The organism is Mesorhizobium sp. CNPSo 4684, assembly GCF_057784315.1.
This window is the reverse complement of the sequence record NZ_JBWLUX010000010.1, coordinates 53236-165993: the sequence shown is the minus strand read 5'-3', so window position 1 is coordinate 165993 and position 112758 is coordinate 53236. Positions and strand designations below refer to the sequence as shown.

113 protein-coding genes and 2 pseudogenes (2 of these 115 cut by a window edge) are annotated in these 112758 nt (G+C 63.4%); 51 read left to right on the top strand and 64 right to left on the bottom strand.

Going from position 1 to position 112758, the window contains the following annotated elements; translation table 11 throughout:
* From AC04SG_RS11695 to AC04SG_RS11635, 13 genes are all read right to left on the bottom strand, one after another.
* On the bottom strand, positions 1–1593 hold the 5' portion of the coding sequence (locus AC04SG_RS11695; RefSeq protein ID WP_488551141.1) for a sarcosine oxidase subunit alpha. It extends 1386 nt beyond the left edge of the window; the window shows 1593 of its 2979 coding nt (coding positions 1–1593); its start codon is at positions 1591–1593; its stop codon lies off the left edge, out of view.
* Positions 1594–1831: 238 nt separating this feature from the next.
* Complete coding sequence (locus AC04SG_RS11690; protein ID WP_488551140.1) at positions 1832–2107, bottom strand: sarcosine oxidase subunit delta; 276 nt, start codon at positions 2105–2107, stop codon at positions 1832–1834.
* Between the two features lie 10 nt (positions 2108–2117).
* Positions 2118–3371 (bottom strand): sarcosine oxidase subunit beta family protein, encoded by a 1254-nt coding sequence (locus AC04SG_RS11685; RefSeq protein ID WP_488551139.1) that lies wholly within the window; start codon positions 3369–3371, stop codon positions 2118–2120.
* Between the two features lie 36 nt (positions 3372–3407).
* On the bottom strand, positions 3408–4715 hold the full coding sequence (gene glnT / locus AC04SG_RS11680; protein ID WP_477349876.1) for a type III glutamate--ammonia ligase: 1308 nt from the start codon (positions 4713–4715) through the stop codon (positions 3408–3410).
* Positions 4716–4746: 31 nt separating this feature from the next.
* Positions 4747–6075: an FMN-binding glutamate synthase family protein gene (locus AC04SG_RS11675; protein ID WP_112565774.1), complete on the bottom strand. Its 1329-nt coding sequence runs from the start codon at positions 6073–6075 to the stop codon at positions 4747–4749.
* 6 nt (positions 6076–6081) lie between these two features.
* Positions 6082–6810: a GltB/FmdC/FwdC-like GXGXG domain-containing protein gene (locus tag AC04SG_RS11670; protein WP_352557259.1), complete on the bottom strand. Its 729-nt coding sequence runs from the start codon at positions 6808–6810 to the stop codon at positions 6082–6084.
* Between the two features lie 4 nt (positions 6811–6814).
* Positions 6815–7711, bottom strand: coding sequence for a class II glutamine amidotransferase (locus tag AC04SG_RS11665; protein ID WP_192256107.1), 897 nt, complete (start codon positions 7709–7711; stop codon positions 6815–6817).
* An 85-nt stretch (positions 7712–7796) separates the two neighbouring features.
* Entirely contained in the window at positions 7797–8108 is a 312-nt protein-coding gene (locus AC04SG_RS11660) for a hypothetical protein (RefSeq protein ID WP_488551138.1), read from the bottom strand.
* On the bottom strand, positions 8105–8791 hold the full coding sequence (locus tag AC04SG_RS11655; protein WP_488551137.1) for a hypothetical protein: 687 nt from the start codon (positions 8789–8791) through the stop codon (positions 8105–8107). Before AC04SG_RS11655 ends, AC04SG_RS11660 begins: the two co-directional genes overlap by 4 nt.
* Before the next feature lie 41 nt (positions 8792–8832).
* Positions 8833–10236 carry an APC family permease gene (locus tag AC04SG_RS11650; protein ID WP_488551136.1) on the bottom strand — a complete coding sequence of 468 codons (1404 nt, stop codon included), beginning with the start codon at positions 10234–10236 and terminating at the stop codon, positions 8833–8835.
* A 9-nt stretch (positions 10237–10245) separates the two neighbouring features.
* Positions 10246–10407, bottom strand: a complete 162-nt coding sequence (locus AC04SG_RS11645; protein ID WP_488551135.1) for a hypothetical protein — start codon at positions 10405–10407, stop codon at positions 10246–10248.
* Between the two features lie 23 nt (positions 10408–10430).
* On the bottom strand, positions 10431–10808 hold the full coding sequence (locus AC04SG_RS11640) for a hypothetical protein (RefSeq protein ID WP_488551134.1): 378 nt from the start codon (positions 10806–10808) through the stop codon (positions 10431–10433).
* A 28-nt stretch (positions 10809–10836) separates the two neighbouring features.
* Positions 10837–11124, bottom strand: a complete 288-nt coding sequence (locus AC04SG_RS11635) for a hypothetical protein (protein ID WP_477286722.1) — start codon at positions 11122–11124, stop codon at positions 10837–10839.
* Positions 11125–11410: 286 nt separating this feature from the next.
* Here AC04SG_RS11635 and AC04SG_RS11630 point away from each other — a divergent pair, with 286 nt between their 5' ends.
* Genes AC04SG_RS11630 through AC04SG_RS11615 form a run of 4 tightly spaced genes read left to right on the top strand, consistent with a single transcriptional unit; the run spans position 11411 to position 15194 of the window.
* Complete coding sequence (locus AC04SG_RS11630; protein ID WP_488551133.1) at positions 11411–12544, top strand: aminomethyl transferase family protein; 1134 nt, start codon at positions 11411–11413, stop codon at positions 12542–12544.
* Between the two features lie 41 nt (positions 12545–12585).
* On the top strand, positions 12586–13182 hold the full coding sequence (locus AC04SG_RS11625) for a dimethylamine monooxygenase subunit DmmA family protein (RefSeq protein ID WP_488551132.1): 597 nt from the start codon (positions 12586–12588) through the stop codon (positions 13180–13182).
* Positions 13179–14144 (top strand): PDR/VanB family oxidoreductase, encoded by a 966-nt coding sequence (locus AC04SG_RS11620; protein ID WP_192256119.1) that lies wholly within the window; start codon positions 13179–13181, stop codon positions 14142–14144. The genes AC04SG_RS11625 and AC04SG_RS11620 overlap by 4 nt, the downstream gene beginning before the upstream one ends.
* A gap of 9 nt (positions 14145–14153) precedes the next feature.
* Positions 14154–15194 (top strand): heme-dependent oxidative N-demethylase family protein, encoded by a 1041-nt coding sequence (locus tag AC04SG_RS11615; RefSeq protein WP_488551131.1) that lies wholly within the window; start codon positions 14154–14156, stop codon positions 15192–15194.
* Positions 15195–15343: 149 nt separating this feature from the next.
* Here the strand turns inward: AC04SG_RS11615 and AC04SG_RS11610 are convergent, their stop codons facing one another.
* Entirely contained in the window at positions 15344–16063 is a 720-nt protein-coding gene (locus AC04SG_RS11610; RefSeq protein WP_488551130.1) for a helix-turn-helix domain-containing protein, read from the bottom strand.
* Between the two features lie 314 nt (positions 16064–16377).
* Between AC04SG_RS11610 and AC04SG_RS11605 the strand changes: the two genes are divergently transcribed.
* Complete coding sequence (locus AC04SG_RS11605; RefSeq protein WP_488551129.1) at positions 16378–17736, top strand: trimethylamine monooxygenase; 1359 nt, start codon at positions 16378–16380, stop codon at positions 17734–17736.
* 28 nt (positions 17737–17764) lie between these two features.
* Here the strand turns inward: AC04SG_RS11605 and AC04SG_RS11600 are convergent, their stop codons facing one another.
* From AC04SG_RS11600 to AC04SG_RS11585, 4 genes are all read right to left on the bottom strand, one after another.
* Positions 17765–18142 carry a GFA family protein gene (locus AC04SG_RS11600; RefSeq protein ID WP_488551128.1) on the bottom strand — a complete coding sequence of 126 codons (378 nt, stop codon included), beginning with the start codon at positions 18140–18142 and terminating at the stop codon, positions 17765–17767.
* Positions 18143–18179: 37 nt separating this feature from the next.
* On the bottom strand, positions 18180–20159 hold the full coding sequence (locus AC04SG_RS11595; RefSeq protein WP_488551127.1) for an ABC transporter permease: 1980 nt from the start codon (positions 20157–20159) through the stop codon (positions 18180–18182).
* Positions 20156–21235, bottom strand: coding sequence for a quaternary amine ABC transporter ATP-binding protein (locus tag AC04SG_RS11590; RefSeq protein WP_488551126.1), 1080 nt, complete (start codon positions 21233–21235; stop codon positions 20156–20158). Before AC04SG_RS11590 ends, AC04SG_RS11595 begins: the two co-directional genes overlap by 4 nt.
* A gap of 72 nt (positions 21236–21307) precedes the next feature.
* Positions 21308–22282 (bottom strand): ABC transporter substrate-binding protein, encoded by a 975-nt coding sequence (locus AC04SG_RS11585; protein WP_488551125.1) that lies wholly within the window; start codon positions 22280–22282, stop codon positions 21308–21310.
* Between AC04SG_RS11585 and AC04SG_RS11580 the strand changes: the two genes are divergently transcribed.
* The gene (locus AC04SG_RS11580) at positions 22281–22562 is read left to right on the top strand and encodes a hypothetical protein (protein ID WP_488551124.1); all 282 of its coding nucleotides are present in this window, start codon (positions 22281–22283) and stop codon (positions 22560–22562) included. The genes AC04SG_RS11585 and AC04SG_RS11580 overlap by 2 nt on opposite strands.
* A gap of 141 nt (positions 22563–22703) precedes the next feature.
* Here AC04SG_RS11580 and AC04SG_RS11575 read toward each other — a convergent pair whose 3' ends face one another.
* From AC04SG_RS11575 to AC04SG_RS11555, 5 genes are all read right to left on the bottom strand, one after another.
* The gene (locus tag AC04SG_RS11575; protein WP_488551123.1) at positions 22704–23522 is read right to left on the bottom strand and encodes an SDR family oxidoreductase; all 819 of its coding nucleotides are present in this window, start codon (positions 23520–23522) and stop codon (positions 22704–22706) included.
* Positions 23500–24285, bottom strand: coding sequence for an SDR family oxidoreductase (locus AC04SG_RS11570; protein WP_488551122.1), 786 nt, complete (start codon positions 24283–24285; stop codon positions 23500–23502). Before AC04SG_RS11570 ends, AC04SG_RS11575 begins: the two co-directional genes overlap by 23 nt.
* Before the next feature lie 90 nt (positions 24286–24375).
* Positions 24376–25884, bottom strand: coding sequence for a sugar ABC transporter ATP-binding protein (locus AC04SG_RS11565; RefSeq protein ID WP_488551121.1), 1509 nt, complete (start codon positions 25882–25884; stop codon positions 24376–24378).
* 29 nt (positions 25885–25913) lie between these two features.
* Positions 25914–26852: a sugar ABC transporter substrate-binding protein gene (locus AC04SG_RS11560; RefSeq protein WP_352584436.1), complete on the bottom strand. Its 939-nt coding sequence runs from the start codon at positions 26850–26852 to the stop codon at positions 25914–25916.
* Between the two features lie 112 nt (positions 26853–26964).
* Positions 26965–27948 (bottom strand): ABC transporter permease, encoded by a 984-nt coding sequence (locus tag AC04SG_RS11555; protein WP_192256831.1) that lies wholly within the window; start codon positions 27946–27948, stop codon positions 26965–26967.
* Positions 27949–28230: 282 nt separating this feature from the next.
* Between AC04SG_RS11555 and AC04SG_RS11550 the strand changes: the two genes are divergently transcribed.
* A complete protein-coding gene (locus tag AC04SG_RS11550) occupies positions 28231–29193 on the top strand; it encodes a sugar-binding transcriptional regulator (RefSeq protein WP_192256140.1) in 963 nt (320 codons plus the stop codon).
* Between the two features lie 60 nt (positions 29194–29253).
* On the opposite strand, the gene AC04SG_RS11545 is transcribed toward AC04SG_RS11550, so the two are convergent.
* The 5 genes from AC04SG_RS11545 to AC04SG_RS11525 all read right to left on the bottom strand — a co-directional run bounded on the left by AC04SG_RS11545 (position 29254) and on the right by AC04SG_RS11525 (position 34947).
* Positions 29254–29847: a hypothetical protein gene (locus AC04SG_RS11545; protein ID WP_488551120.1), complete on the bottom strand. Its 594-nt coding sequence runs from the start codon at positions 29845–29847 to the stop codon at positions 29254–29256.
* Between the two features lie 97 nt (positions 29848–29944).
* Positions 29945–31432 carry a xylulokinase gene (locus tag AC04SG_RS11540; protein ID WP_488551119.1) on the bottom strand — a complete coding sequence of 496 codons (1488 nt, stop codon included), beginning with the start codon at positions 31430–31432 and terminating at the stop codon, positions 29945–29947.
* A 17-nt stretch (positions 31433–31449) separates the two neighbouring features.
* Positions 31450–32772 carry an NAD(P)H-dependent oxidoreductase gene (locus AC04SG_RS11535; RefSeq protein WP_488551118.1) on the bottom strand — a complete coding sequence of 441 codons (1323 nt, stop codon included), beginning with the start codon at positions 32770–32772 and terminating at the stop codon, positions 31450–31452.
* A 341-nt stretch (positions 32773–33113) separates the two neighbouring features.
* The gene (locus AC04SG_RS11530) at positions 33114–34217 is read right to left on the bottom strand and encodes a mandelate racemase/muconate lactonizing enzyme family protein (protein ID WP_488551117.1); all 1104 of its coding nucleotides are present in this window, start codon (positions 34215–34217) and stop codon (positions 33114–33116) included.
* A 37-nt stretch (positions 34218–34254) separates the two neighbouring features.
* Positions 34255–34947, bottom strand: a complete 693-nt coding sequence (locus AC04SG_RS11525; RefSeq protein ID WP_488551116.1) for a GntR family transcriptional regulator — start codon at positions 34945–34947, stop codon at positions 34255–34257.
* A 184-nt stretch (positions 34948–35131) separates the two neighbouring features.
* Here AC04SG_RS11525 and AC04SG_RS11520 point away from each other — a divergent pair, with 184 nt between their 5' ends.
* Both AC04SG_RS11520 and AC04SG_RS11515 read left to right on the top strand, forming a co-directional pair.
* Positions 35132–35320, top strand: coding sequence for a hypothetical protein (locus AC04SG_RS11520; RefSeq protein WP_488551115.1), 189 nt, complete (start codon positions 35132–35134; stop codon positions 35318–35320).
* Between the two features lie 3 nt (positions 35321–35323).
* The gene (locus tag AC04SG_RS11515) at positions 35324–36028 is read left to right on the top strand and encodes a molybdate ABC transporter substrate-binding protein (RefSeq protein ID WP_488551114.1); all 705 of its coding nucleotides are present in this window, start codon (positions 35324–35326) and stop codon (positions 36026–36028) included.
* A 170-nt stretch (positions 36029–36198) separates the two neighbouring features.
* Here the strand turns inward: AC04SG_RS11515 and AC04SG_RS11510 are convergent, their stop codons facing one another.
* From AC04SG_RS11510 to AC04SG_RS11500, 3 genes are read right to left on the bottom strand one after another with little or no spacing between them, the layout of a single operon-like run.
* Complete coding sequence (locus AC04SG_RS11510) at positions 36199–37353, bottom strand: efflux RND transporter periplasmic adaptor subunit (RefSeq protein WP_488551113.1); 1155 nt, start codon at positions 37351–37353, stop codon at positions 36199–36201.
* 14 nt (positions 37354–37367) lie between these two features.
* Positions 37368–40562, bottom strand: coding sequence for an efflux RND transporter permease subunit (locus tag AC04SG_RS11505; RefSeq protein WP_488551112.1), 3195 nt, complete (start codon positions 40560–40562; stop codon positions 37368–37370).
* Complete coding sequence (locus tag AC04SG_RS11500; protein WP_352557301.1) at positions 40556–40813, bottom strand: hypothetical protein; 258 nt, start codon at positions 40811–40813, stop codon at positions 40556–40558. Before AC04SG_RS11500 ends, AC04SG_RS11505 begins: the two co-directional genes overlap by 7 nt.
* 242 nt (positions 40814–41055) lie before the next feature.
* Here AC04SG_RS11500 and AC04SG_RS11495 point away from each other — a divergent pair, with 242 nt between their 5' ends.
* Positions 41056–41637, top strand: coding sequence for a TetR/AcrR family transcriptional regulator (locus tag AC04SG_RS11495; RefSeq protein WP_488551111.1), 582 nt, complete (start codon positions 41056–41058; stop codon positions 41635–41637).
* A 494-nt stretch (positions 41638–42131) separates the two neighbouring features.
* Here AC04SG_RS11495 and AC04SG_RS11490 read toward each other — a convergent pair whose 3' ends face one another.
* From AC04SG_RS11490 to AC04SG_RS11475, 4 genes are all read right to left on the bottom strand, one after another.
* Positions 42132–43154, bottom strand: a complete 1023-nt coding sequence (locus AC04SG_RS11490) for a LacI family DNA-binding transcriptional regulator (protein ID WP_488551110.1) — start codon at positions 43152–43154, stop codon at positions 42132–42134.
* Between the two features lie 128 nt (positions 43155–43282).
* Positions 43283–44077, bottom strand: a complete 795-nt coding sequence (locus AC04SG_RS11485) for an ATP-binding cassette domain-containing protein (RefSeq protein ID WP_488551109.1) — start codon at positions 44075–44077, stop codon at positions 43283–43285.
* Between the two features lie 3 nt (positions 44078–44080).
* Positions 44081–45067 carry an ABC transporter permease gene (locus AC04SG_RS11480; protein ID WP_112565677.1) on the bottom strand — a complete coding sequence of 329 codons (987 nt, stop codon included), beginning with the start codon at positions 45065–45067 and terminating at the stop codon, positions 44081–44083.
* 109 nt (positions 45068–45176) lie between these two features.
* Positions 45177–46109: a substrate-binding domain-containing protein gene (locus AC04SG_RS11475; protein WP_488551108.1), complete on the bottom strand. Its 933-nt coding sequence runs from the start codon at positions 46107–46109 to the stop codon at positions 45177–45179.
* Positions 46110–46263: 154 nt separating this feature from the next.
* Here AC04SG_RS11475 and AC04SG_RS11470 point away from each other — a divergent pair, with 154 nt between their 5' ends.
* Positions 46264–46518 carry a hypothetical protein gene (locus AC04SG_RS11470; protein WP_488551107.1) on the top strand — a complete coding sequence of 85 codons (255 nt, stop codon included), beginning with the start codon at positions 46264–46266 and terminating at the stop codon, positions 46516–46518.
* Positions 46519–46520: 2 nt separating this feature from the next.
* Here AC04SG_RS11470 and AC04SG_RS11465 read toward each other — a convergent pair whose 3' ends face one another.
* Positions 46521–47678, bottom strand: coding sequence for a fumarylacetoacetate hydrolase family protein (locus tag AC04SG_RS11465; RefSeq protein WP_488551106.1), 1158 nt, complete (start codon positions 47676–47678; stop codon positions 46521–46523).
* A 186-nt stretch (positions 47679–47864) separates the two neighbouring features.
* On the opposite strand from AC04SG_RS11465, the gene AC04SG_RS11460 reads away from it, so the two are divergent.
* The 7 genes from AC04SG_RS11460 to AC04SG_RS11430 all read left to right on the top strand — a co-directional run bounded on the left by AC04SG_RS11460 (position 47865) and on the right by AC04SG_RS11430 (position 54758).
* Positions 47865–49148, top strand: a complete 1284-nt coding sequence (locus AC04SG_RS11460) for an NAD(P)/FAD-dependent oxidoreductase (protein ID WP_488551105.1) — start codon at positions 47865–47867, stop codon at positions 49146–49148.
* Positions 49149–49244: 96 nt separating this feature from the next.
* Positions 49245–50132 (top strand): ABC transporter permease, encoded by an 888-nt coding sequence (locus AC04SG_RS11455; protein WP_488551104.1) that lies wholly within the window; start codon positions 49245–49247, stop codon positions 50130–50132.
* Positions 50129–50932 (top strand): ABC transporter permease, encoded by an 804-nt coding sequence (locus AC04SG_RS11450; RefSeq protein WP_488551103.1) that lies wholly within the window; start codon positions 50129–50131, stop codon positions 50930–50932. The genes AC04SG_RS11455 and AC04SG_RS11450 overlap by 4 nt, the downstream gene beginning before the upstream one ends.
* A 29-nt stretch (positions 50933–50961) precedes the next feature.
* Complete coding sequence (locus AC04SG_RS11445) at positions 50962–52044, top strand: ABC transporter substrate-binding protein (RefSeq protein ID WP_488551102.1); 1083 nt, start codon at positions 50962–50964, stop codon at positions 52042–52044.
* A gap of 214 nt (positions 52045–52258) precedes the next feature.
* The gene (locus AC04SG_RS11440; RefSeq protein ID WP_488551101.1) at positions 52259–52867 is read left to right on the top strand and encodes a helix-turn-helix domain-containing protein; all 609 of its coding nucleotides are present in this window, start codon (positions 52259–52261) and stop codon (positions 52865–52867) included.
* Entirely contained in the window at positions 52857–53942 is a 1086-nt protein-coding gene (locus tag AC04SG_RS11435; protein WP_488551100.1) for an ABC transporter ATP-binding protein, read from the top strand. The genes AC04SG_RS11440 and AC04SG_RS11435 overlap by 11 nt, the downstream gene beginning before the upstream one ends.
* Before the next feature lie 462 nt (positions 53943–54404).
* Positions 54405–54758 carry a SnoaL-like domain-containing protein gene (locus tag AC04SG_RS11430; RefSeq protein ID WP_488551099.1) on the top strand — a complete coding sequence of 118 codons (354 nt, stop codon included), beginning with the start codon at positions 54405–54407 and terminating at the stop codon, positions 54756–54758.
* A gap of 84 nt (positions 54759–54842) precedes the next feature.
* Here AC04SG_RS11430 and AC04SG_RS11425 read toward each other — a convergent pair whose 3' ends face one another.
* Genes AC04SG_RS11425 through AC04SG_RS11415 form a run of 3 tightly spaced genes read right to left on the bottom strand, consistent with a single transcriptional unit; the run spans position 54843 to position 56238 of the window.
* Positions 54843–55322: an SRPBCC family protein gene (locus AC04SG_RS11425; RefSeq protein WP_488551098.1), complete on the bottom strand. Its 480-nt coding sequence runs from the start codon at positions 55320–55322 to the stop codon at positions 54843–54845.
* Positions 55319–55669, bottom strand: a complete 351-nt coding sequence (locus AC04SG_RS11420) for an ArsR/SmtB family transcription factor (RefSeq protein WP_488551097.1) — start codon at positions 55667–55669, stop codon at positions 55319–55321. The genes AC04SG_RS11425 and AC04SG_RS11420 overlap by 4 nt, the downstream gene beginning before the upstream one ends.
* Positions 55669–56238: a dihydrofolate reductase family protein gene (locus AC04SG_RS11415; RefSeq protein ID WP_488551096.1), complete on the bottom strand. Its 570-nt coding sequence runs from the start codon at positions 56236–56238 to the stop codon at positions 55669–55671. Before AC04SG_RS11415 ends, AC04SG_RS11420 begins: the two co-directional genes overlap by 1 nt.
* Before the next feature lie 154 nt (positions 56239–56392).
* On the opposite strand from AC04SG_RS11415, the gene AC04SG_RS11410 reads away from it, so the two are divergent.
* Positions 56393–56743, top strand: coding sequence for an ArsC family reductase (locus tag AC04SG_RS11410; protein WP_488551095.1), 351 nt, complete (start codon positions 56393–56395; stop codon positions 56741–56743).
* 211 nt (positions 56744–56954) lie between these two features.
* Here the strand turns inward: AC04SG_RS11410 and AC04SG_RS11405 are convergent, their stop codons facing one another.
* The 3 genes from AC04SG_RS11405 to AC04SG_RS11395 form a co-directional block, all read right to left on the bottom strand.
* Positions 56955–57311, bottom strand: coding sequence for a DUF488 domain-containing protein (locus tag AC04SG_RS11405; RefSeq protein WP_488551094.1), 357 nt, complete (start codon positions 57309–57311; stop codon positions 56955–56957).
* Between the two features lie 16 nt (positions 57312–57327).
* Entirely contained in the window at positions 57328–58584 is a 1257-nt protein-coding gene (locus tag AC04SG_RS11400) for an aminopeptidase (RefSeq protein ID WP_488551093.1), read from the bottom strand.
* A gap of 85 nt (positions 58585–58669) precedes the next feature.
* Positions 58670–59584, bottom strand: a complete 915-nt coding sequence (locus AC04SG_RS11395; protein ID WP_488551092.1) for a LysR substrate-binding domain-containing protein — start codon at positions 59582–59584, stop codon at positions 58670–58672.
* Positions 59585–59706: 122 nt separating this feature from the next.
* Between AC04SG_RS11395 and AC04SG_RS11390 the strand changes: the two genes are divergently transcribed.
* The 3 genes from AC04SG_RS11390 to sbmA all read left to right on the top strand — a co-directional run bounded on the left by AC04SG_RS11390 (position 59707) and on the right by sbmA (position 62766).
* On the top strand, positions 59707–59910 hold the full coding sequence (locus AC04SG_RS11390; RefSeq protein ID WP_488551091.1) for a hypothetical protein: 204 nt from the start codon (positions 59707–59709) through the stop codon (positions 59908–59910).
* 317 nt (positions 59911–60227) lie between these two features.
* Positions 60228–61385: a YbfB/YjiJ family MFS transporter gene (locus AC04SG_RS11385; RefSeq protein WP_488551090.1), complete on the top strand. Its 1158-nt coding sequence runs from the start codon at positions 60228–60230 to the stop codon at positions 61383–61385.
* Between the two features lie 121 nt (positions 61386–61506).
* Positions 61507–62766 (top strand): peptide antibiotic transporter SbmA, encoded by a 1260-nt coding sequence (gene sbmA, locus AC04SG_RS11380; protein ID WP_488551089.1) that lies wholly within the window; start codon positions 61507–61509, stop codon positions 62764–62766.
* 53 nt (positions 62767–62819) lie between these two features.
* On the opposite strand, the gene AC04SG_RS11375 is transcribed toward sbmA, so the two are convergent.
* Positions 62820–63824 (bottom strand): polysaccharide deacetylase family protein, encoded by a 1005-nt coding sequence (locus AC04SG_RS11375; protein ID WP_488551088.1) that lies wholly within the window; start codon positions 63822–63824, stop codon positions 62820–62822.
* A 293-nt stretch (positions 63825–64117) separates the two neighbouring features.
* Between AC04SG_RS11375 and AC04SG_RS11370 the strand changes: the two genes are divergently transcribed.
* On the top strand, positions 64118–64780 hold the full coding sequence (locus tag AC04SG_RS11370) for a tetratricopeptide repeat protein (RefSeq protein WP_192256206.1): 663 nt from the start codon (positions 64118–64120) through the stop codon (positions 64778–64780).
* A 59-nt stretch (positions 64781–64839) separates the two neighbouring features.
* Positions 64840–66273, top strand: a complete 1434-nt coding sequence (der, locus tag AC04SG_RS11365) for a ribosome biogenesis GTPase Der (protein WP_477237104.1) — start codon at positions 64840–64842, stop codon at positions 66271–66273.
* Between the two features lie 220 nt (positions 66274–66493).
* Here the strand turns inward: der and AC04SG_RS11360 are convergent, their stop codons facing one another.
* Entirely contained in the window at positions 66494–67402 is a 909-nt protein-coding gene (locus AC04SG_RS11360) for a LysR substrate-binding domain-containing protein (protein ID WP_488551087.1), read from the bottom strand.
* Between the two features lie 117 nt (positions 67403–67519).
* On the opposite strand from AC04SG_RS11360, the gene AC04SG_RS11355 reads away from it, so the two are divergent.
* From AC04SG_RS11355 to AC04SG_RS11325, 7 genes are all read left to right on the top strand, one after another.
* Positions 67520–68833 carry an MFS transporter gene (locus AC04SG_RS11355; RefSeq protein WP_488551086.1) on the top strand — a complete coding sequence of 438 codons (1314 nt, stop codon included), beginning with the start codon at positions 67520–67522 and terminating at the stop codon, positions 68831–68833.
* Between the two features lie 137 nt (positions 68834–68970).
* On the top strand, positions 68971–70155 hold the full coding sequence (locus AC04SG_RS11350; protein ID WP_488551085.1) for a cell wall hydrolase: 1185 nt from the start codon (positions 68971–68973) through the stop codon (positions 70153–70155).
* Between the two features lie 264 nt (positions 70156–70419).
* The gene (locus tag AC04SG_RS11345) at positions 70420–70812 is read left to right on the top strand and encodes an AtpZ/AtpI family protein (RefSeq protein ID WP_112567037.1); all 393 of its coding nucleotides are present in this window, start codon (positions 70420–70422) and stop codon (positions 70810–70812) included.
* A gap of 62 nt (positions 70813–70874) precedes the next feature.
* Positions 70875–71633: a F0F1 ATP synthase subunit A gene (locus AC04SG_RS11340; protein ID WP_454573732.1), complete on the top strand. Its 759-nt coding sequence runs from the start codon at positions 70875–70877 to the stop codon at positions 71631–71633.
* Between the two features lie 67 nt (positions 71634–71700).
* On the top strand, positions 71701–71925 hold the full coding sequence (locus AC04SG_RS11335; protein WP_006206606.1) for a F0F1 ATP synthase subunit C: 225 nt from the start codon (positions 71701–71703) through the stop codon (positions 71923–71925).
* Positions 71926–71990: 65 nt separating this feature from the next.
* A complete protein-coding gene (locus tag AC04SG_RS11330; protein ID WP_488551084.1) occupies positions 71991–72590 on the top strand; it encodes a F0F1 ATP synthase subunit B in 600 nt (199 codons plus the stop codon).
* 10 nt (positions 72591–72600) lie between these two features.
* On the top strand, positions 72601–73092 hold the full coding sequence (locus AC04SG_RS11325) for a F0F1 ATP synthase subunit B (RefSeq protein WP_477342289.1): 492 nt from the start codon (positions 72601–72603) through the stop codon (positions 73090–73092).
* 252 nt (positions 73093–73344) lie between these two features.
* On the opposite strand, the gene rnhB is transcribed toward AC04SG_RS11325, so the two are convergent.
* Positions 73345–74040, bottom strand: a complete 696-nt coding sequence (gene rnhB / locus AC04SG_RS11320; RefSeq protein ID WP_488551083.1) for a ribonuclease HII — start codon at positions 74038–74040, stop codon at positions 73345–73347.
* Between the two features lie 151 nt (positions 74041–74191).
* Positions 74192–75346 carry a PA0069 family radical SAM protein gene (locus AC04SG_RS11315; RefSeq protein WP_181058382.1) on the bottom strand — a complete coding sequence of 385 codons (1155 nt, stop codon included), beginning with the start codon at positions 75344–75346 and terminating at the stop codon, positions 74192–74194.
* Between the two features lie 150 nt (positions 75347–75496).
* On the opposite strand from AC04SG_RS11315, the gene AC04SG_RS11310 reads away from it, so the two are divergent.
* Both AC04SG_RS11310 and AC04SG_RS11305 read left to right on the top strand, forming a co-directional pair.
* Positions 75497–76000: a glycosyltransferase gene (locus AC04SG_RS11310; protein WP_488551082.1), complete on the top strand. Its 504-nt coding sequence runs from the start codon at positions 75497–75499 to the stop codon at positions 75998–76000.
* Positions 76001–76208: 208 nt separating this feature from the next.
* The gene (locus AC04SG_RS11305; protein WP_488551081.1) at positions 76209–77183 is read left to right on the top strand and encodes a hypothetical protein; all 975 of its coding nucleotides are present in this window, start codon (positions 76209–76211) and stop codon (positions 77181–77183) included.
* Here AC04SG_RS11305 and AC04SG_RS11300 read toward each other — a convergent pair.
* From AC04SG_RS11300 to AC04SG_RS11270, 7 genes are all read right to left on the bottom strand, one after another.
* Positions 77173–77607 carry a GFA family protein gene (locus AC04SG_RS11300; protein ID WP_488551080.1) on the bottom strand — a complete coding sequence of 145 codons (435 nt, stop codon included), beginning with the start codon at positions 77605–77607 and terminating at the stop codon, positions 77173–77175. The two genes, AC04SG_RS11305 and AC04SG_RS11300, sit on opposite strands and share 11 nt — an antisense overlap.
* Positions 77608–77735: 128 nt before the next feature.
* Positions 77736–78290: a molybdenum cofactor biosynthesis protein B gene (gene moaB, locus AC04SG_RS11295; RefSeq protein WP_488551079.1), complete on the bottom strand. Its 555-nt coding sequence runs from the start codon at positions 78288–78290 to the stop codon at positions 77736–77738.
* Positions 78277–79170: a 4-(cytidine 5'-diphospho)-2-C-methyl-D-erythritol kinase gene (locus AC04SG_RS11290; protein WP_488551078.1), complete on the bottom strand. Its 894-nt coding sequence runs from the start codon at positions 79168–79170 to the stop codon at positions 78277–78279. Before AC04SG_RS11290 ends, moaB begins: the two co-directional genes overlap by 14 nt.
* Before the next feature lie 26 nt (positions 79171–79196).
* Positions 79197–79382, bottom strand: a complete 186-nt coding sequence (locus AC04SG_RS11285; RefSeq protein ID WP_112567004.1) for a hypothetical protein — start codon at positions 79380–79382, stop codon at positions 79197–79199.
* A 72-nt stretch (positions 79383–79454) separates the two neighbouring features.
* A complete protein-coding gene (locus AC04SG_RS11280) occupies positions 79455–80312 on the bottom strand; it encodes a S49 family peptidase (protein ID WP_488551077.1) in 858 nt (285 codons plus the stop codon).
* Between the two features lie 178 nt (positions 80313–80490).
* Positions 80491–81285 (bottom strand): tRNA1(Val) (adenine(37)-N6)-methyltransferase, encoded by a 795-nt coding sequence (locus AC04SG_RS11275; protein ID WP_488551076.1) that lies wholly within the window; start codon positions 81283–81285, stop codon positions 80491–80493.
* Entirely contained in the window at positions 81285–81509 is a 225-nt protein-coding gene (locus tag AC04SG_RS11270) for a putative signal transducing protein (RefSeq protein WP_488551075.1), read from the bottom strand. The genes AC04SG_RS11275 and AC04SG_RS11270 overlap by 1 nt, the downstream gene beginning before the upstream one ends.
* Before the next feature lie 199 nt (positions 81510–81708).
* Between AC04SG_RS11270 and AC04SG_RS11265 the strand changes: the two genes are divergently transcribed.
* From AC04SG_RS11265 to AC04SG_RS11250, 4 genes are all read left to right on the top strand, one after another.
* Complete coding sequence (locus AC04SG_RS11265) at positions 81709–82725, top strand: polyprenyl synthetase family protein (protein WP_192256836.1); 1017 nt, start codon at positions 81709–81711, stop codon at positions 82723–82725.
* 88 nt (positions 82726–82813) lie between these two features.
* Entirely contained in the window at positions 82814–83482 is a 669-nt protein-coding gene (locus AC04SG_RS11260; protein ID WP_488551074.1) for a GntR family transcriptional regulator, read from the top strand.
* A 377-nt stretch (positions 83483–83859) separates the two neighbouring features.
* Positions 83860–84459 (top strand): biotin transporter BioY, encoded by a 600-nt coding sequence (locus tag AC04SG_RS11255; protein WP_488551073.1) that lies wholly within the window; start codon positions 83860–83862, stop codon positions 84457–84459.
* A 6-nt stretch (positions 84460–84465) separates the two neighbouring features.
* Complete coding sequence (locus tag AC04SG_RS11250) at positions 84466–84894, top strand: DUF1284 domain-containing protein (RefSeq protein ID WP_488551072.1); 429 nt, start codon at positions 84466–84468, stop codon at positions 84892–84894.
* Here the strand turns inward: AC04SG_RS11250 and AC04SG_RS11245 are convergent.
* On the bottom strand, positions 84886–86868 hold the full coding sequence (locus tag AC04SG_RS11245) for a BTAD domain-containing putative transcriptional regulator (protein ID WP_488551071.1): 1983 nt from the start codon (positions 86866–86868) through the stop codon (positions 84886–84888). The two genes, AC04SG_RS11250 and AC04SG_RS11245, sit on opposite strands and share 9 nt — an antisense overlap.
* A 195-nt stretch (positions 86869–87063) precedes the next feature.
* On the opposite strand from AC04SG_RS11245, the gene AC04SG_RS11240 reads away from it, so the two are divergent.
* Together AC04SG_RS11240 and AC04SG_RS11235 are read left to right on the top strand one after the other, a co-directional pair.
* Positions 87064–88014 carry a DUF1127 domain-containing protein gene (locus AC04SG_RS11240; RefSeq protein ID WP_488551070.1) on the top strand — a complete coding sequence of 317 codons (951 nt, stop codon included), beginning with the start codon at positions 87064–87066 and terminating at the stop codon, positions 88012–88014.
* A 692-nt stretch (positions 88015–88706) separates the two neighbouring features.
* Complete coding sequence (locus AC04SG_RS11235) at positions 88707–90479, top strand: tetratricopeptide repeat protein (RefSeq protein WP_488551069.1); 1773 nt, start codon at positions 88707–88709, stop codon at positions 90477–90479.
* A 50-nt stretch (positions 90480–90529) separates the two neighbouring features.
* Here the strand turns inward: AC04SG_RS11235 and AC04SG_RS11230 are convergent.
* Positions 90530–90990 (bottom strand): annotated as a pseudogene (locus tag AC04SG_RS11230) (GNAT family N-acetyltransferase).
* Between the two features lie 295 nt (positions 90991–91285).
* On the opposite strand from AC04SG_RS11230, the gene AC04SG_RS11225 reads away from it, so the two are divergent.
* From AC04SG_RS11225 to AC04SG_RS11215, 3 genes are all read left to right on the top strand, one after another.
* Positions 91286–92206 (top strand): glycine--tRNA ligase subunit alpha, encoded by a 921-nt coding sequence (locus tag AC04SG_RS11225; RefSeq protein WP_192256837.1) that lies wholly within the window; start codon positions 91286–91288, stop codon positions 92204–92206.
* A gap of 402 nt (positions 92207–92608) precedes the next feature.
* Positions 92609–94924, top strand: coding sequence for a glycine--tRNA ligase subunit beta (gene glyS, locus AC04SG_RS11220; RefSeq protein ID WP_488551068.1), 2316 nt, complete (start codon positions 92609–92611; stop codon positions 94922–94924).
* 121 nt (positions 94925–95045) lie between these two features.
* A complete protein-coding gene (locus AC04SG_RS11215) occupies positions 95046–95399 on the top strand; it encodes an ATPase (modular protein) (protein ID WP_488551067.1) in 354 nt (117 codons plus the stop codon).
* Positions 95400–95484: 85 nt separating this feature from the next.
* Here AC04SG_RS11215 and AC04SG_RS11210 read toward each other — a convergent pair whose 3' ends face one another.
* Together AC04SG_RS11210 and AC04SG_RS11205 are read right to left on the bottom strand one after the other, a co-directional pair.
* On the bottom strand, positions 95485–95877 hold the full coding sequence (locus AC04SG_RS11210) for a hypothetical protein (RefSeq protein ID WP_488551066.1): 393 nt from the start codon (positions 95875–95877) through the stop codon (positions 95485–95487).
* 141 nt (positions 95878–96018) lie between these two features.
* The gene (locus AC04SG_RS11205) at positions 96019–96486 is read right to left on the bottom strand and encodes a hypothetical protein (RefSeq protein ID WP_488551065.1); all 468 of its coding nucleotides are present in this window, start codon (positions 96484–96486) and stop codon (positions 96019–96021) included.
* A gap of 174 nt (positions 96487–96660) precedes the next feature.
* Here AC04SG_RS11205 and AC04SG_RS11200 point away from each other — a divergent pair, with 174 nt between their 5' ends.
* The 3 genes from AC04SG_RS11200 to AC04SG_RS11190 all read left to right on the top strand — a co-directional run bounded on the left by AC04SG_RS11200 (position 96661) and on the right by AC04SG_RS11190 (position 99844).
* Positions 96661–97629, top strand: a complete 969-nt coding sequence (locus tag AC04SG_RS11200) for an L-threonylcarbamoyladenylate synthase (RefSeq protein WP_488551064.1) — start codon at positions 96661–96663, stop codon at positions 97627–97629.
* Between the two features lie 31 nt (positions 97630–97660).
* Positions 97661–99091, top strand: coding sequence for an FAD-binding oxidoreductase (locus tag AC04SG_RS11195; RefSeq protein ID WP_488551063.1), 1431 nt, complete (start codon positions 97661–97663; stop codon positions 99089–99091).
* Between the two features lie 186 nt (positions 99092–99277).
* Complete coding sequence (locus AC04SG_RS11190; RefSeq protein ID WP_192256257.1) at positions 99278–99844, top strand: DUF6101 family protein; 567 nt, start codon at positions 99278–99280, stop codon at positions 99842–99844.
* A 174-nt stretch (positions 99845–100018) separates the two neighbouring features.
* On the opposite strand, the gene ubiA is transcribed toward AC04SG_RS11190, so the two are convergent.
* Together ubiA and AC04SG_RS11180 are read right to left on the bottom strand one after the other, a co-directional pair.
* Positions 100019–101002 (bottom strand): 4-hydroxybenzoate octaprenyltransferase, encoded by a 984-nt coding sequence (gene ubiA / locus AC04SG_RS11185; RefSeq protein WP_488551152.1) that lies wholly within the window; start codon positions 101000–101002, stop codon positions 100019–100021.
* A 51-nt stretch (positions 101003–101053) separates the two neighbouring features.
* On the bottom strand, positions 101054–101965 hold the full coding sequence (locus AC04SG_RS11180; protein WP_488551062.1) for a LysR family transcriptional regulator: 912 nt from the start codon (positions 101963–101965) through the stop codon (positions 101054–101056).
* 91 nt (positions 101966–102056) lie between these two features.
* On the opposite strand from AC04SG_RS11180, the gene AC04SG_RS11175 reads away from it, so the two are divergent.
* The gene (locus AC04SG_RS11175) at positions 102057–102851 is read left to right on the top strand and encodes a phytanoyl-CoA dioxygenase family protein (RefSeq protein WP_488551061.1); all 795 of its coding nucleotides are present in this window, start codon (positions 102057–102059) and stop codon (positions 102849–102851) included.
* Between the two features lie 131 nt (positions 102852–102982).
* Positions 102983–104266, top strand: a complete 1284-nt coding sequence (purD, locus tag AC04SG_RS11170) for a phosphoribosylamine--glycine ligase (RefSeq protein ID WP_488551060.1) — start codon at positions 102983–102985, stop codon at positions 104264–104266.
* An 84-nt stretch (positions 104267–104350) separates the two neighbouring features.
* Here purD and AC04SG_RS11165 read toward each other — a convergent pair whose 3' ends face one another.
* Both AC04SG_RS11165 and AC04SG_RS11160 read right to left on the bottom strand, forming a co-directional pair.
* The gene (locus AC04SG_RS11165) at positions 104351–105463 is read right to left on the bottom strand and encodes a glycoside hydrolase family 25 protein (RefSeq protein WP_488551151.1); all 1113 of its coding nucleotides are present in this window, start codon (positions 105461–105463) and stop codon (positions 104351–104353) included.
* 341 nt (positions 105464–105804) lie between these two features.
* On the bottom strand, positions 105805–106041 hold the full coding sequence (locus tag AC04SG_RS11160) for a hypothetical protein (RefSeq protein ID WP_488551059.1): 237 nt from the start codon (positions 106039–106041) through the stop codon (positions 105805–105807).
* 467 nt (positions 106042–106508) lie between these two features.
* Between AC04SG_RS11160 and AC04SG_RS11155 the strand changes: the two genes are divergently transcribed.
* Together AC04SG_RS11155 and AC04SG_RS11150 are read left to right on the top strand one after the other, a co-directional pair.
* On the top strand, positions 106509–108278 hold the full coding sequence (locus AC04SG_RS11155; protein WP_488551058.1) for an acyl-CoA dehydrogenase family protein: 1770 nt from the start codon (positions 106509–106511) through the stop codon (positions 108276–108278).
* A 32-nt stretch (positions 108279–108310) separates the two neighbouring features.
* Entirely contained in the window at positions 108311–109066 is a 756-nt protein-coding gene (locus AC04SG_RS11150) for a crotonase/enoyl-CoA hydratase family protein (RefSeq protein WP_488551057.1), read from the top strand.
* Positions 109067–109128: 62 nt separating this feature from the next.
* On the opposite strand, the gene AC04SG_RS11145 is transcribed toward AC04SG_RS11150, so the two are convergent.
* Both AC04SG_RS11145 and pdxH read right to left on the bottom strand, forming a co-directional pair.
* A complete protein-coding gene (locus tag AC04SG_RS11145) occupies positions 109129–109761 on the bottom strand; it encodes a LysE family translocator (protein ID WP_488551056.1) in 633 nt (210 codons plus the stop codon).
* Between the two features lie 56 nt (positions 109762–109817).
* Positions 109818–110435, bottom strand: a complete 618-nt coding sequence (gene pdxH / locus AC04SG_RS11140; RefSeq protein ID WP_488551055.1) for a pyridoxamine 5'-phosphate oxidase — start codon at positions 110433–110435, stop codon at positions 109818–109820.
* A gap of 40 nt (positions 110436–110475) precedes the next feature.
* Between pdxH and AC04SG_RS11135 the strand changes: the two genes are divergently transcribed.
* The gene (locus tag AC04SG_RS11135) at positions 110476–110937 is read left to right on the top strand and encodes an RT0821/Lpp0805 family surface protein (RefSeq protein WP_488551054.1); all 462 of its coding nucleotides are present in this window, start codon (positions 110476–110478) and stop codon (positions 110935–110937) included.
* A 54-nt stretch (positions 110938–110991) separates the two neighbouring features.
* On the opposite strand, the gene AC04SG_RS11130 is transcribed toward AC04SG_RS11135, so the two are convergent.
* The gene (locus AC04SG_RS11130; protein ID WP_488551053.1) at positions 110992–112419 is read right to left on the bottom strand and encodes a M20 family metallopeptidase; all 1428 of its coding nucleotides are present in this window, start codon (positions 112417–112419) and stop codon (positions 110992–110994) included.
* Between the two features lie 219 nt (positions 112420–112638).
* On the opposite strand from AC04SG_RS11130, the pseudogene AC04SG_RS11125 reads away from it, so the two are divergent.
* A pseudogene (locus AC04SG_RS11125) lies at positions 112639–112758 on the top strand (DnaJ domain-containing protein); its annotated part runs 33 nt beyond the window's last position; the annotation flags it as partial.

The following is a 112758-nucleotide window of genomic DNA, read 5'->3' as shown; positions in this document are numbered from 1 at the left end:
TTCAAAGCCCTCGCGCTGCGCCAGTTCGATGTCGGACGCGGTGACGTCATGCTGCTGGTCAACGAAGGCCTTGCCCTTGCCGGTGATATGCCAGAGGGGCGTGAGCGAGGAAGCCTCGTCGTCGGCGGCAGGCGTCGATCCTGCATTGCCGGTCCGGCCGGCGGCACGCGCGGCTGCCGCACCGGCTTCAAAACCGTCGCGCAGGCAGGCGCCAAGACCGAAATCGCCATTGGCCGCACCAGCGGCGACCATGCCGGGAGGCGCGCCATCAGGGACGAAGGCGGCGATGTCGTCGCGCCATTTCGGCCGGCCGCGATGGTAGGAGGTGAGACCAACCGCCGGGTTCCATCCACCGGAAACGGCGAGCCCGTCGGCTTCGACCTCGGCGCGCGCACCGCCGGCCAGCGACACCGAAATCTTGCGCACGCCGTCCTTGCCGCCCTCGACGCCGCTGACGGAGCCGTGCAGCACGGTAAACTCGTTCTTGGAGGCCAGCGAGCGATGGGCAGGCGAGACGTCGGAGCGTGCGTCGATCACCGCCGCGACCTGCAATCCGGCGCCGAGTGCGGTCTCGACTGTACGCCAGCCATCCTCATTGTTGGTGAATAGTGCGATCCGTCTTGCCGGCGTGGCGGCATAGCGCGCGACATAGGTCCGCATGGCCGAGGCCATCATCACGCCGGGCGTGTCGTTGCCGGCAAAGACGATGGGACGCTCGATAGCGCCGGCCGCGACGACGCAGCGCTTGGCCACGATCCGCCACAGCCGCTGCCGCACCTGATGCTCCGGCGGCGTCGGCAGATGGTCGTTGACGCGTTCGATCGCGCCATAGGTGCCGCCATCATAGACACCGAACAGCGTCGTGCGCGTCATGAGGCGGACATCGGGCATCGAGCCAAGCTCGGCCAGCGTTTGCGAAATCCAGTCGGCCGCCGGCAGCCCGTCGATCGTGCCGCCATCCGACAACAGGCGGCCGCCGGGGACAAAATCTTCTTCGCACAGAATGACGCGCGCACCGCTGCGGCCTGCTGCGAGTGCGGCGGCGAGACCTGCCGGGCCGGAGCCGGCGATCACCACATCGCAATGCGCCCAGGCCTTGTCGTAGTGATCGGGATCGGCGGTACCCGCCGCGCGACCGAGACCCGCGGCGCGGCGGATCGCCGGCTCGTAGATCATCTCCCAGAACTTCGCCGGCCACATGAAGGTCTTGTAGTAGAAGCCGGCGACGAAGATCGGCGCGAACAGCTGGTTGACCGACATCACATCGTGGCGCAGCGACGGCCAACGGTTCTGGCTGGCCGCTTCGAGCCCCTCATAGAGTTCGGCCGTCGTCGCCTTGGTGTTGGCCTCGCGCCGTGCGCCGGTGCGCAGTTCGACCAACGCGTTGGGTTCTTCCGAGCCTGCGGTGAGAATGCCGCGCGGGCGATGGTATTTGAACGAGCGGCCGACCAGCTTGACGCCATTGGCGACCAGCGCCGATGCCAGCGTATCGCCCTGGAATCCGGAGAATGTCTTGCCGTCGAAGCGGAAGTTGAGCGGCGTGGACCGGTCGATGAGGCCGCCGGAGGTGAGGCGATGGGATTGAGAGGTCACGATGTCCAGCCTCTCGATTTGATGTCATCGCGAAGGGTAGCGCTGCCCCTCATCGCCCTGCCGGGCACTTCTCCCCGTATAGTGACGGGGAGAAGGGGGCTGGCCACAACGCCGTCCTCCTTCTTGCTACGCCGATGATTGGCGAAACCGTTGGCAAGAGCGCCCCTCTCCCCGTCTCTATACGGGGAGAGGATGCCGGCAGGCAGGTGAGGGGCAGCGCTGACGTGGCCAGAGTAGCTCATTTCGCAACCTGCCTCGCGCCAGCGCCCGCCGCCGGCTCAACGGAAGAAATCCCGTGCGTCAGCGTGTTGCGGGTGACTTTCAGCCAGGCCCGGCAGCCGCCGCCATGATACCAGTTCTCAGCCATCACGCCGGCGACGTTGTCGCGCAGATAGACATAGTCGTAGACGGCCTCTTCGCCGGCATCCGCGGCGGGCCGCACCGGCTTGGCGTCGCCGAGATAGCTGAACTCCCCGAGTTCGCGTTCGCCGCAGAAGGGACAGACAATACGCATCGAGCTGTCCTCAGTGCAGGTTCGGTTGGGCGCCCTGGCCCTTTTCGTCGATCATGGCGCCGCGCCGGAAGCGGTCGAGGCGAAACAGCGCCGCCTCCTTGTGCGATTCATCGCGGGCCAGAAGATGGGCAAAGACGAAGCCGGAGCCCGGCGTCGCCTTGAAGCCGCCATAGCACCAGCCGGCGTTGAGGTAGAGGCCGTCGACCGGCGTCTTGTCGATGATCGGCGAGCCGTCCATCGACATGTCCATGATGCCGCCCCACTGACGCAAAAGCCGCACGCGGCCGATCATCGGGATCAGCGCCATGCCGCCCTCGCAGACATCTTCCATCACCGGCAGATTGCCGCGCTGGGCGTAGGAATTGTAGCCATCGATGTCGCCGCCGAAGACGAGGCCGCCCTTGTCCGACTGACTGACATAGAAATGCCCGGCGCCGAAGGTCATGACTCCGGGAATGAGCGGCTTGATCGCTTCCGAAACGAAGGCTTGCAGCACATGGCTTTCGATCGGCAGGCGCAGGCCCGCCATCGCCGCGACGCGCGAGGAGGAACCGGCAACAGCCATGCCGACCTTGCCGGCGCCTATCTTGCCGCGCGACGTCTCGACGCCGGTGACCTTGCCGTTACCGTCCCGGACAAAACTGGTCACCTCGCAATTCTGGATGATGTCGACGCCGAGTTCGCTCGCCGCATGCGCATAGCCCCACACCACCGCGTCATGACGCGCCGTGCCGCCGCGCCGCTGCAGAAGGCCACCCTGCACGGGAAAGCGCGCATGGTCGAAATTCAGGAACGGCAGCATCTTCTTCAGCGCCGCCTGGTCGAGCAGTTCGGCATCGATGCCGTTGATGCGCATGGTGTTGCCGCGCCGCGCGTAGGCGTCACGCTGGGCGTCGGAATGGTAGAGGTTGAGGACGCCGCGCTGGCTGACCATAGAATTGTAGTTGAGGTCCTGCTCCATCCGCTCCCACAGCTTCATCGACAATTCGTAGAAGCCGGTATTGCCGGTCAGGCCGTAATTGGAGCGGATGATGGTGGTGTTGCGACCGGCATTGCCGGAGCCGATCCAGCCCTTTTCCAGCACCGCGACATTTTTGATGCCGAACTCGCTGGCCAGGAACCAGGCGGTGGCGAGTCCGTGGCCGCCGCCGCCGATGATCACCACATCGTAGTGGTCTTTCGGGCTGGCATCGCGCCAGGTGCGTTGCCAGTTCTTGTGGCCGGAAAGAGCGGCGCGGGCGAGCGAGAAGATCGAGTATTTCATCAGGTCATTCCGAGGCCGCTCGCCTCACGCCGGACATCAGATGTCCAGCGTGTGGTCGCGCTCCCATTGCGTGAAGTGCGAAGCATAGGAATTCCATTCCTGGTGCTTCAGCTTTAGGTAAGCCGACGAGAATTCCTCACCCAGCGCCGCCTTCAGCGATTTGTCCTTGTCGAACTCGCGCAGCGCGTCGAGCAGGTTGAGCGGCAGCTTCGGCGCGCCCTTCACCGTGTGGCCGTTCTGGTACATGTCGATGTCATAGCGCTTGCCGGGATCGGCCTTGGAGCGGATGCCGTCGAGACCGGCGGCAATGATGACGGCCTGCAGCAGATAGGGGTTTGCGGCGCCATCTGGCAGGCGCAGCTCGAACCGGCCGGGGCCGGGCACGCGCACCATGTGGGTGCGGTTGTTGCCGGTCCAGGTCACCGTGTTCGGCGCCCAGGTGGCGCCCGAAATGGTGCGCGGCGCGTTGATGCGCTTGTAGGAATTGACCGTCGGATTGGTGATGGCGGCCAGCGCCGAGGCATGTTTCATGATGCCGCCGAGGAAATTCTTGCCCTTGGCCGACAGGCCAAGCTCCATCGCATTGTCGGCAAAGACATTGGTCTTGCCTGCTTTGTCCCACACCGAGATATGCGCGTGGCAGCCATTGCCGGTCAGGCCCTGGAAGGGCTTTGGCATGAAGGTGGCGCGCAGGCCGTGCTTTTCAGCGACAGACTTGACCATGAATTTGAAGAACGAGTGCTTGTCGGCGGTCGCCAGCACATCGTCGAACGCCCAGTTCATCTCGAACTGGCCGTTGGCGTCCTCATGGTCGTTCTGGTAGGGGCTCCAGCCCAGCGCCAGCATATGGTCGCAGATCTCGGCGATGACATCGTAGCGACGCATCACCGCCTGCTGGTCGTAGCAGGGCTTCGAGGCCGTATCGTATTTGTCGGAAATGACGCTGCCGTCCGGCGAGATCAGGAAGAACTCGGCCTCGACGCCGGTCTTGACATGCATGCCGTCGGTGGCGGCTTCCGCAATCAGACGGCGCAGCGTGTTGCGCGGCGCCTGCTCGACTTCCTTGTCATCCATGATGCAGTTGGCGGCGACCCATGCGACATCGGGTTTCCACGGCAGCTGGATGACCGAATCCGGATCCGGCACCGCCAGCATGTCGGGATGCGCCGGCGTCAGGTCGAGCCATGTCGCGAAACCGGCAAAGCCGGCCCCGTCCTTCTGCATGTCGGCGATCGCCTGCGCCGGCACCAGCTTGGCGCGCTGGCCGCCGAACAGGTCGGTGTAGGAAATCATGAAATATTTGACGCCGTTCTCTTTGGCGAATGCGGCGAGATCGTTCCCCATTATAGTTCCTCGCATATTTTGATGTGATTTTTTAGAACCCGTTCTTCCCCGGTATCCAGTTGGTGCCGGCCAGCGGCACGCCTGCCATGGCGGCGGCTTCGATGGTGAGCGCGACGAGATCCTCGGGTTCGAGATTGTGCAGGCTGTTCTTGCCGCAGGCACGCGCAATGGTCTGCGCCTCCAGCGTCATCACCTTGAGGTAGTTGGCGAGACGCCGTCCGGCGGCGATCGGATCGACCCGCTTCATCAGCTCCGGATCCTGCGTCGTGATCCCCGCGGGGTCGCGGCCCTCATGCCAATCGTCATAGGCGCCGGCCGTGGTGCCGAGCGCATTGTACTCCGCCTCCCAGCGCGGGTCGTTGTCGCCGAGCGCGACAAGCGCCGCCGTGCCGATCGAGACGGCGTCAACGCCGAGTGCCAGCGCCTTGGCGACGTCGGCGCCGTTGCGGATGCCGCCGGAAACGATCAGCTGCACCTTGCGGTGCATGCCGAGATCCTGCAGCGCCTGCACCGCCGGCCTGATGCAGGCAAGCGTCGGCTGGCCGACATTTTCGATGAACACTTCCTGCGTCGCAGCCGTGCCGCCCTGCATGCCGTCGACGACGACGACATCGGCGCCGGCCTTCACCGCAAGTGCCGTGTCGTAATAGGGGCGGGCGCCGCCGACCTTGACGTAGATCGGCTTTTCCCAGTCGGTGATCTCGCGCAGTTCGAGGATCTTGATCTCGAGATCGTCCGGTCCCGTCCAGTCGGGATGACGCGAGGCCGAGCGCTGGTCGATGCCTTTCGGCAGCGTGCGCATTTCGGCGACGCGGTCGGAGATCTTCTGTCCCAGCAGCATGCCGCCGCCGCCGGGCTTGGCCCCTTGTCCAACGACCACTTCGATGGCGTCGGCACGGCGCAAATCCCTGGGGTTCATGCCGTAGCGCGACGGCAGGTATTGATAGACCAACGTCTTCGAATGGCCGCGCTCTTCCTCGGTCATGCCGCCATCGCCGGTGGTGGTCGATGTCCCGGACAGTGTGGCGCCACGGCCCAGCGCTTCCTTGGCCGGGCCGGACAGCGAGCCGAAGCTCATGCCGGCAATGGTGATCGGGATTTTCAGCTCGATCGGCTTCTTGGCATGGCGTGAGCCGAGCACCACGCTGGTGTCGCAGCGCTCGCGATAGCCTTCCAGCGGATAGCGCGAGATCGAGGCGCCGAGGAACAAAAGGTCGTCGAAATGCGGCAGCTTGCGCTTGGCGCCGGCGCCGCGGATGTCATAGATGCCGGTCGCCGCGGCGCGGCGGATTTCGGAGAGCGTGTAGTCGTCGAAGGTCGCGGATTTGCGCGGCGTCGTCGGCGGGTTCTTGTAGGTCATGCTGCCTCAATACGCGTCGGCGTTGTCGATATTGAAATTGTAGAGCGTGCGCGCCGAGCCGTAGCGCTTGAACTCCGAAGGTTTGACGCCGGTCACGCCGGCGCGGTCGAGCAGGCCCTGCAGCAGGTCGATGTGCTCGGCCCGCATCTCCTTGGCGATGCAGTCGGCCCCTAAGCTTTCGACCTTGCCGCGCACGAACAGCCGCGCCTCGTAGATGGAATCGCCCAGCGCATCACCTGCATCGCCCAGCACCACCAGATTGCCGGATTGCGCCATGAAGGCCGACATGTGGCCGATATTGCCATGGACGACGATGTCGATGCCCTTCATCGAGATGCCGCAGCGCGACGAGGCATTGCCTTCTATGACCAGCAGCCCGCCTCTGCCGGTGGCGCCGGCATACTGGCTGGCATCGCCCTTGATGACGATCGAGCCTGACATCATGTTCTCGCCGACGCCGGGACCGGCCGAGCCGTGCACGGTGATCGTGGCGCCGTCATTCATGCCGGCGCAATAGTAGCCGACGCTGCCGCGCACATCGATGGTGACAGGCTGGTCGACGCCGACGGCGACCGAATGGCTGCCCTTCGGGTGCAGCACTTCCCACGCCGTCTCGTTGGAGCCGGGCGTCAGATTGTGCAGCGCCTGGTTGAGCTCGCGCAGCGACGACACATCGAGATCGAAGACCCGGGAGGCGTGGTCTTGCGCCACCTTCGAAAGTTTGGTTGCCGGCATGGGCTCAATGCTCCCAGAAATAGACGGTTGCGGGCTCTGGCTCCCAGACCCTCGCATTGTCTATGCCGGGCAGCTTGGTCAGCGCGCGATATTCCGAGCCGAAGGCGACATACTGGTCGGTCTCGGCCATGACGGCCGGCTTGCAGGCGATCGGGTCGCGCACCACGCCAAAGCCGTTCTTGGTGCCGACGACGAAGGTGAAGAAGCCGTCGAGGTCGGACAGCGTGCCTTCCAGCGCCTCGCCGAGATTCTTGCCATGCGCCATCTGCGAAGAGAGGTAGGCGGCCGCCACCTCGGTGTCGTTCTCGGTCTCGAAGGTCATGCCTTCACGCCGCAATTCGCGCCGCACATTGTTGTGGTTGGACAGCGAGCCATTGTGCACCAGGCACTGGTCGGCGCCGGTCGAGAACGGATGCGCGCCCATCGTGGTCACGGCCGATTCCGTTGCCATGCGGGTATGGCCGATGCCATGCGTGCCGGTCATCGAGCGGACGTCGAAGCGGTCGACCACCGCCTCCGGCAGGCCGACTTCCTTGTATATCTCCACCGCTTCGCCGGCACCCATGATGCGCACGTCGGGCCGGATCGACTGCAACGCTTCGCGCGCGGCGTCGACCTTGTAGGGCGCGGTCCTGAGTACGGCGTGCGTCGACTTCACCGCGATGCTCACCGGTGCGCCGATGGCCTTGGCAAGTTCGGCGTCCAGGCCGTGAAAATCGCGCTCGGGCTTGGCCGACTGGATGGTGATCTTGGCTTCGTTTTTGGAAGTGGCGCCATAGATGGCGATGCCGGCGCTGTCGGGGCCGCGATCGCTGAGCGAGATGAGCATCTGCGACAGCATCGAGCCGAGTTGCGGCTCAAGCGACTTGTCCTTCAAAAAAAGTCCGACGATTCCACACATGTCAGCCTCCCGGCGTTTGCAGCTAAGAGATGATGTATCGAATGCGCTGTCCGAATTCAATCATATGAAAAAAATTTTCCTCTAGTTACGTATGCGGCTCAATGCCACTTTGTGCACTATCGCTGCCGGCGCGGGCACTGTGAACCCATGTGGCGGTGCGGACACGGGCGATTTTGTAGGCATCCAGGATCGACAGCGCATAGATCAGGAAGCCGCCGGCATGGCGGCCGACAAAGCTGGCGTCGGCCGGCGCGATCTTGGCCGTCACCCAGGCCAGGATGACCATGAAGAACAGGAACTGCAGGCCGCGCACAGGGACGCCCAGAATGACATGGCCGCTTGCCGGCAGGACGATTGCGGCGCCGAGCACCAGATAGGGATTTGTCGGTGCGCTCATGCCACCTGCCTTTCCTGTCGGTTGATGGCGTCACGCAGCGCTGAGGCCGAGGTAAGCAGTCTCTCGATCAGCGCCGGATCGAGTCTTGTGCCGAAGGCAGCCTGCCGGAACACGCCGTAGCGCGCCCGCTCGGCCTCGGCCAGCAGCCAGACGATGCGCACGCCGTTCGGCGTAGTCAACAATTCCTTGGCGCGTCCTTCGGCAAAGATGTCCAGATGGCTGGCGATCAGGTTCTGCGGAAAGCGCGCGCCCCTTAAGTCTGTTCGCAACACGGCTTCGGCCGGAAAACCCGGAGCTTTCGGAAGCGTGTGCTGGAGGTGATCGAAATTGGAGAAGGTGGTCGGCGATCCCGGCCGCATCATCATGTCGAAGGTCGCCGGCACCGCAACCGGTTCGGTGACCGAAACGCTGAGCCAGCGCGCCGGCAGTTTTCGCGTCGCCAGCGTGTCGACGATGGTGCGCACTTGCACGCGCCGTTCGTTCCACGAACCCACCCAGGTGACGACACCAACCGTGCCATCTGAAATGTCGACGGCATCTGCGATGACGGTGCGGATGCTTGCAACCTCGGCGGCAAGAGCAGCCTTGGCCCTGTTGCGGCTGGCGCGCGCAAGCCAGGCGAGGTGCAGGACGAGAGCCAAGGCTATCGCCCCGGCCAGCAATGCTGTCGTCACGTCAGACACTCGTCACGCAATGCCTGCCCAAACCGGCAGGCCCTCTCCTGTCAATAACCCTGTGGCTTCGGCCACGGCATGGTGAACTGGTCGCCGCGGCGCACATAGCGGTAGCGGTAGAAATGGAACCACAGCGAGATCAGGAAATAGAATATGGTCATCGCGATCAACTGCGAACCGAAGCCGAGGAAGATCGCAAAGAAGGTCACCACGCACAGGCAAAACAAAACGATCGCCGGCAGCGGATGGAAGGGATGCGTGTAGCCGCGGCGGATGGTGCCCAGAGGCCACTTCTTCCGGAACATCATGATGTTGATGCTCATGAAGGTGTATTGCAGCACGCCCGACAGGATCGAGAAGGTGATCGCCTGGTTGAGGTCGGCGATGAAGGCAAAAGCGAGCGCGATCGGCAGCAGGAACAGGATCGAGCGGTAGGGCGTGCGGTATTTCGGATGCACGGCCGAGAACCAGGTCGGCAGATAGCGGTCGCGTCCGAGCGAGAACCAGGCGCGGGCCGCGTCGTTGATGCAGCCATTGGCGGAAGCGAGCGCGGCCAGCAGCGTGGCGATGAACAGCAAGTTTTCGAGCAGCGCACTCCCCGTCAGCTTGCCGGCATCCCAAAGCGGATAATAGGTGATGCCGAGATATTCCCAAGGCATCAGCGAGGCGCAGACATACCAGGTCATGGCGGCGGCGATCAGAAGCGTGATCATTCCGGCCATGGTGCCATAGGGCAGCGAGCGCGCCGGCGAGCGGACTTCCTCGGCTGCCTGCGTGGTGCCTTCGATGCCGAGATAATACCAGATGCCGAACTGGAAGGCGGCGATGACGCCGATCCAGCCGTAAGGCAGCGCATTGCCGGGGGTGACCAGCTCGTTGAGCTTCAGCACCGCGCCTTGCGTCCACGGGCTGACCGAGAAGAACAGGATGACGATCGACACATAGGCGACGGCGGTGATGACGAAATTGACGTTGAGCGTCATCAGCACGCCGCGATAGTTCAGCCACGCCAACACGACGATGGTGGCGGCGATGAAGGAATTGTGGGTGAGCCCCTCGACGCCGGCCTTGGCGACGATGGTGTCGCCGAGCAGGATGGCGTCCGAGACCTCAAGCATCGTGTAGGCAAAGACCAGGAACAGCGCGACGTTGAAGGCCATCAGCGGCCCGACAATGTGCTTGGCTTGCGCGTACTGGCCGCCGGCGGCGGCGACCGTCGATGTCACTTCGGAATCGATCATGGCGACCGAGGTATAGAGCAGCCCGACCACCCAGCAGACGATGAGTGCTGCCAGCGCGCCGCCCTTGTCGGCCGAGAAATTCCAGCCGGTGAATTCGCCGACCAGCACGATACCGACGCCGAGCGCCCAGACATGGGCCGGGCCGAGCACCCTGAGCAGCGAAACCCTGTCGCCGTGGATTGCCGTAATTATCGTTTCAGCCGCGACCGCCATTGTTTTCCCCTAGACCCGATGCTTTTCGGAAACGGCTTCAAGCTCGCCTTCGCGCGAGGAGGTCAGCACATCCTCGGAGTAGGTCGTGTCGATCTTGAACCAGTCGTAGAGCATCCACAGCGCAAGCACGACCGAGATGCCCCAGCATGCATAAGACAGAGCCGTCCACATGGTGCTTCCCCAAATCTCTGGCGTTATTTGTCGTCGAATTTTTCGTTGATGACGTCGCGGTATTCGCGGTCGGAGGCGCGGAACAGGAAGACGAAATAGCCGATCAGCACCGCCGCCATGATGATCAGCGTCGGCCAGTCGATGATGTAGTGGAAGCGGTTCTGGATGATGTCGTGCGCGGTCTCGGGCGTGTAGCCGAGCTTTTCCCAGATCGAGGCCATGGTCGGGTTCTGCCCGAGGGCGTCCCAGGTCTTGGCATCGAGCGCGTCGATGGACTTTGCAGCACCAGCGAGCCCGAGTTTCAGCGGCAGCCACAGCGCCACAAAAATGGCGACGACGACGACGACGATATCGAAAATCTGCCCGGCCTTGCCTTGTTCCGGCGGCGTGTAGCGCGACATGTCTTCTACCCCTCAGGACGTTCTATTTTCAGGACTTGCGGTTGCGGGCCGCGTCGGCGTTCTTGATGTCGAGACCGTAGATGAAATCCTTGTCTTCCTTGTAGTGATTGACCATCGCCAGGATGGCGGCCGTGTTGAAGATCAGCACGGCGGCCGCCGCTATGGCGACGACGATCTTGATCCCGGTGTCGGGGATGTAGGGCCATGTCATGATGAGCACGAAGAGGATCGTCGCCCACAGGCAGATGATCAGGAGCGCGGATCCGCGCACGTCGGAACGGTACAGCGCTTCAATGCGCTGCTGCAGGTCTGACATCGGTTTTCCCCTTTATTCCAACGCCGGCTTCCGAATTGGCCGATCGTTGCCCTCTTTCAAGAGAGTGAAATTTTTTTCATAAATTCAATCCGATTTGCGGAATTGTCAAGACGAATTTACGCTTGGTTAACCGGTCATTTGGTGTGGCAAATTTTGCCTGACAATGAAATTATTTGCTTACGGGTATTGCAGCGCCCGAACGTTTGCGATCAATATTCGCTCAAAGCTCCCGCCGCAGCGCAGGGGGCAGGGAACACAATTGAATTTTCGAACGGAGGATTAGCGGATGACGGCATCCTGGAGATTTTCGAGCCTGGCGGATCGCCATCGCGCGCTCGGCTCGAAGCTCGAAGACTGGAGCGGCATGGGTACTGCCTGGACCTACGACAAGGATGCCGACGAGGAATACACAGCGATCCGCACGAAGGCCGGGCTGATGGATGTGTCGGGTCTGAAGAAGGTCCACATCACCGGCCCGCATGCCTCACACCTCATCGATCTCGCCACGACGCGCGACGTCGAAAAGATCTACCCCGGCAAGTCGGCCTATGCCTGCATGCTGAACGATGCCGGCAAATTCACCGACGACTGCATCCTCTACCGCACCGGCCCGAATGCCTGGATGGTGGTGCACGGCTCCGGCACCGGCCATGAGGAACTGCAGCGCGCTTCCGTCGGCCGAGACGTCTCGCTGCGCTTCGACGACAATCTGCACGATCTGTCCCTGCAGGGGCCGACCGCGGTCGACTATCTCTCCAAGCACGTGCCGGGTATTCGCGATTTGCCCTATTTCCATCACATGCAGACGCAGCTGTTCGGTTTCCCGGTGATGATCTCGCGCACCGGCTACACCGGCGAGCGCGGCTACGAAATCTTCTGCCGCGGCCAGGATGCCGGCACGGTCTGGGACAGGATTCTCGACGAGGGCAAGAGCGCCGGCATCATTCCCTGCCGCTTCACCACGCTCGATATGCTGCGCGTTGAAAGCTACCTCTTGTTCTATCCCTACGACAATTCGCAGAAATATCCCTTCGAGAACGAAGGCCCCGGCGACACGCTGTGGGAACTTGGCCTCGACTTCACCGTCAGCCCGGGGAAAACCGGTTTCCGTGGCGCCGAGGAGCACTATCGGCTGAAAGGCAAGGAACGCTTCAAGATCTATGGCGTTCTGCTCGACGGCAAGGAGCCGGCTGACGAGGGCGCGCCGGTCTATCGCGACGGCAAAAAGGTCGGCGTGGTGACCTGCGCCATGTATTCGCCGCTGGTCAAGAAATCGATGGGCATCGCTCGCCTCGATGTCGACTGCGCGGTCAAGGACACCAAGCTCGAAATCCGCAACAAGAGCGGTTCGATCAAGGCGACGGCGCAGCCGCTGCCCTTCGACGATCCGAAGAAAACCAAGCGCACCGCCAAGGGCTGAGGCATTATCGACAGCGAGGGGACTTAGGGCACAAAGAGAGAATGGCAGCCAAGACGATCATCAGCCGGCCCATTTACGGAACCCTGTCTCCGCAGCCCGGCAAGCATCATCTTTTCGTGGCGGATGCGGAAGGCGCGCTGGCGATTGTTGATATGGCAAAGACGGCGCAGCCCGGTTTCTTCGACGGCGCCGAGATCGTTTTCATTCCTGGTCCCGACGGCAAGCACGTTGCCGTTCTTGAGGCATTGAAGCCCGCGCAATTTCACGTCGCGCCGTCCTTCGCCAGCTTGCTGCCGAGGCTGAAGCAGACGCTGGCCAACGCTCATATGGGCCTGCGCCTCTATCTCGCTGGCACCGAAGGACTGATCGGCCAGGCCATGCAGGTGGCACTCGAAGCCGGCATCGACCACACCTCCATGCAGACCGAGCATCGCGGGTCGCTGGCGCGGCGCATGCAGTGCGTGCACTGCAAGGGCATCACGGAAAACGTGACGACGCAGCCGGCGACCTGTTCGCATTGCGGCCTGCTGCTTCTGGTGCGCGACCACTATTCAAGGCGCCTCGCCGCCTTCCAGGGCGTCTGCATCAATGCCGAGGATCGCAGTGAAATTCCTCCTGTCGAGGAGGCCTTCCCATGAGCACTGGCACCACCAAGCTCGATGTCGTGGTCAGCGATGTCGTCCCGGTCAACGATCTGGTCACCCGCTTCCATTTCCGCCGCCGTGACGGCGAACTGTTGCCGACCTTTTCCGGCGGCGCCCATGTCGTGGTCGAGATGCGCGATGGCGACCGCACCAGGCTCAATCCCTATTCGCTGATGGGCTCGCCGCTCGACACCCGCGAATACACCATCTCGGTGCGCCGCGACGATGCCGGCCGCGGCGGCTCGCTGTTCATGCACAGCAGGGTCCACGCAGGCCTGGAGATGGTGATCAGCTATCCGGTCAATCTGTTCTCGCTTGACCTCCGGGCAAAGAAGCACCTGATGCTTGCGGGCGGCATCGGCATCACACCGTTCATGGCGCAGACCGCGCAGCTTGCCGGCTCAGGCGGCAATTTCGAACTGCACTACACCTGCCGCACCGCGTCGCTCGGCACCTATGCCGATGTGCTGCAGGAACGCTATGGCCGCCGCATCCGACTCTACCACGACGACCGCGAGGAGCGCATCGAGCTCGACCGGCTGCTGACCTCCCAGCCGCTTGGAACGCATCTCTATGTCTGCGGCCCGGCCGGCATGATCAACTGGGTACGAGCCCGCGCGGCAGAACTGGGCTGGCCGCCGGAGACCGTGCACTACGAACATTTCGCGGCACCCCAGCCCGGCCTGCCGTTCGACGTCACACTTGCCGTCAGCGGCAAGACTATCCGCGTTGGCGAGCAGCAGAGCCTGCTGGAAGCGATCGAGGCGGCCGGCGTCGATCCGCCCTATCTCTGCCGTGGCGGCGTCTGCGGCCAGTGCGAGACCAATGTGATCTCGTATGACGGCAAGTTCATCCACAACGACCACTGGCTGGGCGAGGAAGACCACCGCTCCGGCTGCAAGATCATGCCGTGCGTGTCGCGCTTCGAAGGCAAGTCACTGGTCCTGGAAAGATAGGAGGCGAACTTGGGCATCACCTTTCGCAAGGAAACGTTCCGCGACGATTTCACCTTCAAGAACAGCCCGGAGCACATCAGGCGCTTCCCGTTCCCGTTCCACGAAGACAGCTACATGTATGCGGTCAACATCGAGCCGCATGTCGTCGGTCCCAAGGGCTCAGTGCTGGAAAACCTGATCGACGTCGACGAGCACTATGTCGCCGAGATGCAGGACCGCGCTCTGGTGCTGGCCGAGGACCCGCTGCGCTGTCAGTCGCTGCCGCACATGACGCTGGCCGGCTGGGATCTGCTCGAACTCCTGATGGAGCAGCAGGCGCTGGGCTACCCCGAGCATTTCACGCTTGAGCGCAACGGCGACCGCTGGCGCTGGATCAACCGGCCGCTCGGCATCGACGACACCTTCACCTTCGGCGACACCTCGACGCTGCCCTACGGGCCGATGGAGTACATCACCCGCCAGAGCCAGGGCGATTTCTGCATCCTAGACCAGCGCGACGGCAATCTGTGGATGGACGCCGGCATGGTCACCACCCAGGCCGACTGGTCGCTCGATTTCGACATCGGCATGAACTTCTTCGAGTGGCACGCGCCGGTGCCGCTGGCGCATGAGAAGGGGATTTTCGTTCGGGCGCTGAAATTCCTCACCAACATCCAGCAGGGCAAGCCGGCGCGGCGTCTCAACTGGACGATGACCATCAATCCGCGCCTCGACACCAGCCCGGAAAACTATCACAAATGGGGACCGGACCGCACCACGGTGACGCCCGAAAATGTCGGCGACAAGGTGCATCTGCGCGTCGAGCTGCAGAGTTTCTGGCGCCTGCCGCGTTCCAACGGCATCGTCTTCCCGATCCGCTGTTACCTCATCAAGATGGACGAGCTGGTGACGCAGTCGAAATGGGCGCGGCGCCTGCACCGGGTGATCCGCGACCTGCCGGAGGAGTTGGCAACTTACAAGGGCCTGACGCGATACAGGCCGACGCTGGTGGAATGGCTGTCGAAGCTCGATGATGGCAGCGCGACGAGCCCGGGGTTCGGGCCGGACTGAAAGACCCCCTCATCCGGCCGCTTCGCGGCCACCTTCTCCCCGAGGGGAGAAGAGATCGCCAGCGCCACCTCCTCCCCTCGGGGAGAGGTCGGATTGCCCCGAATTGCCTTGGCAATTCGGTCTTGGCAATCCGGGTGAGGGGGGCTTCGCTACCCCGCGCTGTTCTGCGGATAGCAAATAATCGACAAATACCGCATCGGCAGTTTCGTCAGTTGCTCCGGCCCATGCGGCGCGTCGGCGTCGAAGAACAGGCTGTCGCCCGGCTTCATCGGATAGAGGTTGCTGCCGTGGCGGTAAACCACCTCACCTTCCAGCATATAAAGGAACTCCATGCCTTCATGCTGGAAGGTCGGGAACACATCCGAATCCTCGGTCAGGGTGATCAGATAGGGCTCGACGACCACACCGCTGGTGTTGGAACCGATATGCCCCAAGAGATTGTACTGGTGGCCGGCGCGCGTACCGCGGCGCTCGACATCGAGGCCTTCGCCGGCCTTGACGAAGACGGCGCTGCGCTCTTCCTCGAAGCGGCGGAAGAAGGCGGTGACGGGAACGCCAAGCGCTCTGGACAGCGCCTGCAGCGTCGTCAGCGACGGCGAGGTGATGCCGTTTTCGATCTTCGACAGCATGCCCAGCGAAATGTCGGTGGCAACGGCGAGATCGGCGACAGTGATGCCGAGCTTCTTGCGGAAGGCGCGCACCTCGCGGCCGATCGCCACCTCCAGCACCTTTTCGCGTGTGTCGCGGACGGCATGCGGATTCTGTGTCAGCGGCGCGCGGATGGTCTTCCCGTCCACCGAGACCTTCGCCAGCGGCTTTGCCTTGGCCGGACCGGCGCCGGGCTTGAGATCGGATGCTGTCTTCGCCATGTCGCCGCTCCCAGGAATCGCAGATTTATTTCACTCAAGGTGAACATATTCGCTGCCGATACAGAAACGCAACCGCGACAGCAAGCCCCTTAAGTCGAATGGTGTCGGGTTCGGATTTGCGCTGCCATCGGTTTTTGCCGAAAATCCGCTGGGACGAAACGCGGTTTCGCCACAAGCCCTGTTGACAGCATCGAAGGGGCAATTACTGTCACTGTGAGTGAAATTTGTTTCGTAAGAGCAATCCTGGGAAAAGCGTGAAACGGTTTTCCCGCAGGAATTGCGTCAAAAGTTGAAATGAGACCGGGAGGCCTGCCATGAACACTCGCGTTGCCGTCATTGGAGCCGGGCCATCCGGCCTGGCCCAGCTCAGGGCCTTCAAATCGGCCGAAGACAAGGGCGCCGCCATTCCCGAAATCGTCTGCTTCGAAAAGCAGTCCGACTGGGGCGGCCTGTGGAACTACACCTGGCGCACCGGCCTCGACGAACACGGCGATCCCGTCCACGGCTCGATGTACCGCTACCTCTGGTCGAACGGACCGAAGGAATGCCTGGAATTCGCCGACTACACATTCGAAGAGCATTTCGGCCGCCCGATCGGCTCCTATCCGCCGCGCGCCGTTTTGTGGGACTACATCAAGGGCCGGGTCGAGAAATCAGGCCTGCGCAAATGGGTGCGCTTCAACAGCCCGGTGCGCATGGTGACCTTCTCGGATGTGACGAAGAAATTCACCGTCACCGCGCATGACCGCACCAACGACGTGACCTATTCCGAGGAGTTCGACAATGTCGTCGTCGCGTCCGGCCACTTCTCCGTGCCGAACGTTCCCTATTTCGAAGGTTTTTCGACCTTCAATGGCCGCATCCTGCACAGCCATGATTTCCGCGACGCGATGGAGTTCAAGGGCAAGGATATCCTGATCATCGGCCGCTCCTACTCGGCCGAGGACATCGGCTCGCAATGCTACAAATACGGCGCTAAATCGATCACCTCCAGCTACCGCTCCAAGCCGATGGGCTTCAAATGGCCGGAGAACTGGAAAGAGGTGCCGCTGCTGCAAAAGGTCGTCGGCAAGACGGCGCATTTCAAGGACGGCACCACCAAGGACGTCGACGCCATCATCCTGTGCACCGGCTATCTGCATTCCTTCCCCTTCCTCACCGACGATTTGAAGCTCAAGACCGCCAACCGCATGTGGCCGCTCGATCTTTATGAGGGCGTCGTCTGGGAGAAGAACCCGAAGCTGTCCTATATCGGCATGCAGGACCAGTTCTACACTTTCAACATGTTCGACGCGCAGGCGTGGTTTGCCCGCGACGTCATCATGGGTCGCATCAAGCTGCCGTCGTCGCAAGCGATGGCCGAGCACAGCGCAAAATGGCGCGCCCGCGAGGAGACGCTCGAAGACGCCGAACAGATGATCTGGTTTCAGGGCGACTACACTAAGGAATTGATGGATCAGACCGACTATCCCGGCTTCGACGTCGAGGCGGTCAACCAGACGTTCATGGAGTGGGAGCACCACAAGGCCGAAGACATTATGAGCTTCCGCGACCACGCCTACCGCTCGCTGATGACCGGCACCATGGCGCCGCTGCATCATACGCCCTGGCTGCAGGCGCTGGACGATTCCATGGAGAGCTATCTCGAGGTGAAAGGCGTCGCGGCGGAGTAGCATCCACAAGCCAAGGACGAGTCTGCCGTCACGCCGGCACCGCGACCCAGCTGTGGCGGCGCTTGTCATAGACTGACTTTGTCGGCGCCGGGAAGGACGGATCGGCGAAACAGCCGACGGCCACTGCGACCGCCTCCGGTTTTCGTGACGGATACCAGAACACGGTCGACCCGCACGTTCCGCAGAAATGAAAGCTGATGGGGAAGCCGCTGTCGGAAACGCGTTGGAATGTCTTCGACGGGCCCCGGATATCGGTAGCGGCGGCGTCGAAGAAGGCCGCGATGCCAAACGGGCTGCCGGTCCGCCGCTGACAGTCGAGGCAATGGCAAAGCGACACCATGGTCGGCTCTTGCGGGCAATGTATCTGCAATTGTCCGCAGGTGCAGCTGGCCACCCTGCTTTTCATTCTCTTCTCTCCTTTTGGTGGTATTGGCGGTTGAGTTTTATCCCAGCCTCGCCCGTGCCTTCGCCGTCCAGGCATTGAACAGCCGGTCGGCGACGATGCCGATGAAGGCGATGGCGAGACCGGCGACGATGCCGCGCCCGGAATCGGCCTTGGACAGCGCGATGAACACCTCCTGGCCGAGATCGCGCGTGCCGACCATGGCGCAGATGATGATCATCGCCAGCGCCATCAGGATGGTCTGGTTGACGCCCAGCATGATCTCCGGCAGCGCCAGCGGCAGCTGCACGCGAAAGAAGGTCTGGCGCGGCGTGCAGCCCGAAACCTTTGCCGCTTCGATCAGCGCCGGCGGAACCTGGCGGATACCGTGATTGGTGTAGCGGATCGCCGGCACCACGGCGAAGGCGATTGTGGCGATCATGGCGGTGACGTCGCCGACCCGAAACAGCATCACCACCGGAATGATGAAGCAGAAGGACGGCAGCACCTGCAGCGTGTCGATGATGGGCGTGACGATTTTTTCGAAGCGGTCGCTGCGCGCGGCCGCGAGCCCGATCGGAATGCCGATCAGGCAAGCGATGAAGGCCGAGATGCCGCAGAGATAGACCGTCGCCATGGTCTTTTCCCAGAGACCGGTGACGGCGCAGAAAGCGGTCAGCGCAGCGACCAGTGCCGCCAGCCGCAGGCCGCCGAGCTGATAGCCGGCGAGGCCGAGCAGGAACACCGCACCCAGCCACGGAAAGCCTTCGCAGAAGGCGCGCAGCGGGTTGAGCACATTGAGGATCAGTGCCACGCGAAACGCCTCGATCACGTCGAAGAAGTTGATCGTCACCCAGTTCACCGCCGCCTTCCACAAAGGCGCAGTGGTGAAGGTGATCGCCTTCGGCACCGCCGCGAAGGCAGGCACATAGAGACTGAGCAGCGTGGCGGCGGCAAGGATGGCGAGCGCCAGCGTCAGATGGGGATAGCGCCGCCACAAGACCGGGCTCACCGCCTGATGCGTCTGGCCTTTCGCCTGCTTGTGGGCGATGGCCTGGCTCAGCCGGTCGAGCGCGATAGCCAAAGCCACGATGGCAAGGCCGGCTTCCATCGCTTCGCCGACCTTCAGCGCGCGCAGCGCGAGCAGCACGTCGTAGCCGAGGCCGCCGGCGCCGATCATCGAGGCGATGATGACCATATTCAGCGCCAGCATGATCACCTGGTTGACGCCGACCATCAGTGTCGGCCGCGCCGAGGGCAGCAGCACCCGCCACAATTTCTGCCGCGCCGTGCAGCCTGCCATCTCACTGAAATCATCGATCTCGGACGGCACGCGCGACAGACCCAGCATCGTCGCCCGCACCATCGGCGGCGTGGCAAAAATGGCGGTGGCGATCATCGCCGACACCGGGCTGTTGCCGAACAGGAGCAGCATCGGGATGAGGTATGCAAAGGTCGGGATGGTCTGCATCAGGTCGAGGGCAGGGGAGACGATCAGCCTCTCGGCCCACGGCTTGCGCCAGGCCCAGATGCCGGCAAACAAGCCGGTGACGATGCAGAACGGCACCGCGATGGAAATCAGCGCCAGCGTCAGCATGGCGCTCGTCCACTGGCCGAACAACGCAATGTAGAGGAAACAGCCGCCGACCAGAATGCCGAGCTTGCGGCCGCCGACGGCATGGCCGGCGATGAAGGCGACAGCACAGACGCCGACCCAGGACAGCCGCGGCAGCACATAGGCGTCGGCGCCGTGGCCGATCTTGAAGCTCTTGGCGAGCAGATTGAGCGCGAAATCGAGGGGAACGCCGAGCACCGCGGTGATCGAGCGGGTCAGCCACGACAAGTTCGACTTGATCCAGCGCATCAGCGCGCTGACCCAGTCGGCGACCGGGACGACCGCCTCGGCCGGATAGTTGACGGCCCAGGGCAGCCGGTCCTGCTGCAGGAATACCACCAACACGGCGGCAAGTGCCAGTGCCCAGACCAGCAGCCAGCGCTGAACCGGCGGCCTCGTTTCGCTGGCGCTTGCCGTTACCGTCATGCGCCGGCTCTCGGTTTGTCCAGACCGGCCAGCAGCCCGATCACCGCTTGCGGCGTCACTTCGCCGATTGGCTTGCCGGTGCCGTTGACCACGGCGAACGGTTTGCCCGATGCAACGATGCTGGCCGAGAAGCTGGCGATCTTGGCATCCGGCGAAACCGTCCCGCCATGCTCAGTGCCATCCAGGGCACGCATCAGGCTGCGGGCGGAAATCACCTTAGCGCGGTCGACGTCGCGGGTGAATTCGGCGACATAGTCGGTCGCCGGATTGACCACGAGCTGTTCCGGCGTGCCGATCTGGATGACCTCGCCATCCTTCATGATGGCTATACGGTCGGCGAGCCTGATCGCCTCGTCGAAATCATGGGTGATGAAGACGATGGTCTTGTGCAGCATGGTTTGCAGCCGCATCAGCTCATCCTGCATCTCGCGGCGGATCAGCGGGTCGAGCGCCGAGAACGGTTCGTCGAGGAACCAGATCTCCGGTTTGGTGGCAAGGCTGCGGGCAATGCCGACACGTTGCTGCTGGCCGCCGGAAAGCTCGCGCGGATAAAAATGCTCGCGGCCACGCAGGCCGACCAGTTCGATAACCTCGCGCGCCCGCGCTTCTCGCGTCGGCCGATCCTGGCCCTGAATACTCAAGGGGAAAGCGATGTTCTCCAGCACATTGAGATGCGGCAGCAGCGCGAAATTCTGGAACACCATGCCCATGCGATGGCGCCGCAGTTCGATCAGCGCGGCATCGGAAATCTTGAGCAGATCGTTGCCTTCGAACTCGACCTTGCCGTGGGTCGGCTCGACCAGCCGCGACATGCAGCGCACCAGCGTCGACTTGCCGGAGCCCGACAGCCCCATGATGATGAAGATTTCGCCCTGGCGTATTTCGAGATCGACGGCGCGGACCGCGCCGACCAGTCCGGCGGCAGTGACATCGGCCATGCTGGCCTTGCCGTCGCGCTCTCGAATGAAGTTCGCGGCGTTCGATCCGAACAGCTTCCAGACATTGCGGCAGGCAAGCTTTATCGGCCGCGCATCCTTTGGCGTGCCAACTGCCTGCGGTTCAGTCGCTTCCGTCATCCAATGGTCCTTCTGGAAAATAGGGAAATAGACCCGGCCGCTACGGCCGGGTCTGGCTTCCAGTCGGAACGATCACTGCGCCCAGGCTTTCCAGTCGGCCTCATGGGCGGCGATCCAGGCGGCGGCGACTTCTTCAGGCTTCTTGCCGCCGAGGTCGATCTCGCCGCTCATCTTGTTGAGCTCGTCGGTGTCGACCGTGTAGGCCTTGGCCACTTTGTAGGCGACCGGCCATTTGTCCTTCATGCCCGACCAGGAGTATTTCCAGATCTCGCCATGCGGCTTGCCGCAATCATATTTGGCGTCGGGGTTGGTGCCCCATTTCGGGTCGGTGTAGCACTCCGGCGTGTATTCGGGGAATTGCACCCATTCGCCCTTGTACTTGGCCGGCGCCCAGTGCGGCGAATAGATCCACAGCATGATCGGCGCCTTGCGCTGATAGGCCGAGTCCAGTTCGGCGAACATCGCCGCGTCGGTGCCGGCATGGATGACGGTGAAGGGCAGCTTCAGCGCCTCGACGCGCTCGTCGTCAAAGCCTTCCCAGGTCACCGGGCCGCCGAGATAGCGCCCATTCGGTGCGGTCTCGGCTGTCGAAAAGGCCTCGGCGCATTTCGGGTCCTTCAGCGCTTCCCAATTCGGCAGGCCCGGGCATTTCTCCTTCATGTATTCGGGAAACCACCATTCTTCCTTGGCCTTCGGTCCGAGCTTGCCGAGCCGCTCGGTCTGGCCGGTGGCGTCGGAGGCCTTCATCGCTTCGCCGGCCGTCGTGTCCCAGAATTCCAGGCCGACATCGATGTCGCCATTGGTGAGGCCGGTGGTCAGGCTGGAGAGGTAGTCGGCGGTCGGATATTCGACGGTGTAGCCGAGTTTTTCCAAAATGCCGCCAAGGATCTTGGCGTTGAGGTTGACGCTGGTCCAGTCGAACAGCGCGATCTTGATCGGGTCGTTGGATTCAGGCGCGGCCGCTTGCGCCGCCGGTGTCAGCGCGCTTGCAGCAGCAAGCGCCAAGGCTCCCATTGATAGTCTCGAAATCTCACTGCGAAATGACATGCTTGTTCTCCTGTCAAACCATGTGGAAGTCTTAGTCGTTCCCTTCTTGCGTCTTTTCTTGATTGTGTTGGAAAGGCGGGTCGTTACGCAAGCTCGTTGGCGCCATCCCTTCTCCATGGCCGCAACCGGCGCAGGCGAGATGGTGCTCAATCTGGTGGTGGTATGGTGCTGGATAGGCCCGCGTCATGGCATCGCATGGATTGCTGCGCGAGCAATCGTCAACGAATCGATCGCCGCTCCGGCGGCGCTCTGTGACTTCAGAGCCATCAAGGTCCCATGATCTCGGCCGGCGAGCCCCATCCCCACCAAGGCCGTTTCATGGGATGAAATTATATATACCAACGTTCATTCGGCGCAACGGCTGACGGCTCGTGCACTGCGGAATTTCAGACTGGTCGATTGCCAACCGCCAGAGCTGACTTCACGACATGATCAGGCCGCCATCGACATTGATCGTCTGGCCGGTGATGTAGGTGGCGTCGTTGCTGGCGAGGAAGCTGACCAGGCCGGAGACATCCTCGCCGCTGCCGGCGCGGCCCATCGGGATATTCTTCACCCACTCGGCCATCAGCTCGCCGGGCTTGTAATCGCCCATAAGCTTGCCCCATGCGGCGTCGTTATAGGCCCACATGTCGGTGTCGATGATGCCGGGGCAGATCGCGTTGACGGTGATCTTCTCCTTGGCCACTTCCTTGGCCAGGCTCTGGGTGATGCCGACGACACCGAACTTCGACGCCGCGTAATGCGGCGTGTAGATGAAGCCTTGCCGTGCCTGGCCTGATGCCGTGTTGATCAGCCGGCCGCCATCGCCATGCTTGCGGATGCGGGCGATCGCTTCCTGGCAGCACAGGAACACGCCCTTGGTGTTGACTGCCATCACCTTGTCCCACTCGGCTTCGGTCATCGCCTCGATCCGGGCGATGGTGATGACACCGGCATTCTGCACCGAAATGTCGACGCGCCCGAACTCCTTCTCGGCGAGATCGTAGAGCGCGGTGACCTCATCCTTCTTGGTCACGTCCATGCGCATCGATGCGACCTTGGCGCCCGCTGCTTTCAGGCTGGCGGCGACCTCTTCGACGCGGGCATCGATGGCGCTGACCACGACCGCAGCACCTTCCTCGGCAAAGCGCTTCGCCATCGCCGCACCGATGCCGCCGCTGGCCCCGGTGATGACAGCCGTCTTGCCTTCAAAACGCTTCGGCACTTTTGTTCTCCTACCAGCAGACAAAACCGCCATCGACGATCAGGTCGATACCGGTGACAAAACTCGCGGCGCGGCTGGCCAGGAACACGGTCGGGCCGACCATCTCTTCCGGCGTCGCCATGCGCCCCATCGGCGTATCGCGCTTGAATATCTTGATCTGTTCGGCGACTTCCGGCCGCTTGTTCATCGGCGTCAGCGTGTAGCCTGGGCTCACCACATTGACGCGCAGGCCGCGATCGGCCCACTCCATGGCGAGGCTTTTCGACATGTGGATGACGGCCGCCTTCGACGAATTGTAATGCGCCTGGGTGAGCCCGCGATTGACGATCGAGCCGGACATCGAGGCGATGTTGATAATCGAGCCTTTGCGCCGGGCCAGCATGGCGCGCGCCTCCGCCTGGCAGGACAGGAACACGCCGCTGACATTGACGTCGTAGATTTTCTGCCATGTCTGCAGCGGCAGCGTTTCGGCCGGTTCGGCCCCGGCGATGCCGGCATTGTTGACGGCAATGGTCAGCGCGCCGAGTTCTCTCTCCGTGCCTGCGACCGCCGACGCCAGGTCTTCCTCCGACGTCACCGTGCCGGTCAGCACCAGCGCCTTGCGGCCAAGTGCTGAAATCTTGTGTGCCGTCTCGTCGAGCCCGCCCTTGGATGTGTGGCCGAAACAGACGACATCGGCGCCGGCTTCGGCCAGACCAATTGCGATCGCTTGCCCGATGCCGCTGCCGGCTCCTGTCACCAGTGCGACGTCTCCGTGAAGATCGAATAGTTTCATTCGTCGGTCCCTCTGCTCCAACCACCGGCCGTCTGAAATGAAGGGGCGCCAGTCCTTGCTGGCGCCCCACGCGGTCGATCCTTGGGAGGATATCACCTGCTGCGCGTTATTCTAGCTCGTGGCGAGTTCCATCACCGCGACATTGCTGGCGTCGCTGCGGTCGAGAATGCCGCGCTGGCGGCCGCGACTCAGCACCAGCACGCGGTGCGACAGTCCCAGCACTTCCTCGAGGTCGGAGCTCACCACCACCACCGCCATGCCGGAGCGGGCGAGGTTGGCGATCACGTCGTAGATCGCCGCGCGCGCGCCGACATCTATGCCGCGCGTCGGCTCATCGAGGATGAACACCTTTGGTGGCCGCGACACCCATTTGGCGATGATCACCTTCTGCTGGTTGCCGCCGGAAAGTTTGCTCACCGCCTGGTTCGGCTTGCCCTTCACCCCGAGCCGCGAGATGCCGGCCTCGGCGAATTTCTGCACCGCTTTGGGAAACACCCAGCCCTTCGGCGCGACATGGTCGAAATTGCCGAACGCCAAATTCTCGCCGATGGTCTGGTCCAGCACCACGCCTTGCGCCTTGCGGTCCTCCGGCACCAGCACGACGCCGGCCTTGATCGCCGCCGCCGGCCCGCTGAGATGCACCGGCTTCCCGGCAACCCGCACCGAGCCCGACGAGATCGGATCGGCGCCGGCGATGGCCCGCACCAGTTCCGTGCGGCCGGCGCCAATCAGCCCGGCGATGCCGAGGATTTCGCCTGCTTTGACCGAGAAGGAGACATTGTTGAAACTCTTCTCCGGCGAGGAAAGATTCTCGACCTCGAGCAGCGTCTCCTCGCGCGGCGGCGACAGATGCGGAAACATCCGCTCGACCGAGCGGCCGACCATCTGCTCGACCACAGTGCGCACGGGGATGTCGGCGCGTTCGTGGCGGGCGACGATGCGCCCGTCGCGCATCACCACCACGCGGTCGGCAATCTGCGAGATCTCGTCCAGCCGGTGGCTGATGTAGATGAAGGACATGCCTTCGGCCTTGAGCTTGCGAATCTGCTGGAACAAAAGCTCCGTCTCTTCGCCGCCAAGCGCTGCCGTCGGCTCGTCGAAGATCAGCAGTTCGGCGTTCAGCGTCAGTGCCTTGGCGATCTCGACCTGCTGCTGGGCGGCGATGCGCAGCGTGCGCACCTTGCGCTCGGGCGAGACGTCGAGGCCAAGGCGCTTCAACTGCGCCGACGCCTTGGCGTTCATCTCAGCGCGGTCGATGCGGCCGCCGCGCATCGGCAGGCGCCCGACATAGACGTTTTCCGCCACCGACAGGTCCGGCAGCAGCTTCAGTTCCTGGTGGATCATGCCGACGCCGGCATCGATTGCCGCGGCAGGCGAGGCGGGGGAGTAGTGCTTCCCCCGCCAGACGATGGTGCCGGCGTCGGGTCTGGTCGAGCCGGCAATGATGTTGGACACCGTCGACTTGCCGGCGCCGTTTTCGCCGAGCAGCGCCACGACCTCGCCCGGCCGCACCTCGAAGCTTGCATCGGCCAGGACCTGGACCGGTCCGTAGCTCTTGCAGAGGCCGTTGACGAAGAGTCCGTTATGCGGGCTTTCGCTGTGCCGAGGCTCTGTGGACATCGTGGCGCTCTCTTGACCGGTGCGAGCTGTTAGGGGTGCTTGGCGATGAACTGCTCGACATTGTCCTTGGTGGTCAGCGTCGCATCCTGCAACTGCTCGGCCGGAATGCTTTCGCCAGCCACCAGCTTGATCGCCGCATCGACAGCGAGCCTGCCCATGCCTTGCGTCTGCTGCGTCGCGGTGACGTCGAACACGCCGTCCTTCAGCGCCTTCAGCGCCGCCACGTCGCCGTCGAAGCCGGCAACCCAGACCTTGTGGCCGGGATTGGCGACCTTGACCGCCTGTGCCGCGCCCAGCGCCAGCGCATCGGCCTGGCCGATGACGATGGAGACATCGGGATGCGACTGCAAAAGGTCCTGCGTCAGCTTGAAACCTTCGTCCTGGTGCCAGCCTTCGCTCCACAATTCGCCGACCACCTTGATGTCGGGATAGGCCTTGAGCGCTTCGCCGCAGCCCTTCGAGCGGTCGACCTCGGGCGTCGTGCCCTTCTGGCCGTGGATGATGATCAGCTCGCCTTTGCCGCCGGCCTGCTTGGCAATGTAGTCGCATACCGCTTGCGCGGAGGCGACGCTGTTGGTGGCGATGAAAGTGTCACCGGGGGCGCCGTCGGCGTTGCGGTCGACATTGATCACCGGGATGCCGGCGGCCTTGGCGGTCTTGGTCGGCACGGTGGCGGCGGTGGCGCCGGCCGGAATGTAAATCAGCGCATCGATGTTCTGCGTGATCAAATCCTGCACCTGGCTGACCTGCGTTGCCGAATCGCCCTTGGCGTCGACGGTGACGATCTCGATGCCCTTCTCCTTGCCGTAGGCTTCGACCGACTGCTTGATCTGGTTGAAGAAGTCGGCCTGCAGATTGGCGACAGCGAGGCCGAGTTTCTTGGCCTCTTTGGCCGAGGCCATGTCAGTCAGGCCGAGCAGCGGAATGATTGCGGCCGCGGCAAGCAGCAGTGAACGTTTGGTCAGCATGTGTTTCCTCCGTTGATAGTCAAACTGTCCCGCCAGCGCATCGCGCCCCTTGGAACATCCCAGTTTCGGATCGACCGATCCGTCTATCGCCCGGACGCTCCGGGCGAATTCCTCATTGAGCTCGCCGACGCCAGGTGTCGGTCGCGACCGCCAGCGCGATCACCACGCCGATCACCACCTGCTGGATGAAGGGCGAGACACCGAGCAAATTGAGCCCGTTGCGCAGCACACCGATGATGAGCACGCCGACCGCGGTGCCGCCGATCGAGCCGACGCCGCCCGAGAGACTCGCGCCACCGATCACCACCGCTGCGATGGTGTCGAGCTCATAGCCGAGGCCGGAACTCGGCTGCACCGAATCCAGCCGCGCCGCCAGCACGATGCCGGCAAGCCCGGCGAGCACGCCGCAGATCGCATAGACCCAGTTGGTCAGCGACTTCACCGGAATGCCGGAGAGCCGCGCCACCTCGGCGCTGCCGCCGATGGCGTAAAGGCTGCGGCCGGTGGCGCGGTAGTTGAGGAAGATGGCGAAGATGATCGCCAGCACCATCATCAACCCGACGGTGACCGACAGGAAGCCGAAATGGCGGATGATCGACAGGTTGGTGAACCAGTCGGGGAAGCCGACGATCTGCGAGCCGTCGGTGATCATGTTGGCAAGACCGCGCGCCACCGACATCATCGCCAGCGTGGCGATGAAGGGCGGCAGCCGGGTGACGGTCACCAGCAGGCCGGACACCAGTCCGCAAAGGCCGGCGACGACCAGTCCGGCGATGACGCCGGCCGCAAGGCCGAGATTGAGATAGTCGGGGTGGGCGACGAAGCCCATCACCATGGCGGCAAGCGCCAGCACCGAGCCGACGGAGAGATCGATGCCGCCGATCAGGATGACCAGCGTCATGCCGATCGCCATGATGCCGAGCACGGTGATCTGGTCGAGCACGTTGAGGATGTTGCGAACGGTGAGGAATGTGTCGGTGGTCAGCGTCAACGCCAGGCAAAGCAGCGCGAGTCCGATCAACGGTCCCATGGTTCCGGCGAACAGCGCCGAAAGCTTTGTACCCGTCGCGCCTTGAGCGCCGGGCGCGGCTTTCAACTCGCCAGCCTTCGACTCGCTTGCATCATTGCTCACGGCCACTTCGTCTCCTCCGTCAGCGAAACGGCGATGGCCTGCCGTCCGCTCTTGTTCACCAGGCACCTCCCTGTGAACAATTTATCTTTGATATGCAATTTTGTTCAGCTAAACTGTTCGTTAGAAAATTGTCAAGTGCCGTCGCGCCATGCAGACGGTTTGCGCCACCTGGGGGTTTGTCCTAGGGAAGGCCAGGGGCGGCACTCTGCGGAAAAGATTCCGAATCTGCCGTGGGAGGGCAAAAAGATGGCAACCGTCGAAAACGAGAAGGCCCCGCGCTTCCCCGATGCCGAGCTGAAGGCCCGTGCCGCCTGGCATTACTATGTCGAAGGCCTGACGCAGGAGCGGATATCCGAGATCCTCGGCGTCGGCCGCATCAAGGTGCATCGCATCCTCTCCGCCGCCCGCGAGGAGGGCATTGTCCAGTTCCGCATTCGCGACAGTGTCGTCGAATGCGTGCAGCTTGAGGAAAGCCTGAAGCAGCGCTTCGGGCTCAGCCAGGCCGTCGTGGTGCCGTCGGCCGCCGACCGCAGCAACGCGCCGCTGATGATCGGCCACGCCGCCGCCGCCTATCTCGCCGACAACGTCAATGCCGGCGATGTCATTGCGCTGGGCTGGGGCCGCACGCTGAAATTCGCCATCAACGAGTTGCCGAGGCGACCGATTGCCAGAACCACCGTCGTCTCGATGCTCGGCGGCCTCACCCATGCACAGCCGCTCAACCCGACCGAAAGCGCCTGGGAATTCGCCGAGAAGATCGGTGCCGAATGTTTCCTGCTGCCGGTGCCGGTCTATGCCGACAAGCCCGAGCAGCGCGATGCCTTCATGAGCCAGCGCAGTGTCCAGGACGTCGTCTTCCGGGCGCGGCGGGCCAACATCGCCGTGCTCAGCGTCGGCTCGTTCTCCAACGACAGCCCGATCGCCAATTACGGTTTCATCAAGCCGAGCGAGCTCGAGGAATTGCAGGCGGCGGGTGCAGTCGGTGACATTCTCTGTCACTTCATCGACGCCGAGGGCCGCCCGGTCGACCATGAGGTCAACCGCCGCGTCTGCGCCTATCCGCTGCAGGAACTGTCGGACATCCCGAACATCATCCTGGTCTCGGGGGGGCAGGAAAAGGTGGCCATCATGCGCGCCGCGCTCGCCAACACCAAGATCGCGGTGCTGATCACCGACGAGGACGCCGCCAAGGGCCTGCTCAATCGCTGATCCTCGATGCCCGGAACAGTGGCAGCGATTTTCCGTCAGGAACCTGAGAAAAAAGTCTTTTCAGAATTCGCAAGCCTTGGGGTGCTTCTCGTAGGACCAGTCCTTCAAGGGCACCGGTTTGAACTTGCCCTTGATCGGCCGGCCGGCCTCCAGGTCCTTGGAGATGGTGGCTTTGCCGGTGAGATAGTTGATGTCGCAGCCGCCGAGCGTGGTCTCGACGGTCCCGTCGGCTTTCTGCTCGCCCCAGTCCCAGCTGCGGCTGTAGCCGCCGACCAGGAACTTGCCGCGGCGATAAACGACGGTCAGCGTCTCTTCCGTTGATTTGCTGGCGCCGCAGCCGAAGCAGGAGGTGATGGCAAGCGATCCCTTGCCTTTGCTTTCGAGCCCGAGAATACGATCTTCCGTAAGCGCCTTTTTGACGAAGTCAGGCTTGCGCGAAGGATCGAGCTTTCCGTCGCCGGCAGCCAGATAGACGGCAAGATCCGCCAGCCCGCTGTCGGGATCCGCCGCGATGACGGCCCGATCCATCCGGCCGTCATTGTCCATGTCGAGGGTTACCTCAAAAGGTGGCTCGTCCTGCGCATGCGCCGCCATTGGACCTGCCGCAAGCGCGACAATCCAGGGCAGGGCGGCAAGGTGAAGTGCAGCCTTCATGAGCCCGGTGAGTCTAGCATCCGCCGGGCAGGACACAAAATGGATCGCGTCGGCGGATCGAAAACCGGAATTTCCCACCGGAAACGTCAGCTCGAACTCAGATTGCACCCAGCCGAGCGTGGATGTCGCGCGTCGCGTGATAGAGGTCGCGATAGATCGCCTTGCGAGAGCGGTAGGCTGGGACCAGTTCCGCGACAGGATCGACACGCCGGGCCGGCGCCGCCGCCATCGCCTTGGCTGCTTCTTCCGGGGAGACGAACCAGCCGATCGCCGAAGCCGCCAGCATGGCCGCGCCAAGCGCCGCCGCCTCGTTGACAGGCGACACGAGAAGCGGCCGCTCGAGCACGCTGGCCATGATTTGCATCAGCAGCGCCGAATTGGTGCCGCCGCCGGCGGCAATCATCTCCGTCGGCCTGCCGCCGCTCTCTCCTTCCATCGCCTCGCTTGCGATGGCTTGCTCGAAAGCGATACCTTCCAACGTCGCGCGGAAGAGATGCCTGGGCTCATGGTTGAGCGACAGGCCGACGACAGCGCCTCGCGCCGCGTCGTCCCAATAGGGGCTCATCACGCCGGCCCAATAGGGCATGACCAGCAGCCCGTCACTGCCGGCCGCGACGTCGATAGCAAGCTTCTCCAGTTCTGCCGCGGAAGAAGCGCCTGTGGTGCGCACGATCCAGTCGACCAGTTGCATGCCCGAGCGCAGCACGGTCTCCAGCATGAACCCGGAGCCGGTCGGCGAGACCAGCGTGCGAAACGCGTCCGATGTGGTGACCGTGCCGGAATAGCAGCCGCTGACGACGCCGGAGCCGAGCGAGAGATAGCTCTTGCCGGCGCCATAGACGCCCATGCCGAGGCCCATAGCCTGGCCGTCGCCGGCACCGGCGACGATTGGCGTACCGGCCTTCAGGCCAGTCAGCTGCGCAATGCTTTCGGCGAGTCCGCCGCAAATTTCACCGGGACCAATCAGCGCCGGCAACTGCTCGGGCCTGAGTCCCGCGGCCGCGATGAGTTCAGGGCGCCATTCTCCTGTCGCGACGTCGAGCAGGCCGAGCGGATCGGCACTTGCCTTGCTGGTGACGAGATGGCCGGTCAGCCGATGGACGAAGAAGCCGTGAACGTCGACGAGTGCCGCGGCGCTGTAGAGCACCTGCGGCTGGTGCTCCGCCAGCCAGGCGATGGCATAGAGTGCCGGCGTCGGATCCGGCGGCTTGCCGCTCCAGTCGCGGATCGCTTCGCGGCCGAGCTCGGCCGACAGTCGAGCGACCTGCGGCCGGGCGCGCTCGTCAAGCCACAGGATCGCCGGAATGAGCGGCTTGCCGGCATGATCGATCAGCGTGAAGGTCTCGCGTTGATGAGCGATGGCGATCGCTGCTATGCGCGCCGCTCCTATCTTGTCGGTGACCTGCTTCAGCGCACTGTTGAGGGCTGCCCACCAATGTTCGGCATCCTGTTCGAAATGGCCGGGCTTCGGGTTCGAAAGCGGATAGGTCTCGCGTGCCTGGAAAAGCGCCGTGCCATCGCGGGTGAAAGCAATCGCCTTCACGGCCGTCGTCGAGGCGTCGATCCCGATAACGACGTCGTCCATCAAGAGGCCCCGAAGGTTCAGGCGGCGTTGGTCACGAACCGTCCGTCCGACTGGTCGAGACGACGGCGGATCTGCGTTATCACCATCGAATCGTCGGGTACACAATTTTCATAGGTGAGGAAGTCGCCTGTTCTGATCGGCTTGACCACCTTGGCGCGTTCGGCAAGCCCGAGCGGCAGCGCCCCCTTGGCGCGCGCGTCCTCCCAGGTCATGGCGAAGCCGCGATAGTCTGTCTCGCCGATCATGCCAAGCGATTGGCCCGTGCCGAGATCGCTCTTGGCCACCGCCACCGCTTCGGCAACCGGATGGTCGAGCGGTTCCATATCCGCGCGCTTGTAGACCACGGCGCGCGCCGCCGACAGCGGCACTTCCAGGCTGGTCAAATGATAGGGCCGGAAGATCGTGAAATAGGGGCCCTTGCCGACCTTGAGGTCGATCATCCGCTCCATCACGCGCGGATGCCTGGTCTCGATGACGCAGAACACGCCGGGCGCCACGCCCTTGCCGATTGAATAGTCGACGACACCCTTGCGGTGCAGCACGCCGCCATCTTCGCGCGGGCAAAGCACGCTGGCCAGCTCCTCAAGCGTTGCCGTCGGGCCGTGCATGCCCGGCACGTCGGGCACCAGCCCCGTGGCGTTGGCGATCGCCACCATCTCGATCGCCGTCTTGGAGCCGTCGACAAACTCGACCAGCATGCGCGCATTCATGTTGCGCTCGGCTGCTTCCTTGGCGTAGTCGGCCGGCATGGCGTCGAACTTCAGCGGATTGTTCTTGCCCTTGCCGGCGGCGATGATGCTAAAGCCGAGGCTGCGGGCAAAGCCGATGATCTCCAGCGTGCAGGCGGGCTCGTCGCCGGCCGCACCGGTGTAGACGACGCCGGCCTTGCGCGCCTCTTCCTTCAGGAAGCGCCCGATGGTGATGTCGGCTTCGACGTTGAGCATGACGATGTGCTTGCCGTTCTTCATCACTTCGAGCGCAAACAGCGTGCCGATGTTGGGATTGCCGGTGGCGTCGATGATGACGTCGATGCGGCCGGCCGCGGCCAGCGCATGCAGATCCTCGGTGACAGCGATCTTGCCGGCCTCGATGGCGCGGTCGATGGCGGACGCATTGGCCGCCTGGACGATGTCGGAGCGGTCATGGCCGGCAAGCAGGGCGGCATCGATCGCCGCTTGCGGCCGCACTTCGGAAATGGCACCGATCCGCATGCCCGGCATCAACGCCACCTGGACGACGATGTCGGTGCCCATCTGACCGGCGCCGGCGAGACCGATGGTGATTGGCCCTTGGGCTTCAGCGCGCTGCAGAAGTTCCGCTGCAAATTGCGGATGGGCCATATCGCTTCCTCCAGTCGTGACGCGCCGCAGCGTCAAATCATCATTTTGAACATTCCTATTTCCATTTGAAAAATATTTCAACCGAGAAAAGGGGTAATGGCTGAGGGACTCAAAATCACCCACGAAGGGTTCGTGGTGGTGAGAACCCTTGATGCTGGCGGGAATAAGGGGGCGCGAAGGATCGCTACGGCGGTTATTTCGCACCGCCGGCGAGAAGTGCCCCTCAGTCTTGACCTCGACGAGGGGTCGGCGAGAACCCGTCGAGTTAGCCGATCGCCCAGACGTAAAGGGCTTCCAGCCGGTAGTTGATCTGCCTTGCCTTGACGCGCTTGATCTTCATCTCAGCCGATCTCGAAGAATGGTTTGCCAAGCAGGCTCGGGTCGACATCGATGCCGAGGCCGGGTCCGTCGGGAATGCCCATATGGCTGCCGGTGACTGGCGGGGCGTTTTTTGCTGTGCGCACCGTCACCCATTCGTGGAAGGCAATGGCGTGCAGCCGGCGTTCTTCGGGCGTCGACAGCGACAGATGTGCCATCGCCGCCGTATCGATCTCGGCGCCGCCCGTATCCTCGACGGTGATCATGAAGCCCAGATCGACGGCGACGTCGCGGATCTGCCGGGTCCTGGTCACGCCGCCCAGCCGCGAGATCTTCAGCGTCAGCCCGTCGGCCGCGCCCAGGCGGTGAATATCCAGCATAGCCTCGAGCGAAATGACGCTCTCGTCGAGCACCATCGGCTTGTCGAGCATGCGGCGCACCGACATGTTCTCCTCGATCGTCGTGCAGGGCTGCTCGAATGTATAGTCGATGCCGCGCGTGGCATCGGCGAACTGCCGTGCCTGGTAGGGCGTCCAGCCGGCATTGGCGTCGCAGAAAATGACCGTGCCTTTCGGCACGGCCGAAGCGACGGCCGTCACCCGGTCGATGTCGTCATGCACGTTACCGCCGACCTTGACCTGCAGGCGGCGGCAACCCTCGGCGATGATCCTTTTGGCCAGTGCCGCCATCTGGTCGAGCGTGCCGTGGGTGACGACGCGGTAGGTCGCCGCCATGTCGCTCTCGCGGCCGCCAAGCATCGTCACCAGCGGTACGTCGGCGGCGCGGGCAGCCAGGTCCCAGCAGGCCATGTCGAGCGGCGACTTGATGTAGGGATGGCCCTTGAACACCGTGTCCATCAGCCGGCCGATGCCGGCGAGGCCGCGTGGATCTTGGCCGATGAGGTGCGGCGCGATCTCGACCACGCCGGCGCGGGTGCCGGCCGGAAAGGCGGCCGAATAGAAATTGCCGAGCGGCGCCATCTCGCCCCAGCCGGTCACGCCGCTGTCGGAGGTGATGGCGACGATCACCGCGTCGAAGCAGTCGGCGACCCGTCCCTTGGACATGCGGTAGGGCCCGTCCACGAAGGGCTGCACGACTCGATAGGCCTTGATGGTTTTGATCTGCACGTTTGTCTGTCCGTTGTCCCTTGGTGGCGAGGAGGGGTCAGGCGCCCTTCGATGTCCGCTTTTCGAGGCCGCGCGCATAGGCGAGCAGCTCTTCGAAATCGAGGTCGATGTGCTCACGGGCATGGCGCTGGGCGGCGCGCATGTCGGCGCCTTTCAAGAGCCGCACATAAGTCTCGTGGACATCTTCCGCCGGTACCGGCTCGTTGCGCGCCCGCTGGTGCAAGGCAAAATACATTTGCAGCCGGCTGGTCAGCCGCTGCCAGGTTTCCAGCAGCACCGAATTGTCGGCCCATTCATAAATCAGCCCGTGCAATTGCAGCGCGGTTTCGATCTGGCGCGTGGTGTCGAGCGCCCGCGTCGCCTGCTTCACCGCCTCGTGGCGGCTGTCGAGCTCGTCGAAGAAGCGCGGGTCGCGCAGCTTCCAGGTGCGTTCGATGGCGAATTCATCGAGCACCTTGTTCAGCGAATAGGCGTCATCGATGTCCTTGGCGGTGACATCGATCACAAACGTGCCGGCATAGGGAATGCTGGTGAGAATGCCTTCCTGCACCAGCTCGCGCATCGCCTCGCGCAACGGCGCGCGGCTGACCCGCATCTGCTCGGCGATCCTGAGTTCGTTGAGTTTTTGCCCGGGTTCCAGCTGGCCGGTCAGGATCGCGCGCCTGAGCAGCGCGACGATCTCGGCCCGACGTGTCGTATCCGCGATCGGACTGAAATCCAGCTTGGCCATGTCGCCACTCCAGTGAGAGCCGGGGAACAAGACAAGCAGATTGTCGACAATCCTACAAGAGGCCTTTTCCGGATTCTTGTAGCGGGTGGCGTGTCAGCCTTTCGGTCTCATGCTGCGCGGCCGTAGAAGCCTGGCGATATCGGCGGCGAGGCTGGGGCTGGGCACTGCCCTTGGTCAGCGAGTCATGGCGCGCGCCGATCTGGAGGCCGGACAGCTGATCGCACTCTCGTCCGTCTCGGTGCGTCTCGGGCATCCTTATTGCGCGTTCATGCCGCCGGCCAAGGCCGACCGCGCCGCTCTGGTGGACCTGCTGACGAAAACGGCGCCTCAGGCGTATGATAAGGAAGCTCGTTTCGACCGATTTCAGGTTTAGGCCATGATTCAAGATATCCGGGTTTTTGGCGCCATTGCGGTCCGCCCCGCCGTACTTGCTCTCATATCTCAGTTCGAAACGACCACAGGATTCACAGTTGCGGTCAAGTGGGAGCTCAATCCGACAGTAAAGAAGCGGATTGAGGCTGGGGACCCTTTTGACCTCGTCATCATCAATCCGAACCTGGTTCAGGATCTGGCCGCCTTGGGAAAGGTCAAGGCGGGAAGCCAGGTGGCGTTTGGCCGGGTAGCAATGGGGGTGGCGGCCAAGGCAGGCGGTCGACCGCTCAACATTGGATCCGTGGAAGCATTCGAACATGCATTGAAGAGCGCCAGATCAATCGCCTACGCCAGTGAAGGAACCAGCGGCGGCTATTTCTCCGGTTTGCTGGAACGCTTGGGAATAGCGGATGAGGTCAAGCCCAAGCTGGTGGCTATACCAGGGGGGCAGACAGCAGCGGCCGTAGGTCGTGGGGAAGCCGAGTTGGGGGTCGTTCCCGTGACTTCGATTCTCGCCGCCGCTCCCGAGGTCATGCTTGTCGGCCAGTTTCCGGCAGAACTCCAAAGTTACATTGACTTCGCTATTGGCATCAGCGCCGATTTAACGGACGCAGAAGCCGCCAGGCAGCTGTCGGAATTTCTGATGTCGACAGCCGTTGATGACATCTTGGCGGCAAAGGGCGTCGAGCGCTGCAAAAAGCGTGCTTGATCAGCAGCGATCGGCTCACCGCCATCGCCTGAAGAGCGGTTCTTCACGATCCAGGCGAAAGTCCGCTTGGGTCACCATTGATTTTAGACTCCCGGTAGAGCTGCTCACGAAAAACGGCGCCCTCGGCGTGGGTGCCGAGGGCGCCACAGAACCGGAGCTGATGGGGGTTATCAGCTGGCCGGTTTTTCCTGAGGCAATGGCGAGATCGGCATTCCTGGTCCGATCTTCTGCAGATTGCCCGTTATCACCTGGTCGCCTTCGGCAACGCCGGTCAGCACGGCCACCAGATCGCCGCTGTTCGCGCCAAGCGTGACGATGCGCTGGTCGACCGTGTTGCCCTTGCCGACGACATAGACATATTTGCCGAGCTGGCTCGAACCCAGCGCCACCTGCGGCACCATCAGTGCATCCGGCTGCTGCCTGATGTGCAGCCGCACGCGCACATACTGGCCCGGCAGCAGCGAGAACTTCGCATTGCCGATGGTGGCGCGCGCCGTGATCGTGCCGGTCGAGTGGTCGACCGTGTTGTCGATGAAGGTGAGTTCGCCTTTCTGGCTGGTCTTGGTCTCGCCGGGCAGCAGCACCTCGACCTCGATCGGGCCGGCCGCGCGGGCCTGCTCTATTTCGGCCAGGTCCGTCTCGCTAGGATTGAAGGTGACGTAGATCGGGTCGAGCTGCACCAGCGTGTTCAGCACCGTGCCGGCGACGCTGACCAGCGTGCCGACGGATGCCTGGTTGCGGCCGACGCGGCCGGCGAACGGGGCGTGGATTTCGGCATAGCTCAAATTGAGTTCGGCGGTCCGCACCGCCGCCTGGTTGACGGCAAGCGACGCCTCGGCCTGGCGCAACGTACTGGTGCGCTGGTCGAACCCGTCCTTGGCCAGATAGCCGCTCTTGGCGAGTTCCGAACCGCGGCCGAGATTGGAGCGCGCATAGTCGAGGCTCGCCTGGTCGCGCTGCACCGCGGCCTTGGCCTGGTCGAGAGCCGCCTGGAAGTCGTCGGGCGAGATCTTGTAGAGCAGGTCGCCCTGGCGCACATCGGCGCCGTCTTCAGCCGTCTGCTCCTCGAGATAGCCGGGCACGCGGGCCTGCAGCGTGACGCTGTGGATCGCCTCGATGCGGGCGGCGTAGTCGAGATAGATCGGGATGGTCTTCTTGACCACGCTCGCCACCGGCACCGGCATGACGAATGCCGCTGGCGCGGGCGTCGCCGCCGCCGTGCCGGCATTGAGGCTGAGATTGGCCATGTCGAGGAAGTGAACGCTTGCCACCGAGATCGCCCCCAGGGCGACGGCCGTTCCCAATGCTACTTTCCATTTACGCATTTTGGTCTCCAATTCTATTCGGCCGCTTCGGCCAGTCGCACGAGCGCTGGGTCGGCAGTCGGTTCATTGTTGTCCTGGTCACTGTGGTCCTGGTCATGGGCGTCGCTGCGCTCGCGGCCTTCGCGCAGCCGTTCGATGACCGCGTAGAAGACCGGCACGAACACCAGCGACAGGATGGTCGCGGCGACCATGCCGCCGAAGACGGTGGTGCCGATCGACTGCCGGCTTGCTGCACCCGCACCCGTCGCAAACATCAGCGGCAGCACGCCGAGGATGAAGGCGAAGGCCGTCATCAGGATCGGCCGCAGCCTGAGCCGCGCGGCTTCCATCGCCGCGTCGACGATGCTCAGGCCTTCCTCGCGCCGTCGCCTTGCGAACTCGACGATCAGGATCGCGTTCTTGGCCGCCAGGCCAATCAGCATGACGAAGCCGATCTGCGAGTAGACGTCGATCTGCATGCCGCGCAGGAACAGGGCTGCGAAGGCACCGAACAGGGCCAGTGGCACCGCCAGCAGCACCATGAACGGCATCGCCCAGCTCTCATACTGCATCGCCAGGATCAGGAAGACGAAGACGATGGCAAGGCCGAAGACGACCGACGCGATCGATCCCGCCTTGAGCTCCTGGAAGGTGATGCCGGTCCATTCGAAACCGAAATCCCTGGGCAGCGCGGTGGCAGCGGCCCGCTCCATCGCGGCGACCGCCTGGCCCGACGAGAAGCCGGGGGCTGCGCCGCCATTGATCGTGGCCGAGGCGTTGTTGTTGTAGTGCGGCACGGTTTCAGGGCCGACGAACGGCACCAGCTTGCCCAGTGTCGAGAGCGGCACCATGCCGCCGGATGCATTGCGCACATAGAGCCGCGAAATGTCGGCCGCACCCGCACGCGCATCCTTGTCGGCCTGGATGGTCACCCGGAAGGTGCGGCCGAACAGGTTGAAGTCGTTGACGTAGAGCGAGCCGAGATAGATCTGCAGCGTGTTGAAGACATCGGGCAGGTTGAGGCCGAGCAGTTTGGCCTTGCTGCGGTCGAGGTCGTAGTTGAACTGCGGCGTCGAGGTCGAGAACGGCGAGAACAGCTGTTGCGGATTGATTTCCGGCTGCTTGCGCGCCTCGGCGATCACGGCTTGCGTCGCGTCGTTGAGGGCCATGCTGCCACGGCCGGTAAGGTCTTCGACGACGAATTCGAAGCCGCCCGTGGTGCCGATACCCGGGATCGAAGGCGGATCGAAAGACAGCGCGAAGGCTTCCGGAATCTGCATCAGCTTGCCGCGCACGTCGGCGACGAGCTTCGACGCACTCTGGTCGGGGCCGCGCTCTTCCCATGGCTTCAGGATGGCGAACTCGACCGCCGAGTTCGACTGCGCCGCACTGGTGAGGAAGTTCAGGCCACTGATCGAGCCGACAATGTCGACGCCAGGCGTCGCTTGCAATATGTCGCGAGCCTTCTGCGCCACGGCGTCGGTGCGCTCCAGCGAAGCGCCGTCAGGCAGCTGGATGACGACGAAGAAGTAGCCCTGGTCCTCGACCGGAAGGAAGGTCGAAGGCAGCTTCTGCCAGACGAAGTAGGTGGCGACAAGTCCGGCCGCGAACAGGCCAAGCATGATCCAGCGCAGCCGGATGAGGATGCGCACGCCGTGCGCGTAGGCATGCGAGAGCTTGTCGAAGCCGGCATTGAACCAGCGGAAAGGCGCGAACTGCGTCTCGCCGCGATGGCGCAGGAAGGCGGCACTCAGCGCCGGGCTGAGCGTTAGCGAGTTGAAGGCTGAGATGCCGACGGAAATCGCCACCGTCAGCGCAAACTGGTTGTAGAGCTTGCCGGAGACGCCGGGAATAAAGGCCACCGGAACAAAGACCGCCATCAGCACCGCCGTGGTGGCGATGATCGGTCCGGTGACTTCGGCCATCGCGGCCTTGGTCGCCGCCAGCGGTTTCAATCCGGCTTCCAATTGTCGCTCGACATTTTCCACCACCACGATGGCATCGTCGACGACGAGGCCGATGGCCAGCACCATGCCGAGCAGAGAGAGCATGTTGAGCGAGAAGCCCATCATCTCCATGACGACCATCGTCGCCACCAGCGACACCGGAATGGCGATGGTGGGGATGATCGTCGTGCGCCAGCTTTGCAGGAAGATGAAGACAACGGCCACGACCAGCACCAGGGCTTCGCCGAGCGTGATCAGCACGTCATGCATCGAGGCCGACACGAAGCGCGTCGTGTCGTAATGCATGGCGTAGGAGACGCCCTTGGGGAAACGCGCCGACAGCTCCTGCATCTTGTCCTTGACGCGCTGCTGCAGATCGAGCGCGTTGGAACCCGGCATCTGGTAGACGGCGAGCACCACGGTCGGGTCCTTGCCGAAGAAGGCCGACGACGAATATTGCAACGCACCGAGTTCGATGCGGGCGACGTCGCGCAGCCGCACCAGCGAACCGGTGTCCGTATTGGCGCGCACGACGATGTCGCCGAATTCCTTCGGGTCGCTCAGGCGTCCGACGGCGTTGACCTGCATTTCGAAGGCGGTGCCGGCGGGCGCCGGCGACTGGCCGATCTTGCCGGCTGCCACCTGGACGTTCTGTTCCGAAATGGCATTCTGGACGTCGACCGCGGTGATGCCGAGATTGGCGAGCTTGTCGGGATCGAGCCAGACGCGCATCGAATAGCGCCGTTCGCCGAAGATTTGCACATCGCCGACGCCGGGCAGGCGCTTCAGCGGATCGACAACCTGCAAATAGGCCAGGTTGCTCAGCGCCACCGGATCGACCGAACTGTCGGGCGAGGTCAGGTTGACGATGAGGACGAAATTCGGATTCTGCTTCTTGATCGTCACACCACCCTGGTTGACGATCGCCGGCAGCGACGAGGCGGCTTGCGAGACGCGGTTCTGCACGTCGACGGCCGCCGTGCTCAGCGGATAGCCGACATCGAAGGTGATGGTGATTGTCGAGGAGCCGTCATTGGAGCTCGACGACGACATGTAGGTCATGCCTTCGACGCCGTTGATCTGCTGCTCCAGCGGCGTCGTCACCGTATCGGCGACCACTTGCGCGCTGGCGCCCGGATAGTGGGCGCTGACCACCACCTGCGGCGGCGTGATGTCAGGAAACTGCGAGACCGGCAAAAGGAAATAACAAATCGTCCCGGCGAGCACCATGATGATGGCGATGGCCGAGGCGAAGATCGGACGATGGATGAAAAAGTTTACCACGACACGCAAGCCTCTTTAAAAGAATGGGCCTCTTTAAATGAATGGGCAGACCGGGACAGCCGCCGGCTGCGCGCCGAACCCGGGTCCTGCAAAAAATACGAAGACGGCCCGCGGCTGAGGCCCTGCTCATCGGCCACGGTCCTCAGCATCGCTTCGAAGGCGCGCGGGTTGACGCGGTCCGCCTTCATCACCAGCCGGATCATCGGATCCCGGATGGCTTCATCGATAGTCAAATCCTTGCGCTGCGACATTGGAGCGTCTCCATTCCAGCGATTCGCATCGGATGATCGCGAACCGGTTTTCATCTCTTCACCGGCCGGAGCCGCATGAACCGCAATTTTCACCCTTTGCGATCTGGCAGGACCAGTTCACGGCCTTGTTATTGACGGAAGGCTACATAGGTGTTACCAGTAAGTAACATTTTGATAGTTACAGACCGGTAACACCCTAGTCAAGAGGTGGGCCGAAAATTTAGGGAGACAAGGAGACTGCGATGGCAGACGGCATTACGGATCGCGTGCGTCCCCGGGATCGAATCCTGGAGACGGCGCAGGACATGTTTCACAAACATGGCATCAAGGGCGTCGGCGTTGACGCCATTACGGAAGCCGCCGGCACCAACAAGATGACGCTCTACCGTCATTTCGAGTCCAAGGACGAACTCATCATCCAGTGCCTGCGCGCTTCGGCGGCCAAGGGCGCCGCGATATGGGATGAGTTCGAGGCGGAGCACCCCGGCGACAAGCTGGCGCAATTGCATGCCTGGGTCCGCAAGGTCGCCGATATGCTCGCCGCCGACGGTCGCGGCTGCGACATGGCCAACGCCGCCGTCGAACTGACCGAGCCGAACCATCCGGCGAGGAGAGTGATCAAGGAGCTCAAGAGCGCCCAGCGCGATCGCCTTATTACGCTGTGCCGCGATGCCGGCATCGGTCAGGCCGAGCTTCTCGCCGACACGCTGTCGCTGCTGTTCGAGGGCGCGCGCGTCAGCGTGCAGACCATGGGCTGCCAAGGCCCCAGCACACAGTTCGTGCGCATGGCGGAAGGCCTGATCAGCTCTTTCAGGGCGCGTTGAGCTCCAGCGCACTGAGCTTGGACTAAGAGCCCCCTCATCCGGCCGTTCCGCGGCCACCGCCCTTCGTCCGCTACGCGGACCGCGCCTCACCCCCGCTGGGGAAAAGAAGCGTCGGCGCCAACAACCTCCTCTCTCCTCGGGGAGAGGTCGGATTGTCCCGAATTGCCCTTCGCAATTCGGTTGGCAATCCGGGTGAGGGGGCTTGCCATCCGGCCCGGCTAGCGAGGCCTTGGCCATCCTCTTGGAATCCATGCAAAAAAGAAAAAGCCCGCTGCCGGGAGGAGGTGGCAGCGGGCTTGATTTCGAACACGGCGCGGGAGGAGGTGCACCGCACTCAACGCCGGCATCGCATCTGGGAGGAGTAGATGGCCGACCACCAATACCTACGAGTTGCTTAATGATTCGGCAACCATAAAAGATGCATAGCTGCTGTGCAGATTTGCGGCAGCTACCCAGACTTGTCGGACAAATAGCAAGCCGCCACGGCGCAAAATTCACTGCACCGGCACGTTTTCCTTGAAGATCAGCCGCGGCTCGATGAACTTCTTTGTCAGATAGGGCGCGGAAGACGCGATCGAGCCGAGCAGGCGGATCACCGATTGCTCCGCGATCAGCCGCGCATTCTGGTCGATGACGACATCGGCGAGCTCGTCGACGAGATAGCCGCGCGTTTCCCTGGTCAGGTCGTGGCAGATGAACACCGGCTTCTTCTTCGGCCTGGTTTCGAGCAGCGCTCTCGCTACCCCTGAGCGTCCGGCGCCGACGCAGTAGATGCCGAGCAGGTCAGGCTCGTTGTGCAGCGCCTGCATGGTGGCGGCATAGCTGCCTTCCGGCTCGTCATTGATCTCGACGGCGCTGGTGACGGTCAAATTGGGAAACTCTTCCGACAACACCGAGCGGAAGCCCATTTCGCGCTCCTCGTGCCCGCGATAGGAGCGCGATCCCACCACCATCGCCAGATGGCCCTTATGGCCGTTGAGGAAGCGCCCCATCAACAGTGCCGCCGTGCGCCCCGCCACCCGGTTGTCGATGCCGACATAGGCCGAGCGCGGGGCCGCCGGAACGTCGGAGACCAGGGTGACGAGGCGGATGCCGGCCTCGACGACGTCGCGCAATATGTTGCGTGTTCGCGGATGGTCGACGGCGATGACGCCGACGCCATTGGCTTTCAGCGACAGGTTTTCGACCGCTGTCTGGAGTGCGGCCGGCGAGATGCCGGCAAGGTTGTGGATGCGGCAGGAGGCGACCAGCGGCAGCCGCGCCGCATAGTCCTCGATATGCCCGGCCAGATCGACCATGAAGCCGTTGGCGCCGATCGGCAGGAAGAATTCGAGATGCGCCGGCCGCGATGGCAGCGTCACCTGGTCGACCACCGGCAGATAGCCGAGCTGCTTGGCCGCTTCCATCACCCGCTGCCGGTTGGCGGCGCTCGCGCCGGCCCGGTTGTTGAGCACACGGTCGACCGTCGCGGTCGACAGGCCGCAGCTTCTGGCGATGTCAGCAACGGTGGCTTTCATGGTCACAGTCATAGAGCATGATCCCGAAAAGTGGGAACCGGTTTTGTCGGACAAACGGGCACCGTTTTGTCCAAAGATCATGCTCCACAAAGAGTTAGAGCTGATGTGCCAGACGGCAGGAAGACGGTTCAGCCGTGCGATGGCCTGCCTTCGACGATGGCGTCGCGGATTTCCTTGTCCGACATGCCGGTGATGATACGCTCCACCTCGGCGACCGTGGTCTTCTTCGGGTCGATGTCGTCGGCCACCACCTTGCCCCGGCGCATGACGACGATACGGTCGACCACCTGGAAGACGTGGTGGATGTTGTGGGCGATGAAGATGCAGGAATGCCCGGAATCGCGCGCGTTGCGCACGAAGCTCAGCACGCCTTGCGTCTCGGCGACGCCGAGATTGTTGGTCGGCTCGTCGAGTATGATCAGGTCGCTGTCGAAATGCATGGCGCGGGCGATGGCGACCGCCTGCCGCTCGCCGCCCGACAGCGAGCCGATCGGCGTGGTCGGCGGGATGTTCTTGGAGATGCCGACCTGTTTCAACAGGTCGCGGGCGACCAGATTCATCGCCTCCTGATCCATGCGGTTCAAGAAGCGCGGTGGCTTGATGGGCTCGCGGCCGAGGAACAAGTTTCGGGCGATCGACAGTTGCGTCACCAGCGCCGAGTCCTGGTAGATCGTCTCGATGCCCTGCGCGATGGCGTCGCTGGTCGAGCGCAGATTGACCTTCTTGCCGCGGATGAAGATGTCGCCGCTGGTCAGTGGCACGGCGCCCGACAGCACCTTGATAAGCGTCGACTTCCCCGCACCATTGTCGCCGAGCAGGCCGACAATCTCCCTTTCGTTGACGTGGAAATTGGCGTCCTCGAGTGCCTGCACGCGCCCGTAGGACTTTTTGATGTTGGTCATGCGGATGAGCGGTTCAGCCATGGTTCACGTCCCTGCCTGATGCCGGCGTTCCAGCCATGAATGCAGCGCCATCATGCCGAGAATGATGGCGCCGATGAAGATGTTGTAGGCAAGGCCGGGCACGCCGATCAGCACGATGCCGTTGCGCATGACGCGCAGGATCAGGATGCCGAGCACGGTGCCGATGATGGTGCCGCGTCCGCCGGTCAGCGCCGTGCCGCCGATCACCACCATGGCGATGACTTCGAGCTCGTAGCCGGTGCCGCTGTTGGGGTTGGCGGCCGATGTGCGCAGCGAGGAGATGACACCGGCCAGCGATGCCATCAGCGAGGACAGGATGAACAGGCCGATCTTGACGCCGTTGACGTTGACGCCCCGCGCGCGGGCGGCATTAGGGTTCCCGCCCGAGGCCTGGATCCAGTTGCCGGTGCGACTCTGCGTCAGCACGTAGCCGAGTATTGCGGCCGCCGCGATGAACCAGAACAGCGACATGTAGATACGGAACGGCCCGATGAAGAAATCGCCGACCAGCGCTTCGGCAAGCCAGCTGCCCTCCGCGCTCCAGGTGCGCTGCGGAAAGCCGTCGGTGACGAACAGCGCCGTGCCGCGCACCACCAGCAGCATGCCGAGCGTTACCAGGAAGGACGGGATCTTGAGCTGCGTGACGAACCAGCCATTGACCAGGCCGATGAAGGCGGCGACGACCAGAGCGACGACGAGGCCCATCTCCAGCGAGGTGACGCCGCTGTTGAACAGTGTCCACATCAGCACCGGCGAGAAGCCGAACAGCGAGCCGACCGACAGGTCGAATTCGCCCGATGTCATCAGCAGCGTCATCGCCAGCGCGATCAGCCCGAGCTCGACCGTGAAGGCGAGGATGTTGGAGATGTTCTGCGGCGACAGGAAGTCATGGTTGATGCTCCAGAACACGGCGAGCTCGATGATGAGCAGCACCAGGGGGCCGAATTCCGGCCTCGCGATCAGGCGTTGGGGGAGCGAACGGTTTTCCACTGATGACCCGCGACAGGAAGGGAAGGGCTGAACCTCGCACATACTGCGAACAGTTCGGCGAAAGGACGGTCGCGACCGCCGATGCGGCCGCGACTGTTAGGCACCCAGGTTATTTGCCGGACAGGATGTCGTCGTAGACCTGCGCGGTGTCCTTTTCGTAGAGCGCGCCGGTGATGACGTTGAAGCCCGGAGGAATGCCGCTGGCGGCCATGTTGGCCAGCGACAGTGCGACATAGCTGGTCGCCTGCGGGTCCTGCCATTGGCCGGCATTGACGTAGCCGGTCAGCACTTCCTGGGTGGTGTCGAGCGAGTTGCCCCAGCCGACGACCGGGATTTCGCCCGGCTTGATACCGGCCTGGTCGAACACCCGCTTGATCGAGCCGGTGACGAGGTCGCCGAGGCCGATGATCGCCTTGACCTTGGCCTTGTTGGCAGTGAGGTAATCGACCATGCGGTTGATCACTTCGGCCTGGTCGAGCGTCGCCTCGGTGATTTCATAGGTGATCCCGAGCGGTCCGAAGACGCTCTTGATGCCTTCTTCTTCCTGAACGCCGTAGGTGGCGCCCGGGACTTCAACCGGCATCCAGACGAAATCGCCCTTCTTCACCAGGCCTTTGTCGACCAGATACTGCGCCCAGTGCTTGCCGAAGGTGACGTTGTCGCCACCGACATAGGCATTGAAGTTCGCCTTCGGATCGGGCGTGTTGAAATTGATGATCGGGATTTTCGCCGTCCGTGCTTCCTTGACGATCTCGACAAGGCTGCCCGGATCGGGGCTGGTGGTGACGATGCCGTCGGCCTTGGCCGAGATCGCAGCGCGCACGGCCTCCTGCTGCGAGGCCACATCGCCATTGTGGAACGAGGTGTTGACGGTGTTGCCGGTATCCTTCGCCCATTGCTTTGCACCGGCCAGGAAGTAGGTCCAGACCGGATCGGCCGGGCCGCCATGCGAAATCCAGTAGAACGTCTTGGCCTGTGCCGCCGCCGGAATGGCCAGCGCCACAATCAAGCCAAGCACGAGTAATCGTAGCCTCGTCAGCATTTGCTTTCCTCCCATGTTGAAAAACGACCTCCACGTCCGGCGATGATCCGGGCCATGCCCGATCATTTCCTCCTGCCAGCGCCGCCCGGATGCTCAGAGCATCTTCTTTTCCGGCCGATGGCAAGCCTCCATTCGCCCAATGGATGGTGGCGCGATGCAACACGCCATCAGCGATCCCATCAGATCGCATCAGTTCGAGCAATTCCAGGAAAAGTGTGAAGCGGTTTTCCGTCCGGAACTGCTTCAGCTTAGATATTTCAGGACAGGCAGGCGGTGCCGGAACTCAGGCGTGCAGATTTTCCTGAAAGCGCGCGGCCTGGCGGTTGCGCAGCAGCTTGACCAGGCGGTCGAGCGCGAGCACCATCACGGCGCCGATCAGCCTGGAGATCGGCCGTCCAGACGGTCGTGAAATTAAATCAGATCGGCTTTGGCGAGGTCGCGCATGAGATGGCTGGCGCCGTAGGTCCAGTGTGGGCAATCGGGCGACAGAAGCACGCGATTGACCAGCGCGCCGAATTTCTCCGACGAGATGGTGACGATGTCGCCGACCTTGTGGGTGAAGCCCTTGCCCTTTTCGCCGCGGTCTTTCGACGGCACGAACATGGTGCCGAGATAAAGCGCCAGCCCGTCCGGATATTGGTGGTGTGGCCCCATGGCGGCGGCAACCAGCTCTTCCGGCGAACGGCTGATCTCGGCCATCGAACTCGCGCCCTCGAGCGAGAACCCGTCCTCGCCCTCGACTTTCAGCCGCACAATGGCCTGCTTCACGTCGTCGATGGCGAAGGTGTCGTCGAACAGCCGGATGAACGGGCCGAGCGAAGCCGAGGCATTGTTGTCCTTGGCCTTGCCGAGCAGTAGCGCCGAGCGTCCCTCGATATCCCTGAGATTGACGTCGTTGCCGATGGTGGCGCCAACGATCCTGCCGCTGCTCGCCGCGATCATTGCGATCTCCGGCTCGGGGTTGTTCCAGGTCGACACCGGATGCAGGCCGACATCGGCGCCGAAGCCGACCGACGCCATCGGCTGGCACTTGGTGAAGATCTCGGCGTCGGGCCCGATGCCGACTTCCAGATATTGCGACCAGGCGCCGCGCTGGATCAGCTTCGCCTTGATCTCCATCGCTTCGGGCGAACCGGGCTTCAGCTTCGACAGATCATGGCCGATCAGCCCGGCAATGTCGGCGCGGATGGCGTCGGCCTTTTCGGCCGAGCCGCGCGCCTGCTCCTCGATGACGCGCTCGAGCAGGCTGACCACGAAGGTCACGCCCGATGCCTTCACCGCCTGCAGGTCGACGGGCGAAAGGAGATATGGCTGCGCCGGATCGCGTGTGGCCTGAAAGCTGTTGGCGGCAATCGCCTCGAGCGCGCCGATCGGCTTGCCCTTGGCGGAGCGCACATATCCCGCCGGATCGGCCATCTCGCAGATATCGCGCACGGTTGGCGCGGCGCTTGAGGTGATGTCGAAGACAGTGCCGTCGCGCACCGTGACTACCAGCGGATGCGAGGCATCGCTCACTTTGGCGCGGCCGATGAAGAGCCCGTTGGCGGGAAGCTGCGTTGGCTTCGTCATGGCTTAAGGTCCTTTGACTGATTGCGAATGGGAACTGGCCTGAAGGGCGCGGCACTTTCACCGGATTCCTGCCAAAGGTCTATCCCGTGGCGCAGCCAATTGTCGGTGCTGACATGAAGCCATCTCTTTCAAAAAAATGAAATTGCCACTAGGATTTTCATTTTACGCCATACTCCAGGTGAAGCCTTGCCCACGCCGTTTTCAGTCCCGATCTGGCAAAAGCCGCAGACCGCATCCACCTTTCAGTCGCTCGTCCCGGATGGCACGCTGGTGGATGTCGTCATCGTCGGCGGCGGCTTCATGGGCCTGTCGACGGCCTTGCATGCCGCCCGGCTTGGTCTCGGCGTTCAGGTGCTGGATGCCGGCGAGATCGGCCAGGGCGCCTCGGGCCTCAATGGCGGCCAGGTCATTCCCGGACTGAAATATGATCCCGAATGGCTGCTGGAGCATTTCGGCCCCAAGCGTGGCCAGGCATTGGTCGATTTCGCCGCCTCGACGGCGGATACGGTGTTCAATCTCATCCGTGACGAAAAACTGGCGGTCCCGTTCACGCGCAATGGCTGGATCCAGGCTGCGCACACCGAAACCGCTTTGACAGCGGCAGCGAACCGGGATCGCCAATGGCGGGCACGTGGCGCCGATGTCCGGCTTCTCAGCCAAAGCGAGATCGCTGCGATGACCGGCGCGCAAGGCTATCTCGGCGGCTGGCTCGACCGCCGCGCGGGCATCATCGATCCGCTCGCTTATACGCTGGAACTGGCGCGCATCGCTGCCGCGGCCGGCGCCAGAATTGCCGAGCGGCAGAAGGTGGTGAAGCTGACCAGGGACGCCGGCGTTTGGCGTGTTTCGAGCGCAAACGGCGCCGAAGTGCGAGCCAAGGCGGTTATCCTGGCGACCAATGCCTATTCCGATGGACTGTTGCCTGGTCTCGCCGAGACGATCGTGCCGTTGCATTCCTTCCAGATCGCGACCGCGCCACTGTCGTCCAACCTTGCAGCGGCGATCCTGCCGGAAGGGCAAGCGGTGTCCGACTCCAGGCGCATCCTCGTCTACTATCGCAAGACAGCCGACGGCCGGCTGGTGCTTGGTGGGCGCGGCCGCATGGCGCTGCCCTCCAGCGAAGCGGACTGGGCGCATCTGCAGCGTGCACTTGTGAGGCTCTATCCGGCATTGGCCGATACCCCGATCGAGAAGCGCTGGTTCGGCCGCGTGGCGATGACGCCGGATCACCTGCCGCACATCCACGAACCTGAAAAAGGCTTGCTCGCCGTGGTCGGTTGCCAGGGCAGGGGCGTCGGCGTGATGAGCGCGCTGGGAAAACGCATGGCGGGCTACCTGGCGAACGGTGATGCGGCACAATTGCCGTTCCCGCTGTCGCCGATCCGGCCGATCCCGTTTCATGCCTTCCGGCAGATCGGCGTGGCAGCGACCATTGCCTGGTACCGGATGCTGGACGCCTTCGAGCGCTGATTGTGCGCCGGCCGTTCAGGCTCCGCGGATTCAGCTTGACAGTTTCAGGAATATGAAAAAAGTTAAGTCGATTTCATATTTCCATTGAGCAGTCCGATGTCGAGCATCGTTGCGTCTGAAGCGCCAGCAGGGTCCGGTTCGTCCCGAGGCTTCCGCTTTGCCATGTTGCTGCCGGGCGGACTGGTCACCTTCTTCCTGATCCTGTTTGCTCTTGGCCTGGTGCTGTTCCTCGCCTTGCGCGGCAATGACGGTTCGCTGCTCGGTGCCGGTTTTACGGCAGGCAATTTCATCACCGTGCTCTCCGATCCGCTGTACTGGACGGTGACGTTGCGCTCGCTGGTGATTGCCGGCCTGGTAACGCTGGCGACTGTCATCACCGCCTATCCCGTCGCCTACTATCTCGCGTTCCATGCCGGCCGCCGCCGTGGACTGCTGCTGTTCCTGGTGACCCTGCCGTTCTGGACCAGCTATCTCCTGCGCGTCTTCGCCTGGAAGATCGTGCTGGCCTACAACGGCGTCTTGAACTCGGCGCTGATCGAAAGCGGCATCTGGTCGGAACCGACGCTGGCCTTCCTCAACACACCGGCTGCGGTCGTCGTCACCTTGGCGCACGCCTACGCGCCCTTCGCCATCCTGCCGATCTATGTGGCGCTCGACACCATTCCGAAATCGCTGCTCGAAGCCGCGTCCGATCTCGGCGCCAGGCCGTTCACGGCGTTTCGCCGCGTCGTGCTGCCCAATTCGATGCCGGGCGTGCTGGCGGCAGCCCTGGTCGTCTTCGTGCCGACGGTCGGCGACTATGTCACGCCGGCCATGGTCGGCGGCCCGGCCAGCACCATGATCGGTACGCTGATCCAGTCGCAATTCGGCAAGGCCAATGACTGGCCGTTCGGCGCCGCGCTCTCGGTCTGCGTCATGCTGGTCATCCTTTGCGTGGTGCTGGTCGCGCGCTCTGCCGACCGCAAATTCGGCAGCCGCACATGAACGCGGCGCGCACGGAAGGCGGTCGCTGGCTTGGCGGTTACGTCATCGCCTACTTGGTGTTCCTCTACCTGCCGGTCCTTTTGATCCCGCTGTTTTCCTTCAACAACTCCATCCAGGCAGCGTTTCCGCTGCAGGGCTTCACGCTCGAATGGTATGCCACGCTCTATGGCAATCCGGCCCTGTCCGGCGCGCTTTTGAACAGCCTCGTCATCGGCGTCGTAGCCGCCGCCGGCGCCACGCTCTGCGGCATCACCGTATCCTACATGGACCTCTATGGCCGCTCGCCGCTGGCTGCCACCATCAGCGCCATCTCTAGGCTGCCGATCCTGATCCCCGGCGTCATCGTCGGCATATCGCTGCTTATCCTCGTCAACCTCATCGGCCTCGGCCCGTCGCGGATCGCCATCGTTCTCGGCCACGTACTGGTGGCGCTGCCGACGACGGTGGTGATCATGCGCAGCCGCTTTGCCGCCATCCCGAAAACCATTCGCGAGGCAGCGCTCGATCTCGGCGCGTCCGACTGGACCACGTTCCGGCGGGTGATGCTGCCGCTCAGCCTGCCAGCGATCATTTCGGCCTTCATGCTGGCGTTTCTGATTTCCTTCGACGAGTTCATCGTCGTCTTCTTCCTCGCCGGCACCGAGCCGACGCTGCCGCTCTACATCTGGAGCCAGTTGCGGTTTCCCCGCTCGCTGCCGACCGTCATGGCGCTGGGGACTGCGATCCTCAGCGTGTCTTTCATCATTGCCGGCACTGCCGAATTGCTGCGCCACCGTGGCCTCGGCGCGAAACCATCCTGATGACAACAAAACAAGAGAGGAGAACTGAAATGGCATTCGACCTGACATCTGGCCTGAAATCGATCACCGGAAAGACAGCCCGCACCGGGCTTGCCGCCCTTGCAATCGTCCTGTCCTCGACGGTCGCCTTCGCCGCCGACAAGGTGCAATATTTCACCTGGTCGGGCTATGAACTGCCCGACTTCAATAAGAGCTTCCTCGCCGCGCATCCCGATGGCGTCGAAGCCTCCATCTTCGGCGACGACGACGATGCCTTCACCAAGGTCAAGGCCGGCTTCCGGCCGGACATAGCGCATCCCTGCTACGACAAGGTGGCGCGATGGAACAAGGAAGGTCTGCTGCAGCCAATCGACACCAAGCGCATCAAGAACTGGGATTCGATCTTCCCGGTGTTCAAGAACCTGCCCGACATCCAGGCCGGCGACGGCAAGGTCTGGATGGTGCCGTGGGACTGGGGCAACACCTCGATCCTTTACCGCACCGATCTGGTCAAGAACCCGGAAGCAAGCTGGAACCTTCTGTGGGACAAGCAATATGCCGGCCGCATGGCGACGATCGACGCCGTGCATGATACGCCAATCGTTGCCGCGCTGCTCGCCGGGGTCAATCCGTTCGACATGACGCCGGCTGAGATGGACAAGGTGGCGGAAAAACTGCGAGAGCAGCGCCCGCTGCTGTCCAGCTACACCACCGACATGACCTCGGTCGAACAGGCGCTGGCCAGCGGCCAGCTGGTCGCCGCCATGACCTGGAATGCGTCGGCCACTTCGCTGAAGAAGCAGGGCGTGCCGGTCGAGTTCATGAAGCCGAAGGAGGGCATGCTGACCTGGGCCTGCGGCTTCGTCATGCTCAAGGACGCCAAGAATGTCGACCTCGCCTACGACTTCATCAACAGCCGGCTGGACGCCGACTCGGGTAAGTACCTGATCCAGTCCTACGGCTATGGCAGCTCGCTGAGCACCGCCTTCGCCGGCGTGGCGAAGGACGAACTGGACAAGCTGCAATTGCCGGCGGATCCGGAAGTGATGCTGAAGTCGACCATCTTCACCGGCCCGATGAAGCAGAATGACGATGTGGCGAAGATGTTCGAGAAGGTGAAGGCCGGCGGGTGAGCAGCGCAGACCTCACCTTCTCCCCTTGTGGGAGAAGGTGGATCGGCGCGCAGCGCCGAGACGGATGAGGGGTGCTCCAGCGGAGTGAGACGCTGGCGTTCCCTGGAACACCCCTCATCCGTCGCCTTCGGCGACACCTTCTCCCACAAGGGGAGAAGGGGGAGCCTAGCGGCGCTGCGCCCCGTCGATGTGAGAAGAGAACAAGGACCCACGCATGGACATGCTTGACGAGACCACCGAGAAGCCCAAAGACGATGCCGACACCCGCGTCGGCCGCCGTGTGCGGGCGCTCAGGCTGGAGCGCAATCTGTCGCTGGCCGAGCTTGCGGCCAAGGCCGGCGTGTCGATCGGGGCGCTGAGCCAGATCGAGCGCGGCCTGTCCTCGCTGCGCGTCAAGGTGATCTGGCCGCTGGCCGCGGCCCTCGACATAGAACCCTCGGCGCTGATCACCGACGGCAAGGATGCCGGCAACGATCTCTATTGCGTGCGTGCCGACAAAAGGCGGCAGCTCCCGGTCAAGTCCGAAGGCGTCGCCAAGGCGCTGCTGTCGCCGCCGGGCGCGACGCTGACCGGGCTTCTGGTGACAGTCGAAGCCGATGGTGGCACGGCGGAAGCCTATGCGCATATCGGCCATGAGTTCGGCTACGTCCTGTCGGGCGAGGTCGAGCTGGTGGTGGATTCGACAAAATATGTGCTGAAGAGCGGCGACTCCTTTGCCTTCAAGAGCACGCTTCTGCACGCCTTCCGCAATCCCGGCACCGAGCGCTGCCAGATCCTCTGGGTCAACACCACCAAGCCGTCCGAGGTTCGCGATGGCGCTTGATGCTCTGGTACGCCTGGACAATGTCTCGAAGGTGTTTCCCGGCGGCATTGTCGGGCTCGATGCCGTCGATCTCGACATCATCAGCGGCGAGTTCATCACGCTGCTCGGACCGTCGGGCTGCGGCAAGACCACCAGCCTGCGTGTCATTGCCGGTTTCGAGAGTCCGTCCAGCGGCAAGGTGCTGCTCGACGGCCGCGACATCACCGCGCTCAGGCCCTTCGACCGTCCGGTCAACACCGTGTTCCAGGACTACGCGCTGTTCCCGCATATGAACGTCGCCGAAAATGTCGGCTTCGGCCTGTCGCTGCACAAGCTTTCAGGCAGCGAACAGGCCAAGCGCGTCCGTGAAGCGCTCGACATGGTCGGCCTTGCCGACAAGCTCGGCGCCCGCGTTTCCGAACTGTCGGGCGGCCAGCGCCAGCGTGTCGCACTCGCCCGCGCCATTGTCTGCGAGCCGCGCGTGCTGCTGCTCGACGAGCCGCTGTCGGCGCTCGACGCGCATCTGCGCGAACAGATGCAGGTCGAGCTGAAACGGCTGCAGTCGCGCCTCGGCACCACCTTCGTCATGGTCACCCACGACCAGACCGAAGCGCTGTCGATCTCCGACCGCATCGTCGTCATGAACAAGGGCCGCATCGAGCAGATAGCGCCTCCGGCGACGCTCTACGACCGGCCGGCGACGACATTCGTCGCGAGCTTCATCGGCACGATGAACTTGCTTAAGTCGAGCTTCATCGGCCGCGACGGTGATCGCCTGCGCTTCGCCGCCGGCGGGCTCTCGCTGGAAGCAACATCCGAGACCGGCGATACGCCCGCCGAGGGTGCCGAACGCACCATCGGCGTCCGTCCCGAGGATCTGCTGGCCACCACCGACGCCGCCGCCGGCACCGCGCCGGCGCGCGTCAACTCCATCGTCTTCCACGGCCGCACGCTGCGGCTGCACGCCGAACTCCGGCAGGGGGTGCCGGTGGTGATCGACGCCCCGCGCCAGGCCGAAGGCTTTCAATTCAGCGTCGGCGACGTGGCGCATATCAGTCTGCGCCGTGGCGCCAACTGCCCTATGCTGCCAAGCTGATCCGCCCCAAGATCCAGCGGCGGAGGTTCACTTGTTCTTCGTGGTGGCAGTGGCAGCAATCCGGCGCTGCAAGAACTCTGGCGCAACCTCACCGCACTGATTTCCGACAGCCCGTTAAAACGCTTTCTCACAAACTCCATCGAACCGCATGTCACGCTGCTTCGCGACGAAGCGCGTGTTCCCAAGATCCGGGAGCGATCGATTGACCCAGTCGGCTAGACGGTTCGGGGTTTTGTGCTGATCCACAGTCTCATCGGCAAGAGTGTCTATAAGGAGCGTGGGCGCTGGCGATTGGACGGTCAGGACGATGCCTTGGCCGGCATGTGAGCCGCCCCAAAATCGTCGTCACATAGCGCGCTATATCAATCGTCCTGACACCAGTTGTCAGCTACCGAGCGTCCTAACGGTGGCATGCCGGCATGCGGCCCCCTACTTGGGATGCGTCTGAACAGGAGGAACATCATGACCACTGCGGAACTTGCCAAGGATTTCACCGAACTCCTCAAGCAGGGCGACAGCCACAGCGCTGCCGCGAAATACAATGCCGACGACATCGTCAGCTATGAGGCGATGGAAGGGCCGATGGCTGTCTGCAACGGCAAGGAAGCCGTTAAGCAGAAGGGCGAATGGTGGGAAGCGAACCATGAGGTCCATGGCGGCTCGATCGATGGCCCCTATGTCAACGGCGATCAGTTCGCGCTGCGCTTCAAGTTTGACATTACGCCCAAGGCGACAGGCGAGCGTGTCACCATGGACGAGGTTGGCCTATACACGGTCAAGAACGGCAAGATCACCGAAGAGCGCTTCTACTACTGAGGCCGGAATGCCGCCGGCTCCCGGTTCGCTTGCGTGATTGAAGAATGGCGGCCGGGACACTGTCCTGGCCGCCGGGCGAAAAACTCAAATCGTCTTCACATATTGCGCCAGCTGATCGGCCACCGTGCCCCAGCCATCGAAGAAGCCCATCTCTTCATGGTTGTTGCGGGTGGCCGCGTCGCGGTGGATGGCGGTTGCGGTGTAGCGCGTGCCCTTGCCGTCCGGCTTAAGCGAAATGACCGCGGTGATGAAGGGCTCGCCCGACGGCCGGTAGCCCGGCAGCAGCGCATCCGTCCACACCAGCCGCTCGTTCTCCACGATGTCGAGATAGCAGCAACGGCGGTCGTTGACCTCTGTGCCGTCGGGCGACTGCATGCGTGTGCGGAACAGCCCGCCTGGCCTAAGATCGATCTCGCAATCGGTGATCAGCCACGGCTTTGGCGTGAACCATTGCTTGACATGCTCCGGCACCGTCATGGCGCGCCACAAGAGTTCGCGCGGCGCGTCGAGCACGCGCTCCAGCGTCAGATCCAGTCTGGGGTCGGGCTTGAAGGGATAGCTCACCTTTCCTGCTCCTTGAGGCTCATCACATAGGCGTCGAACTGGTCGAGGCGGCGCTCCCACAGCGTGCGCTGTTCGGCCAGCCAGTTCTCGGCGAGCTGCAGCGGCTCGGGCGCCAGCTGATAGGTCCTGGTGCGGCCGATCTTTTCCGATCGCACCAGCCCGCAGCCTTCCAGCACCTTGAGATGCTCGATGAAGGAAGGCAGCGCCATCTCGAAAGGCTGCGCCAGCTCGCTGACCGAGGCCGGGCTGCGATTCAACCGCTCGACCACGCGCCGCCGCGTCGGGTCGGCCAGCGCGCGAAAGATGCCGTCGATCGGCGTGGGGGCGGGGAGTTGCAGACCGGCCATCACGACGCCCGCTCCACATGATAGGTGAGCACCACAGCGCCATTGCCGAAGGCGCGCGTGTCGACCAGCTTGAGGTCGGTCGCGTCCTCCGTCCCGTCGAAAAGCTGCGCGCCGCTGCCCAGGATGACGGGGAACACCATCAGCCGGTATTCGTCGACGAGATCATGCTGCTTGAGCGCGTTGACCAGCCTGCGGCTGCCGCCAACCAAGATATCGCCTTTCATCTCCCACTTGAGTTTGCGGATCGCGGCGATCGGCTCGCCTTGCAGCAGGGTGGTGTTGTTCCATGCCGGATTCTTCAGCGTTGAGGAGACGACATATTTCGCCATGCCGTTCATCCGGTCGGCGAAGGGCCCTTTGTAGGTCGGCCAGGCGCCGGCGAAGCTTTCATAGGTCACCCGTCCGATGAGCAGCGCTTCGTGGTCGAGCACCTCCTGGAATTTGTAGTCGATCATGCCGGCCTCGTGGCGCTTGCCGACCCAGTTGGTGTGTCGGAAACCCGGCTCGCCGCCCGGCGCTTCCGTCACGCCATCGAGGGAGATCAATTCCGACACAACGATCCTAGCCATGACTTTTCCTCTGCCGATTTCGCAAACACTTAGGAAAATTCCTTAGTATTGGCAAGCCCTAAAAATGCGCTGAGGTGGCCGAGGCGCTGGCAAAGCGGGAAGGGCGGTTTTAGGCTGTTGGCGGATTCGACCGTCAGCCCAAGGGAAGCGCGTTTTGACCATCACCATGTACGGCATCACCACTTGCGACACGATCAGGAAGGCGCGCACCTGGCTGGAGGGCCACGATGTGCCTTACCGTTTCCACGATTACCGGGCCGAAGGGATAGAGGCTGAAAAGCTGGATGGCTGGGTCGGCAAGGTCGGCTGGGAAAAGCTGCTCAACAAGGGCAGCACGACGTTTCGCGAGCTCCCGGACAAGGACAAGGCCGGCCTCGACGAGAAGAAGGCCAAGAAGCTGATGCTGGCCAAGCCGACCATGATCAAGCGTCCGGTGCTTGAGGTGGGGGATCGGATTTTGGTTGGGTTCAAGGCCGATGTTTATGAGGCGGAAGTGGGGAAGTAGATCTTCACCGCCGCGATCCTTCGCGCCCCCCTCTGTCCTGCCGGACATCTCCCCCACGAGGGGGGAGATTGGCGGTATTGGCGCCTCGCTTATCCTGCAACGTTGGTGATTGGCGAAAGCTCGCGTGACGTCTGATCTCCCCCCATGTGGGGGAGATGTCCGGCAGGACAGAGGGGGGCGCTGTCCCGCCGGCTTCTAAATTCCGATCGGCTCAGTCCGTCCCACGCAAATGCCCCGCCAGCGCCACCGCATTGTTGTGCGCTTCATCATGCGCGCCGTAGAGCAGCGTCACGCGGCCCTTGCCGAGCAGGTCACGGAGCTGCGCCACCGCCTCGCCGTTCCCGTCCAGCTCGACCGCATACCGCTTCCGAAACTCCGCCCACCGAGCCGGCTCATGCCCGAACCATTTTCGCAATTCATCGCTCGGCGCGATGTCCTTCAGCCACAGCGTCAGCGCGGCGCTCTCCTTGCTGATACCACGTGGCCAGATGCGATCGACCAGCACCCGCTGCCCGTCATCGGGCGCGGGTGGCTCGTAGATGCGCTTGACCGTCAGGTCGAAACCCATCCGACCCTCCGCAAGCTCAGGCCCATTCGCCCTTGCGCATCACCGGCACGCGAGCGCCGTCCTTGTGGACGCCGTCTATATCGATCTTGTCCGAGCCGATCATCCAGTCGATGTGGACAAAACTCTTGTTGCCGCCGCGCTGGGCGAGCTCGTCCTGGCTGAGCGAGGCGCCGTCGACGAAGCATTTCGAGTAGCACTGCCCGAGCGCGATGTGGCAGGCGGCGTTCTCGTCGAACAGCGTGTTGAAGAACAGCAGGCCGCTGGCCGAGATCGGTGAGGAATGCGGCACCAGCGCCACTTCGCCGAGACGGCGCGCGCCCTCGTCGGTGTCGAGCACCTTCTTCAGCACGTCCTCGCCCTTCGAAGCCTTGGCCTCGACGATCCTACCCTCCTCGAAACGCACCGAAATGTCGTCGATTAGCGTGCCCTGGTAGGACAGCGGCTTGGTCGAGGAGACATGTCCGGAGACGCGCCGTGCATGCGGCGTGGTGAAGACTTCCTCGGTCGGGATGTTCGGGTTGCAGGTGACGCCGTTCTTGGCCGTCGAGGCGCCGCCCATCCATTCGTGGCCGTCAGCCAGCCCGACGGTGAGGTCGGTGCCCGGCCCGGTGAAATGCAGCGCATGGAAATTGTGGCCGTTCAGCCACTCGGTGCGGCCGCGCAGCGCTGCATTGTGCGCTTTCCAATTGCCGATCGGATCCTCGACATCGACCCGCGATGCCGAAAAGATGGCATCGGCGAGCTTGACCACGGCGACATCGTCGGCATCGCCGGGGAAGACCTGCTTGGCCCAGGCGAGATCGGGATAGGCGACGATGTTCCAGTTGATGTCGAAGCCGGTGATCTTCTCCAGCGCCGGCTGGTAGGCCATCGAGTTCGCCTTGTTGGCGCGCGCCACCTTGGCCGGGTCCTGCCCCGACAACAGCGACGGGTCCTCGCCGCGCACGGCAAGCCGCGCCGCATTGTTGGAAAAGGCCTTCGCCATTCCCTCATACATCCAGCCGGCGGCGCGGTCGAAGCCGGCATCCGCGCCGTAGCGGAAGCGCGCCAGCGTGATCTCGTCATCGTTGAAGATCGGCGTCACCAGCCCCGCGCCGGCCTTGTAGGCATGCTCGACGATACGCCTGGTCAGCGGTAGCGCGGCGATCGACGAGGTCAGCACCAGATCCTGCCCCGGCTGCAATTGCAGCCCGACCTTGATGGCGACTTCCGCCAGCCTGTCGAGCTTCACCGGGTCGATGGTTGCGGAAACGCCGCGCGAATGTGTGGTCATAATCCTGCCTGCCTTGGTCTTGGGGTGAAGCTTCCAACATAGAGCGGCGCGGTTATGCTTTCCAGCACCGTCGCGGCAGCGAGCTTTACGCCGCACTCTCCAGCGCACTGAACTGCGCCATGGTCTGCGCGATCTCCTCGCGGATCCAGACCTTGAAATCCCGCACCTTGCGGCTTTCGGCCTTGCTGGCCGAGGTGACCATCCAGTAGCCGAGCCCGCTGTCCACGCGGACGCCGAAAGGCGCGACCAGCCGGCCATCGGCCAATGCGTCAGCGGCCAGCAACTGCCACGCAAGCATCACGCCATGCCCGGCGATCGCCGATTCCAGGCACAGCATCGGGTCGGTAAAACGCGCGCCCTTGCGGAAGGTGACCGGTTCGACGCCGGCGGCTTCAAACCAGCTCTCCCAGTTGATCATCGTCCGCTCGTCGGTGATGGCGCAGGTCTTCGCCAGATCCTCGATCGCGTGAAGCCTGCTGGCGATCGACGGCGCGCACACCGGGAACACTTCCTGCGCCAGCAGAAGTTCGTCCCTTCCGGCCGGCCAGGTGCCATCACCCATCCGGATGGCGATGTCGACGTCGGAATGGTCAAGATCAGCCAGCTGAGCCGAGGCGTCGATGCGCAACAGCACGTTCGGGTGCCGATCGAAATGCCGCGACAGCCTGGGCAGCAGCCATTTCGAGGCGAAGGCCGGCGCTACCGAAACCACCAGCGTGCACTGGTTTGCCTCGTCGGCAAGCGCCACCGCCTGCGCAAGTTCGCGAAAACCGGCGCCCAGCCTGGCGGAAAACACCCTGCCGAATTCGGTCAGCACCAGACCGCTTGCCGTGCGTTCGAATAGCGCCTGTCCGAGTTGCTTTTCGGTGCGGTTGATCTGCTGGCTGACGGCGCTGACAGAGACGTTGAGTTCGCCGGCGGCCGCCGCGAGCGAGCCGAGGCGGGCAACGGTTTCGACGGCGCGCAAGCCGTTGAGATGGACGCGGTTCAGCATAGCCATTTCAGTTTTTCTAAACCGCTACGGCTGAAATCTCAATTGAAAGACAGCCCGACAAGGCAGATTTTAGCGGGACAGTCAGACCGAGACAGTGGGTCTTAGACAGTCAGACTAAGGAGGCGAGGATGGTGACGCTCCTATCATTGCTCAAGATCTTTGCGGCCGTGGGCGCGCGGCGGGCCCCGCGCCAAAATGGCGATGTCCTAAATTGGGCGACCGATCCGCTGTCTCATCCGGTGCTCGACACCATGTCGGAGCGCGAACTCGGCGACATCCCGTTCCGACTGACGGCGCGGCGCACCGCTTATGAGACGAGCGCGGTCGCTTGAAACGGCCGATTGCCAGAACTTTGCGCTGCCCCTCACCTGCCTGCCGGCATCCTCTCCCCGTATAGTGACGGGGAGAGGGTCGCTCTCGTCCACGATTTCGCCAATCTCCAGCGTTGCAAGCATTGCGCCAACGCTGCGGCCAGCCCCTTCTCCCCGTCACTATACGGGGAGAAGTGCCCGGCAGGGCGATAAGGGGCAGCGCAGGCGCTGTGAATTTCTGCGCTTATAGGGCCAAGACATTCGAGGCGCTTGCGTCGCTCTGCTGGCCCAACGCAGGCGCATTGTTTCGGCTGCGTCTACCCTTATTGTGCGCTGCAATGAACGCCGCGCCGTCACCCCTTCGCCTCGCTCTCGCCGGCATGATTGCCATCGCCGTCGCCATGGGCATCGGCCGCTTCGTCTACACGCCGATCCTGCCCGGCATGATGGAAGAACTGCATCTGTCGCCGGCCGATGCGGGCTGGATCGCATCGGCCAACTATCTCGGCTACCTCGTCGGCGCGCTTGCCGCGGCCGGCGGTTGGGCACATGGGCGCGATCGTTTGCTGATGTTTGGCGGCCTTGCCGCAAGTGCTGCGCTCGCCGCCCTGATGGGGCTGACCGAGACGATGACCGCCTTCATCGTCATCCGTTTCCTCGCCGGTCTCGCCAGCGCCTTCGTCATGGTGTTCATGGCCAGCATCGTCTTTGGTCATCTGGCTGCCGCCAACAGAAGCGACCTGCAGGCGCTGCATTTCGGCGGCGTCGGCCTGGGCATCGCCGCATCCTCGGCGCTGATGGCTCTTCTGGTCACCGAACATGCCGGCTGGCCGGCGGGCTGGCTGTGGTCGGGCGCGATTTCGGCTGGCGGCTTGGCGCTCGTCGCCTGGCTCGCTGGCGGCACCGCGCCCGTCAATGGCGTGGCCGGCCGCGAACCGGCGCTGCCCAACGACCGCTCGCTGCTGAAGGTCATCATCGCCTATGGCCTGTTCGGCTTCGGCTATGTGGTTACGGCAACCTTCCTCGTCGCCATCGTCCGCCAGGGTGGCGGCGGCCGCGTCTTCGAGGCAACCGTCTGGATGGTCACCGGCCTTGCCGGCTTTCCCTCGGTCTGGCTCTGGCAGAAGATTGCGGCACGGATCGGGCTCTACGCAGCCTATGCCGTGGGCTGCCTGGTCGAAGTGGTCGGCGTCACCGCCAGCGTCGCCATGGGCGGCACCGTCGGGCCGCTGCTGGCAGGTGTCCTGCTCGGCGGCACCTTCATCGCCATCACCGCGCTCGGCCTGCAGACGGCAAGGCTGCTCGTTCCACAGGCGCCGCGCCGCATCTTCGCGCTGATGACTGCTTCCTTCGGCATCGGCCAGATCGTCGGCCCGATCGTCGCCGGCCTGCTGGCGCAGGCCTCGGGCAACTTCTTCCTCGCCTCGATCGTAGCTGCTGCCGTATTGCTGGTATCTGCTGGGATAACCTGGTCGGCTGCGCCAAAATCGCCATGATTGTGGTCTTGCTCGATGCCGGGCATCGGGCACGGGCATTTGCTTTCCACCTAATGTGTGACTTTATGCCCGCTGAACGGCAATCCCGCTGATTTGCGCATCGACCGAGGATTTCACCACAGTGTTCGTATCGTTTTTTCCGCAGCCGAAGCTGTTCTTCTCTTCGGTGGCCATCTGGAGCCTTGCCGCAATCCTGTTCTGGTTCTTTGGAGGTGAGCAGTTGGGGGCCTTTTTCGGTATGCCACCGGCCGCCGCCGACGCGCCGCCCATCATCGGCATCGCCATCCTCGTGTCGAAGCCATTCCTTTGGTTCTATCTCTATTTCGCGTTCTGCGTGCTCGTGTTCTACGCGTTCTGGAGCTGGTATTCACCGCATCCCTGGCAGCGCTGGTCCATCCTGATGACGGCGGTCATCCTGTTCTTCATCTATTTCAATGTGCAGGTCAGCGTCGCCGTCAACGCCTGGTACGGCCCTTTCTTTGACTATGTGCAGGGGCTGATGTCCGGGACGGGAAAGTCAACCAATGGCGAATTCTACATCGGATTGGCCGACTTTTCATGGCTCGCGCTGGTTGGCATGAATGTGCAGGTGGTCAATGCCTTCATCGTCAGCCACTGGATCTTCCGCTGGCGCACCGCGATGAACAACTATTTCGTCGAGAACTGGGGCAGACTTCGCCATATCGAGGGCGCCTCGCAGCGTATCCAGGAAGATACAATGCGCTTCTCGCAGATCATGGAGGATCTCGGCGCTACCTTCGTCCAGTCGATCATGACCTTGATTGCATTCCTGCCGGTGATGATCCAATTGCAGTCCCACATCAGTGAGTTGCCGATTGTCGGTGCGATCCCTCAGCCATTGGTGGTCGCGGCACTGGCCTGGTGTCTGTTCGGAACGATCTCGGTCATGGTCGCCGGTCTGAAGCTTCCGGGACTACAATTCCGTAACCAGCGCGTTGAAGCTGCTTACCGCAAGGAACTGGTCTATGGCGAGGACCATGCGGACAGAGCCCAGCCAGCCACCACTGCCGAGCTGTTCGCGAATGTTCGTCACAACTATTTCAGGCTCTATTTCCACTACATCTATTTCAACGTTGTCCGTTACACCTACCTGCAGGCCGACAACATTTTCTCACTGCTGATCCTGGGGCCGTCACTGGTTGCGCACAAGATCACCTTTGGCGCGCTGAACCAGATCTCGAACGCCTTCGGCAAGGTTACCGGGTCTCTGCAGTTTCTGCTCACCTCCTGGTCGACCATCGTTGAACTTCAGTCGGTTCACAAACGCCTGCGCGCCTTCGAAGCGACACTGCAAGGCGAGCCGCTGCCGGATATTGATCGGCGCTACCTGGAGCGGCAGAGCGTCGAAGATCCTGCCTGAGTGAAGATCCTGCCTGAGTAAAGACTGAATTTGTGATGCAAACGGTGGGCGGCTCAGCCGCCCACCGCCGCCTGTCTCTCGGTGCCGCCCTGCCGCGCGACATAATCGCGAAAACTGATGCACTCGACATCGGATTTGAGGCAGGTCTCGCCGGCAACGCGTTCCAGCGCGTTCCAGTAGGCGCCGTCATTCATCAGGGTGAAGTGGAAGCTGAGCACCAGTGGAATGCGCTTGCCCTGATATTGCTTGTCGAAGGCGGCGCGGAAGGCCTGATAGGTCCGCTCGCTGAACTCAGCCGCCTGGCTTGGCCGCTCGAAGCCGCCGGAATGGCGGACATAGAGATTGTAGTCCATGGCGATCACCGGCCTTGAATTCGGGCCTTCCGGGATCTGCGGCAATGAAAAGCGGGTGAGGCCGCCGCTGGCCGGCGGCTCGACCGGACCTTTCGAAACACCGCTGGCATCATAGTGGTAGCCGGCTTCAGGCAGGGCCTCATAGAGTCCTTTGCTTGTCGACAAATAGGGCGCGCGAAAACCGGTCACGGCATGGGCAATATCATGCCAGCCCTTGGGTTCGGGCGTGATGCCGTTGATCGAATAGGCGTTCTCCAGAATGTGCTCGAACGAGGCGAACTCCTTCAGCCAGTCGGCCTTGCTCCAGTCCTTGCCGTCGAAATGGCCGCAGCCATGGCTGGCGATGTCGTGGCCTTCCGACGCGGCGAACCCGATCTGCTCGAGGCGGTCAGCGACTTCCTGTTTCGAGGCGGCAAAGCCGATGTTGGATTTGCCCGCGGATTTGCCCGGCGGCGTGTATTCGGCGCGCGTCTGCTGCGACAACAGGAACACGCAGGACAGAAAGTAGGTGAAATGCGCGCCGGTGCGCTTGGCCAGTGCCCGGCTTCGCTGCCATTGCGAGATCTCGCGGGCGCTGTCGAACGAGATGATGACCACTTGCTTCAGCTTGGCCGGGACGGGTGCGGCCGGCGGGTCGGCGAAAACTGCGCCCGCCGTGGCAAGCATGGCTGTGGAAAACGCAACAACGCGGGACAGAAGAGGCATCGACAATCTGGGCTTGATCCGGAGGCAGTCAAAGCCGGCTATCGGCAAAATGTGGCGTGGGTACGGTCGGCGCCCGGAGCATGATCCCGAAAAGTGGAGACCGGTTTTCGGAAAAGATCATGCTCAAAATAGGAAATGGCGCCCGATCCCGACCCCGTCGGGATGGAACAGGCTCCAGCCGCCTGCCAGGCGATTAGCCGATTTTCCTGCCCAGCCCCTTCCATGCCGACAAAATTTCGCTAAAACGCGGGGCTCAAGAAGCGCCCCTTCCGGGGCAGCAATGGTTTTGATTGATGTCCGACGACAGTTTTATCCGTGAGGTCAACGACGAGATCCGTCGCGAGCAGGCGCAGGCGCTGTGGGACCGTTTCGGTCCGGCGATCCTTGGCCTCGCCATCCTGGTGGTGCTCGGCACCGCTGCCTTCGTCGGCTACCGCTATTGGGACGAGAGCCGCGCCAACCGCTCCGGCGACGCCTTTTCGCAGGCGCTGAAGCTTGCCAATGACGGCAAGAGCGACGATGCGCTGACAGCGCTTCAGCAGTTGGAAAAGGATGGCTACGGCGCCTATCCGCTGCTCGCCCGCATGCGCGCGGCAACCGTCAAGGCCGACAAGGGCGACTTTGCCGCCGCCGTCGCGGATTTCGATGGCGTCGCCGCCGACACCGCCATTCCCCAGGGCATCCGCGACATGGCGCGCCTGCGGGCAGCCCTGCTGCTCGTCGACCACGGCTCCTTCGCCGACGTCTCCAGCCGCGTCGAGGCGCTGACCGCCGACAACAACACGCTGCGCCACACGGCGCGCGAAGCGCTCGGCCTTGCCGCCTGGAAGGAAGGCAAGACCCAGGATGCGCTGAAACTGTTCGACCAGATCGCCGCCGATGACGGCGCCCCGCGCAATGCGCGCCAGCGGGCGACGCTGATGTCGGAACTGATCCGCGGCTCGGGCGCGTCATGATACGCGTCGCCCAAAATGCGCTGCGGTTTTGGGCGATGGATGACGGATTGTAGGGCCGGATGAGCTTCAAAGTCGCCATTATCGGCCGTCCCAATGTCGGCAAATCGACGCTTTTCAACCGGCTGGTCGGAAGGAAGCTGGCGCTTGTCGACGACACGCCGGGCGTCACCCGCGACCGTCGCGTCCACGCGGCAAAACTCTACGACCTGCATTTCGATGTCATCGACACCGCCGGTTTCGAGGACGCGGCCGCCTCGACACTGCCCGGCCGCATGCGCGCGCAGACCGAGATCGCCATCCGCGAAGCCGACCTGATTTTCTTCACCATCGACGCCAAGTCCGGCCTGCTACCCGACGACCGCACCTTTGCCGAAATCGTGCGCAAGTCCGGCAAGCCGGTCGTGCTGGTCGCCAACAAGGCCGAGGCCAAGGGCGCCCAGGGCGGCATGCTGGAGGCCTGGGAGCTCGGTCTCGGTGAGCCGATCCCGGTCTCGGCCGAGCACGGCCAGGGCATGCCCGACCTGCGCGATGCGGTGATCGAAGCCCTTGGTGAGAAGCGCGCATTCGACGAGGAAGAGGACGACGCCGAGGAGGAGGTCGCCGCCAGCGAGGTGCTGATCGGCGAGGACATCACCGATCCCGACGCCGAACCCGCCTATGACGACACCAAGCCGATGCGCATCGCCGTCGTCGGCCGCCCCAATGCCGGCAAGTCGACGCTGATCAATGCGCTGATCGGCGAGGAGCGGCTGCTGACCGGCCCGGAAGCCGGCATCACCCGCGATTCCATCTCCGTCGATTGGGACTGGCATGGCCGCAGGCTAAAACTGTTCGATACCGCCGGCATGCGCCGCAAGGCGAGAATCCATGAAAAGCTGGAAGTGATGTCGGTGCAGGACGGCCTTCGCGCCATCCGCTTCGCCGAGATCGTCATCATCGTGCTCGACGCCACCATCCCCTTCGAGAAGCAGGATTTGCAGATCGCCGACCTCATCATTCGCGAGGGCAGGGCGCCGGTCATCGCCTTCAACAAATGGGACCTGATCGACAATCCGCAGGAGCTGCTAGCCGAACTGCGCGAAAAGACCGGGCGGCTCTTGCCGCAGGTGCGCGGCATCCAGGCGGTGACGGTTTCCGCCGAGACCGGCCGCGGCCTCGACAAGCTCATGGATGCCGTCATCAAGACGCACAAGGTGTGGAACAGCCGCGTTTCCACCGGCAAGCTCAACCGCTGGCTGGAAAGCATACTGGCGCATCATCCGCCACCCGCCGTCGCCGGCCGCCGGCTCAAGGTCAAGTATGTCACCCAAGCCAAGACGCGGCCGCCGGGCTTTGTCGTCCAGTGCTCGAGGCCCGACGCGATGCCGCAATCCTACGTCCGCTACCTCTCCAACAGCCTGCGCGAAGCCTTCGACATGCCGGGCGTGCCGATCAGGATAGCGCTGCGGACTTCGGACAACCCGTTCGCGGGGAGAGCGAACAAGCGCAAGTGAGCGTCAGACTTGCGCAGGCTCGCGGGACAGCACCCCCCTCTGGCCTGCCGGCCATCTCCCCCGCAAGGGGGGAGATCAGCAGTTCGTTCTGACGGCGCCTTCTTGCAACGTTGAAGATTCGCGAGAGCACTCGCGCCATCCAATCTCCCCCCTTGCGGGGGAGATGTCCGGCAGGACAGAGGGGGGTGTGCGGGAACTCGACGCCGGATGATCATCGCGTCTAAGCGACCTCCCTCAGCCGCGCACCCCCCGGCAGCGCCTCTATCGCCGCCTGCAACAATATGTCCGCCAGCCGCGCCGCAACCGGATCCAGTTCGGCGTCCTTCTGGTGCAGCACCAGCGCCATGGTCGGCAGCGCGGGCAAACCGAGCATCTGCGGCGCCATCGCCCTGACATTGGCCGGCAGGCCGATATCGGTGCGGATGGTCAAGCCGAGCCCGGCGGCGACCGCCGCCCATATGCCGCCAAGGCTGGGGCTGGAGAAGGCCATCCGCCACGGCAGGCCGGCGCGGTCCAGCGTTTCCGTCGTTACCGTGCGCAACAGGCAGGGCGCTTCCAGCGCCACCAGCGGCAGCGCCTCGCCCTCGCGCAGGCTGGTCTCGATCAGCTTGGCCGGGCCGATCCAGCGCAATTGCGCATCGCTGACATGCCGGCTGTAGGGCAGCGCCTGGCCGCTGTCCCAGGCCAGCGCAATGTCGAGATTGCCTGATGTGATCCGCTCGGCAAGCTCATAACTGCGTCCGATCCTGGCCTCGATCTTGACCTTAGGGTGCGCGCGGGCGAAGCGCCCGAGCACCTCCGGCAACACCGCCTCGCCGAAATCCTCCTGCAGGCCAAGCCTGACCCAGCCTTCCAGTTCGACGTCGTGGATGGCGGAGGCCGCCTCGTCATTCAAATCGAGCAGCCGCCTGGCGTAGCCAAGCATGGTCTCGCCGGCTTCGGTCAGCGCCAGGCCGCGGCCCGACTTGCGGAAGATCGGCGTCGCCGCCTGCTCCTCCAGCTTCTTCAGTTGCGCGCTGACCGCCGAGGTCGAACGTCCGAGGCGGTCTGCGGCCTTGGCGAAGCTGCCGAGCTCCATGCCGGTGACGAAGCTTCTGAGGACATCGAGGTCAAAGGTTACACGTCGCATCACAATGATCCTGCTTTTCGGGAACAATTATCAAAAAATTCCCGATATTCGGGATGAAGTTATGGCGGTAGAGACAAGGCGTCAAGGGTTCGGAAGGGCCATTACAGGAGTTCCGCCATGTCGATTGCCGACGCAAATTGTGAGCTACGCCGGGTTGGTCGAGCAGCCGCCGTCACCGCCATTTCGAAGGCCGAACGATTTCGCGCCAATCATCGCTGGAAGGTGCTCGGCATCGGCGTTGCCGCCAATGCCAGTTTCTCCGCCACCTTCGCCGGCATACCGGCGGCAGCGGTGTTTCTGCGTTCGGGCTATCAGCTCTCCAACGGCAATCTCGGCCTCGTCCTCGGCCTTCTCGGCCTGGGCGTCGCCTTGAGCGAACTGCCCTGGGGCCTGCTCACCGACCGCTGGGGCGATCGCGGCGTGCTGTTGACCGGTTTGGGCGCGACCGCGGCGTGGCTCGCGCTGATGGCGTTTTTCATCGTGCCGTCGGCGACCTATGTGCCTGGCGTTGCCATGCTGGCCGCATGCCTTCTGGCCACCGGCCTGCTCGGCGGCAGCGTCAACGGTTCTAGCGGCCGCGCCATCATGGCCTGGTTCCATGAGGGCGAGCGTGGTTTTGCGATGAGCATCAGGCAGACGGCGGTGCCGCTCGGCGGCGGGCTCGGCGCGCTGGTCCTGCCGTCGCTGGCCTCAGCCCATGGCTTCGCGGCAGTCTTCGGGCTGCTGGCCGCCGTGAACGCTGTCTCGGCGCTGTTGGCCTGGGCCTGGCTGCACCAGCCGCCGGAGGTCGACCCGGAGATCGACAATGCCGGAGGCATTGCGACGACAAAGCCGGCCGGCCCGGCGCCGCTGCGCAATGTCGAGGTCTGGCGCATCGCCACCGCGATCGGCCTGCTTTGCTTTCCGCAGGTGGCGGTGCTGACCTTCGCCTCCGTCTTCCTGCACGATTTCGCCGGCATGGGCACGCTGACGATCAGCGCCAGCCTTGCCACTGTCCAGACCGGCGCCATGGTCATGCGCGTCTGGAGCGGCCGCTTCACCGACCGCCACGGCAACCGCCGCTGGTTCCTGCGCCTCTGCAGCATGACGAGCGCGCTTGGCTTTGCGGCTCTCGGCCTGCTGGTCCTGGCGGCAGGAGCCACGCCGGGCGCGTACGCCGCGCTGATGCCGGCGATCGCGGTGCTGCTGGTCGTTGCCGGCATCTCGGTCTCGGCCTGGCATGGCGTCGCCTACACCGAGCTCGCCACGCTGGCCGGCGCCAGCCGCGCGGGAACCGCGCTCGGGCTTGCCAACAGCTTCGTCTTCATCGCCTTCTTCGTGGTGCCGACGGCCATTCCGGCATTGCTGCTCGTCTGGTCGTGGCCAGGCGTCTGGCTGGTCGGAGCGCTCTGCGCACTCATCGCCTGGCCGATCTGGCTGCGGCCGAACTGACCACTTTGACGGACCCGCGAACGGCGTTCCATTCCGGAGCAGTTTGAAAAAACACCATCGTTAACGTTAACCCCGCATCAAGGTTAATGCTTCATTTTGGCCTCCAGTGGCTCAGTGGCGTTTCTGGAGAGTTCCCCGTGCATCGACGTGTCTTGAAGCGGCTGGCTGCCGCCGCCGGTGAGAAAAAACGTTCGTTCGTATCGCCATTGGTCATCGGGCTCGGCATCTGGATCGGCTTTCCAACCGTCGTCGCCTACCAGGACATGGGCAGCCTGATTTCCGGCCTCGAAGCATCGGGCAGCCGCTGGAATTCCTATGTCGAGCGCTCCGTCGCCGGTTCGGTCCATGCCGCTGAAATGCCTTTCATCGATTCCGTCACCACCGGTTCGCTCTCGGGCTCGGGCGTGCGCCTGCCCGGCGTCGGCAAGGTCTCGTTTCGCGGCAAGGGCAATGTCGCCGGCGTCACGCCCGACGAGGACCGCATCATGCGCGCCGACAAGAAGGGCCGCATCATCCAGGTCTCGCCGGTGGCGCCGCCGAAGAATTTCAATGCCGGCTCGATCTTCCAGCGCACCTCTTCGCTGCTGCGGCCGAGCATGGACAGCGGTCTGAAACTGGCCTTCGCCAAGCCCGGCATCAAGGGCAAGGAAATCCAGATCGCCCAGGCCTTCCATACCAATGTGGACAAGAAGCCCGATCCCGGCGTGCCGGCCATGCTTGCCGCCCTCGTCAACAATGACAAGCCGGACGTGCTGGCCACCGCCTATGCCCAGGCCGAACCCGACTACGCCAAGGCCTCGCCCTTCGAGGCGTTGCTGCAGGACGAGGAGCCGAACAGCGGGCGCTTCATTCCGCCGATGGCCAAGGGCGATCACTCGTGGATCCAGAACCCGTTGCCGGCCAGCGTCTTCTCCAAGAAAGAGCAGGCCTGCCTTGCCAACGGGATCTATTTCGAGGCGCGCGGCGAATCCGTGCGCGGCCAGGCCGCCGTCGCGCAGGTCATCCTCAACCGCGTCCGCAATCCGGCCTATCCGAATTCGATCTGCGGCGTCGTCTACCAGAACGACAACTGGCTGAACCGCTGCCAGTTCTCCTTCGCCTGCGACGGCCGCAAGAAGCGCATCGAGAGCCCCGCCAACTACAAGGTGGCGCAGGATGTCGCCATGGCGGTCACCGCCGGCAAGATCTTCATTCCGGAAGTCGGCTCATCGACGCACTACTACGCCAACTATGTCCATCCGGGTTGGGCCCGCACGATGGAGAAGATGACCAAGATCGGCCTGCATATCTTCTACCGCACCTATGGCGGCGGCTGGAGCTGAGCCCTTCGGGCTGCCGTCTGTTACGAGCCGCAAAAGCCCCGGGGCGCCGAAATCGGACGCCGGTCGCCGGACGGATTCGGGGCATGTGCCGACCCCATAGTGCCGGGCACGATGTCGCACCTCGGCAAGAGATTGATTTCATTAGAAAAAATACATGACTTTGAAGTCCCGCCCGTGGCTTGACGGGCGCGGACCCTCTAACTATGTTGCCGGCGACTTTAGAAGCGGACGGACGGTAACGGTCTGACCGGGCAGGGGGGTTCGATGGCCGACAAGAATGGGCCACACGGAACCGGAGAAACCGGCCGCGGCAGCAAGCATGAAGCCGACATCCGCGACGAAGAACTCGAGCGCCGCCGGCGCGAGCTTGGAGCATCGCTTGCGACAAGACGGCCGGATCGGCTAGAGGGGAATGACGGCGCGAAGGCGACGGCCGGATATGGCCAGGCGCTCAAACTGTCCAGCGAGTTCATCGCCGGGATAGTGGTGGGTGTGGGCCTTGGCTGGTTTCTGGATCGTGTGGCGGGAACCTCGCCATGGGGTCTGGTCGTCGGCTTGTTGCTGGGCTTTGGCGCCGGCGTGCTCAATGTCCTGCGTTCGGCAGGTGTTGTGGCGGAATTCGGAAAAAGCGAGAAGTCGCGCGATCCGAAAGAATGAACTGGCGCCGTTAATGGCGCATAAGGACACTGAGGCCGTTCGCGGCTTTGACGGGGATGTAAATGGCTGCTGACAAGGTCGATCCGATCCACCAGTTCCATATCGTCAAGCTGATTCCGATCAACATCGGCGGCTATGACCTGTCCTTCACCAATTCGGCTCTGTTCATGGTCGCGACCGTGCTCGTCGCATCGGCGTTTCTTTACCTCTCTACCTCGAGCCGTAGCCTTATTCCCGGGCGCCTGCAGTCGGTCTCGGAAATGGGCTACGAGTTCGTTTCCAACATGCTGCGCGACGCCGCCGGAACGCAAGGGATGAAGTTCTTCCCCTTCGTGTTCTCGCTGTTCATGTTTGTCCTTGTCGCCAACCTGCTTGGCCTTTTCCCCTACTTCTTCACCGTCACCAGCCACATCATCGTCACCTTCGGCCTCGCCGCCCTGGTGATCGGAACCGTGGTTGTCTACGGTTTCATGAAGCACGGCCTGGGTTTCCTTAAGCTATTTGTGCCGCACGGCGTTCCGGTCTTCCTGCTGCCGCTGGTGGTGCTGATCGAAGTGATTTCTTTCGTCTCGCGCCCGGTCAGCCTTTCGGTTCGTCTGTTCGCCAACATGCTGGCCGGCCACATCACGCTGAAGGTGTTTTCGGGCTTTGTCGTCAGCCTCAGCGCGCTGGGCGCCGTCGGCGTCGCCGGTTCGGTGCTGCCGCTGGCCATGGCAGTCGCGCTGACCGCCCTTGAATTGCTGGTCGCCTTCCTGCAGGCCTACGTCTTTGCCGTGCTGACCTGCATGTATCTGAACGACGCCCTGCATCCCGGGCACTAATCGAGAGTTTCCGGCATCTTCGCCGGATGGAATTGCAACGGAATTACAGATCCAAAGGAGTTTTGAAATGGACGCAGAAGCAGCAAAGTACATCGGCGCCGGCATCGCTTGCCTCGGCATGGGCGGCGCGGGCATTGGCCTCGGCAACATCTTCGGCAGCTACCTGGCGGGCGCGCTGCGCAATCCGTCGGCCGCCGATGGCCAGTTCGGCCGCCTGATTTTCGGCTTCGCCGTGACCGAAGCTCTGGGCATTTTCTCGCTTCTGATCGCGCTTCTCGCCCTGTTCGGCTGAGCACTCGAGAAGATTGGACAGGCGGCCGCTACCCTGCGGCCATGCCTGATATCAGGGGATAGTCCATGTTCGTGACATCTGCCTTTGCGCAAGAGTCCGCACCTGCCACCGAAGGCGCCCACACCGGCACGGAAGGCGACACGCATTCCGGCACCGGCGTGCCGGCTGAGGCGCACGGCATGTTCCCGCCATTTGATCCGGCGACGTTCCCGTCGCAGCTTCTGTGGCTGGCGATCACGTTCGGTCTGTTCTACCTGTTCCTGAAGAAGGTGGTGATGCCGCGCCTCGGCGACATCCTCGACGTGCGCAGCGATCGCATCACGCAGGACCTCGACCAGGCCGCCAGGCTGAAGGGCGAGGCTGACGCTGCCGTTGCTGCTTACGAGCAGGAACTGGCGGAAGCCAAGGCCAAGGCCAATACGATCGGCCAGCAGGCCAACGACGCAGCCAAGGCCGAAGCCGAAGCTGCCCGCAAGAAGGTCGAGGCCGCGCTCGACAAGAAGCTCGGCGAGGCCGAGGCCAGCATTGCTTCCATCAAGGCCAACGCCATGAAGGAAGTCGGCACGATCGCCGAGGACACCGCTTCGGCCATCGTCGAAGCGCTTGTCGGCGGCAAGACCGGCAAGGCCGAGATCGCGGCGGCCGTCAAATCCGTGGCCCGCTGAGGAGCACATCATGGACGCCACATCACTCGCGACGCTCTGGGCCACCGTCGCCCTTATCATTTTCCTCGGCATCGCCGTCTACATCAAGGTACCGGGGCTCATGGCCAAGGCGCTCGACGCCCGTGCCGCCAAGATCAGCAACGAGCTTGATGAAGCCCGCAAGCTGCGCGAAGAGGCCCAGCAGCTGCTCGGCCAGTACCAGAAGAAGCGCAAGGAAGCCGAGCAGGAGGCCGCGGCAATCGTCGCCGCCGCCAAGCGCGAGGCAGACATGCTTGCCGCCGAAGCGCACAAGAAGACCGAGGACTATGTTGTCAGGCGCACCGCGCTTGCCGAGCAAAAGATCGGCCAGGCCGAGCGCGAGGCAGTCGCCGAGGTACGCGCCAGCGCCGTCGACATCGCCGTCGAGGCAGCCCGCACGCTGCTTGCGGCCAAGGTCGATGCCAAGGCCGGAGCCGACCTGTTCAAGTCCGCGCTGCAGGACGTGAAAGCCAAGTTGAACTGAGCGGGGTTGAAGCCGCAAGCATGAAGCCGCCCGGGCAACCTGGCGGCTTTTTTGTTGAGCGCGGCGATGGAGATTGGCGAAGGCGGTTGTGCGCGTAATCTCCCCCCTCGAGGGGGAGATGGCCGGCAGGCCAGAGGGGGTCGCCGCTCGTCAAGCGCTGGCCTTCTTCGCTGAAAATGGCGTCGCGCCCGGTCGGACCGACCCCCTCTGTCGCCTCTGGCGACATCTCCCCCTCAAGGGGGGAGATTACCTTCATTCCAAGCCGGCAAAACCCTCTTCTTCCACCACCTCAATCCCACCGAGCCTGAACGGCGCGAACGACGCGCGGTGCAGCCTTGCCACCGGGCCATGCGCTTCGATCGCCGTGCGATGCCGCACCGTGGCGTAGCCCATATGGACTTCGAACCCGTAGCGCTCGTGGTGGCTGCCGCAACCGCACATCATGCGGTCGCGCATCACCTTGGCGACGATCGAGGCGGCGGCGATCGACTGCGAGCGCTGGTCGCCCTTGATCAGCGCGCGGCCCTCGCAAAGGAGACCCGGCGGCACGTCGCGGCCGTCGGCCAGCGCCAGCTTCGCCTGGATCGGCAGGCCGGCAAGCGCCCGGCGCATCGCCTCCAGGCTCGCCTTGAGGATGTTGCTGCCGTCGATGCCTTCGGCGCTCACCGAGGCCATCGATACGCCGAGCGCGGAGCCGAGGATTTTCAGGAACAGCGCCTCGCGCTGCAGATGATTGAGGCGTTTGGAATCGTCGAGGCCGTCGGGAATGTTGGCGGGATCGAGGATCACGGCTGCCGCCACCACCGGCCCGGCGAGCGGACCGCGGCCGGCCTCATCCATGCCTGCCACAGGCCACAGCCCTTCGGCCATCGCCTTCGTCTCGAAGGAGAAGTCGGGCTTCTCGACGATTTCGAAAAGAAGCGGAGAATCGGAACGCGCGCGAGCCATGTTGCGGCGAGGTTCGCATCGGCTCCGATTCTCCGCAAGTCCCTCCAGGGTCCGGTGGGGCAAGACCGGGAGGGCACCGTCTGCAGGCCGGGGGACAGGCCGGACGGGATTCTTGTTTCCTGCCAGCCACTAGAGCAGGCAGGCGACGGTTTCAGAGCAGCATCAGTTGCTCGGTTGCATTGGCGGCTGCGACAAAATGATCGGTTCTGAGCGTCCGCCGCTCGGCATTGAGGCCGAGCCGCTTGGCAGTGATCTCGAAGCGCCGGCCGATCTGCCAGGCATAGGGTCCGGCGCCTTTCATGCGCTTGCCCCATTCCGAATCGTAATCCTTGCCGTCGCGCATCGAACGGATCAGCGACATCACATGCCGGTAGCGGTCGGGATAGTGGCGCAGCAGCCAGTCCTTGAAGATCGGCGCCACCTCGAGCGGCAGGCGCAGGATGACATAGCCGGCCTCGCGGGCGCCGGCGGCACGGGCCGAATCGAGGATGCGTTCCATCTCCTGGTCGGTCAGGCCGGGGATGATCGGCGCCACCATGACCGAGGCCGGAATGCCTGCATCCGAAAGCTGCCTTATTGCCTCCAGCCGCTTGGTCGGCGTTGACGCGCGCGGCTCCATGGTGCGCGCCAGCATGCGGTCCATCGTCGTCACCGACAGCGCCACCTTGGCCAGTCCGCGTTCGGCCATGCGCGACAATATGTCGATGTCGCGCGTCACCAGATGGGATTTGGTGACGATGCCGACCGGATGGCCGCGCGCCTCCAGCACTTCGAGGATCTCGCGCATGATCCGGTATTGCTTTTCGATCGGCTGGTAGGGATCGGTGTTGGTGCCGATGGCGATGGTGCGCGGCTGGTAGCCGTCCTTCGACAGTTCCTTGTCGAGCAGCCGCGCCGCATCCGGCTTGGCAAACAGCTTCGATTCGAAGTCCAGCCCCGGCGACAGGCCCATGAAGGAATGGGTCGGCCGCGCAAAGCAATAGACGCAGCCATGCTCGCAGCCGCGATAGGGGTTGATCGAACGGTCGAAGGAAATGTCGGGCGATTCGTTGCGGGTGATGATGGTGCGCGGCTTCTCGACCTGCACCTCGGTCTTGAACGGCGGCAGTTCCTCCAGCGAATTCCAGCCATCGTCGAACACATGCCGGCTGACGGGCTCGAAGCGACCGGATGGATTGATGCCGGCCGAACGGCCGCGGTTACGGTCCGGACGGACGCGCATGCCGCTCTGTTCGATCATGGCATTGGCCATCTCGGCTCTTCCTGCCCCGAAGGCTGCAATGTCCGCACGCACGATATGTTCCATTTTCGCCCTCTCCCAGGGACTGTCGGCCGGCTGTCGATTCGGTCTGTTCATGAAAATAATCCTATTTTGCCGATGAGAACAAAGCAAGAACTTTTTTGTTGTGCAATGCAAAACTGGCGCTGCGCCAGGCTTTCCGCTATTCGGCTAAATATGCTCAGCGTTCTTATCGAAACCCGAGATGACGAAGAGGGCCTTGCCCGCACGCTCGCCTCGCTGATCGGCGGCGCGGTCGAGGGCGTGGTGCGCGACGTCATCGTCTGCGACACCGGCTCGACCGACCAGACGCATCGGGTTGCCGAACACGCCGGCTGCCACTTCGTCGCCGGCGGCATTGCAGCCGGGATCCGGCAGGCGAAAGGCGACTGGCTGCTGTTTCTGGAACCTGGCGCGCGGCTTTCGGAAGGCTGGACCGATGACGTTGTCGCCCACACGGCGCGGCAAACCATGCCGGCGCGCTTTTCCCGTTCGCGCGGCAGCCGCACACCGTTCCTGGCGCGGGTGTTTTCGGGCAACCGGGCGCTGTCCGAAGGGCTGGTCATCAGCAAGCGGCAGGCTTCGTCCCTGGCGAAAAGCGCCCGTAGCGCCGAGGCCATCGCTCGCGGCCTGGCGACGAAGAGGCTCAATGCCGAGATCTGGATGGCGCCGCCGAAGTGAGGTGCTTTGCTCGGCCGTTCGCGGGCGCCCGAAGCTTTGCCCATTCATTAGCCCGCGTGAATTTTGCAGGTGCGTTGTCTGTTGTGCATTGCACAAAATATGACGCGGGGGTAGCATTCCCCTCAGTGCGGGACAATTGGGTTTGGGTATTGCCGGAGCGGTGAGCAACCGACGCTGTATCGGCTTCCGTTCATACCTGAGGACCCCGATGAACCTTTCGACCCCTGACAAATCCGGCGCAGCCAGCCTGGAAGCCATCGCCCGCAATGGCAGCCTGCTCCGCCGCATCGCTGTGCGGATCCCGACCTATCTCAAGGATATGCGCGAGAACCCAGCCTGGCTGCCAATGTTCATGCTTGCCCGCACCATGCCGGCGCGCAAGCTGCACTGGCTGGGCGCCAAAGCCGCGCGCCCGGCGCAGAGTGTCGGAGCTACGATGTTCAAGGGCGTCGAGCTCAACTCGATCGTCGAAACGCTGCGCAGCGATGGGTTGTTCTCAGGCCTGGTGCTGCCGCAGGCGATCCATGAGGAGATCGCCAGCTTCGCGCAAAGCACGCCATGCTTCGGCAATTTCGATCGCCGGCTCGAATTCATGCCTGGGGATCATGGCGAGGCAGAGAAGCGTTTCGGCCGTTCCTTGCTCAGCGGCCACTATTTCGAGCGCATCCTCGGCTGCAAGGCGGCACTCGCCATCCAGAGCGATCCGCTTCTGCTCGACATCGCCCAGCACTATCTCGGCGGGCAGGCAAAGCTGATCACGACGCGCGTCTGGTGGAGCTTTCCGACCGGCGAGGCCTCCGATGCCGACAAGAACCTCGCCTCCCTCGGCAAATACCATTTCGATCTCGACGATTGGCGGATGCTGAAATTCTTCTTCTATCTGAAGCCCTGCGATGCCGGCACGGGCCCGCATGTCTATGTCAGGGGCAGCCACAACAGGCGCAGCCTCAAGCACCAGCTGACGCTGCTGGTCGGCCATCCGGCGGAAGAGGTGCTCAAGGTCTATGGCGACGATAGTCCGCTCACGCTGACCGGCGAGGCAGGTCTCGGCTTTGTCGAGGACCCGTTCGGCTTCCACATGGGCACCGTGCCGTCACGCACGCCACGGCTGATGATGGAGGTCGGATTCGGTGTGTCGCCGCCCTCGCGCCGCCGCTTCCACGGCGAACCGGTCATCCGCTGACGCCCAACCGAATCTCCACCGGCATCCAGCGCGCCTGCCGCCGGGCGATGCGGCCCTCGCGGTCTTCGGCATCATAGTCCATTGGGACCGGCTCGCGGCTGAACCGCGGCCGTTCGTCCAGCGCATTGACGATGACGATCGCCCTGGGGTCGCCACCATCGGTGGTCACTGCCGCGACATAGACGCCGCAGTTGCGGCAGATGAGATAGTCGGCGGTGCGCAATCCAAAGCGGTATCGGTGCAGTCGGGCTTCATCCTCGACGGAGACGATCAATCGTCCCTGCGGGTCGGCGGCAGCGCGCGAGCCATGCCGGACACAGAAAGCGCATTGGCAGGCGCGGATCTCCATGTCGGATGGTTCGATGCCAGTTTCGAATGTCAGGTGGATGGCGCCGCAATGGCAGCCGCCGCGATACGTTCTCATCGGATCATTCCGCCTTGAGTGACTTGGCCGCAGACTACGCCTTAGGCAACTCGCAGGAAATGACCTCTCGAAGGCGTAGCTGCCATTCCGCCTGACAAAGGCAGCGCTGAACCGCTATCCGCCTTGCTTTACGAGCCGGCCTTGCCGCGGCGCAAATGCTCGTCCAGGCGCGGCATGATCTCGACGAAGTTGCAGGGCATGTGGCGGTAGTCGAGCTGCGGCTTCAAGATGCCGTCCCAGGCGTCCTTGCAGGCGCCGGGCGAGCCCGGCAGCACGAAGACGAAGGTGGCGTTGACGACGCCGCCGGTCGCCCGGCTCTGGACGGTGGAGGTGCCGATCTTGTCGTAGGAAATGCGATGAAACACTTCGGAAAAGCCGTCCATGCGCTTTTCGAAGATCGGCTCCAGCGCGTCCGGCGTCACGTCGCGGCCGGTGAAGCCGGTACCGCCGGTGGTGATGACGACATCGATCTCCTTGTCCCGGGACCATGCCAGGACCGTATCGCGGATCTTTTCACGATCGTCGGTGACGATGTCGCGCGCGGCGAGGACATGGCCGGCCTCGGTGATGCGATCGGCCAATGTCTGGCCTGACTTGTCGTCGGCAAGGCTGCGCGTATCGGAAACCGTCAGCACCGCGATGCGCACCGGGATGAACGGGCGGCTCTCGTCAAGTCTGGCCATCAATTCCCTCCGATGCGATGCTGCGCGTCGCGGCGACGAACCAGTCCGGTTCGCGGCTGCGGATCTCGGCGGCGGCGCGCTTGGCGACATTGCCGGTCTCGAACAGCCCGAAACATGTCGCGCCGGATCCCGACATGCGCGAAAATCCGGATCCGGCCCGGTTCAGGAGGGAAAGCGCTCTGCCGATGGGAGGCTGGATCGCCTGCGCCGGGGCCTCAAGATCGTTGCGGGTCATCTCCAGCCAGTTGCGCATACTGTGGAAGTCGAAGCCGCGCGGCAGCGGAGGCAGCCCTTCATTGTCCCGCTTCCCAAGTGCGTTGAACACGTCGGGCGTGGAAACGGCGACGCCGGGATTGACCAGCACCAAAGCGAGTGCCGGAAAATCCGGCACCAGTGACAGCTCGTCGCCGACACCGCGCGCGACAAGCGGTTTTGCGGAAAGACACATCGGCACATCGGCGCCGAGCGTAAGACCAATCCGCACCAGTTCGGCCTCGCCGATGTCGAGTTCCCAGGCCCGGACGAGACCGCGCAGCACCGCCGCGGCGTCACTCGAACCGCCGCCGACGCCGGAGGCGACCGGCAGGTTCTTTTCCAGCCGGATGGCAACCGGCGGCGTGCTCCGCTGGCCTGCCCGGCTGCGCAGCGCCTCGCGCGCCCTCACCACCAGATTGCTGTCGTCTATCGGCACAGAAGTCGCGTAGCGGCCCGCTGCGGAGAACCGGTCGCTGTCGGCAGGTTCGATCTCGACCCTGTCCCCGAAGCGGGTGAAAACGACCAGGCTGTCGAGCAGATGATAGCCGTCGGCACGCCTGCCGGTGACATGCAGCGCCAGATTTATCTTGGCAGGCGCCAGCCATGTCCGGGCTGCGGCATCCACAGTGTCGGCTGTTGACGGGATGATGCTCAGTCCTTGGCCAGGCGGTATTCGCCGGTCTTGGGATCCTTGACCAGCGTGCCGTTGGCGCCGTTGGCCGCCTGCTTTTCGGTGCGCCGCACCTTGGCCGTCACGCGCTCGGCCTCGCGGATGAAGGTGCGGTAGCCGAAATAGGCGGCGGCGCCGACAATCGCGAAGAAAATGATCTGCGGCATCTCAAAACTCCTCCCTCGCAAGGCGGCAAGGCAGACTGTCAAGCCCTCATGCTAGACGCTTTCCCCGCTTTTTCAAAGCCCGAAGCGCGCCCATAATGCGCGCTCTTCCGCCGCATCGATCATGCCGCTGGCCGCAGCGGCAGCAATATCGGGCGCCGAAAAGTTCGAGCCGAACAGGCCGATGCGGCCGAACAGGCCGCGCGGGGCCGTGATCAGCCGAAGCTGGGTTTTCGCCCCGAAACGGGTCTTGAGCACGGTTCGCATATCGTTCAACGCATCGACAAGGCCAAGCTCCAGCCCCTTCTTGCCGGTCCAGAACAGGCCGGTGAACAGGTCCGGATCGTCCTTCAGCTTGGTGCCGCGGCGCTCCTTGACCAGGTCGATGAAGGTCTCGTGCACTTCGAGCTGCAGCGCCTTCAGGCGCTCGATATCTTCCTTCTTCTCCGGTTTGAACGGATCGAGTACCGCCTTGTTCTGACCGGCGGTGTGGACGCGGCGCTCGATGCCGATCTTCTTCATGAGCTCGGGAAAACCGAACGAGGCCGAGACGACGCCGATCGATCCGACGATGGAGGACGGATCGGCAAAAATCTCGTCGCCTGCAACCGCGATCATGTAGCCGCCCGAGGCCGCCACATCCTCGACGAAGACCAGCACCTTTTTGTTCTTCTCGACGGCGAGATCACGGATGCGCTTGAAGATCAGCCGAGACTGCACCGGCGAGCCGCCGGGCGAATTGATCGAGATGGCGACGGCCGGCGCGTCGAACAGGAACGCCTTTTCGATAAGGGCGGCCGTGGAGGCGAGCGACAGGCTCGGCCGGAACTGGCCGCCGCCGGGCATGATGGTGCCGTGCAGCCTGATGACGGGAATGGTGACGACACTGGAGCGCCAGGATTTCGGCAGCAGGCGGTTGAAAAAGCGTTTCACGAGGTGGCTGTCTCCAGTGGCAAAAGAGCAAGATAGATCAGTTTTGGAAGAAATTCCTCGGGCGGCGCGGATGTTGCTCTGGGCATGTAGGGATTTGCTGGCCAACGGCAATGCCGCGGTTTTGGGGCGAATGCATGTCGCGCTGCCGCTTTGCGGCAACGGCATGCTCAGCCCCAAATCAATCGCTGAACAGCGATGCCAGTCCGTTGTTGATCATCTCGGTCCGTTCCGACGGGCCGTCGCCCGTCTTGGTATGCAGCATCAAAGGCGGGCGGATCGACAGTTTTCCACGCGCGCCGAGTGCTGCCCGCACGACAATGCGGATCGCTGCTGCTTCCGGGCGTGGGTGGACGGCCAGCATCTCGGCGTCGCCGAAGCGGCCCGACATCGCATCGAGGAGGTCGCCGAGCTGTTCGGGCCGCGCAATAACGGCCAGGCCGCCGCGCGGCCTGACCACCGCGGCCGCACTTCTGATCCAGTTCTCGAACAGCCCGTCTTCCATCACATGCGCCTGCCGGCGCAGCGGATCGGGCGTGGCGCGGTCTTGCGCCCCGTTGAAGGGCGGGTTCATGATGACGAAGTCGAAGGAATTGTCGGCAAGGCCGGCCTGCGTGCGCGCCCGGCCCGACAGCGTGACATCGGCTGTCAGCACCGAGGCGCGGTTGCCGAGATGCGCATTGCCGGGATGGGCGAGTGTCGTCGCGGCGAACCCCGCCATCTCGGTCGAGCGTTCGACAAGCACGACCTCAGCCGCTGGGCAGCGAGACAGCACGGCCAGGCCCGCGGCACCCGCGCCGGCGCCGAAATCGGCAAGCCGCCCGGCAAAGGCGGACGGCACCGCCGCCGCCAGCATCATGGCGTCCATGCCGGCGCGATGGCCGGTCGTGGGCTGCACCAGCCAGAAGCGGCCGCGATGGAAGGCATCGACCGTGTGGGCCGGCGTGTCACCGGCGAGGGCGCTCGCTTCAGCCATTATTTCTGGCGGATTTCGTTCTCGATGCCGGCGTCTTTCAGAATACGCCGCGCCTGATCGGCCTGGTCGGCGTCGACCATGACGCGCTTCTGCAAAAGACCGATCGACCCTTCGAGAATGCTCATATTCCGATCGGCGACGAAGCAGGCAATCCCGGCATCGCGCATCAGCGATTCGACAAAGGAGATGATCACGGCATCGTTGGTGCGGACGAGTTCTATCATCGGACGAAGTTCGCAGGTTGCATCGTTGATGTAAACGCTGGAGCATGGTGCCGAAAAGTATGAAGCGGTTTTCGGGGTTGACACGCCGTCACCGCAGCCGCGCCAATTCGCCTCTTGCCGTGCCGGTATGTGCCGCCCTAGAGTCCTTGCAGGGACCAGGGTGCCGTCGCACACGTGATCAAGACGGGAGTGTTTGTTGGTGGGTGTCGTTCTCAACATCGAAAACGGGAAGCGGGAACCCGCTTCCATCAAGGATCTCATCGAGCTGACATCAGCCGATATGGGCCGCGTCAACGAATTGATCCTGTCCAAGGCCGGCTCCGACGTCGAGATGATTCCGGAGGTCGCCAACCATCTGATCTCGTCGGGTGGCAAAAGGCTGCGTCCCATGCTCACGCTCGCCGCCGCCCAGATGTTCGGCTATTCTGGAGAAGGCCACGTCAAGCTCGCCACCTCGGTCGAGTTCATGCACACCGCCACGCTGCTCCATGACGATGTCGTCGACGAGAGCGGCATGCGCCGCGGCAAGAAGACGGCGCGCATGATCTGGGGCAACCAGGCCAGCGTGCTGGTCGGCGATTTCCTGCTCGGCCAGGCTTTCCGCATGATGGTCGATGTCGGCTCGCTCGAAGCGCTCGACATCCTGTCCAGCGCCGCCTCGATCATCGCCGAGGGCGAGGTGATGCAACTGGCCGCCGCCAAGAACCTCGACACCACCGAGGACGAGCATTTCGCCGTCATCAAAGCCAAGACCGCCGCACTGTTCTCGGCCGCCGCCGAGGTTGGCCCAGTCATCGCGCTGGCGACGCGCAACGATCGCGCCGCACTACGCTCCTACGGCATGAATCTCGGCCTTGCCTTCCAGCTCATCGACGATGCGCTGGATTATGGCGGCTCCAGTCTGGAGCTGGGCAAGAATGTCGGCGACGATTTCCGCGAGGGCAAGGTGACGCTGCCGGTGATCCTCGCCTACCGGCGCGGCACCAAGGCCGAACGTACCTTCTGGAAGCGCGCCATCGAGGACAATGTCACCGACGATGCCGGGCTGGAAAAGGCGATCGGCCTGATGACCCGCCATGGCGCGATTGCCGACACGATCGGGCGAGCCCGCCATTTCGGCGAGATCGCCCGCGACGCGCTGGCGCCGCTGGAAGCGACGCCGCAGAAATCGGCGCTGATCGACGTCATCGACTTCTGCATCAGCCGGGTGAACTGACCGGCGCCTGGCGCGCCGAGCGATTTTGCCGCGAAATCGCACAGCGGCCGGCTCGACAAAGCGGCATGTCGCAAATTATCTATAAAACATGGCAAAGACCGCAGACGACACCATAGCCGTGCGCATCAGCAAGGTGCTGGCCGACCGCATCATATCGGGCGCGATCGAACCGGGCACGCGGTTGCGGCAGGATCACATCGCCGAGGAATTCCAGACCAGCCATGTCCCGGTGCGCGAGGCCTTCCGGCGCCTGGAGGCGCAAGGGCTGGCGATCGGCGAGCCCAGGCGAGGCGTGCGCGTCGCTGCTTTCGACCTCGGCGAGGTCAGGGAAGTCGCCGAAATGCGGGCCGCACTCGAAGTTCTGGCGCTGCGCAACGCCGCGCCGCACCTGACGGCGGCCATTCTCAACCTTGCCGAAGAAGCCACAAAAGCCGGCGACAAATCCCGCGATGTCCGCTCCTGGGAGGAGGCCAACCGCACTTTCCACCGGCTGATCCTGGCGCCCTGCGGCATGCCGCGGCTCATCGCCACCATCGACGATTTGCATGCGGCAAGCGCGCGCTTCCTGTTCGCCGCCTGGCGCTCGGAATGGGAAATCCGCACCGACCAGGATCACCGCGCAATTCTCAGCGCACTCAGGCAAGGCAACATCGAATCGGCCACTGCCACCCTTGGCCGGCACGTGCAGTGGATCGGCCAGAAACCGGTCAAGACCGCCTCCGGCAAGATGCGCGAAGCCTTCGCCATCGTCGGCTAGGGGCGGTATAGGGCTACAGACGAGTCGTCGGCTTCGTTGACGAGCCCGCGCGTTGCGATCCTGCACACCCCCCTCTGTCCTGCCGGACATCTCCCCCGCAAGGGGGGAGATTGGATGTCGCCCCCGGTTTCGCTAATCGTCGACGTTGCAGGAAAAAGCGTCGCCGGCAAAGCTGCCGATCTCCCTCCTTGCGGGGGAGATGGCCGGCAGGCCAGAGGGGGGTGCTGTCCCGCCAGCCCTTCCAATGTCCTTCATCTCGGCGCTCAAGACCCAGCCTTTTTCAGGGCGAGGGGTTGCCATCCCCGCGCAAATATGGATTCGATAATAGATCGAACAACAAAATTATCTATAATTTGAAACCAGCCAGGGAAGCCGCCATGACCGACATCGCTTTTTCGCCCGCCAAGCCCTCCTTCAGCCCGTTGCGCCTGCAGACCCGCTCGCTTGGCTGGCAGGTCGGAGCCGTCGTCCTCGGCACGCTGTTTCTGGCGCTGTCGTCCTACATCGAAGTGCCGATGGTGCCGGTCCCGGTAACCATGCAGACCTTCGCGGTGACGCTGATCGGCGCGCTCTATGGCTGGCGGCTTGGCGCCATGACCATTGCGGCCTGGCTCGTCGAGGGCGCCGTAGGCTTTCCGGTCCTGGCCGGAGGGGCTGCGGGTGCGTCGCATTTCGTCGGACCAACGGGCGGTTATCTCTTCGCCTTCCCGCTTGTCGGCGCGCTCGTCGGCTGGCTGGCCGAGCGCGGCTGGAACGGCAACCGGGTAATGCTTGCTTTCGCCGCCATGGTCCTCGGCAATCTCGCCTGCCTGGTTCTCGGCACGGCCTGGCTCGCCGTCATGATCGGCCTCGAACAGGCCATCACCTTCGGCTTCCTGCCCTTCCTTGTCGGCAGTCTGCTGAAGTCGGCGCTCGGCGCCGCGACACTCAAGCTCTTCTCCGGCAATAAGACCGAACCGGCTGGGAAGGCATCATAAAGACCGATGACCGTCAGACTGCGCTCCCATCATCTGCTTTGCCTGCTGACCTATGTCGGCAACGGGTACAGCGCAGCTTTCATCGCCAATTATGACGCGATCGCGAAACGTCTTGGCCGGGGCGAGGATGTTCTGATCGTCTCCGGCCCAGACGACATCTGCCAGCCGATGCTCGGCGAGGCCGAATCCCACTGTTCGGGGGAAAGCGCCGCCGGCCGGGACGAGTTGGCGGCACGCGATGTTGGCAAACTGCTGGCCCGGCCGATCCAGGCCGGCGCCCGCTTCAGCCTCGACGCGGCAACGCTTGCGAGCCTGCGCGCGGCCTTTTCAACCGGCGTAACGCGTGAGGCCTGCCAGGGCTGCGAGTGGGCCGGCCTGTGCAGCACGATAGCAGAGAGTGGCTATCAGGATACGCGTGTGCAACGTTCAATTTAACCCCGCCTGCCTCAGATTCGAATAAACCCGCTCGCGAAGATCTGCCGGCACCCGTCCGACAATTGCGTCGAACGAGGTCAGTGTAAGCGCGGCGTCCATCAACCGCGCTTCCGCAATCGCCGCTGCCGCTTCCTTGGTTCGACCCAGTGCAACCAGGGAAACGGCCAGCGCCAGCCTCGACCAGGTCTCGCGCGCATGCAGCGCGGTTGCACGCCGCGCAGCCATTTCGGCAGCTGCAAAATCGTTCAGCCAATAGTGACTGAACGATTGCAGCGTCATGAACATTGAGCCCAATGGATCCCTGGGGTTCAGCCGCATTGCCTGATCGACGTATTGCAAAGCCTCGCCAGGTCTGCCCGCCCAGAAATGAAGCTGCGCCATGCCGAAATAGGCTTGCGCGAAACTCGGGCTGAGATCGATCGCTTTCGACAGATGGCGCACGGCCCGTTCCTGGTCGCCGGTGAGCGTCAACAGGCGGCCGAGCACAACATGGCTGAATGCGTCGCTCCCGTCGAACGCGATCGCCGCTTCGGCCTCATGAATTCCAGCTGCCAAAGTCGTTTTGACATCCTCGGCGAAATGCCAGGTTACGGCCGCGAAACAAACATAGGCGAGGCCGGCATGCGGCAGGCCGAAACCTGGTTCCAGCTCCAGCGCGCGTCGAAAATGCGTCTGCGCCTGCGCGTTGTCGCTTCGCGTGAACCGGAAGGCGTGCCACATGCCGCGATGAAACATTTCCCAGACGTCGAGGTTCTCCGGCCGTTTACGCGCCGCCCGTTCCCGTTCAGCAGCCCGCACTTCGGCATCGACATTGGCGATGATGCGCGACACCACTTCGTCCTGCACGTCGAAGACGTCTTCGGCCGCACGATCATAGCGCTCGGCCCACACGCAGCGGTCACCGGAGGTGTCGAGCAGCTGTACCGCAACGCGGAGTTGATTGCCGGCGCGGCGCACGCCACCGGTAAGCACGTAACGGACATCGAGTTCGCTTGCCGCGACTCGCGCCTCGACGGCTCCTTTTCCGTAGTCAAAAGTCGATTGCGGCGCGATGACGAGAAAGTCCTTCTGACGCGACAGCTCGGTGATGATGTCCTGCGACAGGCCGCTTGCCAGGAAGTCTTGCTCGTCACCGCTCTTGCTGGCGAAGGACAGCACCGCAATCGAATGTCCGCGCGGTCGCTCGGTCGGCCATGTCGTCGCAAAAACCGCCCCGTCGCTTGCCTTGGGTGCGGGCGCATCCGCCGTACGGGCGATTTCGTCCGTCGCGGCCACTTCGTCTGAAGCGATTTCACGCGACAGCCTGACAGTTTCCGGCGAAGGTTCGACACCGAGCTCGCGCTTGAGCAGGTCGCGGCAATCCTGAAACTGCGCCAGTGCGCGCGACCGTTCGCCTGCCTTGGCATGGAGCCGCATCAACAGCCTGTGGCTTTCCTCGCGCAGATTGTCGATCGCCAGCAATCGCTGACCTGCTGCTTGGGCCTCGGACAGGTTCCCTGCATCCACCAGCCTGATGGCGATCCGCTCGAGCACCGTCTGGGCGAGATTGCGGCACCGCGTCCGCTCGAATGTCAGCCAATCTGAGAAATCGGCGCTTGCGGTGGGGCGGCTCTCCAGAAACTCGCCATAGCTCCAGACAAACGGGCCGCTGTCTTTCATATCAGCGGGATTGCCGGCAAGGGCTGCAAGCTGGTCGGCATCGACGGCAACTGTCGCCGGGTCGAGAACGACCGAGTCGCGGTCCCCGACAAGCGCTTGCGGCCCGAGTGCGCTGCGCAGCGACGACAGCGCCTTTCTGAGGCTGCCGCGCGCCTGTTCCTCGTTGCGCTCGCCCCAAAACAGCGCGGCAAGCTTGTCGCGCCCGTGAGGGCGCCCGGCGGGCATGGCCAGATAGGCCAGCAGCAATTCGCATTTGCGCGTCGGCAATTCGACCGGCTGTCCGCTCTTGCTGCGCAACTCGAAGCCCCCGAGCAAGCGGAGATCGTGCGGCCCGGCTGCAACGGGTGGCCCGCTCGCGTCAGATGCCGAGCCCTTCGCCTCCACCGGCGTTTCCCCTTTTCGCGGCGATTTCCCGAAGATTTCACGCTCCGCGAACGCTGGCTTCCCGTCCGTCCCCGATATGGCGCCCATCGCGATCACGGTGATCGCCAGCAAGGAATGGAGATTACGATGAGTACGGATATCATGAAATCATATAGCGCCCAAGCTGCCGCGCCGGGCGGTCTTTATCGCTTGGGTGGATGGTTGAGATCGGTGGCGGAAGCGCGTGCCGAATTGCAGACGCGTCGTGCCATCGCGCTGCACGACATTCGCATACTCGACGGCTTCAGTGACCAGCAACTCACCGACATCGGCCTGGGCCGGTCCGACATTGTCGGCGCCGTCACCTCCGGCCATCGGCCAAGGGTCATCACCCCCGTGGAAACCCATCGTGCCGGCAGCGATGACGACCATGAAAAAACAATCCCGTACCAGGATTTCACCCTCGAAATGGTCGTGAATATGTTCGATCGGCCCGCCGTGTCCGGCGATAGCGGCACAACGCACCCTGCAAAGCAGGCATTGGCCGCGCCTGCGGACGGCGTGTCGCCGATACGCTCCATGTTCACGAAACGCCGCTGGCTTACTGGCTTCATGGTGGTGCTCGCCGCAATTGCCGGTGCTGTGGCGATCTCCGCCGATGCCCATGCCGGCCAGAAAATCCAGGGCGCGAATCACAACTTCTCCCACGTGATGAAGCGCCATGAAACAGCGATGGACGGTCCAAAAATCCTGCACGCGGCACCCCGCGGCAAGGTGTCGGTCGAGGCTCGCAATCTGGGCCTCAATCCAAAGAATGCGAAAATCGGCTGCCACGCCTTTGGCTGCAAGGCAAAGAAGCCAATCCTGAACAAGGATACAAAACTTCCATGCAAGGTCATCGGCTGCGTACCCGGGAAGCCTGATGACGGCCATCACGGTCACCATCATGGCCATCACAACCACAATTCCTGGCTGCCCGGTGGCGTGACAATCGTTGCCTCGGACCATGGTGGTTGCAGCTACGAATTCTGGAAATGGACAATGACCGGCTTGCGTTTCTGGCGGTACAGCTACCTGGTCTGTCGCGGCTGGGAATGATCGCGCTCGCCGCACTCGGTTTATCTTGAACCTCCGGCCCGCTGGCTCAGGCCAGCGGGCTTTGGTCGCTGCGTCGAACACCCCGCCGCGATCAGGCTGGGAAGCCGTCTCGAAAGCGCGGCGGCTGTTTTGCCGCAACGTGAAGCACAACAGTCATCGCACTCGTACGTGCAATGCCGGTACGGGGTATCAATTTGTTCGAGAGATGATACACGGTCATTGTGGTTTCGATGCTATCACTGGTTTGATCTGTCGCTGAACTGAGGGGTCAACGCGCATCCTGCCTTGGGGCGAAATTTTCGACCGGGAAGTTCTGGATAAATTACCGTTTCTAACGATCAATTATCGAACGTGGGACATCGCAATGAAGAAAACCTATTCGAAGCCGACGCTTTGCAGGCGTGGTAAACTCTCGGCGGTAACAGCCGGCAACTCGAATTCTGGGCCGGCCCCCACCTGAGGCCGACATACGGCCTTTGCGAGTGCTGTTCCGCCAAGGGCACCGAACCGGCTAGCTGCGACATCCGGAACCATCCGCTATTACATCGCGGGATGGCTTATTATCGCATGACCCGATTGTGATTCGGCCTGGATTGCAGCTTGACCCCAAAAAGGCCATGCTTTGTCCGGAAAACATCGAGTCTATGGCGGTCCCGCCTGTGTGCGGGTCGCGTCTGGCTGAAAGGGATACGATGCAGCAAGGACGTGCGCGCTGGCTCGCGGGGCTGGCAATTGTGGCAGGCATGGCGATTTCTCCGCTGCCCGCCTACGCCAAGGAATCGACCGACCCGGTCAAGATCACATCCTTCTCGGGCGCCTATCTCGCCGCCCGCATTGCCGAAGGCGACAACGACCTCGACAATGCCATCGCCTATTACAAGCAGGCACTGGCTTTCAATCCCGGCGACACCTCGCTGCAGCAGAGCCTGATGCTGTCGCTGATCGCGCAGGGGCGGTTCGAGGAATCGCTTGTCTATGCCGACAAGCTCAAGGAAGTTCCCGATGTCGAGCGCTTCTCGCGGCTGGCGCTGGCGGTCGATTCCTTCCACAAGAAGGATTTCACCAAGGCGCAGTACTGGCTCAAGCTGTCGCTCGAATCCGATCTCGACCGGCTGATTTCCGGCGTCATGTCCGGCTGGGCACAAGAGGGTGCCGGCGATGCCACCGAGGCGATGGCCTCCATCGACAAGCTGCAGGGGCCTGACTGGTTCGGTCTGTTCAAGTCCTTCCACCGCGCGCTGATCGCCGATGCCTCAGGCATGTCGGACAAGGCCGATGCGCTCTATGACGCGACCCTGACCGACACCACGGCCGGCGGTGCTGCGCCCGAGACATGGATGCGCAACGCCCAGGCCTATGCGTCTTTCCTGGCCCGCAAGGGCGACAAGAACAAGGCGCTCTACGTGCTGGACAAGGCCGAGGCGTTCGCGCCGGGCAAGCTGGACATCCAGGCGCTTCGCGACAGGATCAGCAAGGGCGACAAGATCGAGCCCTTCGTCTCCAGCCCGTCGGAAGGCGCCTCCGAAATCCTGCTTGACCTCGCCATCGCGCTCAATCGCGGCGGCGGCGAGCCGTTCGTGCGCCTCTATCTGCAATATGCGCTGGCGCTGAAGCCCGACAGCGACGCCGCTTTGGTACAGCTTGCCGCCGTTGCGGAGCAGCTGAAGGACGGCGAAGGCGCCATTGCGCTCTACCGCCGTATTCCGGCCTCCTCGCCGCTGAAGGAGCTTTCCGACCTGCAGCTCGGCCTCAACCTTGCCGACCTTGACCGTCACGATGAGGCGATCGCCCATCTGAAGGCCTTCGTCGACGCCCACCCCGACGACATGCGCGCCTATCTGGCACTGGGCGGGGTCTATGCCTCGAAGGAGGATTTCCGCTCCGCCGCCACCCTCTACGACAAGGCGGTTGAGGTGCTGAAGACGCCGACCAATGCCAACTGGAACATCTACTACCAGCGCGGCATCGCCTATGAGCGGCTGAAGGAATGGCCAAAGGCCGAACCGAATTTCCGCAAGGCGCTGGAACTGTTCCCCGACCAGCCGCAGGTGTTGAACTATCTCGGCTATTCCTGGGTCGACATGAACATGAACCTCAAGGAAGGCCTGGCGATGATCCAGAAGGCCGTCGACCTCAGGCCGAGCGATGGCTACATCGTCGATTCGCTGGGCTGGGCCTATTTCCGCATGGGCCGGTTCGACGACGCCGTGCGCGAAATGGAGCGCGCCGTATCGCTGAAGCCGGAAGATCCGGTGCTCAACGACCATCTCGGCGATGCCTACTGGCGCGTCGGCCGCAAGCTGGAAGCCACCTTCCAGTGGAACCAGGCGCGCGACCTGAAGCCGGATCCCGATGTGCTTGCCACCTTGCAGCAGAAGCTGATGAAAGGGCTGCCGCCGATCGAATCCAACACCGCGCAGGAAACCCCGAAGGTCAAGCCGGTCGTGCCCGCGCCGAAAGGGTGAGACGACCATACATCTGATGAAACGGGGCTCGCTGGGCCCCGTTCTTATTTTCAGAACATTTTTCGATAGACGACAAACCCCGAAAGCTCCCCGATCTTGTCGTAAAGCTTCATCGCCGTGTGATTGGTCTCGTGCGTCAGCCAGTAGACGCGGCCCGAGCCTGCGGCTTGCGCCCGCTCGTACACGCCTTCGATCAGTGCCCGGCCAACGCCTTTGCCGCGCGACGCTTCGGTGGTGAAAAGGTCCTGCAGATAGCAGTTCGGCGAAATCGCCGTGGTGGTGCGGTGGTAGAGATAGTGCACAAGGCCGAGAAGCTTGCCCTCGCTCTCGGCCACCAGCGCATGCATTGGCTCATAGGCATCGAAGAAGCGCGACCAGGTCATTGCGGTGATGTCGCCGGGCAGGGCGGTTTCTCCCGAGCGGCCATAAAAAGCGTTGTATCCGTCCCACAGCGGCAGCCATGCTCGTAATCCTGCCGCGTGACGGGGCGTACGGTGAGCTGGCCTTGCATGGCTGAACCTTTGTCGTTGGAGCTCAGGCGAGCAGACGGCCGCAAGCGCCATCCGGCAATGGGCCAGCGAGAAGCAAAGCGTTCAACCTCTCGGTCAAGGCGGCGCAAGGCGCTGCCTTGACGCTTGCCGGCCCGGCAACCGGATCGGGCCGACGTTCGGTTGAATCGTCGACCTGATCCAGTTGCTTTTTAGAGCATGATCTTTTCCGAAAACCGGTTTCCACTTTTCGGGATCATGCTTTAAGGGAATGTCTTCTTTTTCGCGCTTTGCGAGGCCGCCGTGACTATCGACCATATGCATCCCAGCCGCTCGTTCCAGGGGCTGATCCTGACCCTGCACAATTACTGGGCCGCCTATGGTTGCGTCATCCTGCAGCCCTACGACATGGAGGTCGGCGCCGGCACCTTCCATCCGGCAACCACGCTGCGCGCGCTCGGACCCCGCGGGTGGAACGCGGCCTATGTCCAGCCCTCGCGCCGGCCCAAGGACGGCCGCTATGGTGAAAACCCCAACCGGCTGCAGCATTATTACCAGTATCAGGTGATCCTGAAGCCCAACCCGCCGAATCTGCAGGAGCTCTATCTCGGCTCGCTCGAGGCGATCGGCGTCGATCCGCTGCTGCACGACATCCGCTTCGTCGAGGACGACTGGGCAAGCCCGACGCTGGGCGCCTGGGGACTTGGCTGGGAGTGCTGGTGCGACGGCATGGAAGTGTCGCAATTCACCTATTTCCAGCAGGTCTGCGGCATCGAATGCGCGCCGGTGGCCGGAGAACTGACCTACGGCCTGGAGCGGCTGGCCATGTATGTGCAGGGCGTCGACAATGTCTACGACCTCAATTTCAACGGTCGCGAAGGTGCTGAAAAAGTCACCTACGGCGAGGTCTTCCTGCAGGCCGAACAGGAATATTCCAGGCACAATTTCGAATATGCCAACACCGCCATGCTGCTCCGGCATTTCGAGGACGCCGAAGCCGAATGCAAGGCGCTGCTGGCGGCCGGCGCCCCGGCCTCGAACGACAATCTGCCGATGCACCGCATGGTCTTCCCGGCCTACGACCAGTGCATCAAAGCCAGCCATGTCTTCAACCTGCTCGATGCGCGCGGCGTGATTTCGGTGACCGAGCGACAGAGTTACATCCTGCGCGTACGCAATCTGGCGAAAGCCTGCGGCGAGGCGTTTTTGTTGACTCAAGCCGGCGGACTGGCGGCCTAGCTCAAGGCTGCGATTTGGATGGTGGCGGCGCTCGGCTTTGCGCCTTGAGCGCTTGCGCTATCGATCGTCCGCATGGCCTGTCGCACGCCCGGCATCGAGAAGGCGCCATGGGCCTGCGCGGCGAAACAGGCGCTGAGCGCGATGATCTGGAGAAGTCTCGATGCCGTTTTCATGGTCGTTCAGCCAATAGGTCCCTGCCTGAGCGTTGGTCGCTTCAGCGCTGCGTTTGGTTCATGGAAATCTTTGATCCAAGGACGGGCGGGGTCGGCTCGTCCCGACAGGGCGCTGAGAATTTCTGGAAATTGACGGTGCTTACGCCGATTGGGCGATTATGGGGTAGAGGGTGACAGCGGCCAGCCGAGTTGCTATGCCCCGCCGACCATTGTCGTGCGAGCTCCATCCATGCCTGACTTGCTCTTAGAACTTCGCTCCGAGGAAATACCGGCCCGCATGCAGCGCAAGGCGGCGGGCGATCTCAGGAAGATGCTAACCGACGGTCTGGTCGAGGCGGGTCTGACCTATGACGCCGCGCGCGAATACTGGACGCCGCGGCGGCTCACGCTCGACATCAGGGGCCTGACCGCGCGCTCGAAGGACATTCACGAGGAGATCAAGGGGCCGTCGACGACGGCGCCGGAACAGGCGGTGCAGGGCTTTTTGCGCAAGGCAGGCCTTGCCTCGGTTGCTGAGGCGCATGTCCACTCCGACCCGAAGAAGGGCGATTTCTACGTCGCCCATATTTCGAAGCCGGGCAGGGCGGCGGAAGCGATCATCGCCGAACTGGTGCCGGCCATCATCCGCAGCTTCCCGTGGCCGACATCGATGCGCTGGGGGCCGGCTTCGGCCAAGCCCGGCTCGCTGCGCTGGGTGCGGCCGCTGCAGACGATCCTGTGCACTTTCGGCCCCGAGACCGAGGAGCCGGTGGTGGTCGATTTCGAGATCGACGGCATCCGTTCCGGCAATGTCACCTATGGCCACCGCTTCATGGCGCCGGGTGAAATCACCGTGCGCCGCTTCGACGATTACGTGACCAAGCTGGAAGCGGCCAAGGTCGTGCTCGATGGCGACCGCCGCAAGGAGATCATCCTGGCGGACGCCCGCAACCTTGCCTTTGCCAACGGGCTCGATCTGGTCGAGGACGAAGGGCTGCTGGAAGAAGTGTCGGGCCTTGTCGAATGGCCGGTGGTGCTGATGGGCGAATTCGAGCAGGCCTTTCTCGCCATTCCGCCTGAAGTTGTCCGGCTGACCATCCGCGCCAACCAGAAATGCTTTGTCACCCGCCCGCAAGGCGATGGCGAAAACCTCTCCAACCGCTTCATTCTCACCGCCAACATCGAGGCCAAGGATGGCGGCAAGGAGATCGCGCATGGCAATGGCAAGGTGGTGCGCGCGCGCCTGTCGGACGCGCTCTATTTCTGGAAGACCGACCAGGGCGACCTGCCGGATCTGGAGCAACTCGAGGCATCGGCGAAAAAGTTCGGGCTCGATCTGAAAAAGCCGCTCGACCAGCGCATGGCCCGCCTCGACCATCTCAATGTGACTTTCCACGCCAAGCTCGGCACGCAAGGCGAGCGTGTGGAGCGGATCAAGCGGCTGGCGCAAGAGATCGCGCCAACAGTGGCGCAGTCGATCTCCCCCCTTGAGGGGGAGATGGCCGGCAGGCCAGAGGGGGTCGCCTCGGCTGGCGCGACGCGGTCTGGCCTCGCGAAGAAAGAGGGAGTCAGCGCTTCACGCGAGACAACCCCCTCTGTCGGCTTCGCCGACATCTCCCCCTCGAGGGGGGAGATTACCGCGCTCGCCGGGCGCGCTGCTGTGCTGGCCAAGGCTGATCTCACCACCGAAGCAGTGGGCGAGTTTCCGGAACTGCAAGGCGCGATGGGCCGCAAATATGCATTGCTGCAGGGCGAGCATCCTTCGGTCGCATCCGCCATTGAGGAGCACTACAAGCCGCAAGGTCCGTCCGATCGCGTGCCGACCGATCCGGTGTCGATTGCCGTCGCGCTGGCCGACAAGCTCGACACGCTGGTCGGCTTCTGGGCGATCGATGAAAAGCCGACAGGGTCGAAGGATCCTTATGCGCTGCGGAGAGCGGCTTTGGGTGTGGTGAGGATGCTGGTCGAGAACGGCATCCGTCTGGCCCTGTCGTCCATTTTCGATCGCGCTGCCGCCAATTTCAAGGACAGCGGTGCAGGCCAGTCGACCGATCTCCTCGCTTTCTTCCACGACCGCCTGAAAGTCTACCTGCGCGATCAGGGCGCCCGCCACGATCTTATCGACGCGGTCATCACGCCGCAGTCGGACGACCTCTTGCAGATCGTGCGCCGGGTCGAAGCGCTCGGCTCCTTCCTCGACACCGAGGACGGCAAGAACCTGCTCGCCGGCACCAAGCGCGCGGCCAACATTCTGGCCGCCGAGGAGAAGAAGAAAACGGCCATCGCCGAGACTGTTGAGCCGGCGCTGTTTCGTGAAGACGCCGAGAAGTCGCTGTTTGCGGCGGTGAATCAGGCTGAGAAGCAAGCCGGCGAAGCGATTCAAAACGAAGATTTTTCCGCCGCCATGCTGGCGCTTAGCGTGTTGCGTGAACCGGTTGATTCATTCTTTGAACGCGTTCTCGTGAATGATGAGGACCAGGCCGTGCGCGCCAACCGGCTGGCGCTGCTCGCCCGCATCCGCGCGGCGACCGACCAGGTGGCGGATTTCTCCCGAATAGCTGGCTAAAGGCGCGGGAATAACGCCAAAAATTTTCTCCGCCGCCGGCCGTTCGAGCCGGCTTACAGTCATATGGCGATGATCTCTCCGTGGCAAAAAGGACATGTTCCCAACCCCCACGGAGGCTTCCATGAATTCCGCTCACGACATCGAAGTGACAGAAGAAACCTCGGCCCCCGCCGAGGCGCTTGAATCCGCTTCCGAAAAGATTCTCGACCATGCCGCCGCCGCGGCGGTCGAGGCCGCCGACCTGTCGGATGACGAGGAAGGCGATGACGAAGACAGCGACGAATCGGACGATGAAGAAGGTGACGAAACCACCGCTTCCTCCGACGACGATGAGGACGAGGAAGACGACGAAGACGACGAGAGCGTGAAGGCCGAAGCCGGCGGCGCTGAAGAGACCGAAGAATCCGACGACGAGGACGAAGACAAAGAAGCGTCCGAAGACGAGTCGGATGACGACAAGGAAGAGGCGGCCTGAGCTTTCAGGCGACTGACATCAAACGAGAAGGGCGGCGTTCACACGCCGCCCTTCCTGTTTTCAGGCCTGCCGGAAACTGACTCCGTCAGTCCTCCAAAATGCTGACATGCACGCTGTCTGAATAGACGTCGACCTGGATCAGCGGCTCGCCGTTGACGATAGCGCGCCGTGTCGAGGAACTCATGGCGCCGCCGCGCTTCAGCAGGCGCTCCAGATACGCGCGGTCTTCATTGCTCCCGAACCAGTCGTCGCCCTGGTCGTCGGCGTCGCGGCGGTGGAATTTGTGCCAGTTGGCGCGGTCCTGCCGCACCATCTGCGCCGCGCTGCTCAGCTCGTAGCCGTCGCTGGCATGGTGGTCGCGATCGGAAATACGCGCGACATAGGACCCCAGCATGTCGTCACCGGCCTGCGCGCTGCCGACGCCCAGAAATGACGCCAGCAACAGGCCGGCCACGGTCAATGATTTCGCCTTGTTCATGATACCCCCTTGCTCGCTTGAAACCCGGCGCGCTCGTGCCAAAACCGATTGGCGAAATTGGGGCCGCCGCCGCCAGGCCGATCGTGCGCCGGGGCGTCGATCGGCGTCAAGCGGACTGGCCGACTGTTTCGGCCGAATGGCTTACTCGGCTTTGCCGACGCCCTGGATCGGCTGCTGCGGCGTTGCCGCCGGCTGTGGCGCCGCCGGCTGCGACTCGGGCTTGCCGTTCGACGCCGTCGCCGTCCCGGCGGGTGCGGTCCCTGCCGCAGGCTTCGTATCCGCTGTGGGTGCCGCGGTGGCGGTTGCCTTGGCCGGTGCCGGCGCGGCGAACGCGCCGCCGACGATGCCGCCGCGAATGATCATCGGGGCCTGGCCATGCCTGGGCTTTTCGGGAATCGCCGCGACCTTTTCATAGGTGACGTCGGATTGGGCATCGCCGAGCGCGACGATCGATGGCGACGAGGCGATCTTCATCGGTTCGGGTGTACCGACCTTGATGACCGATGGCGTGGATTTCGAGACGCCGAGAAAGACGATCGACGAGGCCTGCGCCCCACCGGTCATCGCCGCCAGGGTGAAACCAAGCGCTCCAAGCACACGCATCGACATCGAAACCATCCCCTTGCCCAACAAGCCGCCAGCCTTGACTCAGAAACCCTTACCCCCAGTGGATTGATGCCGGCTTGCAGGGAAACATAACATTTTAGGCATTGATAATTCGCCAACGCCGGCTTGCCCGAAAATCACTGCCGTATTAGGTCCGGCGCCTGTGAGGTGATGCAAGTGGCTGAGATACTACCCGTCGGCGAAGCGATGGAACGGGCGCTGGCGCTGCTCGAGGGCGGCGACGTCGTCGCCATCCCGACGGAGACCGTCTACGGGCTGGCCGGCGACGCCACCAATGGCATTAGCGTCGCTCGCATCTTCGAAGCCAAGGGCCGGCCGCGCTTCAACCCACTGATTGCCCATGTCGCCGATCTGGCGATGGCCGAGCGCATTGCGATCTTCGATCCGATGTCGAAACGCCTGGCCGAGATGTTCTGGCCGGGGCCGCTGACGCTGGTGTTGCCGCAGCAAGCCGGTAACGGCATCCATCCGCTGGTCACCGCCGGGCTGGATACGATCGCGCTGCGCATGCCCAGGGGGTTCGGCGGCGACCTGATCGCAAGACTCGGCCGGCCGCTGGCCGCGCCCAGCGCGAACTCTTCGGGCAAGATCAGCGCCACCACGGCGCAAGCCGTAGCGGCCGATCTCGGTGCGAAAATCCGGCTGGTGGTCGATGGCGGCGCCACTCCGGTCGGGCTGGAATCGACCATCGTCAAGGTCGAAGGCGATACAGTGCGGCTGCTGAGGCCGGGCGGCATTGCCGCCGCCGACATCGAGGCGGCCGTCGGCACCAAGTTGTTGCGCGGCGCCATATCAGGCATCGAGGCGCCAGGCATGCTGGCGTCGCACTATGCGCCGGGCGCATCGGTGCGGCTCAATGCGCAAAGCGTGGCCGAAGGCGAGGCCTTGCTGGCCTTTGGCGGTGACCGCGCCGAGGGCTGGCAAGCGGCCGTCGCCTTGCGCAACCTGTCCGCGTCAGGCGACCTGCGCGAAGCCGCAAGCAATCTCTTCGCGCATCTGCAGGAGCTCGACCGCAGTGGTGCGGCGACGATCGCCGTCGAGCCGATCCCGGTCGATGGGCTGGGCGAGGCGATCAACGATCGGCTGTTTCGTGCCGCTGCCCCACGTGACAAGGTCGCCCCGTGACAAGCTTGAATGAGCGCCATAGTTTCTGCCCATGAACGACGCACCCTTCGATCTCGACCCCGCCCTCATCGACCGCTTCGCCGCAATCGTCGGCGACAAATATGCGCTCCGCGACCAGGCCGATATCGCGCCCTACCTTACCGAGCGGCGCGGGCTGTGGCACGGCAGGACCGGGCTGGTGCTGCGGCCCGGCAGCGTCGACGAGGTGAGCCAGATCATGCGGCTGGCGAGCGAGACGGGAACGCCCGTCGTGCCGCAGAGCGGCAACACCGGGCTGGTCGGCGCCCAGGTGCCGGACGCGTCCGGCCGCGAGATCGTGCTGTCGCTGTCGAGGCTGAACCGCATCCGCGAGATCGACGTGTTCTCCAACACGGTGACCGTCGAGGCCGGCGTCATCCTGCAGACGCTGCAAGAAGCGGCCGACGCCGCCGATCGTCTGTTTCCGCTGTCGCTTGCCGCGCAAGGGTCCTGCCAGATCGGCGGCAATCTCTCGTCCAATGCCGGCGGCACCGGGGTGCTTGCCTATGGCAATGCGCGCGAACTTTGCCTCGGCATTGAAGTGGTGCTGCCGACCGGCGAGGTGTTCGACGATCTGCGCAAATTGAAGAAGGACAACACCGGCTACGATCTGAAGAACCTGTTCGTCGGCGCCGAAGGCACTCTCGGCATCATCACCGCGGCGGTGCTGAAACTGTTTCCCAAGCCGAAAGGCCGCGAGGTGGCTTTTGCCGGCCTGTCGTCGCCGGAGGCGGCGCTTTCATTGTTCAGCCTGGCCATGGACCGGGCAGGGGCCGCGCTGACCGCCTTCGAACTGATCGGCCAGCGCCCTTATGATTTCACGCTGCGCCACGCGCAGGGCGTCACCCGGCCGCTGGCCGAGGACTGGCCCTGGTATGTGCTGATGCAGGTCTCATCGGGCCGCTCGGCCGAGGACGCCAGGGGGCTGATCGAGGAGGTGCTGTCGGAAGGCCTCGAGCAAGGCATCGCCGGTGATGCGGTGATCGCTGCAAGCCTGGCGCAGGGCGACGCCTTCTGGAATTTTCGCGAGGTGCTGCCGGATTCGCAAAAGCCCGAAGGGGCTTCGATCAAGCATGACATTTCGGTACCGGTGGCTTCCATACCGGCGTTCATCGCCAAGGCTGCCGGCGCTGTCGCCTCGGTCAGCCCGCAGGCGCGCGTCGTCTGCTTCGGCCACATGGGCGACGGCAATCTCCACTACAACATCTCCCGGCCGGAGGGAGGTGACGACGAAGCGTTTCTCGGCCTCTATCACGCCATGAACCATGCCGTGCACGATGTCGTGCGTTCCTTCCACGGCTCGATCTCGGCCGAGCACGGCATCGGCCAGTTGAAGCGTGATGAGCTGATCGCCACCGCACCGCCAATGGCGATCGAACTGATGCGCCGGGTGAAGAAAGCCTTCGACCCGGCCGGGATCATGAATCCAGGTAAGGTTATCTGATCCTTTCAGCATCTTGTGGCTGGTCTCATTCCGATAACCATCCCCTGAGATCAGCAAAATTTAACCGACTTTCTTAAGCGCAGCGGTAAGAAGCCGGCGCTACTGTTTCGCATAACGAGGCCGGGAAAACTGGCCCGGTGGGATCCGTGAAAACGGGCTCTCAGGAGAAACACAGGAAGGCAGTAGATGAACAGTGTACTGAAGCCCGTCTGGGCCGGGCGCAACATGCGTCTTGACCCATTCCGCCTGCCGCAAGTGGTGAGTTATGCCACGCGCGACGACTATGGCGACGTTACCTTCACCATCGACCAACGAGGCGCCGTCATTCGCCGCACGCTCGAGATGAGCGGCGTGCCGGCGATCATCGCACTGCCCGCCAATGCGTTTCGCGGCGTCGCCGCCCGCGCGATGGAGGATCCGGAAGGCAATGTCACGGTAACCCTGGAACTCCTGCACAACGACCCGATGCTGTCGGTGCCGCTGCTGGTGGCCGACGATCTCGACGACGTCGCCGCCGACTGGCGCGCCTGGGCCGATGCCTACCGGCTGCAGATGCTGCTGATCGAATCCGACGGCATTGCCCGCACACTCGAAGAATCGCTCGGCGCCGCCATCAAGGCGCTGCCGGCCAAGGATCGCCGCAAGGGCCGGGTCTCGACCACGCGCCGTCCGCGCTTCCTCGCCCGCCGCAGGGCCGGCGATCTCGGGCTGAGGCTGGTGATTGATGGCGAAGAGATCATTTCGAGAGAGTAGGCTGACGCCCCTTCCTTCCCCCCTTGTGGGGGAAGGTGGATTGCCGCGAAGCGGCAAGACGGATGAGGGGTGTTCCAGGGAACGCCAACGTCTCACTCCGTCCAGCACCCCTCAACCGTCTCGGCGCTGCGCGCCGATCCACCTTCTCCCACAGGGGGAGAAGGAAAAAAGGTGCTAAACCAGCGGCTTCAGCGCCACCCACAACGATCCGCCGATCAGGCCCAGGAAGATCAGCCAGCCGACCTGGTTGTTCGATTTGAACAGCCGCAGGCACTGGTCGGGATCGTTGATATCCAGAACCGCAATCTGCCGCGCCATATGCGCGCCGGCGGCGATCAGCCCGGCCAGCGCCACCACCGGCGCCTGCGCCGCGGCAAAGGCGATGGCGAAGCAGACCAGCGTGCCGCCATAAAGCCCGACCAGCCAGGTCTTGGTGTTGTCGCCGAACAGCCGCGCCGTCGAGCGTACGCCGACAATGGCGTCGTCTTCCTTGTCCTGGTGCGCGTAGATCGTGTCGTAGCCGATCACCCAGAGGATCGAGCCGATATAGAGCATGATGGCCGGGCCATCGAGATCGCCGAACTCGACCGCCCAGCCCATCAGTGCGCCCCAGGAGAAGGCCAGCCCAAGCACGAATTGCGGCCAGTTGGTGAAGCGCTTCATGAAAGGATAGATGGCGACGATCACCAGCGAGAGGATGCCGAGCGGAATGGCGAAGTCGTTGAACTGCAACAGCACGACGAGGCCCAGCAACGCCTGGATGACCAGGAACGCCCAGGCCTGGCGGCGCGTCACCTTGCCGGCCGGCAGCGGCCGCGAGCGCGTGCGCTCGACCTTGTTGTCGATGTCCTGGTCGACAATGTCGTTATAGGTGCAGCCGGCGCCACGCATGGCGACGGCGCCGACAAAGAACAGGAACAGGGACCACGGCGACGGCAGCAGCGTCAGCAGCGGGTCGGTGGGGTGCGGATAGGCGCTGGCCGCAAGCGCTGCCGACCACCAGCAGGGCCACAGCAGCAATTGCCAGCCGATCGGCCGGTCCCAGCGGGCAAGCTGCGCATAGGGCCACAGCCAGCGCGGCAATATCTTGTAGACCCAATGGCCGCTCGGCGCGTCGGCGACGCGGCCCTGGGCGGCTTTCGACTGGATGGTTTCCATCGTGCTGGAGTGGCAGCAGCAGCGAGCGCCGTCAAGCGGCCGCATTGTCGCTCAGGCGGTGAAAACATCGTGGCTGGCAAACCATTCCTTCGCCACCTCGATGAAGGCCAGTGCCGCCTTCGGCAGCCTTTGCCTTGTGTCATGGGTGAGGATGATGCGCTGCATCGGCAGCGGATCCGACAGCGGCTTGCAGACCAGCGGCCGGCCGTCATAACTCCTGTCGCCATATGGCCTTGTGTAGCTCACTGCGACGCCGAAGCCGTTGGCCACCATGCTGCGCTGCAGTTCGAACGAACTCGTCGTCGACTGCGAGACCGGCGACAGGCCGAGGCTGAGGAACAGGTCCAGCATATGCTGCCAGCTGTGCGGCTGGTCGGTGGTAACAAGTGGATGGGCCGCCAGTTCGGCGAGGCTGACGCTGGCCTGGCTGGCCAGCGCGTGGCCTTGCGGCAAAAGCGCATGCGGCCGCAGCTCATGCAGCAGGATGCGGGCGAAGTGCGAGGGCAGGCCGAGATCGTAGGTCAGGCCGAGATCGATGGCGGAATCGCCGAGCCGCCGGCCCAGCGTCTCGAAGGTCTCGTCGCGCACGATGACAGCGACCGCCGGGCAGCGTTGCGAAAACGCGCGGATCAGCGCCGGCGCGAAATAGGGCGCCAAATCCTCGAAACAGCCGAGCACCAGCTCGCCGCCGACATCGGCGTCACGCGTCCCCAGCCCAACCAGTTCGTCCGCCTCGGCCAGAACCTGCTTTGCCTTGGTCACTGCGCTGCGGCCGAACGAGGTCAGCGCGATGCCGCTGCCGCGCTGGCGCACGAACAGTTTCTGGCCGAGCGTCGCTTCGACATTGTCGATCGCCACCGAAATAGAAGGCTGTGAGACGTTCAGCATGCGAGCGGCAGCGGTGACGCTGCCGTGGCGGGCGACGGCAACGAGATAGCGCAGCTGAGTGAGAGTTAGGTTCATAGGCCAGAACTATAAGTGAGATGAGAAGTTATTATTTTACGCGATGTGCGGCGGCTGCGATAGTTGGTCATCCAAACAGGGGAGACATGAGATGGCCGCCAGATACATCGATGCCGCAGCAATTGCCGATTACCAGCGCGACGGCGCTGTCTGCGTCCGCGGTGTCTTCAAAGACTGGGTCGGCACCATTGCCGCCGGCATCGAGCGCAACATGCAGAACCGCAGCGCCGCGGCGTCTGACATCGCCAACGGCAAGGGCAGCTTCTTCGACGATTATTGCAACTGGGAGCGCATCCCCGAATTCGTCGATGTGGTGCGCAATTCGCCGGCTGCGGAACTGGCGGCGGCGGCGATGCAGTCGCGCAGCGCCCAGTTCTTCCATGACCATGTGCTGGTCAAGGAGCCCGGCACGCAGAAGCCGACGCCCTGGCACCAGGACATCCCGTATTACTTCGTCGACGGCAGCCAGACCGTCAGCTTCTGGATCCCGATCGACCCGGTCAAGGAAGCGACGCTGCGGCTGATCGCCGGCTCGCACAAATGGGAAAAGATGGTTCTGCCGGTGCGCTGGCTGAACGATGACAATTTCTACGCCGGCGAGGGCGACTATCTGCCGGTGCCCGACCCCGACAAGGACCCGTCGCTGAAGGTGCTGGAGTGGGAGATGGAGCCGGGCGACGCCATATTGTTCGACTTCCGCACCGCGCATGGCGCGCGCGGCAATCCGACCACGGCACGGCGCCGGGCGCTGTCGCTGCGCTGGGTCGGCGATGACGCGCGCTATGTCGAGCGCCCCGGCCGCACCTCGCCGCCCTATCCCGGCCATGACATGAAGCCCGGCCAGAAACTGCGTGAGGATTGGTTCCCCGTCATCTACCAGAGCTGATCCGGCCGGAAACGTTGTGCCTCCGCGCGACGTTCCCGTGCGCAACCGGCATCGCGCAAGGTAAAACTCTTGACCCGCTGCGCTTGGCGCAATAGCGCAGTCCCTGTCGTGAAATGACAAGGGACATCGGCATGCGCGTTTTGTTGATCGGCTCCGGCGGCCGCGAACATGCCTTGGCCTGGAAGCTCGCGGCCTCGCCGCTGTTGACCAAGCTCTATGCCTTGCCGGGCAATCCGGGCATTGCCCGCGAGGCCGAACTGGTCAAGCTCGACATCGCCGATCATGCCGCTGTCGCTGCCTTCTGCAACAACAACGCGATCGACCTCGTCGTCGTCGGGCCGGAAGGGCCGCTGGTCGCCGGCATTGCCGATGATCTGCGCGATCAGGGCATCCGCGTCTTCGGCCCGTCGAAGCGGGCCGCAAGGCTCGAAGGCTCGAAAGGCTTCACCAAGGACCTCTGCGCGAAATACGATATCCCGACCGCCGCCTATGGCCGCTTCACCGATCTGACCGCAGCCAAGGCCTATGTCGAAAAGGTCGGTGCGCCGATCGTCATCAAGGCCGATGGGCTCGCCGCCGGCAAGGGCGTCACCATCGCCATGACGCTGGACGAGGCCCGCGCCGCGCTCGATGCCTGTTTTGACGGCGCCTTTGGCGATGCCGGCGCCGAAGTGGTGGTCGAGGAATTCATGACCGGCGAAGAAGCGAGTTTCTTCTGCCTGTGCGATGGCACCACAGCATTGCCCTTCGGCACCGCGCAGGACCACAAGCGCGTCGGCGACGGCGACATCGGCCCCAACACCGGCGGGATGGGCGCCTATTCGCCGGCGCCGGTGATGACGCCTGAGATGGTCGAGCGCACCATGCGCGAGATCGTCGGGCCGACCATGCGGGGCATGGCCGAGCTTGGTGCGCCGTTTGCCGGCATTCTCTTCGCCGGGCTGATGATCACCGACAAAGGGCCGAAGCTGATCGAATACAACACCCGCTTCGGCGATCCCGAATGCCAGGTGCTGATGATGCGGCTGAAGGACGACCTTTTGGTGCTGCTCAACGCCGCCGTCGACGGCCAGCTTGCACACAGCTCGGTGCGCTGGCGCGACGAGGCGGCGCTGACCGTGGTGATGGCGGCGCGGGGTTATCCAGGCACGCCGGAGAAAGGTTCGGTCATCCGTGGCCTCGACGAAGCCGCCGGCGATGGCGTCCAGATTTTCCATGCTGGCACCGCCATCAATGGCGGCGCGCTGGTCGCCAATGGCGGCCGCGTGCTCAACATCACCGCGTCAGGCAAGACGGTCGGCGAAGCGCAAAGCCGCGCCTACGCCGCGCTCGACCGCATCGACTGGCCGCAAGGCTTTTGCCGCCGCGACATAGGCTGGCAGGCAGTGGCGCGCGAGAAGGCCGGGGCTAGCTAAGCAATTCCAGGAAAAGTGTGAAGCGGTTTTCCCGGGAAAAGCGCATAGCGCGCTTTCCCTGAGGAATTGCGTAAAACAAAGACCTCAGCGCTCGCGAACGAGTTCGGTCGAGGCGGTGCTGACCGGGTCGGCAGCCTGGGAGAAGGCGGCCTCGAGCAGGGTCTCCGCGCGATACGCGGTGCGCTTCCAGGCGACATACTCGGCAATGCCGAAGCGCGCGCGTCGCGGCACCGTCTTGACCACCGGCATGCGGAAGGCGGCGCGGAATGTCTGCCAGCGCGCGCCCAGCACCGCCACCATCTCCTCGACAGTCGGCGGCGTCGCCACATCGGCATAGGTGATGGTGACTTTGCCGGCCAGCCCCGCCGCGCGCGAAACCGGCACCGGGATCGAGGCGAGATAGTCCGGCGGCACGTTGATCAGGCCGCCGAACGGCCATTGCTGGCGCAGCGTGGCTGCATCCATCGGCGCGACGTTGACATCGATGTCGTTGGGCGTGCCGGCGACCCGGTACGGGCAGCGCAGGCGGCCGCAATTGGCCTGCGCCGAAAACTGCCACAGCGCATAGCTTTGCCAGTTGCCCATCGGAAAATGCACGTCGATGTCGGGCTTGTAGCGCGCATACCAGAGCGGCAGCCGCGACAGCAGACGGTACTGATAGCGGTTGTCGGCGATGAACTGGGCGGTCTTGCCATTGGCGTAGAGTATCGGGAAACGGCCGATACGCCGATGCACCTGGCGCACGAATTCCTCGGCATCCTCCAGCGACATCCACTGTGTCGGATCATTGCCTTCGAGGTCGAGGGCCAAGAGATCGTCCGGCGTCGGTTCGGCGAAATCGATGAAATTGTTCGCCTGCTCGACCGGATTGCCGGGGCGGGCAAGATGATAGGCGCCCCATTTCAGGCCGAGCGCCTTGGCCACCACCTTGCGCGTCTGGAACAGCTCGCGCGTCACCGCATAGCGTTTCCACAGTGTCTTGCAGAGTTTGACCGTAGTTTCGTCGCCATAGCAGAAATAGGGCGGCGGCAGCCCGTCGGAGGCCTTGTTGATGAAGCCGACGATGCGCTTGTCGGTGGCAAGCTCACCCCAGTCGATGGAATTATATTCATAGGCGTCGATGACGAGCGCGCGGTCGCCGTCCCGCCAGGGCTCGGAAAAGTCCGAGGCTTTTGCCGCCGATCCCAGCGCCATCATCGCCGCGAGAGCGATCGCTGAGCGGCGAAGAAGATGCGCCGGCGTTTTCAAACAGGGAGTCCCCGCTGACCAAACACCGATGGTGAACTGCTATGGTTAAGGAAATGCTTTCGGGATTGTATTGGCGAAAACGGACGTGACATCCGATCTCCCCCCTTGTGGGGGAGATGTCCGGCAGGACAGAGGGGGCGCTGTCCCTCTGTCCTCTCAATCGATCGCGGTTGCGACCAGACGCTTGTGTCCGATTGGTTGGGAAGTGAACGGGGTTGGCGTTCCGTCACGCCCCCCTCTGCCCTGCCGGGCATCTCCCCCACGAGGGGGGAGATTGCCAGCTCCGCAGTTCAGCGACGCGTGATCGGCTGCACCTCTAACGGATCGGGCGCCGGCGCCTGCCGCAGCGTGCCTTCGGCGGCGCGCTTGCGGTGATGGGCGAGCGAGCATTGCGGCGAGCACAATATGCCGCGATCGGTCCAATAGGCGGGGCCTCTTTCGACCTCGCCATGATAATACCAGAAGCCGTTTGCCTGATACGGCAGGCCGCATTCGATGCAACGGTATGTCTCGGGTCTGGCAAGCATGTTGCCCGGTCCAATCTGTCTATGATCTGCCCGGAAAGATCATAACAGCAGGATGTCACTCCTTGCTGCAGAAATTTTGATGCGTAATACCGGTCTTGAAAATTGGCGAATGCCCTCGCGATTTTGTCATCCACGGGCGGAGCGGAAGCGAAGCGGACGCGCAGACCCGAGGATCCATGCCGCGACCTCGCGCGCAGGGTGCGGCGGTGCAGAATTCTGGGCCGTTGCAACGCTTCGAAGTCGCGGCATGGATTCTATGGTCTGCGCCGCGTCGCTTCGCTCCTTGCTCCGCCATAGAATGACGAAGTCGCGAAAGCTTCAGCCAAGGTGACAAAGTCGCTGCAAAATCCGCGTGACAAAGTTTGACGTTTACGTAAAAAGAAGGCCGAAGGCCGCCCAAAGGCGGATGGTTTTGCGTCGTCCCGGGTCCTAGGATCGAGGGGGCGGACAGCGGAGGAGAAAGCGGCATGTACAAGGCGCCGGTCGAGGATATTTCGTTCACGCTGAAGCATGTTGCCGGCCTCAAACCGGCGCTCGACATCGGCGCCTTCGGCGATCTCGGCGAAGACCTTGTCGATGCCATCCTGGCCGAGGCCGGCCGCTTCGCCAGCGAGGAGGTGGCGCCACTCTACAAGATCGGCGACGAGCACGGCGCGGTGCTGAAAGATGCCACCGTCACCACGCCGCCCGGCTGGAGGGCGCTTTACCGCAACTGGATCGACGGCGGCTGGAGCGCGCTGTCGGGGCCGGAAGAATTCGGCGGCCAAAGCCTGCCGACCATGCTCGGCGTCGCGGCGCTCGAAATGTGGAACTCCGCCGCCATGGCCTTCGGCATCGGCCCGACGCTGACCATGGGCGCGGTCGAGGCGCTGGACAAGCACGCTTCCGAGGCGCTGAAGGCCAAATATCTGGCAAAGCTCGTCTCCGGCGAGTGGATGGGAACGATGAACCTGACCGAGCCGCAGGCCGGTTCCGATCTCGCCGCCTTGCGTACCCGCGCCGAACCTGCCGGCGACGGCACCTACCGCATCTTCGGCCAAAAAATCTTCATCACCTATGGCGAGCACGATTTCACCGACAACATCATCCATCTGGTGCTGGCGCGGCTGCCCGACGCACCGGCCGGCACGCGCGGCATTTCGTTGTTCCTGGTGCCGAAATTCCTCGTCAATGATGACGGGTCGCTCGGCGCGCGCAACGACGTCTTCTGTTCGGGCCTCGAGCACAAGCTCGGCATCCATGCCTCGCCGACCTGCACCATGATCTATGGCGACGGTTTTGGGGGCACGACGCCGGGCGCCATCGGCTGGCTGATCGGCGAGGAGAACAAGGGGCTCGCCTGCATGTTCACCATGATGAACAACGCCAGGCTGTGCGTCGGCATGCAGGGCGTGGCGGTGGCGGAAGCCGCGACGCAGAAGGCGATCGCCTATGCCAATGAACGCCGCCAGGGCAAGGCGTCGGGCTATGCCGGCGCCGGCATGGCGCCGATCGTCCATCACCCGGACGTGCAGCGCAATCTTCTCACCATGAAGGCGCTGACCCAGATCGCCCGCGCCATCTCCTATTCCTGCGCCCACGCCATCGACCTGGCGCGGGTTTCGGCCGGCGATCAGGCCTCGCATTGGCGCGACCGCGCCAATCTCCTGACGCCGCTGGCCAAGGCCTTCTCCACCGATGTCGGCGTCGACGTCGCCTCGCTCGGTGTCCAGGTGCATGGCGGCATGGGCTTCATCGAGGAGACGGGGGCGGCAGCGCTCTATCGCGATGCCCGCATCGCGCCGATCTACGAGGGCACCAACGGCATCCAGGCGATCGACCTGGTAGCGCGCAAACTGCCGCTCGGCGGCGGCGAGCATGTGCATGGCTACATCGGCGAACTGAAGACCATCGCCGATGAGGTGCGGACCTCGAACCTGCAAGGGTTCGGCCGCACCGCCGAGACCCTCGACCGGGCGCTGGACGATCTGACCGAAGCGACGCGCTTCCTGCAGAAGCTGCTGGCCGACGGCCGTCTCGACGAAGCGCAGGCCGGCGCGACGCCCTATCTCAGGCTGATCTCGCTTGCCGCCGGCGGCGCCTATCTGGCGCGTGGCGGACTTGCCGAGCAAAACCGCATCGCCCTTTGCCGCTTCTTTGCCGAAAACCTGCTTGGCGAAGTCAGCGCTTTGAAGGACCGCGTCATCGATGGCGCCGAAAGCCTCGCTGCCGCCGGCAAGACGCTGATATCAGTCTGAATACCAAAAGCGCTCACCAGGGAAAAATGACCGTGACAGACCATATTCTCGTCGAGCGCCAGGGCGCCATTCAGATCATCCGCATGAACCGCCCGGACAAGAAGAACGCGCTGACGCGCGCCATGTACGCGACAATGTCCAGGGCGCTGGCCGAAGGCGACGCCGATCCGGCGGTCCGCGTCCACGTCTTCCTCGGCGTGCCGGGCGCCTTCTCGGCCGGCAACGACCTCGCCGACTTCCTGGTCATCGCCACCGGCGGCGAGGGCGGCAACGAAGTCTGGGACTTCCTGATGGCGCTGGCCAAAACCGAAAAGCCGATGGTCTCGGGCGTCGATGGCATTGCGGTCGGCATCGGCACCACGCTCAATCTGCATTGCGACCTGACCTTTGCCACGCCGCGCACCGTGTTCCGCACGCCCTTCGTCGATCTCGGCCTTGTGCCGGAGGCCGGCTCCAGCCTGCTCGCGCCGCTCATCCTCGGCCGCCAGGGCGCCTTCGCGCTGCTCGGGCTGGGCGAAGGCTTTTCCGCCGAGCGCGCCAAGACTGCCGGCCTGATCTACGAGGTGGTCGAGGAGAGCGCGCTGGAAACCGCGGTGCTGGCTGCGGCCGGCGCAATCGCCGCCAAGCCGCCGGAAGCGCTGAAGATCGCGCGTGACCTGATGCGCGCGCCGCGCGACGAACTTCTCGCCCGCATCAAGGTGGAGAGCGCGCATTTCCGCGATCGGCTGAAATCCGACGAAGCGCGCGCTGCGCTGACCGCATTCATGACACGCAAGAAAGCAAGCTGATCAACCTGCCGCAGATGGTGGCATAGTCATAGGCGTCTGATGCCGCCTGGACGGATGAGCCGCTACCGGTGTTCGGCCGCGATGCGGATGCCCAAGCCGATCAGCACAATTCCGGTTACGCCTTCGATGGAGCGGCGGATCGATGGCCGGCGCAGGAAATCCCCGGCTTTGGCCACAACCGTTGCATAGAGCGCCAGCCAGGTGAAGGTCATGATGGCGAACACCACGCCGAGACCGAGCAGCGCCGCGAAGCTTTCCCCGCCGGGCGGTACGAATTGCGGCAGTAGGCTGGCGAAGAACACTGCCATTTTGGGATTGCCGAGATCGCTGATCAGTCCCTGGCGGTAGGCGGCCGCCGCCGTCAGCCGCCGTGCCGGCCTCGTGACTTCAGCCATGTCCTGCTGACGGGAGGGCCATAGTGCCTCCTGCAGCGCCTTGCAGCCGAGATAGACGAGATAGGCGGCACCCGCATATTTGACCGCAAGGAACAGCGGCTCCGAGGCGACCAGCAGGGCGACGATACCAGCGCTGGTGGCCAGCGCCCAGATCGTTTGGCCGCTGGAGATGCCGAGCGCGGTGAAGACGCCGGCCGCACGCCCGCCAAGCAGCGTGTTGCGGATGGTGATGGCGGTGTCGGGACCGGGCGTCGCAAGCACGATGAAAGAGACACCGAGAAAGGCCAGGAACAGGCTCATTGGATTCTCCCTTTGCAGCCAGATCAGCTTAGGATCACCGCGCCATTTCACAAGCGTCAGGGGTAAAGCCGCGTCTTGTCCCAGCCGCCTTCGGCGTTGCGCGAAAAGAGCAGGCGGTCGTGCAGCCGGAACGGCCGGTCGTGCCAGAACTCGATCGCCTGTGGCACGATGCGGAAGCCCGACCAGTGCTTTGGCCGTGGAATTTCGCCGATCGGGTAGCGCGCGGTGTATTCGGCCACCGCTTTCTCCAGCGCGAAGCGGCTTTCCAGCGGCCGCGACTGTTTCGAAGCCCAGGCGCCGATGCGGCTGCCGCGCGGCCGCGTCGCGTAATAGGCGTCCGCCTCGGCGTCGCTGACGATCTCCACCGGCCCGCGTAAGCGCACCTGGCGCCGCAGCGATTTCCAGTGAAAGCACATCGCCGCCTTCATGCTGCCAAGAATCTCGCGGCCCTTGGCGCTCTCGAAATTCGTGTAGAAGACAAAACCGCTTTCATCGAACCCCTTGAGCAGCACCATACGCACATCCGGCATGCCGTTGGCATCGACGGTTGCCAGCGCGACGCCGTTGGCGTCGTTGATTTCGCTCTTTGTGGCGTCCTCCAGCCAGGCGGCAAAGAGCCGGAACGGCTCGGCGGCCTCGGTAAAGTCACCAGTTGTTAACTCGGTGTCACTCATAGTTTTTCTCAAATTGTCTCGAATCTCAGGAGGTTGCCGATTGTCGCGTATCGCGCAAGCTTTTGACAGCGGGCAATGGAGCGCTATCGCTTCGGCCAGTTCGAAAGCCGTGATCGTGATCGTCGCCTTGCCGCTTGCCGCCTGCGGCGCCGGCGGCTTCAGCCTGGAGAAAGCCGAGGTCGACCGTTCCATCGTCACCTCGAGTGCGCCGGCGCAGGCGACATCGGCGGACGCCGATAACGCTTCCGACCAGACCACGATCGGCAATGCGGTCTCTTCAGCCGACATAGAGGAGCTTCGCGGCCAGGCCGTGCCGTGGGCGAATGCTGGCACCGGCTCGCGCGGCTCCATCACGGAACTCGCCGAGTTGCAGGACAACGGCCAGACCTGCCGCAGTTTTACCGCCTCGCGTGAAAGCTTCGATGGCGTCGCTTTGTTCAAGGGTGAATTGTGCATGGCCGGCGCCGGCGGCTGGCACATGCAGGATTTCAAGGCGCTTTAAGTAGACCGCATGTTTGGCCCACATCGATGGGCGACTATACGCCAAGAGCCGACCTCAAGTGGCCTCGACATCAATGTCTGCTTTCCGAAGGCCTGAGCGAGTCATTGGCTGTCCGTTCGGCTCGCCCAAATCCCAGTAAAGTCCTGCCATCAGCCCCAACCCTTCTCGGGCAATGGCAACCGGCAGATGCTCATTGGGCGCGTGCTGCGAACACCCGGGATAAGAATGCGGGACCCAAATGGTAGGCATTTCAAGAATTTCGGAGAAGATGTCGTTCGGGAGCGACCCGCCGAGGCTCGGCAGAATAGCGGGTTTCTTTCCCGTCGTGCGGGCGATCGAATCGACCACCCAACTGACCCATGGGTGCCTCGTATCCAGTCGCGTCGCGTGAAAAACTTCATCGCGTGCTTTCGCAATCTGCACGGTCGAAAATCCGTTGCGGTCCAGATGGCGGCGCAAGGCAGGGAGGACGTCCTGCACGTCCACCCCGATGACGAAGCGAAGCTGGCAACGCGCCCAGGCTCGGGGCGGGATGGCACCAACAGGCATCCTCGGATTCCCCGCCTCCAAGGCCAGCACCGAAAATGAGCTCCACGCAAAAACCTTCTCCGCGGAGGTCAGGCCAGGCTCGCCCCAGTCGGGATCGATCTTGGGCTCCTCCGTACCGCTCTCCACCTCACAGTCAGCAAGAACGTGTCGCACATCGTCGGGAATGCTTGTCGGAAGCCACTCCGGAATCCGAATTTTTCCGGTCGGTTCGGTGAGGCTCACAATAGCATGGGCAAGTTGAATGGCTGGATCCGAGAGCAGACCGCCCCAGTTTCCCGAATGATGGCCGCCCTTGCGTGCATCGATCCAGATGTCGAAGGAGATAGAGCCGCGCGAACCCAAAAACACGGTCGGCCTTTCCACGGAGAGGCGGGGACCATCGGAGGCGATCAGCACGTCCGATCGGAATAATTCCTTGTGGGTCATGGCCAGTTCCCGCAGGCCAGGCGAGACCCGTTCTTCCCCCATTTCGATCAGATACTTGGCGTTGAAGCCGAGCCTTCCGCGCGTCTCGATCACGGCTCGAAGAGCGCCGACATTTATCGAATGCTGACCCTTGTTGTCGGCGACGCCGCGTCCGTACCATTTGTTGTCACGTTCGGTCAGACGCCACGGGGAAAGTCCCTCGTCCCACTCGTCATCCAACCCGCGAATCACGTCGCCGTGGCCGTAGCCAAGTACCGTCGGACGTGCCGCGTCCTCTGTGCGTTCGGCGAAAAAGAATGGCCAGCCGTCCTGGTTAAGCGTTCGGCAGGCAAAGCCAAGCACTTCGAATGCCGGCCTTATCTCAGCCTCGATATATTCAATCAGCACATGTTCGCGATCAGGGTTCTGACTTTCTGTCGGCATGCCAACCCGACGGGCCAAATCCTCCCGAAAGGCGCCGGAATCGAAGTATGCCTCCGACCGGGCTATCGCAGCCTCACGCGTCATGCCTTCAGCCTAGCATCGATGGTCTTGGACGGCCAGTGTCCATCCCGCCGCGCCATACGTCCGTCGCCAAATCCCACTTGTCTCAAACCATCGCCCGCTCAATGATCTCATCGGGCTCTAATTCCGCCGTCAATATGGCCGTGCAGCACTGGAATTTCTTCCTATGCGAGCGCATATAGGAGGCAACTGTAGATTCACCCATTCTTGCAGGCAGGAAGCATGCGCGACCCCTATGAGGTGCTGGGCGTTGCCAAGAACGCATCGGCCAAGGACATAAAATCGGCCTACCGCAAACTCGCCAAGAAGCATCATCCGGACCAGAATCCGAATGATCCCAAG

Coding starts and splice junctions, on each gene's coding strand:
- AC04SG_RS11690 (WP_488551140.1), bottom strand. CDS start 2,107: ATGCGTATTGTCTGTCCCTTCTGCGGCGAACGCGAACTCGGGGAGTTC.
- AC04SG_RS11685 (WP_488551139.1), bottom strand. CDS start 3,371: ATGAAATACTCGATCTTCTCGCTCGCCCGCGCCGCTCTTTCCGGCCAC.
- glnT (WP_477349876.1), bottom strand. CDS start 4,715: ATGGGGAACGATCTCGCCGCATTCGCCAAAGAGAACGGCGTCAAATAT.
- AC04SG_RS11675 (WP_112565774.1), bottom strand. CDS start 6,075: ATGACCTACAAGAACCCGCCGACGACGCCGCGCAAATCCGCGACCTTC.
- AC04SG_RS11670 (WP_352557259.1), bottom strand. CDS start 6,810: ATGCCGGCAACCAAACTTTCGAAGGTGGCGCAAGACCACGCCTCCCGG.
- AC04SG_RS11665 (WP_192256107.1), bottom strand. CDS start 7,711: ATGTGTGGAATCGTCGGACTTTTTTTGAAGGACAAGTCGCTTGAGCCG.
- AC04SG_RS11660 (WP_488551138.1), bottom strand. CDS start 8,108: ATGAGCGCACCGACAAATCCCTATCTGGTGCTCGGCGCCGCAATCGTC.
- AC04SG_RS11650 (WP_488551136.1), bottom strand. CDS start 10,236: ATGGCGGTCGCGGCTGAAACGATAATTACGGCAATCCACGGCGACAGG.
- AC04SG_RS11645 (WP_488551135.1), bottom strand. CDS start 10,407: ATGTGGACGGCTCTGTCTTATGCATGCTGGGGCATCTCGGTCGTGCTT.
- AC04SG_RS11640 (WP_488551134.1), bottom strand. CDS start 10,808: ATGTCGCGCTACACGCCGCCGGAACAAGGCAAGGCCGGGCAGATTTTC.
- AC04SG_RS11635 (WP_477286722.1), bottom strand. CDS start 11,124: ATGTCAGACCTGCAGCAGCGCATTGAAGCGCTGTACCGTTCCGACGTG.
- AC04SG_RS11630 (WP_488551133.1), top strand. CDS start 11,411: ATGACGGCATCCTGGAGATTTTCGAGCCTGGCGGATCGCCATCGCGCG.
- AC04SG_RS11625 (WP_488551132.1), top strand. CDS start 12,586: ATGGCAGCCAAGACGATCATCAGCCGGCCCATTTACGGAACCCTGTCT.
- AC04SG_RS11620 (WP_192256119.1), top strand. CDS start 13,179: ATGAGCACTGGCACCACCAAGCTCGATGTCGTGGTCAGCGATGTCGTC.
- AC04SG_RS11610 (WP_488551130.1), bottom strand. CDS start 16,063: ATGGCGAAGACAGCATCCGATCTCAAGCCCGGCGCCGGTCCGGCCAAG.
- AC04SG_RS11605 (WP_488551129.1), top strand. CDS start 16,378: ATGAACACTCGCGTTGCCGTCATTGGAGCCGGGCCATCCGGCCTGGCC.
- AC04SG_RS11600 (WP_488551128.1), bottom strand. CDS start 18,142: ATGAAAAGCAGGGTGGCCAGCTGCACCTGCGGACAATTGCAGATACAT.
- AC04SG_RS11595 (WP_488551127.1), bottom strand. CDS start 20,159: ATGACGGTAACGGCAAGCGCCAGCGAAACGAGGCCGCCGGTTCAGCGC.
- AC04SG_RS11590 (WP_488551126.1), bottom strand. CDS start 21,235: ATGACGGAAGCGACTGAACCGCAGGCAGTTGGCACGCCAAAGGATGCG.
- AC04SG_RS11580 (WP_488551124.1), top strand. CDS start 22,281: ATGCTTGTTCTCCTGTCAAACCATGTGGAAGTCTTAGTCGTTCCCTTC.
- AC04SG_RS11585 (WP_488551125.1), bottom strand. CDS start 22,282: ATGTCATTTCGCAGTGAGATTTCGAGACTATCAATGGGAGCCTTGGCG.
- AC04SG_RS11575 (WP_488551123.1), bottom strand. CDS start 23,522: ATGGCGGTTTTGTCTGCTGGTAGGAGAACAAAAGTGCCGAAGCGTTTT.
- AC04SG_RS11565 (WP_488551121.1), bottom strand. CDS start 25,884: ATGTCCACAGAGCCTCGGCACAGCGAAAGCCCGCATAACGGACTCTTC.
- AC04SG_RS11560 (WP_352584436.1), bottom strand. CDS start 26,852: ATGCTGACCAAACGTTCACTGCTGCTTGCCGCGGCCGCAATCATTCCG.
- AC04SG_RS11550 (WP_192256140.1), top strand. CDS start 28,231: ATGGCAACCGTCGAAAACGAGAAGGCCCCGCGCTTCCCCGATGCCGAG.
- AC04SG_RS11545 (WP_488551120.1), bottom strand. CDS start 29,847: ATGAAGGCTGCACTTCACCTTGCCGCCCTGCCCTGGATTGTCGCGCTT.
- AC04SG_RS11540 (WP_488551119.1), bottom strand. CDS start 31,432: ATGGACGACGTCGTTATCGGGATCGACGCCTCGACGACGGCCGTGAAG.
- AC04SG_RS11535 (WP_488551118.1), bottom strand. CDS start 32,772: ATGGCCCATCCGCAATTTGCAGCGGAACTTCTGCAGCGCGCTGAAGCC.
- AC04SG_RS11525 (WP_488551116.1), bottom strand. CDS start 34,947: ATGGCCAAGCTGGATTTCAGTCCGATCGCGGATACGACACGTCGGGCC.
- AC04SG_RS11520 (WP_488551115.1), top strand. CDS start 35,132: ATGGCGCGCGCCGATCTGGAGGCCGGACAGCTGATCGCACTCTCGTCC.
- AC04SG_RS11515 (WP_488551114.1), top strand. CDS start 35,324: ATGATTCAAGATATCCGGGTTTTTGGCGCCATTGCGGTCCGCCCCGCC.
- AC04SG_RS11510 (WP_488551113.1), bottom strand. CDS start 37,353: ATGCGTAAATGGAAAGTAGCATTGGGAACGGCCGTCGCCCTGGGGGCG.
- AC04SG_RS11500 (WP_352557301.1), bottom strand. CDS start 40,813: ATGTCGCAGCGCAAGGATTTGACTATCGATGAAGCCATCCGGGATCCG.
- AC04SG_RS11495 (WP_488551111.1), top strand. CDS start 41,056: ATGGCAGACGGCATTACGGATCGCGTGCGTCCCCGGGATCGAATCCTG.
- AC04SG_RS11490 (WP_488551110.1), bottom strand. CDS start 43,154: ATGAAAGCCACCGTTGCTGACATCGCCAGAAGCTGCGGCCTGTCGACC.
- AC04SG_RS11485 (WP_488551109.1), bottom strand. CDS start 44,077: ATGGCTGAACCGCTCATCCGCATGACCAACATCAAAAAGTCCTACGGG.
- AC04SG_RS11475 (WP_488551108.1), bottom strand. CDS start 46,109: ATGCTGACGAGGCTACGATTACTCGTGCTTGGCTTGATTGTGGCGCTG.
- AC04SG_RS11470 (WP_488551107.1), top strand. CDS start 46,264: ATGCAACACGCCATCAGCGATCCCATCAGATCGCATCAGTTCGAGCAA.
- AC04SG_RS11465 (WP_488551106.1), bottom strand. CDS start 47,678: ATGACGAAGCCAACGCAGCTTCCCGCCAACGGGCTCTTCATCGGCCGC.
- AC04SG_RS11455 (WP_488551104.1), top strand. CDS start 49,245: ATGTCGAGCATCGTTGCGTCTGAAGCGCCAGCAGGGTCCGGTTCGTCC.
- AC04SG_RS11450 (WP_488551103.1), top strand. CDS start 50,129: ATGAACGCGGCGCGCACGGAAGGCGGTCGCTGGCTTGGCGGTTACGTC.
- AC04SG_RS11445 (WP_488551102.1), top strand. CDS start 50,962: ATGGCATTCGACCTGACATCTGGCCTGAAATCGATCACCGGAAAGACA.
- AC04SG_RS11440 (WP_488551101.1), top strand. CDS start 52,259: ATGGACATGCTTGACGAGACCACCGAGAAGCCCAAAGACGATGCCGAC.
- AC04SG_RS11435 (WP_488551100.1), top strand. CDS start 52,857: ATGGCGCTTGATGCTCTGGTACGCCTGGACAATGTCTCGAAGGTGTTT.
- AC04SG_RS11430 (WP_488551099.1), top strand. CDS start 54,405: ATGACCACTGCGGAACTTGCCAAGGATTTCACCGAACTCCTCAAGCAG.
- AC04SG_RS11420 (WP_488551097.1), bottom strand. CDS start 55,669: ATGGCCGGTCTGCAACTCCCCGCCCCCACGCCGATCGACGGCATCTTT.
- AC04SG_RS11415 (WP_488551096.1), bottom strand. CDS start 56,238: ATGGCTAGGATCGTTGTGTCGGAATTGATCTCCCTCGATGGCGTGACG.
- AC04SG_RS11405 (WP_488551094.1), bottom strand. CDS start 57,311: ATGGGTTTCGACCTGACGGTCAAGCGCATCTACGAGCCACCCGCGCCC.
- AC04SG_RS11400 (WP_488551093.1), bottom strand. CDS start 58,584: ATGACCACACATTCGCGCGGCGTTTCCGCAACCATCGACCCGGTGAAG.
- AC04SG_RS11395 (WP_488551092.1), bottom strand. CDS start 59,584: ATGGCTATGCTGAACCGCGTCCATCTCAACGGCTTGCGCGCCGTCGAA.
- AC04SG_RS11390 (WP_488551091.1), top strand. CDS start 59,707: ATGGTGACGCTCCTATCATTGCTCAAGATCTTTGCGGCCGTGGGCGCG.
- AC04SG_RS11385 (WP_488551090.1), top strand. CDS start 60,228: ATGAACGCCGCGCCGTCACCCCTTCGCCTCGCTCTCGCCGGCATGATT.
- AC04SG_RS11375 (WP_488551088.1), bottom strand. CDS start 63,824: ATGCCTCTTCTGTCCCGCGTTGTTGCGTTTTCCACAGCCATGCTTGCC.
- AC04SG_RS11370 (WP_192256206.1), top strand. CDS start 64,118: ATGTCCGACGACAGTTTTATCCGTGAGGTCAACGACGAGATCCGTCGC.
- der (WP_477237104.1), top strand. CDS start 64,840: ATGAGCTTCAAAGTCGCCATTATCGGCCGTCCCAATGTCGGCAAATCG.
- AC04SG_RS11360 (WP_488551087.1), bottom strand. CDS start 67,402: ATGCGACGTGTAACCTTTGACCTCGATGTCCTCAGAAGCTTCGTCACC.
- AC04SG_RS11355 (WP_488551086.1), top strand. CDS start 67,520: ATGTCGATTGCCGACGCAAATTGTGAGCTACGCCGGGTTGGTCGAGCA.
- AC04SG_RS11345 (WP_112567037.1), top strand. CDS start 70,420: ATGGCCGACAAGAATGGGCCACACGGAACCGGAGAAACCGGCCGCGGC.
- AC04SG_RS11340 (WP_454573732.1), top strand. CDS start 70,875: ATGGCTGCTGACAAGGTCGATCCGATCCACCAGTTCCATATCGTCAAG.
- AC04SG_RS11335 (WP_006206606.1), top strand. CDS start 71,701: ATGGACGCAGAAGCAGCAAAGTACATCGGCGCCGGCATCGCTTGCCTC.
- AC04SG_RS11330 (WP_488551084.1), top strand. CDS start 71,991: ATGTTCGTGACATCTGCCTTTGCGCAAGAGTCCGCACCTGCCACCGAA.
- AC04SG_RS11325 (WP_477342289.1), top strand. CDS start 72,601: ATGGACGCCACATCACTCGCGACGCTCTGGGCCACCGTCGCCCTTATC.
- rnhB (WP_488551083.1), bottom strand. CDS start 74,040: ATGGCTCGCGCGCGTTCCGATTCTCCGCTTCTTTTCGAAATCGTCGAG.
- AC04SG_RS11315 (WP_181058382.1), bottom strand. CDS start 75,346: ATGGAACATATCGTGCGTGCGGACATTGCAGCCTTCGGGGCAGGAAGA.
- AC04SG_RS11310 (WP_488551082.1), top strand. CDS start 75,497: ATGCTCAGCGTTCTTATCGAAACCCGAGATGACGAAGAGGGCCTTGCC.
- AC04SG_RS11305 (WP_488551081.1), top strand. CDS start 76,209: ATGAACCTTTCGACCCCTGACAAATCCGGCGCAGCCAGCCTGGAAGCC.
- AC04SG_RS11300 (WP_488551080.1), bottom strand. CDS start 77,607: ATGAGAACGTATCGCGGCGGCTGCCATTGCGGCGCCATCCACCTGACA.
- moaB (WP_488551079.1), bottom strand. CDS start 78,290: ATGGCCAGACTTGACGAGAGCCGCCCGTTCATCCCGGTGCGCATCGCG.
- AC04SG_RS11285 (WP_112567004.1), bottom strand. CDS start 79,382: ATGCCGCAGATCATTTTCTTCGCGATTGTCGGCGCCGCCGCCTATTTC.
- AC04SG_RS11275 (WP_488551076.1), bottom strand. CDS start 81,285: ATGGCTGAAGCGAGCGCCCTCGCCGGTGACACGCCGGCCCACACGGTC.
- AC04SG_RS11270 (WP_488551075.1), bottom strand. CDS start 81,509: ATGATAGAACTCGTCCGCACCAACGATGCCGTGATCATCTCCTTTGTC.
- AC04SG_RS11260 (WP_488551074.1), top strand. CDS start 82,814: ATGGCAAAGACCGCAGACGACACCATAGCCGTGCGCATCAGCAAGGTG.
- AC04SG_RS11255 (WP_488551073.1), top strand. CDS start 83,860: ATGACCGACATCGCTTTTTCGCCCGCCAAGCCCTCCTTCAGCCCGTTG.
- AC04SG_RS11250 (WP_488551072.1), top strand. CDS start 84,466: ATGACCGTCAGACTGCGCTCCCATCATCTGCTTTGCCTGCTGACCTAT.
- AC04SG_RS11240 (WP_488551070.1), top strand. CDS start 87,064: ATGAGTACGGATATCATGAAATCATATAGCGCCCAAGCTGCCGCGCCG.
- AC04SG_RS11235 (WP_488551069.1), top strand. CDS start 88,707: ATGCAGCAAGGACGTGCGCGCTGGCTCGCGGGGCTGGCAATTGTGGCA.
- AC04SG_RS11225 (WP_192256837.1), top strand. CDS start 91,286: ATGCATCCCAGCCGCTCGTTCCAGGGGCTGATCCTGACCCTGCACAAT.
- glyS (WP_488551068.1), top strand. CDS start 92,609: ATGCCTGACTTGCTCTTAGAACTTCGCTCCGAGGAAATACCGGCCCGC.
- AC04SG_RS11215 (WP_488551067.1), top strand. CDS start 95,046: ATGAATTCCGCTCACGACATCGAAGTGACAGAAGAAACCTCGGCCCCC.
- AC04SG_RS11210 (WP_488551066.1), bottom strand. CDS start 95,877: ATGAACAAGGCGAAATCATTGACCGTGGCCGGCCTGTTGCTGGCGTCA.
- AC04SG_RS11205 (WP_488551065.1), bottom strand. CDS start 96,486: ATGTCGATGCGTGTGCTTGGAGCGCTTGGTTTCACCCTGGCGGCGATG.
- AC04SG_RS11195 (WP_488551063.1), top strand. CDS start 97,661: ATGAACGACGCACCCTTCGATCTCGACCCCGCCCTCATCGACCGCTTC.
- AC04SG_RS11190 (WP_192256257.1), top strand. CDS start 99,278: ATGAACAGTGTACTGAAGCCCGTCTGGGCCGGGCGCAACATGCGTCTT.
- ubiA (WP_488551152.1), bottom strand. CDS start 101,002: ATGGAAACCATCCAGTCGAAAGCCGCCCAGGGCCGCGTCGCCGACGCG.
- AC04SG_RS11180 (WP_488551062.1), bottom strand. CDS start 101,965: ATGAACCTAACTCTCACTCAGCTGCGCTATCTCGTTGCCGTCGCCCGC.
- AC04SG_RS11175 (WP_488551061.1), top strand. CDS start 102,057: ATGGCCGCCAGATACATCGATGCCGCAGCAATTGCCGATTACCAGCGC.
- purD (WP_488551060.1), top strand. CDS start 102,983: ATGCGCGTTTTGTTGATCGGCTCCGGCGGCCGCGAACATGCCTTGGCC.
- AC04SG_RS11165 (WP_488551151.1), bottom strand. CDS start 105,463: ATGATGGCGCTGGGATCGGCGGCAAAAGCCTCGGACTTTTCCGAGCCC.
- AC04SG_RS11160 (WP_488551059.1), bottom strand. CDS start 106,041: ATGCTTGCCAGACCCGAGACATACCGTTGCATCGAATGCGGCCTGCCG.
- AC04SG_RS11155 (WP_488551058.1), top strand. CDS start 106,509: ATGTACAAGGCGCCGGTCGAGGATATTTCGTTCACGCTGAAGCATGTT.
- AC04SG_RS11145 (WP_488551056.1), bottom strand. CDS start 109,761: ATGAGCCTGTTCCTGGCCTTTCTCGGTGTCTCTTTCATCGTGCTTGCG.
- pdxH (WP_488551055.1), bottom strand. CDS start 110,435: ATGAGTGACACCGAGTTAACAACTGGTGACTTTACCGAGGCCGCCGAG.
- AC04SG_RS11130 (WP_488551053.1), bottom strand. CDS start 112,419: ATGACGCGTGAGGCTGCGATAGCCCGGTCGGAGGCATACTTCGATTCC.